We start from the raw sequence: 112,745 nt of genomic DNA, 5'->3' as shown, positions 1-112,745 counted from the left end.
GCGCCGCGATGGCCGTCGAAGAGGCCAGGCTCGCGTCACTGGCCTACACTATGCCCCCGCTCCGCTTCGATCTCCTGCCCCCATGAGTTCCGATCTGCTGCCCGTGCGCCGGGCCCTGCTGTCCGTTTCCGACAAAACCGGTCTGATCGACCTGGCCCGCGCCCTCGCCGCGCGCAACGTGGAGCTGCTCTCCACCGGCGGTACCGCCAAGGCGATCCGCGAGGCCGGCCTGGCAGTGAAGGACGTTGCCGACGTCACCGGTTTCCCGGAAATGATGGACGGCCGGGTCAAGACCCTGCACCCGATGGTGCACGGCGGCCTGCTCGGCCGCGCCGGGCTGGATGACGCGGTCATGGCCGAACACGGCATCGGCGCGATCGACCTGCTGGTGCTGAACCTGTATCCGTTCGAGTCGGTCACCGCCAAGGCGGACTGCACGCTCGAAGACGCCGTGGAAAACATCGACATCGGTGGCCCGGCGATGCTGCGCTCGGCCGCGAAGAACTTCGCCCGCGTGGCGGTGGCGACCGACCCGTCGCAGTACGCCGAGCTGCTGGCCGAGCTGGACGCCCACGACGGCAAGCTGTCGGCGGCCAAGCGTTTCGCCTTCTCGGTGGCCGCGTTCAACCGCGTGGCCCAGTACGACGCGGCGATCAGCAATTACCTCTCCGCCGTGACCACTACCGACACCGCCGTGCCGGTGCGTGCGGAGTTCCCGGCGCAGATGAATTCCAGCTTCGTGAAGGTGATGGACCTGCGCTACGGCGAGAACCCGCACCAGAGCGGCGTGTTCTACCGCGACCTGTACCCGGTGCCGGGCACGCTGGCCACGTTCCAGCAGCTGCAGGGCAAGGAACTGAGCTACAACAACCTGGCCGATGCCGATGCGGCGTGGGAATGCGTGCGTCAGTTCGACGTGCCGGCCTGCGTCATCGTCAAGCACGCCAACCCGTGCGGCGTGGCCGTGGGCGCCGGCAACGGCGATGCCTATGAGCTGGCCTACGCGACCGACCCGACCAGCGCCTTCGGCGGCATCATCGCCTTCAACCGGCCGCTGGACGCCGCCACCGCGCAGGCGATCCTGGACCGGCAGTTCGTCGAAGTGCTGATCGCCCCGGACTTCGAACCGGACGCGCTGGAATACGCGCAGAAGAAGGCGAACGTGCGCGTGCTGCGCATTCCGCACGGCGAGGGCCGCAACAACTACGACACCAAGCGGATTGGTTCCGGCCTGCTGATGCAGAGCGCCGACAACCGCGGCATGAGCCGCGACGAGCTGACCGTGGTGAGCAAGCTGGCACCGACCGAGAAGCAGTTCGCCGACCTGCTGTTCGCCTGGAAGGTCGCCAAGTTCGTCAAATCCAACGCCATCGTCTACGCCAAGGACAACCGCACCATCGGTGTCGGCGCCGGCCAGATGAGCCGCGTGTACTCCGCGCGCATCGCCGGTATCAAGGCGGCCGATGCGAACCTGGTGGTGGAAGGCTCGGTGATGGCCTCCGATGCGTTCTTCCCGTTCCGCGACGGCATCGATGCCGCTGCCGCCGCCGGCATCAAGGCGGTGATCCAGCCGGGTGGCTCGATGCGCGACAGCGAAGTGATCGCGGCTGCCGACGAGCATGGCCTGGCCATGGTGTTCACCGGCGTGCGTCACTTCCGTCACTGAATTGCTACCCTAGAACAAGATGTTCATCACAGTATGATCATCTTATAAAATCATGGAATGATCACAGGGGGAGAAGCAAAAGATGTCAAAGGCTAAGAGATTACTTTTCTGGTTCTTTTTTCCAGGACTGCTTGGATTTGCAGGCGGAGTCGCCTCCCTAGCGGTTGCTAGTAGCATCCCGGCGCTCACAGTCGGTGGAAGCGACGCAATTTCGACAGCAAACACTTACATCGTGTTTACAACTTTAATATTTGTCGGCTTCACCATTCTTATCACCATCGCGGGCATAGTCTTCGCCCATCAATTCTCGACTTCAAAGGACATTCAAGTTGCCGACTTGGCATCCCATTTGAAGAAGCAGGTATCTGAAAACCAGCACGATTGCGCACTGGTAATATTGAAAACAGCCCTTGAAAACAGCGACGCTCAGCGTCAGCTTGAAATTCAAATCAAGGCAAAAGTTGAAGAGATAGTCGCAGCAATAGTTGATCGATCAAACAACGATGCCACTGACGCTCAGAAGCAGGCGACAAACTTGAAAAAACAGGCTGAGAGGATCGGCAGTCTTCGAATTTTATTCAACGAAAGCAAACCCAGCTAACGAGGAGGCGGAGGTGAATAATTATTCCCCTGTCAATGCGGCCAGCGATTTGCTCGCCCTAGCCGCAGAACATGGAATCCCTAGGCGCCCACCGATTGACATAGCATCAATAGTTGAACGCCTTGGAATAAATGTAGATTATGTGAATGAGCCCGGGGATTTGGTTGGACAGATAACAAAATACCAAGGCTCTTGCAACATAGTAATTAACCAGCACAACAACTGGTATGAACCAAGGCTCCGTTTCACGCTAGCCCATGAGATTGGACACTTTATTCTCCACCTTAATAAACATGAGGATGGAGAGTTTAAAGATACACCCATAACGATGAGTAGAACTTCGTCGTACTGGGACAGAACCGAGGCCGAGGCGAATTCATTCGCAGCCGAACTACTAATGCCCAGCGACCTCATATTCCAAGAAGCAAATTACATCATCTCCGAATATAAGCAAAGCCACAACGCTCAGATATCAAAAGATGAGTTTAAGGACAGAATGAGCAGAGCATTTAATGTTTCGTTTGCAGCCATGGAATACCGACTTTCTAATCTTGGAATATTTTAATGAATATCCTGGTCATCGGCGCCGGCGGCCGTGAACACGCCCTGGCCTGGAAGCTGGCCCAGTCCGCGAAGGTCCGCGAGGTCATCGTCGCGCCCGGCAATGCAGGCACCGCCACCGAGCCCAAGTGCCGCAACGTGGACGTCAAGGTCACCGACCTGGACGGCCTGCTGGCGCTGGTCGGCACCGAAGACATCGGCCTGACCGTGGTCGGCCCGGAAGTGCCGCTGGTGGCCGGTGTGGTCGACCGCTTCCGCGCCGCCGGCCACCGCATCTTCGGGCCGACCGCCGCCGCCGCGCAGCTGGAAGGCAGCAAAGCGTATGCGAAGGACTTCCTGGCCCGCCACGGCATTCCCACCGCGTTCTATGCCGTGCACACCGAGGTCGAACCGGCGCTGGCCTACCTGCGGGAGAAGGGCGCGCCGATCGTGGTCAAGGCCGATGGCCTGGCCGCCGGCAAGGGCGTGATCGTGGCGATGACCCTGGCCGAGGCCGAGGACGCAGTGCGCGACATGCTCTCCGGCAATGCCTTCGGCGATGCCGGCGCACGCGTGGTGATCGAAGAGTTCCTGGACGGCGAAGAAGCCAGCTTCATCTCGATGGTGGACGGCAGGACTGCGCTGCCGATGGCGACCTCGCAGGATCACAAGCGCGTCGGCGACGGCGACACCGGCCCGAACACCGGCGGCATGGGCGCGTACTCGCCAGCCCCGGTGGTGACCGACGAAGTGCATGCGCGCGTGATGCGCGAGGTGGTCAACCCGACCGTGCAGGGCATGATCGCCGACGGCATTCCGTTCACCGGTTTCCTCTATGCCGGCTTGATGATCGATGCCAGCGGCGCGCCGAAGGTGATCGAGTTCAACGTGCGCTTCGGCGACCCGGAAACGCAGCCGGTGATGCTGCGCCTGCAGTCGGACCTTGTGGACCTGGTGGAAGCGGCGATCGACGAGCGCCTGGACACCGTGGAGGCGCAGTGGGATCCGCGGCCCTCGCTGGGCGTGGTGATGGCGGCCTCGCCGTATCCGGAAACGCCGATCACCGGCGACGTGATCCATGGCCTGGACGCGGTCGCCGCGACGGCCAAGGTGTTCCATGCCGGCACCACGCTGGATGCGCAGGGCCAGGTGCTCAGCGCCGGCGGCCGCGTGCTGTGCGTGGCGGCATTGGGTGGCACGGTAGGCGAGGCACAGCGCAACGCTTACGCCGGCGTCGGTGCGATCCACTGGGCCCATGAGTTCCACCGCCGCGATATCGGCTGGCGGGCGATTGCGCGCGAGCAGGGCTGAGGCAGATCAAGGGCAGCAACGGCTGCCATGTAGCGCAAAGGCCCGGCATTGCCGGGCCTTTGTTCTAGAGGACGGCGTCGATACCGCGCCCTTGATTGGTACGGCGTGAACATCAGCAAGTGGCGTGCCCCAGCTGCCGGAAAAGAAAAGGCCCGGCAGTGCCGGGCCTTATCATTTACTCAGCGGCTTACTGCATCACGCAGTAAACAGCGCCTTCATCTTTTTCAGCGCGTTCGCCTCGACCTGTCGAATGCGTTCGGCCGACACGCCGTACTCATCGGCCAGCTCCTGCAGCGTCACCTTGCTGTCCGCGTCCAGCCAGCGACGGCGGATGATGTCGCGCGAACGCGCATCCAGCTCGGCCATGCCTTCGCGCAGCAGCTGCAGCTGATTGTCTTCGCTGTCCATCCGCTCATACGCCATCGAAGGATCTTCTTCGTTGGCGCGCAGATAGGCAGCCGGCGACGGCGGCGCATGGTCGTCATCGTCATCGCTGGAGAGATCGAAACCGATATCGCGGCCGGACAGGCGCGACTCCATCTCGAGCACTTCGCGCTCGGACACGTTCAGGTCCTTGGCCACCGCACTGACTTCCGCCGCGTTCATCCAGCCCAGACGGGTCTTGGATTTGCGCAGGTTGAAGAACAGTTTGCGCTGCGCCTTGGTCGTGGCGACCTTGACGATGCGCCAGTTCTTGAGGATGAACTCGTGCATTTCCGCACGGATCCAGTGCACCGCGAACGACACCAAGCGAACGCCCATGTCCGGGTCGAAGCGCTTCACCGCCTTCATCAGGCCGATGTTGCCTTCCTGGATCAGGTCGCCCAGCGCCAGGCCGTAGCCGTTGTAGCCACGGGCCACGTGCACCACGAAGCGCAGGTGGGAATGGACCAGCTCGCGCGCGGCGTCCAGGTCCAGCTCGTCGCGGAAGCGGCGGGCCAGGTCCTGCTCGTCATCGACCGACAGCACCGGGATCTGGTGCACGGCACCGATGTAGGCGTCCAGCGAACCGAGCGCACTGGGAATCGGGAGATTGTTTGCCACAAGGGCAGTAGAGGTGTTCTGGCTCATAGCACTCATCTTAGCAGTCCCGGAATTGGACTGCTAAAGGGGAAAGAAGTTCCAGCGTTCTGTTCATGGGATGCTGGCACCGATCACCCCGCTAACGTACCGCGAAATGATGACAGTGGCGAGGGGCTGGAAATAAGGCATAAAGTCGAATTAAATCAATGACATAGGTTAATGAATTGGGCGCCAGGGCGTGTTTTCTGGCTGAACGGGCCGCAGGGAAGCGGCCATTCACCCCGAAAAGGTTGTCGGCAGTTCAGCCAGGCATGGCCTGGCTCTACCCCCAATCACCTTTCAGCCCGGTCGCGCCATGGCACCGCGACCAATCACCGCCCAAACCCGGCCGCCAACACCGCAATGCCCGGTAGTGCCACGCCATGCGTGGCAGGCCCGAACCCACCGAAGCCGCCATCCACGCCCGCGTGGCAGGCCAGCCCCCAACGCAGCCGGAAGCTGCACCATGCATGGCAGCCGAGAGAACGGCGAAGTCGGCTTATACCGGCAAATCCAGCGCAGCGCGCGGCGGCAGCGACCAGTCGATGCGGTCGTGGCCGCGGCGCTGCAGGTACTCGTTGGCCATCGAGAAATGGCGGCAGCCCAGGAAACCGCGATGCGCCGACAGCGGCGAAGGATGCGGCGCCTTGAGCACGCGATGCCGACCGGTATCGATGACCTTGCCCTTCTGCTGCGCGTAGCTGCCCCACAGCACGAACACCAGGCCTTCGCGCTCACGGTTCAGGGTGTCCACGACGTGATCGGTGAAGCCTTCCCAGCCGCGACGCTGGTGCGAGCCGGCGTTGCCCGCTTCCACGGTCAGCACCGCGTTGAGCAGCAGCACACCCCGATGCGCCCACGGCAGCAGGCAGCCATGGTCGGGGCGCGGGATGCCCAGATCGGCCTCGATCTCCTTGTAGATGTTCAGCAGCGACGGCGGCACCGGCACGCCCGGCATCACCGAGAAACTCAGGCCGTGCGCCTGGCCTGGCCCGTGATACGGATCCTGGCCGAGGATGACCACCTTGACCTGGTCGAAGGGCGTGGCATCGAAGGCGGCGAATATCTGCGGGCCGGGCGGGAACACCTGCGCCCCCGCCGCCTTGCGCTGGCGCAGGAACGCGGAGAGTTCGCGCATGTCCGGGCGCAGCAGGTAATCACCGATACGCGTCTTCCAGCTCGGCTCGAGCTGGATGCTGGGCACTACATCGTCATTCATCGCACTACAGGCTTGTCGTTGAGGCGGGACAGGCGCAGCTGGAACAGCACCTTGGTGATGAGCAGCCGCTCTTCGATCGGTTTCTGCACCAGATCGTTGGCACCGGCCTGGAGCAGGCCGGATTGATTGTGCGGGTTGCCGTCACCGGTCATCACCAGCACCGGCAGGCGGCGCTTGCCGTAGCCGAAATCCACGCGCACGCGCTGCACCACATCGCGGCCACTGAGTTCGCCCTTGAGCGTGACATCGGTGAGCACCAGGTCGATGCGGTGGCTGCTGCGGCCGAGCGACTCGGCCGTGAGCAGCGCGAAGGCATCTTCGGCGGTCAGCACGTGCAGCACGTTCAAGCCCTGCCGTTCGAGCATGCGCTTGGTCGCTTCGGCGACGACGCGGCTGTCTTCGACGTAGAGGATGGTCGCGCCGGGAATCGTCTCCGGCTGCACATAGCCACGGATGAAGGTGGCGAGTGCTTCGTGGCCCAGCGCCTTGTCGAAGTAATCGGTGACGTACTCGGTGAAGCGGCGCTGCTCCAGATGTTGCTGCGCGTCGCCGGAGACCACGATCACCGGCACGTAGGCCTGGCCCGCCGCGTCGCGCACGATGCGCGCCAGGTCCAGTCCGTCGCCATCGCTCAGGGTGAGCGAGGTGGTGACCAGGCTGACCGGCCCGGCGTCCAGCGCCGCACGCGCCTCGGCAATGCTCGCGCAGCCCACCACCTCCACCGCCGGCAGTTCGCGTTGCAGCACATCGGCAATCAACTTGCGGACCAGCCTGGAGCCGTCGACGACCATCACGCGCGGTGCGTCGTCGGCGAGGTGCTTGAGGGCTTGCGGACGCATGCGGGCCTCAGGTTTCGGTCGGACGGGTCTGGCGCAGGAAATGCCCCGTCACCAGCCAGGCGCCCAGCCAGCCCAGCACCACGGTGCCGAGCAGCACGAACGAGGAATGCAGCAGATCCAGACCATGCAGCACGAACGGGCTGCCATAACTCTGCGAGAGCGCGGCCAGCGGCGGGCGCAGGGCCAACCCGGCCGCACCGATCAATGCCAGGGCGACCGCGCCGGCGCCCAGGCCGTACCACGCGCCCAGATACAGGAAGGGGCGACGGATGAAGCCATCGCTGGCGCCGAGCAGCTGGAGCACGCCGATCTCATCGCGACGGGCCTGGATGTCCAGCCGCACCGTATTGCCCACCACCAGCGCGGCACCGAGGCCGAGCAGCACCGACAGCACCTGCACCAGGCGCGTACCGAAGCCCAGCCAGCCATCCAGGCGCTTGCGCCACAGCGCATCGTGCTGGACCAGGTCGGCCTGCGGCAGGCCTTCCAGCGACTGCGCCAGGCGCGCGTCATCGGCGCCCTCGCCCGGGGTCACGATCAGCAGGGTCGGCAGCGGATTGTCATGCAGTGCATCGATGGCCTCGCCGAGCCCGGCGCTCTCGCGCAGCTCGGCCAGGCCCTGCTCCGGCGTCTGCACCGTGACGTTGGCCACGTCGGCGCGACCGCGCAGGGTCTCGGCCACCTGGCGGGCGGCATCGGCACCGGCGTCGGTCTTCAGGAACAGGTTGATGTCGCGCGACTGCTGCACGCTGCCGGCGAAGTGCTTGAGGTTGTCCAGCGCGATCGACAGGCCCAGCGGCAGGGCCAGCGCCAGCGCCATGACCATCACCGTGAGCAGCGTCGCCCACGGCTTGCGCCACGCGCGGCCGAGGCTGAAGACCACGCTGTGGCCGTGATGGTGCAGCCACACGCCCAGGCGTGAGGGCGCGGCGGTTTCTTTGGTCACCGGTGCGTTCATTCGGCCAGGTCCTGCGGCGAGATGTCATCGACCAGGCGGCCGTGGTCCAGGATCAGCACGCGCTTGCGCATGCGCCGCAGCAGGGCCAGATCGTGGCTGACCACCAGCACGCTGGTGCCACGGTCGGGCAGCTCGGCGAACAAGGCCATGATCTCCGCCGCCAGTGTGGGATCGAGATTGCCGGTCGGTTCATCGGCGACCAGCAGCTTGGGCTCGCCGACGATCGCGCGGGCGATGCCGACGCGCTGCTGCTCACCGGCCGACAGCTGCGAGGGCAGCGCCTTCTCTCGGTGCCCCAGGCCCATGCGCTCGAGCACCGAGCGCACGCGCTTGCCGATCTCGTTGCGGCGGGTGCCGCGCAGGATCAACGGCAGGGCGACGTTCTCGGCGATGCTGCGGTCCATCAGCAGGCGGTGGTCCTGGTAGACCGCACCGACCTCGCGCCGATGCCGCGGAATGCTGCCGCCGCGCACCTTCAGCAGGTTGCGCTCATCGAAGATCACCGCGCCGCGGCTGGGCCGCTCGTCGAGATGGATCAACTTGAGCAGGGTGCTCTTGCCCGCACCGGAGTGACCGGTGACGAACAGCATTTCCCCGGGGGCGACATCGAAGCTGACGTCCACCAGTGCCTGGTGGCCGCCGGCATATTGTTTGCTGACATTGTCAAAACGCAGGACGCTCATCCCCTGATTATGCAGGACGAGGGTGGCGTGTAGGTAACGGCAACCGGGTGGGTCTGCTCCGTAGTGCCGGCCGCTGGCCGGCTCCACGTGGTGCGTGCACCGTGCAGAGCCGGCCAGCGGCCGGCACTACCCCAGGCGACGCAGGTCGGGCTGTCAGGTCTTACGAACCGGACAGCATCCGGCGGATCTTGCGGCCCAGGCGGGTCAGGAACGAGGCGCCCGGGTCGGCGGCCGGCGTGCCGCGCATCGGCTTGGCGGTCACCTGCACCGGGGTCACCGGGCCGGTCGCTGCGGCGCCTTCGGCACCCTCGACCGGACGCCCGTGGCGACGACGACGACGCTTGCGCGGCGCGCGCTCACCTTCCACGGCCGGGCTGCCTTCGGCAGACGGGGCAGCAGTCGGCGCGAGCTGCGCCTTGGCCTCGGCATCGACCGCATCGACGGCGGCGACCGGCTGCTCGCCTTCCACGCGCGGCTTGCGCTCGCGGCGCGGCTTGCCATCGGCACTGCGCTCACCCGGGGCGCGGCGCTCGCCGCGGCCACCGGACGGCTTGCCGCCACGGCTGCTGCCACCGCCACGGCGCTGCTCTTCGGCGGCCCGCGCTTCGCGTGCTTCGCGGAAGATCTGGCCGACGCTCTCATTCTCGTCGCCCTCGGCATCGCCCTCGCCTTCCGGCAGCGGGGCGCGCGGCGCGCGCGGGATCGGGGTCAGGATCTCGCTGGTGACCGGTTCGACCGGGATCTTCTGTTCGATGTAGGCCTCGATGTCCGGCAGGCCCATCGCATAGCGCTCGCAGGCGAAGCTGATCGCATCGCCCTCTTCGCCCAGGCGCGCGGTACGGCCGATGCGGTGCACGTAGTCTTCCGCATCGAACGGCAGATCGTAGTTGTAGACGTACTTGATGCCATCGATGTGCAGGCCGCGGGCGGCGACATCGGTGGCCACCAGGATTTCCAGCTGGCCCTTCTGGAAGCGGTTGAGCAGGCTCTCACGCTTCTTCTGCGGCACATCGCCGGACAGCACGCCGACGCGGTAGCCGGCCTTTTCCAGCGAACGCGCGACGCGCTCGACGAACACCTTGGTGTTGACGAACACCATGGTGCGGGCGCCTTCGCTGCGCGAGAGCAGGCCCAGCAGCAGCGGGATCTTCTCTTCGTCGGCCGGGAAGTAGATGCGCTGGCGCACGCGGGCGGCGGTGATCGATTCGCTCTCCACCACCAGCTTCTGCGGCTCGTTCATATGCTCGTAGGCCAGCTCCAGCACGCGATGGCTGAGCGTGGCACTGAACAGCAGCGTCTGGCGCGTGGTGCGCTCGGGCATGCGGCGCAGCAGGAAGCGGATGTCCTTGATGAAGCCCAGGTCGAACATGCGGTCGGCTTCGTCGAGCACGCAGATTTCGCAGGCGTGCAGCGAGACCACCTTGTGCTGCTTGACGTAGTCGATCAGGCGGCCCGGGGTGGCGATGATCACGTCCACGCCCTGCTGCAGGATCTCGCGCTGCTTGTCGTAGTCCACGCCACCGTAGACCAGCGCGAAGCGCAGGCCGAGGTCGGAACCGAACTTCACCGCGTCCTTGTGGATCTGGATGGCCAGCTCACGGGTCGGGGCCAGGATCAGCGCGCGCGGATCTTCCGGCTTGCGGTCGGCCAGCGCCGGGCGGGTCAGCAGGCGGTTCACGACCGCGACCAGGAACGCCAGGGTCTTGCCGGTACCGGTCTGGGCCTGGCCGGCGACGTCGCCGCCGGGCAGTGCCACCGGCAGGGTCAGCGCCTGGATCGGGGTGCAGCGGGTGAAACCAGCACTTTCAAGCCCGGATTGGAGCGCCGGATGCAGGTCGAAAGTGGAGAAGGTCAAATCGGTCAGCGGTTTGTCGCTCATGAGTCCGTCTTGGTAAGGCCATCCCGGCAGAGGTGCGGGGTGGCTTGCAATCTTGGGGGGCACCGTCGCAAACGGCCCCTGCGCCGGGATTGGCGGGGCCGGACTCCAGGTCCAGGGCGCCGCACAATGCCCCAGTTTAGCGCAATGTCGGCGCCAAACCGGGATAGTTCGTCGCACAACCCAATGAGAATTCCCGCCCGGCGCGCCATTGCAGGGCGGTCCAGCGCTCCGGGAGTGACCTGCACCTCGCGTTCACCGGGCCTGCCGGCGGTTGAACGGCCCCTCTGACGGGGGTGGAACCGGCGTCCAGGCCCCCGCATATCGAAGGGGATCGTCGCGACACTGCAGGAAGGCGATCACGGGACGCTTCTTTCCAACCAGCGTCTGTCCGGTCACGGCGATAGCGTTACACTGCGCCCCGTGAGCGTCCAGGCATCCGCCGAACGCACCGCTGGCCGCCCGCGGCCACGAGGCATCAGACGCGGGTGACGCCCTGTTGGCGTTGCCCAACTTCAACCTCCTCCGGCCCGGCCGGGTGCATTTCCAGACGAGAGACCAAGATGAGCGACAAGGTTGTACATGTCAGCACCGCTGACTTCCAAAGCGCAGTACTGGATTCCAAAGAGCCGGTGCTGGTCGATTTCTGGGCCGAATGGTGTGGCCCCTGCAAGATGATCGCCCCGGCGCTGGACGAGCTGGCCGACGCCTACAACGGTCGCGCCAAGATCGCCAAGGTCAACGTCGACGAACAGCGCGAACTGGCCGCCAAGTATCACGTGCGCTCGATCCCGATGCTGCTGGTGTTCAAGGACGGCGAAGTCCAGGCGCAGCAGATCGGTGCCGTCGGCAAAGCACAGCTGGCCGGCATGCTGGACAAGGCCCTGGCCTGATCGCAGCAGGCAGCCGGCCCGTCCGGCTGCCACGCGGGCCCGTCGCCCGCATGAATGACCCTGCCCCACCCGGCTTGCGCGCCGCCGCGAGCCGGTGTTAGTGTCGGCATATCCGGCCGCATTCGCGCGCCGCATCTTCTGGACGCAGTTTCCTTCCAGATCCTTTCCCAACGTTCGCCGCCCTGCCGGGCGCTCGCACCTTCTAGCGAGGAATCCAGCACTTGTCCGATATCACTACTTCCGAACCCGGGAGCGCCGACGCGCCCGCCGAGAAGCGCGTGCGCAAGCCGCGCGTCGCCAAGGCCGCCGCCAACACCGGTGCCGACGCAGGTTCCCCCCCCTCACAACCCGCTCTGCCTCTGGCTGCCGCGTCTGACGCGCCGGCGCCGGCTGCCGCTCCTTCGGCAGCTCCGCAGGCATCGGCACCGGCGGCTTCTGCCGGTGGCGACGCATCGCCCTCGCAGGGCGGTGGTCAGCAGGACACCGGCGACGGTGGCCAGCGCAACCAGAACGGCCGCAACCAGAACCCGCAGGGCGGGCAGAACCCGTACCAGCAGGGTCAGGGTCAGAACCAGGGCCAAGGCCAAGGCCAGGGTCAAGGTCAAGGCCAGGGCAACCGCCGCGATCGTTTCCGCAATCGCCGTGACCGCAACCGCGGTGGCGATCGCTACAACGACGACGGCATGCCGCAGGACAGCGGTGAACAGCAGCCGTTCGTGCGCAGCCAGCAGGCCAACGTGCCCGAAGGCTTCCCGGTCTACTCGCTGAGCGACCTCAAGCGCATGCCGGCGCAGAAGCTGCTGGAAATCGCCGAGCAGCTGCAGATTTCCGAAGGCGTCGCCCGCGCCCGCAAGCAGGACGTGATCTTCGCCCTGCTCAAGGTGCTGACCCGCCATGGCGACGGCGTTGCCGCCGACGGCGTGCTGGAAATCCTGCCGGACGGCTTCGGCTTCCTGCGCGCGGCCGAAGCCAGCTACCTGGCCGGCCCGGACGATACCTACATTTCGCCCAGCCAGATCCGCCGCTTCAACCTGCGCACCGGCGATCATCTGTCCGGCCGCATCCGCTTCCCGAAGGACGGCGAGCGTTACTTCGCGCTGTCGATCGTGGACACCATCAATGGTGAGCCGCTGGAAGCGTCGAAGAACAAGGTGCTGTTCGAGAACCTGACCCCGCTGTTCCCGCGCAAGCGCTTCACCCTGGAACGTGGCAACGGTTCGTCCGAAGACATCACCGGCCGCATCCTCGATCTGATGGCACCGCAGGGCAAGGGTCAGCGTTCGCTGATCGTCTCCCAGCCCAAGGCCGGCAAGACGATGATGATGCAGCAGGTGGCGACGGCGATCACCACCAATCATCCGGACGTGCACCTGATCGTCCTGCTGATCGATGAGCGCCCGGAAGAAGTGACGGAAATGCAGCGCACCGTGCGCGGCGAAGTCATCAGCTCCACCTTCGACGAGCCGGCCGCCCGTCACGTGCAGGTCGCCGAAATGGTGATCGAGCGTGCCAAGCGCCTGGTCGAGCACAAGAAGGACGTGGTGATCCTGCTCGACTCGATCACCCGCCTGGCGCGTGCCTACAACAACGTGGTGCCCAGCTCCGGCAAGGTGCTCACCGGTGGTGTGGACGCCAACGCCCTGCACCGTCCGAAGCGCTTCTTCGGCGCCGCGCGCAACGTGGAGGAAGGCGGCAGCCTGACCATCATCGCCACCGCGCTGGTCGATACCGGCAGCAAGATGGACGAGGTGATCTACGAAGAGTTCAAGGGCACCGGCAACAGCGAAGTGCACCTGAGCCGTCGCATCTCTGAAAAGCGCGTGTTCCCGGCGATCGACATCAACCGCTCGGGTACCCGTCGCGAAGACCTGCTGATCGAACCGGAACTGCTGCAGAAGATCTGGATCCTGCGCAAGCTGCTGCATCCGATGGATGAAATGGCCGCGATGGAATTCCTGCTCGACAAGATGAAGAACACCAAGTCCAACGACGAGTTCTTCGGTTCGATGAAGCGCTGATCGGCGCATCATCCGGACAGGAAAAGGCCCCGCATTGCGGGGCCTTTTTCGTATCGACATCCTGACTTCGGTGTGTTCCGGACGGTGCGGCGCGCTGGACTATCCACCCGCCGTCGCGTTGCCTCAGCCGCCGGGGCGCGAACCACGCCACGCGTAGAACGCAATGAACACGTAGCACAGCATGGGCAGCAGGAAGGACAGCTGCAGCCCGTGGTGGTCGGCCAGCCAGCCCATCGCAAGGGGAATGACCGCCCCACCGACAATCGCCATCACCAGCAGGCTCGAGGCCTGTCCGGTCAACGTACCCAGCCGTGCGATCGCCAGCGCGAAGATGGTCGGGAACATGATCGAGTTGAACAGGCCGATGCTGACCACGCTCCACTTGGCCAGGTTGCCGCTGCCCAGCATCGTCACCGTGAGCAGAGCCATCACGATCAACGCGAAGACACCCAGCATGCGGCGCGGGTCGAGACGGGTCAACAACGCCGCACCGAGCAGTCGACCGACCAGCGCACCGCCCCAGTACAGCGACACGTAGCGCGTGGCTTCCTGCTCGGTCAGGCCCTCGCCGATGCCCGGCATCGAGAGGAAGTTGACCAGCACGCTGCCGATCGAAACTTCGGCGCCCACGTAGAAGAAGATCGCCAGCACGCCGTAGCGCAGGTGGCGGTGGCGCAGCGCATCGCGCAGGCGGCCGCGACCACGCTCATCGGCGCCCTCCACACCGGGTATGGCCGGCAGGCGGAACATCCAGATGGCCGCCGCCAAGGCGAACAGGGCCACGGCCAGGCCGAGATACGGAAGCTGCACCGACTGCGCTTCGGCAGCGCGATACGCCAGCGCTTCCGCCTGTGGCAGCAAGGCCAGCTCCTCGGCGGTGCGCGGCGCTGCCGACAGGATCAGCAGCCCGCCGAACAGCGGCGCGATGGTCGTGCCCAGCGCATTCATCGACTGCGCAAGCGTCAGCCGACTGGAACTGGTCTGTTCCGGCCCGAGCAGCGCGACGTAGGGATTGGCGGCCACCTGCAGCACCGTGATGCCGGTGGCCAACACGAACAGCGCACCGAGGAACAGGCCGTACACATGCGCCTGCGCAGCCGGCCAGAACAGCAGCGCGCCGACGCCGGCAATGGCCAGCCCGGCGACGATGCCACGCTTGTAGCCCACCGCCGCGACCAGGCGCCCGGCGGGCAGCGACATCAGGAAGTACGCGCCGAAGAAGGTGAACTGGACCAGCATCGCCTGCACCCAGGTCAGCGCGAACGCCGCCTTGAGATGCGGAATCAGGATGTCATTGAGGCACGTGAGGAAGCCCCACATGAAGAAAATGGCGGTGACCACGGCCAGTGCAACGCGATTGCTTTGCACATGGTGTCCGCGGACGGCAGCGGGGGTATCCATCGCGTGTCCTTCAGATAGGGAATGCCGGTCAACTGGCAGCCAGACATGGAACCCGCTTGCGCCTCGATTGTCCAGCACTGTCGGCAGCACACGCGGCAGCGCTCCGGGCACGACATGCACCGGCTGCCGCCGCTTCACCCACGCGGCAGCGTAATCCGCAATAATCGCCGCCGAAAGAGTTGTTGACCGCCCGGGGGCGGGATCGTCGACGGATGGGCGCGGGATGCGTACCGGTTCAGGGCGATGTCGTGCGCTCCTGACTGCTTCGCCGTTGCCGTTCCACCCGCCTGTCCGGTTGGCGCTGCACCCTGTTGCCCGTGAACCGCATGCGCCCGTTGTCTGCCCGCCTCACTCTCGGCACGTTGATCCTTGCCTTGGCCCTGCTCAGCGCGACCATCGCGCTGGTCAATACCCTGCATGCCAGCTACCGCGTGCAGCGCGAGCAGTTGATCGGCAACACGCTGGAAGCCAACCGCGTGTACGCCAGCAAGCTTGCCGAGTCGACCCAGAACTTCGTGCTGTCGGCCCAGCAGCAGGTGGCCTACAGCGCCACCCTGCTCGGCCAGCGCCGTCACGATCGCGAGGCGCTGGAAGCCGAGGCCGCGCGTCTGCAGCTGCAGACCAACAGCTTCAACTCGGTGCTGATCGTCGATGCGGGCGGCACCGTGCTGGCCACCTCGCCGCAGAGCCTGGCGCTGCAGGGCGTACTGCTCAAGAGCAGCGGCAACCGCGATGCCCTCGATCGTCGCGTGCCCTTCATCAGCGACCCGTACGAGTCGGCGACAGGCAGGCTGCTGGTCGCGATCTCCCATCCGATCTTCTCTGCACAGGGCGAGTACCAGGGCTACGTCAGCGGGACGATCTACCTGCGCCAGCGCAGCATCCTGCAGTCCCTGCTGGGCAAACACTATTACCGCGATGGCTCTTACCTGTACGTGGTCGATCGCCATGGTCGCATCCTGTACCACATCGAACAGAACCGGATCGGCGAGTTGGCGCTGGAAAACCCGGCCGTCCAGGCGGTGACCCAGGGGCATTCCGGCGCGCAGCAGGTGCGCAACAGCCACGGCGTATTGATGCTGGCCGGCTATGCACCGGTGCCGAGCGTGGGGTGGGGCGTGGTCGCCCAGCGCCCGACCACCGCCACGCTGGCCGCGTTGTCCAAGCTGATGTCCTCGGTAATCTGGAACGCGATCCCGCTGGGCATCCTGTCGCTGTTGATCACCTGGTGGTTCGCGCGGCGCATCTCGCGGCCGCTGTGGCAGCTGGCGCGCAACGTGCAGAACCGCGACACCGGCATCGCCATCCGCCATGTCACCGGCATCCGCGCCTGGTACTACGAGGTCGCACAGCTCAAGACCGCGCTGCTCTACAGCTTCAACCTGCTGCAGGACCGCATCGGCAAGCTCAACCGCGCCAGCATGACCGACCCGCTCACCGGCCTGCAGAACCGGCGTGGCCTGCAGCAGGGGCTGGAAGACTGGCAGGCGCGCGGGCAACCGTTCGGGATCATCGCCGTGGACATCGACCGCTTCAAGACCATCAACGACCGCTTCGGCCACGCCGTCGGCGATGCGGTGATCCTGCGCATCGCGCAGCTGATGCGCAATGACGCACGCGATACCGACCTGCTCTGCCGCAACGGGGGCGAAGAGTTCCTGATCCTGCTGCCGGGTATCGATGCGGTCAACGCGGCCCGGGTGGCCGAGCGCCTGCGCGTGCAGGTCGCCGCCGAAGTGTTCGAACAGGCCGGCACGGTGACCGTGTCGCTGGGCGTGGCCCACTATCCGACCTATCACGCCGATCCGCAGCAGGCACTGCGGCTGGCCGACAAGGCGCTGTACATGGCCAAGGAACAGGGCCGCAACCGCACGGTGGTCTACCCGCAGCCGGAAGGGCCAGGCAACGGTTGAGGCACGGGTCGCGGGCGCAGCACGCCCGCGATCCTGTGCGGATCAGCCGCCCAGCGGGGTCAGCAGTTTCGGTGCTGTGCTGGTGGCGTCCGCCATGAACACGCCGCCGGCGGGCAGCAGGTCGGCGTTGGCATCGGCAGCCAGTGCACTGTCCCTGCGCCACGGTGCCTGCTGGCGCGGGCCGGGAATATAGGCGTCCCAGCGGCCGTAGCGCGCAACCTCGTCGCCGAACGAGAAACGCACAGGGACCCTGACGGTCCAGCTGGCGTCATCCTTCCCATCGCCGGTAGAGGGCGCCTTGAAGGTCCACTTACGTGCGGCGCCCATCGACACGCGGGCCAGCTTGTCGCGCATTTTCCGCATGTTCGCCTCGTTGGCGATCACACGAAGATTGACCTGCTCGGTGGCCACGTCCAGCACCTTTCCATCGCGCCCGACCTGCACCAGGAGCAGTACATCGCCACGGCCGCGCGCATTGAAGACATCCTCGGGATACGCCGGCGGCGACATCCTCACCTTGGTGACGTTGTCGGTCGAGGTTTCGTCGTACGTCTCGAAGTTCGCTGCCAGCAGCGTGACCAGGCCGGTGCCATCGGGGTTGTTCTTCGCACCCAGGCGGATGGTGGCCGGCGTACGTGCCTTGACCGCCTGGCCATCCACCAGCACCGGGGCGAAACGCCACGTCTTCACAGCACCTTCGACGAACGTGACGATGGTCTCGTCGACCTGCGCGCGCTTGTCCAGGCGGAACGCCTCGACCTGGCCCTCGGTACCGATATCGATCTCACCGGTCAGCACCATGCTCGCTTCAGCCTGCTCGCGCACCTCGCGCTTCGTCTGCGCGGCCACATCGAACAACGTCGACGCCCCCACGCTCCCCAGTACAAGCATCAACGCAACGCTTCGGAATGAACGCATCTCACCTTCTCCTTGTGGATGCATGCAAGCGTACCCCGGGTTTCCCGGAGAGGCCAATCAGGCAAGCCTATTGCTTGCTGCATAAGGAGGCGTATCCGGATATTGACCGGCCGCGAACCCCACCTGCAACCGCTGCCACCATGCGGGATCGAACAGGTGGGCGAAATGCTCGCGCACCGCCGCCAGCTCGGCCGCCGGCAGGCCCATGAACATCCAGAAGCGCTCCGGAAACACATCGCGCGGACCGATCTGGAACCACGGCTCGTCAGCCAGCGCTTCCTCTTCGTTGCGCGGGGTCGGCCAGGTTCGGAAGATGCACTCGGTGACCAGACACAGCTCATCGTAGTCGTAGAACACCGCGCGCCCGTGGCGCGAGACGCCGAAGTTCTTCGGCAACATATCGCCGGGAAAGATGTTGTTGCGCGCCATGTCGGTGATTGCCTGCGCATAGTCCAGTGCGGCCACGCGTCGCGACTCCACGGTCTGCTCGCGCAGGTACAGGTTGAGCGGACGGAACCGCCGCTGCACGTAGCACAGCGCGATCACCAGTTCGTCGCCGTCCTCATGCACGCTGCTGGCGCACTGGGTCAGCAGCTCTTCGCGCAGCGCCGCGGAGAAGCGCGCCCGCGGGAAGCGCAGGTGCCGATAGGGCTGCGCGTCAAGCAGTCGGCCAACACGGTCCAGGTTGAACACCAACGCATACTTCTCTTCGACCTGGTGCCGGGTCATGGTCTTCGGCCAGGCAAAACGGTCCCGGATCAGCTTGAACACCAGCGGATAGCTGGGCAGGGTGAACACCGCCATGACCATGCCGGGCGTGCCGTCGGCATGGACGAGCTGCTCGCCCGGCTGCTCATGGAAGTGACGGAAGAAGGTGCGATAGCGTTCGGTCTTGCCCTGCTTGGCACGCCCGAGCACCGTGTAGATCTCATCCACCGGCTTGCCCGGCAGCAGGCTGCGCAGGAATACCACCGCGTCGCCCACAGTCGCCAGGTCCGCCTGGAAATAGCTGCGCGAGACGCCGAACAGATGGGCGACATCGCGGCGCCGGGTCAGCACCGCATCCACGCGAACACCGCGTTCGTCATGCACCAGCGCGATCACGCAGGGCGAGAAGCGATGCTCGCCGAACACGCGCCCGACCAGATAGGCGCGGCGCTCACGGTAGAAGACGGTGTCGAGCAGTTCGATGCTGCGCACCGGGTAGTCGCCCCAGTGCGCCAGATCATCCTGCAGCCGCACCGCGATCGCGGCGGCGCAGCGCAGCTGGTGCGCATAGGGCACATGGAAGCGATAGTCACCAAGGACGCGCATGAACGCATCGGCCGGGCGCGTCGGTGAGAGGGTATAGCTGTGTCGCGCGACGGGATGGGTGATGGCGTCGGACGGCTCCACATCCATCGCCATGAACTCGATTGCCCCGTCCACGCCGCGGGTCGCGAACAGCCGGCGTGCCAGCGTGTTGTAGAAGGTCTTGTACAGTTCGGCGTCGATCAATCCGGCCAGCAGCGCGGCATAGGCCGCGCGAACCTGCAGCCACAGCGCGCGCTCACCCACACGTTCACCGACTGCGCGGCGCAGGGTATCGACGGTCTCGGCGATGCACTGGTCATACAGCGCGATGCGCTCCACGGCGTCCTGCCGCGCACCCACCCAGTCGCGCTGTTCGAAGCGCTGCCGCGCACGCCGGCTGATCGCCGCGAAGCGCGCATGGTAGTCCTCGAAGCCATCGCGGATCAGCCGCGCGAGCGCGTCCGGCGTCGCGTTCATGCGACGCCCCGGAGGGAGCAATGATGGAACCGGCAGGAACAGCAGGCGTGCATGCAGCCACTTCCAGAGGACCTGCCGCCACCATACGGCAGCGACTGGGCGCTTGCCCAGCGGGCACCCATGAAAAAACCCGCGCCGGAGCGCGGGTTCTTCATCGATCACCGCAGGTGCGGGACCGCTGCCTTACAGCGCAGCCAGCGCGCTGTTGAAGGTGCTGCTCGGACGCATCGCGGCGCTGGCCTTGGCCACGTCCGGACGGTAGTAGCCGCCGATGTCGACCGCCTTGCCCTGCACCGCCGCCAGCTCACCGACGATGGCCTGCTCGTTGTCGGCCAATGCCTTGGCCAGCGGAGCAAAACGGGCCTTCAGCGCGGCATCGTCATCCTGCGCGGCCAGGGCCTGGGCCCAGTACAGCGCGATGTAGAAGTGGCTGCCGCGGTTGTCGATGCCGCCCAGCTTGCGCGAGGGCGACTTGTCGTTGTCCAGGAACTGGCCGTTGGCCTGGTCCAGGGTCTTGGCCAGCACGGTGGCACCGGCGTTGTCGTAGCGGTTGCCCAGGTGCTCCAGGGACGCGGCCAGGGCCAGGAACTCGCCCAGCGAATCCCAGCGCAGGTAATCCTCTTCCACGAACTGCTGCACGTGCTTCGGCGCCGAACCACCGGCACCGGTCTCGAACAGGCCACCACCGGCCATCAGCGGCACGATGGAGAGCATCTTGGCGCTGGTGCCCAGCTCCATGATCGGGAACAGGTCGGTCAGGTAATCGCGCAGCACGTTGCCGGTGACCGAGATGGTGTCCTCACCCTTGCGGATGCGGTCCAGCGAGAAGGCGGTCGCTTCCACCGGCGCCAGGATGCGGATGTCCAGGCCGCTGGTGTCGTGGTCCTTCAGGTAGGTCTCGACCTTGGCGATCACCTGCGCATCGTGCGCGCGGGCAGCGTCCAGCCAGAACACCGCCGGGGTGCCGCTCAGGCGGGCCCGGTTGACGGCCAGCTTCACCCAGTCCTGGATCGGAGCGTCCTTGGTCTGGCACATGCGCCAGATGTCGCCGGTCTGCACGGCGTGCTCGAAGATCACCTTGCCGGCGTCGTCGGTGACGCGCACGGTGCCGTCGGCCGGGATCTGGAAGGTCTTGTCGTGCGAACCGTATTCCTCGGCCTTCTGCGCCATCAGGCCGACGTTGGGCACCGAGCCCATGGTCGCCGGGTCGAAGGCACCGTGGGTGCGGCAGTCGTCGATCACGGCCTGGTACACACCGGCGTAGCAACGGTCCGGAATGACGGCCTTGGTGTCCTGCAGCTTGCCGTCCGCATTCCACATGCCACCGGAGTCGCGGATCATCGCCGGCATCGAGGCGTCGACGATCACGTCGCTGGGCACGTGCAGGTTGGTGATGCCCTTGTCCGAGTTGACCATGGCCAGGCCGGGACGCTTGCCGTACTCGGCAGCCAGGTCGGCCTTGATCGCTTCCTGGGTGGCCTCGGGCAGCTGCGGCAGGCGCGCGAACAGATCGCCGATGCCGTTGTTCGGATCGAAACCGGCCTGCTTGAGCACGTCGGCGTGCTTGGCCAGCACATCCTTGTAGAACTCTTCGACGACCACGCCGAACATGATCGGGTCGGAGACCTTCATCATGGTGGCCTTGAGGTGCAGCGAGAACAGCACGCCCTTGGCCTTGGCATCGGCGATCTGCGCCTGCACGAACGAGGCCAGCGCATTGCGGCTCATCACCGCGGCGTCGACGATCTCACCGGCCTTGACCGCGGTCTTCTCCTTGAGCACGACGCTGCTGCCGTCGGCCTTGAACAACTCGATCTTCAGGCTGCCGGCGTTGGCCAGCGTGGCCGACTTTTCGCTGCCGTAGAAGTCACCGCCGTCCATGTGCGCGACATGCGACTTGGACTCGGTGGACCACTTGCCCATGCGATGCGGGTGCTTGCGGGCGTAGTTCTTGACCGACAGCGGCGCACGGCGGTCGGAGTTGCCTTCGCGCAGCACCGGGTTGACCGCGCTGCCCTTGACCTTGTCGTAGCGCGCCTTGATGTCGCGCGAGACGTCGTCGGTCGGCACGTCCGGGTAGTTCGGCAGCGCGAAGCCCTGGTCCTGCAGCTCCTTGATCGCGGCCTTCAGCTGCGGCACCGAGGCGCTGATGTTGGGCAGCTTGATGATGTTCGCGTCCGGGGTGGTCGCCAGCTGGCCCAGTTCGGCCAGGTGGTCGGCTTCCTTCTGGTCGTGCTTAAGGTAATCCGGGAACAGGGCCAGGATGCGGCCGGACAGCGAGATGTCGCGGGTTTCCACGGCGATGCCGGCGGTGGCGGTGTAGGCCTCGACGATCGGCAGCAGCGACTGCGTGGCCAGGAACGGGGCTTCATCGGTGAGCGTATAGAGAATCTTGGGCGTGTTCGACATGGGGGATCAGGGCTCTCTTGCAGATCTCGTGAATGATGGCCGACGGCAATGCCGGGCCGCGTGCAACCGTGTCGCGTGCAGGGCCTCGCAGAGCGTGGCCCGCACTTTCCCCGGGGACCGCGCCAACCAACGGCGCGCACGGCGGGAAACCCCCGCATTGTCGCGTTTTCAGCCCCCCGGAGCAAAGCCGCCCCATACGCAAACGTACTGGAACGCTGTGGTCCGGCAGGCGCCCATAAAAAAGACGCAGCCTCGCGGCTGCGTCCATCGTGAGCCTGTTGCCGGGAGAGAGTCGGCGTCTAGGCTTACTTGACCTCGAACTCCTGCGGCGATCCAGCCGCCTTGCCATCTACCATGACTTCGGCGCGGTACTTGCCCGCCGGCCAGCCATTGGCATTCTTGAAGGTGATGTTGGTGGTCTCGGCGCCGGTCGCGTTCACGACCTGGTTCTGCTCACCGGCGACCTGGCCATTCTGGAAGGTCAGCTTGGCCGCCACGTTGGCGTTGTTGGCGCTGCCATCGGTGCGGATGGAGACGATGATGTCGTCCTTCGGCGCGAACAGCGCGGCCGAGGTAACCATCTTGTCCGCTGCGGCGGTCTTGCCGACCGTGACGGAAGAAACCATCACCCCCGTGGCAGCGGTCATCGGCTGCGGGGCGGCTTCTGTCATCGGTGCCGGCGCGGCCGGCGTCATCGCGGCGGGCTGCGCATTGTTGTCGGCGGTATCTTCTTTCTTTTTACAGCCGGCGAGGGCCACAGTGGCCAGAAGCGCGGCGAGAACGGCAGTACTGATGGACGACTTCTTCATGGAGGTTGCTCCCTGTTGGATGGTGGGCAGTGCAGCGATCAGGCTTTGGGCGGCAGTTTCAGGATCTGGCCCGGCTGGATCTTGTCGGGGTCGTCCAGCACGTCGCGGTTGGCCTCGAAGATGCGCTTCCACGCATTGCCATCGCCCAGTTCCTGCTTGGCGATCTTCGAGAGCGAATCGCCCTTCTGCACCGTATAGGTGCCTCCGACCTTCTCCGCGGTGGTATCCACCGAGGCGGTCACGCCGGAGAAATCGACCTGATCGACTTTCTGCGCGGTGGTATCAACGCTGGCGCTGACACCGGAAAAGTCGACTTTCTTATCGGTACTCATCCATACACTCCCGTCTTGATTGACGACATGGGAGGCACGGTGTCACAGCCCTTGTTAATGGGGCATGGCGTGGGTGTGAAGACGCGTCGAACCTGACAGACGGGGCGCATCGACCAACGGTCGATGCCTACTGCCGCAGGTCGCGGACGGTGCGCGCCGGGGCGGCGATGCCCGGGCTGGCCCGCCACGGGTTGATGTCCAGGCCACCACGGCGGGTGTAGCGCGCTTCCACTTCCAGCCACTGCGGCTGGCAGCGCTGGGTGATCTCGCTGAAGATCCGCTCCACGCACTGCTCGTGGAATTCGGCGTGCTCGCGATAGCTGATCAGGTACTTGAGCAGGCCGTCGCGGTCGATCTTCGGGCCGCGGTAGCGCACGCTGACACTGGCCCAGTCCGGCTGGCCGGTGACCGGGCAGTTGGACTTCAGCAGGGCCGAGCTCAACGTCTCGGTCACCACCTCATCGGCATCGGCAAACAGGAATTCCGGTGCGGGCGGGCCGTAGCGCTCGATGGCGACATCGCGTTCGTCCAGCGATTCCCCCTCGGCGTCTTCCACCAGCGGCGGCACGCCGAACACCACCGTCACCACCGCGCCGGCACAGGCCGACAGGTCGCGGGTGATGCACAGCCGTGCGGCTGCGTCATCGTCGAAGCGCGTGCTGTTGAGGGAGTTGAGGTAGAGCTTGAACGACTTGGATTCGATCAGGTTCGGCGAGGTGCACGGCACGCTGACCGTGGCGACCGCCACGCGCGGCTTGCCGCGACCGTCCAGCCAGCTCAGCTCATAGGCCTGCCAGCGGTCATGGCCGACGAACGGCAGCGCCGCCTCGTCCAGGCCGATCTCCTCGCGGGCGCCACGGCGCGGGATGGGAAAGAGCAGGCCGGGATCGTACTGCGACGGGTAAGCCACCTCGCGACCGAGGCTGGAGTCCTGGGGGGTATTCATGCCGCCATTTTACGCCGGCAGGCGCGCGGCGTCCGGCGGCGAAAAGGAGAGGCCACGACGACCGGGTAATGACGTTCCCAGTCGGCGGGAGGACCGGAACCCTCCCGCCCGTGCCGGTTTTCACCCCGGCCAACGGCCGGGACCTACCGTCTACCAGCCGTCCGCTGACTTCAGCCTGCGCCAGGCGCCGCAGCCGGCGTCCCATTGAGGTAATCCAGGCTCACCTGCAGCAGCGCGCGCAGGCCCACGTCCAGCGCCTTCTCATCGAGCAGGAACTTGGGCGAGTGGTTGGCCGGCGCCGTGGCCGGATCGATCCCTTCGCTGGTGGAGCCCACGAAGAAGAACATGCCGGGCACCTGCTGGGCGTACAGCGAGAAGTCCTCCGCGCCCATCTGCAGCGGCGGCTCGTAGACGTTGCCCTCGCCCACCACGGCCTGCAGGCTCGGCAGCATCCGCGCGGTCAGTGCCAGATCGTTGACCGTGGCAGGGTTGCCCTCGGACTCGTAGATCTCGGTTTCCGCCTTGGCGCCATGGGCGGCGGCGGTGTGTTCGGCCACGTTGCGCAGGTCGGCGAAGATCTGCTGGCGCATGCCCTCGTCGAAGGTGCGGATGGTGCCGACCATCTCCACTTCATCGGGGATGATGTTGTAGCGGATGCCGCCCTTGATCGCGCCGAAGGTCACCACGGCCGGCTGCTTGGACAGGTTGGCGCGGCGGCTGACGATGGTCTGCGCGGTGCCCACCAGATCGGCCGTGGCCACGATCGGGTCCACCCCGTTCCACGGCGCCGAGCCATGGGTCTGGCGACCGATCACCTTGATGCCGAACCGGTCCGACGCCGCCATCAGCGGGCCACCGCGCACCGCGATCTGGCCGGCCTGCACGCTGGAGAACACATGCAGGCCGAACACCGCCTCCGGCTTGAAGTCCTTGAACAGGCCCTCCTTGAGCATCAGCGCCGCACCGCCCTCTTCCGGCGGCGGCGCGCCTTCCTCGGCGGGCTGGAAGACCAACATCACCTCGCCTGGCAGGTCTGCGCGCATCTTCACCAGCGCATCGGCCACGCCCAGCAGCGTGGCGGTGTGGGCGTCGTGGCCGCAGGCATGCATCACCCCGACGGTCTCGCCGCGATAGGTGCTGGTGGCCTTGGAGGCGAACGGCAGGCCGGTCTGCTCGGTCACCGGCAGCGCGTCCATGTCCGCGCGCAGGGCGATCCGTGGGCCAGGCTTGGCGCCCTTGATGATCGCCACCACGCCGTGGTGGGCGATGCCGGTCTGCGGCTTCAGGCCCATCGCGCGCAGGCGCTCGGCGACCTTGGCCGAGGTGCGTTCTTCGCGGTTGGACAGCTCCGGGTGCTGGTGGAAGTCGCGGCGCCAGTCGATCACCTGGGCCTTCAGGCGGGTCGCGGCGGCGGCCACCTCCGGGCGTTCGGCAGGGGCGGCGGCGGCCAGGCCGGGGGCGGCCAGCAGCAGGGCGGACATCAACAGCGACAGACGGGGCATTGAAGGTCTCCACGGGTCAGAACGGCGGTCGAACCTGAATGTAGGACATCGGCGCCGATCACGCTGTAACTTTCTGCCCCGGCAGACGTTCATGCAGGGAACCTCACCCGTCACATCCGGTCTGATCGCCCGTCCCATCCGTCATGCATGAAAGCCCACGGGCGACGGGTATGCTTTGCGCCTAGCCAACCGGGCCCCCCGCCCTCCGCCAGCCCCCTCAGGAGTTATTGAATGTCGCGTTTCTGGAAGATCGTGCTGCTGGTGGTCGCAGTGCTGGTGGTTGCCGTTGTCGGCGTGCGCCTGTTGGGTGGCAAGAAGGGGGACGCGGCGGGTCCGGCAGCCGAAGGGCGTCAGGGCGGTGACCCGGCCAATGCAGACCCGGTGCCGGTCACGGTGATCGATGCAGTCCGCCAGGACGTACCGGTCTATGCCAGCGCGCTGGGCACGGTCGCGGCGATGAACACGGTCACGGTGAGCCCGCAGGTGGGCGGCCAGCTGATCAGCCTGAATTTCAAGGAAGGCCAGGAAGTGAAGAAGGGCGACCTGCTCGCGCAGATCGATCCGCGCACCCTGCAGGCCAGCTTTGATGAAGCCGCGGCGGCCAAGCGCCAGAACCAGGCCCAGCTCGCCACCGCGCGCTCCAACTACCAGCGCTCCAATTCGGCCGAGTACCGCCAGTACGTGGCCAAGACCGACCTGGACACCCAGCGCAACCAGGTCGCCCAGTTCGAGAGTGCCGTGGCCGCCAACGAGGCCAGCATGCGCGCCGCCCAGGTGCAGCTGCAGTACACCCGCGTCACCGCGCCGATCTCCGGCATCGCCGGTATCCGCGCGGTCGATGCCGGCAACATCGTCAGCGCCGGCACCGCGCTGGTGACGCTGACCCAGATCCATCCGATCCACGTGGTGTTCAACCTGCCCGAGCGCCAGCTGCCGGCCGTGCGCCAGGCCCAGGCCGCCGGCGCGGTGGATATCGCCGCGCTGGACCGCAACGATGCGCACGTGCTCACCGATGGCGGCAAGCTCGACGTGGTCGACAACCAGATCAGCAGCGACAGCGGCACCTTCCGCGCGCGCGCCCTGTTCGACAACGAAGACAATTCGCTGTGGCCGGGCCAGTTCGTCAATGTCCGCATGCAGCTGCGCACCATCGCCGGCGGCGTGGTGATCCCGACCCAGGCCGTGATGCGCGGGCCGGATGGCGAGTACGTCTATATCGTCAAGCCGGACAGCACCGTGGCCATGCAGACGGTCAAGAGCGGCGTGGAAGTCGGCGACAGCCAGGTGCAGATCACCGAGGGCCTGAAGGGCGGCGAGCGGGTCGTGAGCGAAGGCCAGTTCCGGCTCAAGCCGGGCGCCAAGGTGACCGCGCTCAAGCCGGGCGAAACCCCGGCCGCGCCGACCGAAGCCGAGCTCAAGGCCGCCCAGCAGCAGGGTGGCGGTGGACGCCGCGGCGGCGGTCCGCGCTGATCGCGCCCGCCCCACGTTCCTGACGCCGGCGCACCTGCCGGCGTTCGCCTGATCCAACGCAGCACGACGCACCAGCAAGGACCCGCCCGTGGGCTTTTCGACGATTTTCATCCGCCGCCCGATCGCCACTTCGCTGCTGATGGCGGGCCTGCTGCTGCTCGGCATCCTCGGCTACCGCCAGCTGCCGGTGTCGGCGCTGCCCGAGATCGATGCGCCCAGCCTGGTGGTGACCACCCAGTACCCCGGTGCCAATGCGGTCACCATGGCCTCGCTGGTGACCACGCCGCTGGAGCGCCAGTTCGGGCAGATCTCCGGGCTGGAGATCATGACCTCCGATTCGTCGGCGGGGCTGTCCACGATCATCCTGCAGTTCTCGATGGACCGCGACATCGACATCGCCGCGCAGGACGTGCAGGCCGCGATCCGCCAGGCCACCCTGCCCTCCTCGCTGCCTTACCAGCCGGTCTACAACCGGGTGAACCCGGCCGACGCGGCGATCGTCACCCTCAAGCTCACCTCCGACACGCGCCCGCTGCGCGACGTCAACAACTACGCCGACTCCATCCTCGCCCAGCGGCTGTCGCAGGTGCAGGGCGTGGGCCTGGTCTCCATCGCCGGCAACGTGCGCCCGGCCGTGCGCATCCAGGTCAATCCGGCGCAGCTGTCCAACATGGGCCTGACCCTGGAAGAGCTGCGCAGTGCGCTGACCCAGGCCAACGTCAACGCGCCCAAGGGCTCGCTCAACGGCAAGACCCAGTCCTACTCGATCGGCACCAACGACCAGCTGACCAGCGCCGCCGAGTACCGCGACACCATCATCAGCTACAAGAACAGCCGCCCGGTACGCCTGTCCGACGTGGCCAACGTGGTCGACGGCGTGGAGAACGACCAGCTGGCCGCATGGGCCGATGGCAAGCCGGCGGTGCTGCTGGAAGTGCGCCGCCAGCCCGGCGCCAACATCGTGCAGACCGTCGAGCGCATCCGTGCGCTGCTGCCGCAGCTGCAGAACGTGCTGCCGGCCGACGTGCACCTGGAGATCTTCAACGACCGTACCGAGACCATCCGCGCCTCGGTGCATGAGGTGCAGTTCACCCTGATCCTCACCATCGGCCTGGTGGTCGCGGTGATCTTCGTGTTCCTGCGCCGCCTGTGGGCGACCATCATTCCCTCGGTGGCGGTGCCGCTGTCGCTGGCCGGCACCTTCGGCGTGATGGCGTTCGCCGGCATGTCGCTGGACAACCTCTCGCTGATGGCGCTGGTGGTGGCCACCGGCTTCGTGGTCGACGATGCGATCGTGATGATCGAGAACATCGTGCGTTACATCGAACAGGGCAAGAGCGGCCCGGAAGCGGCCGAGATCGGTGCGCAGCAGATCGGCTTCACCGTGCTCTCGCTGACCATCTCGCTGGTGGCGGTGTTCCTGCCGCTGCTGCTGATGCCCGGTGTCACCGGCCGGCTGTTCCACGAATTCGCCTGGGTGCTGAGCATCGCGGTGACGCTGTCGATGCTGATCTCGCTGACGCTCACCCCGATGATGTGCGCCTACCTGCTCAAGCCCGATGCGCTGCCCGAAGGCGAAGACGCGCACGAGCGGGCGGCCGCGGCCGGCAAGACCACCGTGTGGTCACGCACCGTCGGCCTGTACGAACGCAGCCTGGACTGGGTGCTCGAGCATCAGCCGCTGACCCTGGCTGTGGCCGCCGGCGCACTGGTGCTGACCGTGGTGCTCTACATCGTGATCCCCAAGGGCCTGCTGCCCGAGCAGGACACCGGCCTGATCACCGGCGTGGTCCAGGCCGACCAGAACATCGCCTTCCCGCAGATGGAGCAGCGCACCAAGGCCGTGGCCGAAGCGCTGCGCAGCGACCCGGCGGTGACCGGGGTGTCGGCCTTCATCGGCGCTGGCACCATGAACCCCACGCTCAACCAGGGCCAGCTGTCGATCGTGCTCAAGGAGCGCGGCGACCGCGACGGTCTGGATGAAATCCTTCCGCGCCTGCAGAAGGCCGTGGCCGGCATCCCCGGCGTCGCGCTGTATCTCAAGCCGGTGCAGGACGTCACCCTGGATACCCGCGTGGCCGCCACCGAGTACCAGTATTCGCTGTCGGACGTGGACAGCGCCCAGGTCGCGCTGCAGGCCACGCGGATGACCGAGGCGCTGCGCCAGCGCCCGGAACTGGCCGACGTGGACAACAACCTCTCCAACCAGGGCCGCGCGCTCGAGCTGACCATCGACCGCGACAAGGCCAGCGTGCTCGGCGTGCCGATGCAGACCATCGACGACACGCTGTACGACGCCTTCGGCCAGCGCCAGATCTCGACCATCTTCACCGAGCTCAACCAGTACCGCGTGGTGCTGGAAGTGGCGCCGGAGTTCCGCACCAGCACCGCGCTGATGAACCAGCTGGCGGTCGCCTCCAACGGCGCCGGCGCGCTGACCGGCAGCAATGCGACCAACTTCGGCCAGGTGACCTCGTCCAACTCGTCCACCGCCACCGGCATCGGCGCGCAGAACACCGGCATCCCGGTCGGCGCCGGCAACATCATCCCGCTGGCCGCGCTGGCCGAGGGCCGGGTCACCAGCACCCCGCTGGTGGTCAGCCACCAGCAGCAGCTGCCGGCGGTCACGGTGTCGTTCAACATCGCGCCCGGCTACTCGCTGTCCGATGCGGTGAAGGCGATCGAGGAGACCAAAGCCAGCCTGGACATGCCCTCGCAGGTGCACGCGCAGTTCATCGGCAAGGCCGCCGAGTTCACCGGCAGCCAGACCGACGTGGTGTGGCTGCTGCTGGCCTCGCTGGTGCTGATCTACATCGTGCTGGGTGTGCTGTATGAGAGCTACATCCACCCCTTCACCATCATCTCCACCCTGCCGCCTGCCGGCGTCGGCGCGCTGCTGGCGCTGATGGTGTGCGGGCTGCCGTTGTCGGTGGACGGCATCGTCGGCATCGTGCTGCTGATCGGCATCGTCAAGAAGAACGGCATCATGATGGTCGACTTCGCGATCGAAGCCCGCCGCACCGGGGCCAACGCGCATGAGGCGATCCGTCGTGCCTGCCTGCTGCGCTTCCGCCCGATCATGATGACCACCGCGGCGGCCATGCTCGGCGCACTGCCGCTGGCCCTGGGCACCGGCATCGGTTCGGAACTGCGTCGCCCGCTCGGCATCGCCATCGTCGGCGGCCTGCTGCTGTCGCAGCTGGTCACGCTGTACACCACGCCGGTGATCTACCTGTACATGGAGCGCTTCTCGGAGCGCCTGCGCCAGCGTCGCGAACAGCGCGCGCTGCGCCACGGCCACGGCCCGGTGCGGGAGCCGCAGGCGTGATGATGAGCACCGCAGACCGCTGCGGAGGCGTTCGATGAACATCTCCGGCCCGTTCATCCGACGCCCGATCGGCACCGCCCTGCTGGCCATCGGGCTGTTCGTGGTGGGTGTCATCTGCTATCTGCAGCTGGGCGTATCGGCGCTGCCGAACATCCAGATCCCGGTGATCTTCGTGCACGCCAACCAGGCCGGCGCGGATGCCACGACGATGGCCTCCACGGTGACCGCGCCGCTGGAGCGCCACCTCGGCCAGCTGCCGGGCATCGACCGCATGCGCTCGTCCAGCTCGGAAGGCAGCTCGCTGGTCTTCATGATCTTCCAGAGCGACCGCGACATCGATTCGGCCGCGCTGGACGTGCAGACCGCGATCAACTCGGCGCAGTCCGACCTGCCCGCCGGGCTGGGCACGCCGATGTTCCAGAAGGCGAACCCGAACGACGACCCGGTCATCGCGATCGCCCTGACCTCGGAAACGCAGTCGGCCGACGACCTCTACAACGTGGCCGATTCGCTGCTGGCCCAGCGCATCCGCCAGATCACCGGCGTGTCCTCGGTGGATATCGCCGGCGCCTCCACGCCGGCCGTGCGCGTGGACGTCAACCTGCGCCTGATGAACGCGCTCGGGCTGACCGCCGATGACCTGCGCAACGCCGTGCGCGCGGCCAACGTGACCTCGCCGACCGGCTTCCTCACCGATGGCAACACCACCACCGCGATCATCGCCAACGACTCCGTCGCGCGCGCGGCCGATTTCGCCCAGCTGGTGATCAAGACCGCCGACGATGGCCGCGTGATCCGCCTGCAGGACATCGCCAACGTCTACGACGGTCAGCAGGACGCCTACCAGGCCGCGTGGTTCAACCACAAACCGGCGGTGGTGATGTATGTGTTCACCCGCGCCGGCGCCAACATCGTGGAAACCGTGGACCGGGTGAAGGCGCAGATCCCGACCCTGCGCGACTACCTGCAGCCGGGCACCACGCTGACCCCGTATTTCGACCGTACCCCGACCATCCGCTCCTCGCTGCATGAAGTGCAGATCACCCTGCTGATCGCGCTGGCGATGGTGGTGCTGACCATGGCGCTGTTCCTGCGCCGGCTCGCCCCGACCCTGATCGCCGCGGTGACCGTGCCGCTGTCGCTGGCCGGCGCGGCGCTGGTGATGTACGTGCTGGGCTTCACCCTGAACAACCTGAGCCTGCTGGCGCTGGTGATCGCGATCGGCTTCGTGGTCGATGATGCGATCGTGGTGATCGAGAACATCATGCGCCACCTCGACGAGGGCATGACGCGCATGCAGGCCGCCCTCACCGGCGCGCGCGAGATCGGCTTCACCATCGTCTCGATCACCGCTTCGCTGGTGGCGGTGTTCATCCCGCTGCTGTTCGCCAAGGGCATGATGGGCGCGTTCTTCCGGGAGTTCACCGTCACCCTGGTCGCGGCCATCGTGGTCTCGATGATCATCTCGCTGACCCTGACGCCCGCCCTGTGCAGCCGCTTCCTGAGTGCGCATGCCGACGCCGGCGCTCCGAGCCGCTTCGGCCGCCTGCTCGATGCCGGCCACGACCGCATGCTGCGCATCTACGTGACGCTGCTGGACTTCTCGCTGCGCCATGCGCTGCTGCTGTCGCTGACCCCGCTGCTGCTGATCGGCGCGACGGTGTTCCTGTTCGGTGCGGTCAAGAAGGGCGCGTTCCCGGCCCAGGACACCGGCCTGATCTGGGGCCGCGCGAATTCCAGTGCGACCGTCTCCTTCGAAGACATGGTCAACCGCCAGCGCCGCATCACCGACATGCTGATGGCCGACCCGGCGGTGAAGACCGTGGGCGTGCGCCTGGGCAGTGGTCGCCAGGGGTCCAGCGCGCAGTTCAACGTCGAACTGAAGTCGCGCAAGGATGGCCGCCGCGAAACCACCGCGCAGGCCCTGGCCCGCCTGAGTGCGAAGGCCGACCGCTACCCCGATCTGCAGCTGCGCCTGCGTGCAATCCAGGATCTGCCCAGCAATGATGGTGGGGGCGCCAGCCAGGGCGCGCAGTACCGCGCCTCGCTGCAGGGCAACGACCTGGCCCAGTTACAGGAGTGGCTGCCCAAACTGCAGGCCGCGCTGAAGAAGAACCCGAAACTGGCCGACGTCGGTACCGACGTGGACGCCGCGGGCCTGCGCCAGAACATCGTGATCGACCGCGCCAAGGCCGCGCGCCTGGGCGTGTCGGTCGGTGCGATCGACGGCGCGCTGTACGGCGCCTTCGGCCAGCGCCAGATCTCCACGATCTACTCGGACATCAACCAGTACAGCGTGGTGGTCAACGCCCTGCCCGAACAGACCGCGACACCGGGGGCGCTGGACCAGATCCGTGTGCGTGCCGGCAATGGCGAGATGGTGCCGATCACCGCCGTGGCCGAACAGGTGCCGGGGCTGGCCCCGTCGCAGATCACCCACGAAAACCAGTACACCACGATGGACCTGAGCTACAACCTCGCCCCGGGCACCAGCATGGGCGAGGCCAAGGCCATCATCGACAGCACGGTCAAGGGCATGCGCATGCCCGGCGACATCCGCCTGGCCGAGGACGCGGGCTTCGGCTTCGATTCGGACCCGATGGCGATGCTGATCCTGGTGATGGCGGCGATCATCACCGTCTACCTGGTGCTGGGCATGCTCTACGAGAGCCTGATCCATCCGGTCACCATCCTCTCCACGCTGCCGGCGGCGGGCGTGGGCGCGCTGCTGGCGCTGTACGGCACCAACACCGAGCTGTCGGTGATCTCGATGATCGCGCTGGTGCTGCTGATCGGCATCGTCAAGAAGAACGCGATCATGATGATCGACTTCGCGGTGGTGGCGCAGCGCGAGCACGGCAAGACCCCGCTGGAAGCGGCACGCGAAGCGAGCATCGTGCGCTTCCGCCCGATCATGATGACCAGCATGGTGGCAATCCTGGCGGCGGTGCCGCTGGCGATCGGCCTGGGCGAAGGCTCCGAGCTGCGCCGCCCGCTGGGCATCGCGATGATCGGTGGCCTGCTGTTCTCGCAGAGCCTGACCCTGCTCAGCACCCCGGCGCTGTACGTGATCTTCTCGTGCCTGCGCGAGCGCTGGGTGGCCCGTCGGGCGCGGCGCCGCGAGAAGCGCGCCCTGAAGCGCAGCGCCATCGCCCGGTAGGTACCGACCGTTGGTCGGTACCTGCGTTGGGGCCCGGCCGCGTTACGGCGTGACGACCAACGGTCGTCACCTACCGATGCGGCGTCGCATCCCGGTAGGTACCGACCGTTGGTCGGTACGCCAGGTCGGTACGCCTCGGTTTGACGCCACGTAACAAAACGACAACAATTCTCATCCAGCCACGGTCCTGCATCGCCCTCTGCGATGCCCCCGCTGCCGGTTCCCGGCCAGCCTGCGTGATCCAGCCATCGACCCTCCCCCGCCCTCTGTAGATCGCGGACGGCGTTGTGCTGTCCGCCAAGGAACCCATCGATGCTGTCGTCCTCCCTGCCCCGCCTGGCCACGTTGGCCGTTGCGCTGTCGCTCGCCTGCGCCGCCCATGCCCAGTCCGCGCCCGACGGCGGCGCCCGGGCGCGCTCCGCCACCGACCTGGATGCCATCAAGGTCACCGCCGAACGCACCCACACCGACACCGGCGCCCTGGGGGACCGCGCCGTGCGCGACACCCCGTTCGCGATCTCCGTGGTGGGCCGGGAAGACATCGAGAAGCGCCAGGTGGTCTCGCTCGGCGAGGCCTTCCTGACCGACCCCTCGGTGGTCACCCAGGTCAGCGCCTATGCCAGCGGCTGGAGCTCGCCGATCCGCAACCGCGGCATCGACCTGAGCTACGACAGCTACCGCGTCAACGGCCTGCAGGTGTCCTCGTGGGGCACCGAGTGGCCACTGGAAGTCATGGAGCAGGTGGAACTGCTGAAGGGTCCCGGCGGTTTCATGTACGGCTTCGGCCAGCCTGGCGGGATCGTCAACTACGTCACCAAAAAGCCCACCGAGGTCACCACGCTGTCGGCGCAACTGGGTTGGCGCGAGGCCGGCATCGTCAGCGGCCAGGTCGATGTGGGCGGGCGCTTCGGCAACGAGGACATGTTCGGCTACCGCTTCAATGCGTACCAGGAGAAGGGCGAGACCTTCAACGGTGGCGACGTGGACCGCAAGGTCGGTGCGCTGTCGCTGGATGCGCGCCTGAGCGACCGCCTCACCTGGACCTTCGATGGCGTGTTCCAGTCGCGCGATCTCGGCAACGAATCCCCGCAGTACTACTTCATCGGCCTGACCGGGCTGCCGCGTCCGCTTGCGGGCGACATCGACAACAGCATCGACGGCAGCTACTACGACACCCGCTCCAGCCTGCTCTCCACCGCCCTGGACTGGCAGATCAACAGTGACTGGAAAGCCAGCCTGAGCTATGGCGTGACCACCTCCTGGAACGACGTCAACAAGATCTTCGCCTACATCGATGACGTCAACGGCGATTACGACGTCAACACCTACGAGCTCGGCGGCAAGAGCGAGTGGAAGCTGGCCCAGGCCCTCGTGCAGGGCCGCTTCCAGACCGGCCCGCTGTCGCATCAGGTCGTTGCCGGCGTCTCCCACCAGACCGGCCTGGGTTGGGACCGCCCGTCCGAATGGAACACCCTCGGCCGCGGCAACATCTACCAGCGCCCGACCCTGCGCCACGACGCGGTGGGCTCCCGCGTGCTGACGCGCGGCAGCGAGACCGTGCAGCAGGCGGTGTTCGTCAGCGACACCGTCAGCTTCGCCGATGGCTGGTCGCTGCTGGCCGGTGCGCGCTACAACGACTTCGAAAACAAGGGCGCGTACCACACCTATCCGGTCACCCCGACCTACGCCCTGATGTACAAGCCGGCCGATGCGGTGACGCTGTATGCCAGCTACGTCGAATCGCTGGAAGCCGGCAGCCGCGTGGGCAGCGACTACATCAACGCCGGCGACGTGCTCGACCCGACCATCAGCAAGCAGTATGAGATCGGCGCCAAGATCGAGTACCCGCGCTGGAGCGCGAATGCGGCCGCCTTCCGATTGGAGCGTGGCGCGAACATCGATCTGATCACCGCCGCCGGCAAGCGGCTGGTGCAGGACGGCATCACCCTGTACGAAGGCGTGGAAGCCAGCGGCGACGTGCGCCTGACCGATGCGTTCACCCTCGGCGGCGGCGTCACCTGGCTGGACCCGACCTACGACAAGCTCTCCCCGGGCAGCGCCGCCCAGGAAGGCAACCGTACCGTCGGCGCCGCCCGTTGGCAGGGCGTGCTGCATGCCGATTACAGCGTCCCGCAGATCGAGGGGCTGAGCGTGTATGCACTGGCCCGCTACTACGGCGACGTCTACTACGACGCCGACAACACCCTCAAGCTGCCCGACTACACGCTGGTCAACGCCGGCGTGGGCTACCGCATGCAGGCCGCGGGCCACCCCGTCACCTGGCGCGCCGGCGTGGAGAACCTCGCCAACCGGACGTACTGGTCCAATGCAGGCGTCGGCCTGCCACGGACCTTCGCGGTAAGCGTGCGCTTCGACATGTAACCGGAAAACACACAGGTAGTGCCGGCCGCTGGCCGGCTCCTCGGCATTGTCGGGAGCCGGCCAGCGGCCGGCACTACACTCGGCGGTGAAGGTGTCCCCTTCACCCCGCACCGGCAATAATGGCGGTCTATCTTCCGCCGAGTCGTCATGCCTTCGTTCGAAACCCGCGTCAGCCGCCTGTGGGCGCATGAGAAGGCCAGCTATGGCCTGCGGGTGTTCATCGCGCTGTCCGCGGCGATGGGGCTGTGCTGGTACCTGGACCAGCTGCCCGCCCTGCCCGGCGTGTTCCTGGGCATCATCGCCAGTGCGATCGCCGAGACCGACGACAACTGGTGGGGCCGGATCAAATCGGTGGCGCTGTCACTGCTGTGCTTCGTGGCCGCGGCGGCCGCGGTGGTGCTGCTGTTCCCGCATCCGTGGTGGTTCATCACCGCGTTGGCGGCGGCCACCTTCGGGCTGACCCTGCTCGGCGCGCTCGGCGAGCGCTATGCCTCCATCGCGCAGGCCACGGTGACGCTGGCCATCTACACCATGATCGGGCTGGAGCAGCACGGCGCGGCCGATCTTTCACAGTCAATCAATGCGGTCAGCCACCTGCTGGCCGGCGCAGTCTGGTACGCCCTGCTCTCGATCCTGTGGACGGCCCTGTTTGCCAACCGGCCGGTGCGCGAGCGGGTGGCACGCCTGTATCTGGAACTGGGCCGTTACCTGCAGCTCAAGGCCGACCTGTTCGAACCGGTGCGCGATGCCGACGTGCAGAAGCGCCAGCTGGCGCTGGCCGAACAGAACCGGCGCGTGGTCGAAGCCCTGAACATCGCCAAGACCGCCATCCTGGCCCGGTTCGGCCGCTCCGGCCGGCCCGGCGTGCAGTCCGGCCTGTACCTGCGGCTGTACTACATGGCGCAGGACTTCCACGAACGCGCCAGTTCCTCGCACTATCCGTATGGCGCGCTTACCGAGGCGTTCTTCCACAGCGACGTGCTGTACCGCTGCCAGCGCCTGCTCGCGCTGCAGGGCGAGGCCTGCGCCAACCTCGGCCAGGCGATCCGCCTGCGCCAGCCGTTCCAGTACGGCGAGCGCACCAAGCAGGCCACCGCCGATCTGACCGACTCGATCACCTGGCTGCGTGCCCAGCACAACCCGCAGTGGCAGCGTCTGCTGGCCTCACTGGAACTGCTCGGCCACAACCTGCAGAGCATCGAACGGCGCCTGTCCGAGGCCGAGAAGTCCGAGTCCACCCTGGACAACGTCGATACCCGCCTGCGCGATACCAACCCGCACACGCTGCGCGAAATGGGCGTGCGCATCCGCCAGCAGCTCACCCCCGGCTCGGTGCTGTTCCGGCACGGCCTGCGCATGGCGCTGGCGCTGATCGTGGGCTTCGCCGCGATCCGCCTGTTCAACGCCCAGAACGGCTCGTGGGTCCTGCTGACCATCGTATTCGTGTGTCGTCCGCATTTCGGCGCGACCCGCCAGCGGCTGGCGCAGCGGATCGCCGGCACGCTGATCGGCCTGGTGCTGACCTGGGCGCTGATGCAGCTGTTCCAGGACCTGCGCATTGAGCTGTTGATCGCGCTGCTTTCGGCGCTGCTGTTCTTCTTCACCCGCAGCGATCGCTACCTGGTGGCCTCGGCGGCGATCACGGTGATGGCGCTGACCTGCTTCAACCTGATCGGCGATGGCTTCCTGCTGATCTGGCCGCGGCTGGTGGATACGCTGCTGGGCTGCGCGATCGCCGCCGCCGCCGCGTTCCTGATCCTGCCTGACTGGCAGGGCCGCCGCCTGAACCTGGTGATGGCGCGCGTGCTCGACAACTGCGCGAAGTACCTGCGGGCGGTGCTCGGCCAGTACGGCAGCGGCATGCAGGACGATCTGGCCTACCGGATCGCGCGGCGCGACATGCACAACGCCGACGCGGCGTTGTCCACGGCCTTGTCGAACATGCTGCGCGAGCCCGGCCACGTGCGCCGCAACCTGGATGCCGGCTTCCGCTTCCTGGCGCTGTCCAACACCCTGCTCGGCCATCTCTCCGCGCTCGGTGCGCACCGCACCCAGCTGGACAGCTACGGCCAGGATCCGCTGGCGCTGTCCGGCGGGGAACGCGTCGAACAGGCGATGCAGCAGATCGCCAGCGCGCTGCAGCAGCGCGAGCCGGTGCCCGAGGACGCCAACGACGGCGACCGCGCCCTGGCCGAGCAGCTGGAGCAGATCCCGGACGAGATGCCACCCAAGCTGCAGCTGATCCGTACCCAGATGGGGCTGATGCTGCGCCTGCTGCCCAAGCTGCGCGGTGCCGCCAACGAGGCCGCGCGCACGTTGGGGTAGGTATCGACCGTTGGTCGATCCGGATATTGAACGTCTCACGACCCATGGGACGTCTGACGACCAACGGTCGTGAGCTACCCGGAGCCGGGGGCTGCCTGCGCCTTGCCGCGGCGCTGCCATGCTGCGCCAACAGGGAGAATGCTAGGCTGCGCCGGTTCGCAAGGAGTCTCCATGTCCGGCCATAGTCAGTTCGCTCTGCTCAGGCAACGCCGTTTCCTGCCGTTTTTCATCGTCCAGTCGCTGGGCGCGTTCAACGACAACGTCTACCGCCAGGCCATCATCGCGCTGCTGTTCTTCCTCGGCACGCCGATCGAAGAGCGCTCGCTGTATACCAACCTGGCCCCGGCGATCTTCATCCTGCCGTACTTCCTGTTCTCGGCGCTGGCCGGCCAGATCGCGGAGAAGCTGGAGAAATCGCGGCTGATCGTGATCACCACCACCATGGAGATCGCGATCATGTCGCTGGCCGCGCTCGGTTTCCTGACCGAGAGCATGCCGGTGCTGCTGGTCGCGCTGTTCTGCACCGGCATGCAGTCCACCCTGTTCGGGCCGGTGAAGTACTCGGTGCTGCCGTCGATCCTCAAGCCCGAGGAGCTGACCGGCGGCAACGGCCTGGTCGAGATGGGCACCTCGCTGTCGATCCTGACCGGCATGATCGCCGGCGGCCTGATCTTCGCCCTGTCCGGCAGCCATGGCCCGATCGTGGCCGCGACCGCCGTGATCGTACTCGCCGTGGCTGGCAACCTGACCGCACGGATGATCCCCAAGGTCGATGCGGGTGCGCCGGACCTGAAGATCCACTGGAACCCGCTGCCCGAATCGCTGGCGGTGCTGCGCATGGCCAAGAAGCAGAAGGCCGTGCGCAACGCGATCCTCGGCGTGTCCTGGTTCTGGTTCGTCGGCACCATGCTGACCTCGCAGCTGCCGACGTATGCCGAGGTGAACCTCGGTGGCGGCTCCCTCCTCTACATCTTCGCGCTGGCGCTGTTCTCGCTGGGCACCGGCACCGGCTCGCTCCTGTGCGAGAAGCTGTCCGGGCGGACCGTGGAGATCGGCCTGGTGCCGTTGGGCGCCTTCGGCATGACCGCCTTCATGCTCGACCTGTACTTCGCGCGCGCCGGCGAATCGGCCGCCGCGGGGCTGTCGATCTGGCAGTTCGTGCAGGCCCCGGGCAGCGCGCGCATCATCATCGACCTGATCGGCATCGGCCTGTTCACCGGCTTCTTCGTGGTGCCGCTGTTCGCCCTGATCCAGAGCCGCACCGCCAAGTCGGAGATGTCGCGCGTGTTCGCCGCGCTCAACATCCAGAACTCCGGCTTCATCGTGCTCGCAGCGGGTCTTGGCCTGCTGACCCAGCGCGTGCTGGACTGGTCCATTCCCCAATTGTTCCTGGCGCTGGCGATCGCCAATGCGGTGGTGGCGATCTACATCTTCACGATCGTGCCCGAATTCCTGATGCGCTTTCTCAGCTGGGTGATGGTGCGCGCGCTGTACCGGCTGCGCCTGCACGGGATCGAGACCCACGTGCCGGACGAGGGCGCGGCGCTGATCGTGTGCAACCACGTCAGCTACATGGACGCGCTGATCCTGTCGGCCACGATCCCGCGGCCGGTGCGCTTCGTCATGTATTACAAGATCTTCAACATCCCGGTGATGCGCTGGATCTTCCGCACCGCCAAGGCGATCCCGATCGCCGGTGCGCGCGAGGATCCGGCGCTGATGCAGGCCGCGTTCGACGAAGTCGACAAGGCGCTGGCCGAGGGCGAGCTGGTCTGCATCTTCCCCGAGGGCGCACTGACCCGCGATGGTCAGATGGGTGCGTTCAAATCGGGCGTGGAAAAGATCCTGGAGCGCCGCCTGGTCCCCGTGGTGCCGATGGCGCTGCGCGGGATGTGGTCGAGCATGTGGAGCCGGCGCGACACGCGGTTGGGACGCATGCGCGTGCCCCGCCGCTTCCGCGCGCACGTCGAGGTGGTCGCATCCGCGCCGGTCGCGGGCGACGTCGCCACCGCGCCAATGCTGGAAACGCAGGTCAGGCACCTTCGCGGCGATCAGGCCTGAGCCCCTCCCTGCCTCCATGTAACCGTATACATGGACGTGCGTACATCGGTTAGATTACCGCCCGGGGCACCCCGCCCGCGCTTATACACCCACCCAAGCAAATGGAGCTTCGCTGATGAATGCCACCGCCGCCCCCCTGCCGCCCGCCCCGGGCAGCGTTCCGAATCACCTGATCTGGTCGATCGTCGTCACCATCCTGGCGTTCTTCGTGTGCTGCCTGTCGTGCCTGAGCTTCCCGGGCATCGTTACCGGCGTGGTCGCGATCGTGTTCGCCAGCAAGGTCAACGGCCTGCTCAACCAGGGTGACCTGGAAGGCGCGCGTCGTGCTTCCAAGAACGCCAAGATCTGGGCGTGGGTCACCACCGGCTTCCTGATCGCCGGCGTGGTGCTGTTCGTGATCTCGCTCGCCTTCATGGGCGTGGACGGTTACATGGAGCAGATGCAGCAGTTCCAGCAGCAGATCGAAAGCAACAGCTGATGCCTGCGCTGCACGGCAAGCGCTGGTTGCTGGCGTTGCTGCCACCGGCCGCAGTGGCGGCCGGTGCGGGGTTCTGGGTGCTGCGGCACTACGACCCCAACAGCGCCAGCAGTCCGTTCCCGCCGTGCAGCTTTCTGGCGGTCACCGGCTATTACTGCATCGGCTGTGGGCTGACGCGTGCCCTGCACGCGCTGGCCCATGGCGATGTGGTCACCGCGTTCTCGATGAATCCCCTGGCCATGCTGATGCTGGCCATCGCCCCGCTGGTGATCGGTTGGACACTGGGCTGGCGGCCACGCGCGCTGCAGCCGTTGATCATGCTGCTGATGAAGCCCGCCTTCTGGCTGATCCTGCTGCCCGCGTACTGGATCGCACGCAACCTGCCGTGGGTCCCCTTTACCTGGTTGGCGCCGGGCTGACCGGTACGGCTAGGTGACCCAGCCAGCGATCACCAGCAGCGCCAGCACCGCCATCCACAGCAGCAACATGCGCCACACCAGGCTCATCGCATCGCGCAGTTCCGGCAGGCGACGCCACACCGGCACCATGCCCGCATCGCTGTAATCGTGCGCATCCTCGCGCAGTTCGGCACTCACGCTTGCCCGCGCGACCGCGCCGAGGAAATGTGTGGAGGCCGACCACTGGTTGCCATGCGCCTCGCGCCAGGCCTTGAAGGCCGTATCGAAATTGCCGACCAGCGCCATCGACACCGACATCAGCTGCGCCACCGGCCACTCCAGCCAGGACAGCACCACGCGCGCACCGGCAACCGTCTCCACGCTGGCCAGCGACCGCATCGGGCCCACCGAGAGCAGCGCCAGCAGGCGATACAGCAGCGCGCCGACCGGGCCCAGCAGCAGGAACCAGAACAGCACCGCGAACCAGCGTCGCAGCGCGTTGAGCACGGTGGCTTCGACCAGCGAGGGCACGTCTTCGTGCAGGCTGCCACCGGCCGACTGCAGCTGCGTGATCGCGAGGTGGCGCGCGTGGGCGTCATCGGCATCGATCACCGCCTCGACATCGCGGTCCAGATCGCGCGGGCCCCAGCACATCACCAGCACCAGCACCCCCAGCAACAGCGAAGGCAGGCCGTAGATGCGGTCATCGAACAGCCACTGGAGCAGGCCCAGCACGGCCACGAACGGCAGCACCGCCAGCCAGGCGCCCTTGCGGCCGCGCCAGGCCCCGTCCTCGGCGGCATGCCGATCCAGCCACTGCAGCCAGCGCCGATAGAGGCCGAAGCGCCGCAGCGCGACGGCCGCGCCCGGCGCGACATGGCCCAGGGCCAAGGCAACCAGCACGGCGACCAGGGTGGTGAACATGTAAGCCTCCGGCTCGGGACGTGGAACGCGCCGCTACTATGCCTTGCGGCCCGGCAATTCCCCGGGCCGTTGGTAATGTACCGCGCCGCGTGTTCAGCCTGCGGCAACGGCAGGCGACGGTCAGGCGACCTGCTGCTGGTACCAGTGCTCGATCAGGCTGCGCGAGATCGAGATCGGCGGGGACAGGCGGATGCCTTCGCCGTCGTCTTCGACATCCCGGGCCAGCGCCGCGCCCACTTCCTCGGCGGTGAACCAGCGTGCATCTTCCAGCTCCCCGTTCACGGTCGGCACGTCGTCTTCGGCCGTGGCGGCGAAGCCCAGCATCAGTGCGCCGGGGAACGGCCACGGCTGGGTGCCCAAGTAGCGGCACTCGCGCACGCGCACCCGGCTCTCTTCGAAGACCTCACGGACCACCGTCTGCTCCAGCGATTCGCCGGGTTCCACGAAACCGGCCAGCACCGAATACCGGCGCGGGGCCCAGTTGGCCTGGCGGCCGAGCAGCAGCCTGCCCTGGTTCTCCACGGCGACGATCACCGCCGGATCCACGCGCGGGTAGTGCTCGGTGGCGCACTGGCTGCAGCGGCCGACGAAGCCGCTGCGGCTGAAGGTCACCGCGCCGCCGCATACCCCGCAGAAGCGCGTGCGCGACTGCCAGTAGGACATGCCGCGGGCATAACAGAAGGCGGTGGAATCGGCGATGGACCAGGTGGCGGCGGACTGGCGCAGGTCGACCCGCTGCGGCGCCGTCACCGACAGCCCGGCGGCCTCCATCGAGAACCATGCCTGCTCGCCGCGCAGGCCGAGGAAGATCGCGGTGCCCGGGCCACCGCCCAGATCGGCGCCGGTCAGTGGCAGCGGCTGACCGTCATCGCCGGCCAGGGCCGTGCCATCCTGATCGAGTATCAGTACGCGCGCGTCCGGCCACAGCCGCGACAACGCATCGGCGTCATCGCGCAGGGTATCGGCGCGCTCCAGCGGCTCGCTGACGAAGGCGAAACCGGAAAGCTGCGAAGAGAAATTTGACATCGCAAGAGCCTGCCCACATTCGGCGGGACTGGCAAGCGGCAACCGGCATTGCGCCGGTTGCGCGCGCATCACATGCTGAAACTGCTGCCGCAGCCGCAGGTGGTCTTCGCGTTCGGATTGCGGATCACGAACTGCGCGCCGGTCAGGCTTTCGGTGTAATCGACCTCGGCGCCCATCAGGTACTGCAGGCTCAGCGGATCCACCAGCAGGGTGACGCCGGCGGTATCCACGGCCAGATCGTCCTCGGCCCGGTTCTCATCGAACTCGAAGCCGTACTGGAAGCCGGAACAGCCACCGCCTTCGATGTAGACGCGCAGGGCGAGGGCAGCGTTGCCCTCATCCTGGATCAGCTCCTTGACCTTGGCCGCGGCGGCCTCGGTGAAGTTCAGCGGACGGTCCAGGGACTGGTAGTTCGGCGCGGCGGCGGGTGCGCCGGGCAGGGAAACAAGCGTGCTCATGCCCCCAGCATGGGGCCGCATGAGCACGCTTTCAAGTTCAGGCCATCGCCTCGGCCAGCTTCTTGCGGGCGGCGGTGTCCTTGTCCTTGCCCTTGCCCTCGTCCGCTTCCCCGGACGGCGGCGGCAGGGCCATCTGCGCCGAGCTGTGGATCAGGCGGCCGGTCAGCTGGGCGCCGGCGTGCATTTCCACCATCTGGTAGTGGATGTTGCCCGTCACCCGGGCGCTCGGGGTCAGCTCGACCCGCTCGGTGGCATGCACGTCTCCGTCCAGGCGGCCGCTGATGACCACGACCTGGGCGCGGATCTCGCCCTCGATGGCGCCGTGCTCGGCCACCGTCAGGGTGGCGTTGCTGGCGCCGTCCTGGGCGATCACCTTGCCCAGGATGGTGCCTTCCACGTACAGGCCACCACTGAATTCCACGTCCCCGCGGATCACCACCTGCGCGCCGATCAGCGCGTCCACGACCAGATGTCCGTCGCGGTTGGACTTGTTGCTGCCAAACATGGGCTTACTCCCCTTCTTTTGCCGATGCCGCCGGTGCTCCGGCCTGCTTCCAATCGAATACCTGGGTGGCGCCCCCCGCGCCCGATCCCAGCGTGACCCGCACACGTTGCGGGGTGAAGCCTTGCGGCAGCATCACACTGCCGGTGAGCTGCTGGAAGTACCGGAAGGAATAGTCCTGGCCCGGCACCTTGGTGCGCTGGTGCAGCTCGTCCCAGCTGACCGAGGTCAGCTTGCCGTCCTTGACCCCCTCCACCGTGAAGCGCATCTGCCCCTGGCTGATCGCCCCGCGGTTCAGGTTCTGGGTCAGCACCACGGCGTACTGCCAGGTGCCGCCCGTTTCCGGCGAGAATTCCACCGAATGGGTGTTCAGGCCCTTGCGCTGGCTGGTCGCACCGACCAGCCGCTCGTAGAAGGCCACGTCGGCGCGCAGGCCGGCGATCTCTTCGTCGCGCTCGCCCAGCGACGTCTGGACCTCGTTGTTGGCGGCGCGGCTGATGCGGTCGGAAGCCTGCAGGGTCGCCTGGCGCTGCTGCAGTTCGATGAGCTGCTGCTGGAGGCGCTCGTTGCGGGTCTCGGCCGCCTTGAGCTGGGTGCCGACGTCGCCGCCGGGCGAGCCCAGCCAGGCGCCGAGCAGCACGGCCAGGACCAGCGACAACAGCCACGCTCCGCCCAGCACCAGCAGGCGCTTGCGGTCCTGCACGGGCGGCATGCCCGGCCGGCGGATCTGGATGCGGGAAGGTGCGGGTTTATTCATGGCAGTCCTGGGCGACCGCGCCTGCGGGCGCTGTCGCAACGGCCCCTGTCTGGAACGACGCGCTAGTGTAAGTCAGGGAAAAGGCCTTGTCCGCGCAGGTCCGGGATCGGGGCAGTGGCGTTCATGGACGTCATCCCCGATAGTGTGCGCCTGTGCACATTCTGCAGCCGGAGCGCGTGCCATGACCGAAGCCCACCTGTTCGTGATCGGCATCCTGCTGGCCTGGCTGGCCGGGATCCGCGTGTACCTCACCGTGTTCGGCGTCGGCCTGGCCGGGCTGCTCGGCTGGGTCGACCTGCCCCCTGCGCTGCAGGCCACGGAATCGTGGTGGGTGCTGGGCACCTCGGCCGCACTGGCCATCGCCGAGTTCTTCGCCGACAAGATTCCCGGGGTCGATTCGGCCTGGGACCTGGTCCAGACCCTGGCCCGGGTACCGGCCGGTGCGTTCCTGGCCGCCGCGACGCTCTCGCCCACGGGTGAGCTCAGCGGCACCGCGCTGGTTGCCGGGGCCGGCGTCGCGCTGGCCAGCCATGGGCTTAAATCCGGCACCCGCGCCCTGCTCAACACCTCGCCCGAACCGGCCAGCAACTGGATGGCCTCTGCGGCGGAGGACACCGTGGTGGTCGGCGGCCTGGCGCTCGCGCTGGCGCACCCCTGGCTGGCCCTGATCCTGGTGGTGGCGTGCAGCCTGATCGGCGCGCTGATCGTGTGGATGATCTGGCGGACGCTGTGGAAAGGCATGCGCTGGCTGATGCGTCAGGCCGACGGCGGCCAGGCGCAGGTCAAACCGGGAACCCTGCCACGGTAATGCGCGCCCTGCCTGTGGGCGTTCATCGCATAATTGCGGCGCAGACTGGGAGTACTGATGGCCGTTCACGACAACGTTGTTGCCTCCGCCCGCGCCGTGTGCGCTGAAACGCCGCCGGCCGACCACTGGCAGCGCTGGCAGAGCCCGCCCTCGCCCGCCCCCGCGGCCCACAGCAATGTCGTCGCGTTCACGCCGGCCCCGGCCAGCCCGCCGCCCCTGCTGCCGCCGCTGCACGCCGGGACCGGCACCCTGCCGCCGCCGGGCATCGACGCTCCGTACCGCGTGCTGATCGTCGAAGACGACCGTTCGCAGGCCCTGTTCGCGCAGAGCGTGCTGCACGGTGCCGGCATGGAGGCACTGGTGCACGGCGATGCCGAGGGCGTGCAGCAGGCGATCGCCGAGCATCGGCCGGACCTGATCCTCATGGATCTGCACCTGCCCGGGCTGGATGGCATGCGCCTGACCGCGCTGATCCGCCAGCAACCCGGCCAGCAGCTGCTGCCGATCGTGTTCCTCAGTGGCGACCCGGATCCGGAGCGTCAATTCGAAGTGCTCGACAGCGGCGCCGATGATTTCCTCAGCAAGCCGATCCGCCCGCGCCATCTGATCGCGGCGGTCTCCAACCGGATCCGCCGCGCACGCGCACAGGCAGCCTCGCAGGCGGGCACGGATGGGGCGCCGGCCATCAACAACCCGGAAACGGGGCTGCCGACCCGCCACCACGTGATGCAGCAGCTCGGCGCGTCGCTCAACCATCGCGATCGCGGCGGCCTGTTTTTCATCGAGATCGCCAGCGCGCTCGGCCTGCGCGAGCGCTATGGCTATGCCGCGTTCGAACGGCTGATGGCCCAGGCCGGCCAGCGCCTGGCCGACGCCGCGCGGCCGCATCTGCTGGCGCGCCTGAACGACAACAGCTTCCTGGTGCTGGCCCGCGATGTCGACGAGGACACGCTGGATGCGATGGCGCATGCGCTGCGCGAGCAGCTCTCCTCGCGCGCCTTCGTGATCCGCGATGACGAATCGGTGCACCTGCGCGGCGTGGTCGGCCATGCCCAGCTCTCGCCGGGCTTCCCCGATGCGGGCAGCGCGCTGGAAGCAGTCGAGCGCACCACGCTGCAGGCCCGCCTGCTCACCGCCGGCGTGGCCGCCTATGTGCGCCGCGAAGACGTGGCTGCGCAGGAGCACCTGGCCCTGCTCGAAGGCCAACTGGAACTGGCCTACCAGCCGATCGTGGCCGTCGCCGGCGGCAACACCGCGCAGTACCAGGTGCTGCTCCGCCTGCGGCAGGCCGATGGCAGCGTGCTGGCCGCCGGCCAGGTGATCCCCGCGGCCGAAGCAACCGGGCGCATCGCCGATCTGGACCAGCAGGTGCTGGACCACGCGCTGGGTCTGCTGGATCTGTATCGACACGCTGCGCACCCCCTGCACCTGTTCGTCTCGCAGTCGCTGCGCACGCTGGCCCGCGATGCCTTCGGCGACTGGCTGCTGGAATCGCTGGCGAGCCGGCAGATCGATGGCAGCGCGCTGGTCATCGATGTGCGCCTGCCCGATGCGCTGATCCACACCGTCACCCTGCAGCAGTTCTGCACGCGCATGCATGCGGCCGGCGTGCGCTTCTGCCTGAGCCAGTTCGAGCCGGGCGATGAAGCCAACGCGCTGATGGCGCAACTGCCGCTGGCGTATGTCCGCATGGCCGCGCGCTTCTCCAACAGCCACACCAACCAGCAGACCCGCGACGAGCTGCGCGCGGCGATCGACCGGGCGCACCGCGCCGGGCTGCGCATCATCGGCCAGCAGATCGAGGATCCGCAGGCCGCGGCGGCGATGTGGATCGGCGGGGTCGATTTCATCCAGGGCAACATGGTCCAGTCCGCCGGCAGCGAACTGAACTTCGACTTCCAGAATTCGGTGCTCTGAGCATGGGACGCCACGGACGGCCACCCCACTCGCCCACACCGGCCTCGCTCTGGATCAGCGCCGCGGCGGCCGCCGTGTGTGCCACTGCCGCGGTGATGGCGCGCATCGGTGCCAATGGGCCGTGGATCGACATTGCCGCCGGCACCGGCGTGCTGGCACTGATCGCCGGCCTCCAGGCGGTACGCCGCTGGCGTGAAGCGCAGGACCCGCTGGAGCTGCTGCAGCGGCGCAATGAGGCGTTAGTGCTCGAGCGCGATCAGCTGCAGCAGCGCCGGCAGCAGCAGAACCAGCTCGAACAGGAACTGATCACCGCCAAGCAGGCCGCCGAAGCCGCCGCGCTGGCCAAGGGGGAGTTCCTGGCGACGATGAGCCACGAGATCCGCACGCCGCTCAACGGCATCCTGCCGATGCTCGACCTGATCGCACGCGGACAGCTCGGCAGCGACCAGCGGCAGATGCTGCAGACCGCCGCGACCAGCTCGCAGCAGCTGCTGCGCATCGTCGATGACATCCTCGATTACTCCCGGCTGGAGGCCAAGGGCCTGAACCTGGAGATCACCACCTTCAACCTGCGCGAGCTGCTCGAAGGCCTCGTGCAGTTGATGCAGCGCGCCGCCGATCCCAAGGGCCTGCAACTCTCGCTCGAGCTGGACCCGGCGGTACGCCTGTCGGTCCGGGGCGACCCGGTGCGGCTGCGCCAGGTGCTGAGCAACCTGCTGGTCAACGCGATCAAGTTCACCGAGCGTGGCCAGATCCGGCTGCGCGTGCAGCGCCAGGGCGAGACCAACGCACAGCACCAGCTGCGCTTCGAGATCGCCGACAGTGGCATCGGCATCGACGACGCGCTGCAGGCGCGCCTGTTCCAGTCCTTCAGCCAGGCCGACGCCTCGACCACGCGCCTGTATGGCGGTACCGGGCTCGGCCTGGCGATCTGCAAGCGCATCATCGACCTGATGCAGGGTCGCATCGGCGTGCATTCCACGCCCGGGCACGGGGCCACGTTCTGGTTCGAGATTCCCCTGCTCAAGGTGATCGGCGACCTGCCGGCGATCGGCAACCTGCGCCGCGCCCTGCTGATCACGCGCGACCCGGTGCTGGCCCAGCGCATCGAGCGGGTGACCCAGCACCATGACCTGCGCCTGCATACGGTGGAGACCAGCGCCGAGGCGATCGATGTCCTGCGCGCGCCGCAGCGGCGCGGCATCGATCCGGTCCTGGCCTGGGTGATCGCAGACACCGATGGCCTGCGTCTTGGCACCCAGGTACTGCAGAACGCGGTGGCCGGCAATGACCGGCATCCCGAGGCGAAGCTGCTGTGGCTGTATGGCGATGAGGCGCCCGCGCCCGAAGCGCTTGGCCCGGGACCGGCGCTGTCGCGGCTGGCGCCCGAGAGCGAGCTGCACGCGATGCTGCGCCCGGTGGTGGCCAGTGCGCGCCCGGCCGCGCTGCTGGCCGAAGTGGAATATGCGGGCTCGCCCACCGCGCTGCCCCAGTTCCCGTTGCGGTTGCTGCTGGTCGAGGACAACAGCGTCAACCTGCTGGTCGCACAGCGCCTGCTGCAGGTGCTCGGCTGCGAGGTGGAGACCGCCACGCAGGGCGAGCAGGCACTGGAGGCGCTGCACGCCCGGCCGTTCGATGTGGTGCTGATGGATTGCCAGATGCCGGTGCTGGATGGCTATGCGGCCACCCGCCGCTGGCGCGCACATGAGGCCGCGCAGGGCATGGCGCGCCTGCCGATCGTCGCGATGACCGCCAATGCGATGGCCGGCGACCGCGAGCGCTGCCTGCAGGCCGGCATGGACGACTATCTTTCCAAACCGATCAACCGCGAAACGCTGCAGGCGGTGCTGGCGCGCTGGGGCTGTGCGATGGCCGACGACGCGATGGCCGACGACACGGCCCGCGTGTCCCCGGCTCCGGCGCCGCAGGGCGCGGACGCGTCCGCACCGCCTCCCGCGCGCGACGCGTCACCCGCCCCGGTGCTCGACCAGGACGTGCTCGACGAACTGCTGGAGGTGATCGGTCCGGATACCGCGCGCATCATCGGTGTGTTCCTCGATGACACCCCGCCCTTGATCCGGCAGCTGCAGGACGCCTCGGTCGCGGCGGACCTGGACCAGCTGCGTGCGTTGGCGCACAGCCTGAAGTCAGCCAGTGCGAATGTGGGTGCGATGGCCTTGTCGGCCGCGGCCTGGCGGATCGAGCACGATGCCCGTGCCGGCACGCTGGAGCGCCCCGCCGTGGCGGTGGCGCTGTTGATCGCCGAGTTCGCGCGTGCACGGATCGCGCTGGCCGGCTATCACGCCCGCCTGCGCGCCCCGCTGCAGGGCTGACTCAGTCGTCGATCTTGGTCAGCAGGTAGTTCGGTTCGCCGATGCGCTTGATCAGGTCCAGCTGGGTTTCCAGCCAGTCGATGTGCTCTTCCTCGGACTCGAGGATTTTCACGAACAGCTGGCGGCTGACGTAATCACCGATCGAATCGGCATACGCCACGGCCTCGCGCAGCGTGACCACGCCATCGCGTTCCAGGCTGAGGTCGCACTGCAGGATCTCGGCCGGGTTCTCGCCGATGCGCAGCTTGCCCAGGGCCTGGAAGTTCGGCAGGCCTTCGAGGAAGAGGATGCGGTCGGACAGGATGTCCGCATGCTTCATCTCTTCGATCGATTCCTTGTACTCGTGATCGGCGAGTTCCTTCAGGCCCCAGTTCTTCAGCATCTTGGCGTGCAGGAAGTACTGGTTGATCGCGGTCAGCTCGTTGTAGAGGACCTTGTTGAGGAATTCGATGACTTTGGCGTCGCCCTTCATGAGCGTGCTCCTGCTGCGTGGAATCGCGGGCACTGTAGCGCGTCGCGCGCAGGCATGAAGGAACGCGAATCGTGCTCAGTTGCGCGTATGCGACTTAGCAAGACGCGGGGAGCGATCTCAGGCGGCTTGCAGGCCCAGGACGGGCAGCGGCAGATCGTGGGTGGTGCTGAATTTGGCCAGCAGGTCCGCCGCCATGTCCAGGCAGGACCCGCAGGTGGCGCCGCAGCCGGTGCGCATCGTCAGCTCGGACACGCTCACGACACCGCTCTGCGCGGCTTCGCGGATCTGGTGGTCGGTCACCCCGTTGCAGATGCAGACGTACACGTGCGGACTCGGCAGGCAGGCCCGGATTGGCCTGCTGCTATTCCAATGGAAACGCGAATGGTTGTCAATTTCGAACCTGAATCATTCTCGATACGGTTCAGGGCCGCCGCAGATCGCTCAGACCGCGCCCGGCTCGCCCTTGGCCTTGCTGCGCGGCCAGTAACCGCCACCCCGCTTGGGCGTGGTGCGTTTGCGCGGCCGGTCGTGACCGGCGGCATTGCCCGGCATCCAGGCCTCCTGGGCGGACTTGGGCATCGATTCCACCCCCGTCCCGGCCACCCCCCGCGCCAGCGGCGCCAGATGGCGCAGGGCGCGCGCGTAGACGCCCCGCTTGAACATCACCACATGTTCCACCGGGTACCAGAAATCGACCCAGCGCCACTGGTCGAACTCCGGGCTGTCGGTATGGTCCAGGGTGACGTGGGATTCGTCCCCGGCCAGCCGGAGCAGGAACCACACCTGCTTCTGGCCGATACAGACCTGCCGTTCATTGCGGCGGATGGCCCGTGCCGGCAGCCGATAGCGAAGCCAACCCGGCGTCGCCCCGAGCACTTCAACGTGCTCCGGCAACAACCCGGTTTCTTCCTGCAACTCGCGATACATGGCTTCGACAGGCGTCTCGTCGGTGTTCATGCCGCCCTGCGGGAACTGCCAGCCATCCCGGCGCACACGTCGTGCCCAGAAAACCTGCCCATCCTGCCGCATCAGCACAATACCGACGTTCGGTCGATAGCCGTCCGGATCGATCACGATGCGGACTCCTAGAAAAATCTACTGATCGGGACTGTGCCACGCCCGGTGTCCACTCACAAGCGCGGTGAAAAAGTGTTGACAGATTCCGAATACATCTCCAGAATTGCCGGCTCCCTGAGGCTATGTAGCTCAGCCGGTTAGAGCACAGCACTCATAATGCTGGGGTCGGTGGTTCGAGTCCACCCATAGCCACCAAGTCCGCTTGGTTTTTCAGGGAGAAAGTGCAATAATTGCACGCACATTTTGCCCCGTCGCCAAGCGGTAAGGCACCTGACTCTGACTCAGGCATTCGGTGGTTCGAATCCATCCGGGGCAGCCAAACAAAACAAAAGGCCTGATCGAAAGATCAGGCCTTTTGTTTTGTTTGGGCGGCTGACTGGGCGCAGCGCGCCCAGTGCCCCAACCTTGCAAAGCAAGGTTGGGGCCAGCCTTCTTTGCCTCCACATCCCCGCGCCTGCCGGCGCGCCCCCTTGGACTCCAAGGGGGCTGTTTCACCAGTAAGAGGATGGGGGGCTGCCAGCTACCGCATGCAATGGGCATGGCGGCCACCGTCCCAGCCGACCAGCGGTCGGCGCTACCGCCACCGGTGGCAACACCGATCCGACGGCCAGGTCATCCGCACAGGTGAAACCCGTATCGCGGAAACGACAAAAGCCCGGCCGAAGCCGGGCTTTTGCGTACCTCCCAGCGGAATCCCGAAGGATCCCACGCCAGGCGCGATGGATCAGCGCTTGGAGAACTGGGTGGCGCGACGTGCCTTGTGCAGGCCGACCTTCTTACGCTCGACTTCACGGGCGTCACGGGTCATGAAGCCAGCCTTGCGCAGCTCGGACTTCAGGGTTTCGTCGTATTCGATCAGCGCGCGGGCGATGCCCAGACGGATCGCACCGGCCTGACCCGTGGTACCACCGCCAGCGGCGGTGACCATGATGTCGAAGGTTTCGGTGTTCTTGGTCAGTTCCAGCGGCTGACGCACGATCATGCGCGCAGTCTCACGGCCAAAGAACTCGTCCAGCGGACGGCCATTGACGGTGATGTTGCCGGCGCCCTTGCGCAGGAACACGCGGGCGGTGGAGGACTTGCGGCGGCCGGTGCCGTAGTTTTGCGTGATAGCCATGATTAGATATCCAGAACCTGAGGCTGCTGAGCGGCGTGCGGGTGCTCGGAACCCGAGTACACCTTGAGCTTGCGGTACATGGCGCGGCCCAGCGGGCCCTTCGGCAGCATGCCCTTGACGGCGGTCTCGATGACACGCTCCGGATGGCGCTCAAGCGCCTGGGCCAGAGTTTCGGTCTTCAGGTTGCCGATGTAGCCAGTGAAACGGTGATACAGCTTGTCCTGCAGCTTGTTGCCGGTGACGACAATCTTTTCTGCATTGATGACAACCAGGTAATCACCGGTATCAACGTGAGGGGTGTAAACCGGCTTGTGCTTGCCGCGCAGACGGCGGGCCAGCTCGGTGGACAGACGGCCCAGCGTCTTGCCGGATGCGTCGACGAGATACCAGTCGCGCTGGACGGTCTCGGACTTTGCAGTGAAAGTGCTCATGAAAGAACTCTAGTAGGTCGGGCTCATTACGGCGCAGTACGGCCGGAACTCTGCCACGCGTTGTGAAGAGGCGGGATTGTACTGGCCATGCCCACCACATGCAAGTTGACCGGATCCCGGCTTGGCACGCCGGTCCGCGGGGGCGAGAATCGACAGTCCCCCGCCGCGACACCGCCTGCCATGACCGCGCTCCGCCAGATCACGCCGCTCGACCACCTGCTGACCGAAGCCCAGCGGGCCCTGGATACCGTGTTCGGCAACCCGCCGGCCAGCCGCCCCTACCCCGCCGAGGCCACCCCGGACGTGCAGATGGCCGACCCCGAGCGCCGCCACGCGGCCGGGCTGATGCGCATCAACCATGTCGGCGAGGTCTGCGCCCAGGGCCTGTACTTCGGCCAGGCCGCGGTCGCCCGCGAGCCCGAAACCCGTGCCCACCTGCTCGATGCCGCCCAGGAAGAGACCGACCACCTGGCCTGGTGCGCCCAGCGCCTGCGCGAACTGGACAGCCGCCCCAGCCTGTTCAACCCGATCTGGTATGCCGGCAGTTACACCATCGGCAGCCTGGCCGGCCTGCGTGGCGACGGCTGGAACCTGGGCTTCGTGGTCGAGACCGAGCGCCAGGTCGAAGCGCATCTGGATGAACACCTGGACACCCTGCCCCCGGCCGACCTGCGCAGCCGGGAGGTGATCAAGGTGATGAAGATCGACGAGGCCCGCCACGCGGACCACGCCGAGCATGCCGGCGCCCGGAAGCTGCCCGCACCGATTCCGTCGGTGATGGCGCTGGCCTCCAAGGTCATGAAGACCATCGCGTACCGGTTGTAACGGCGTATCGACCAACGTGTAACGGCGTATCGACCAACGGTCGATACCTACCGGAACGGCGCGCGCGGCATGGGTTGCGGGCCGGCTTGCCACCGGTAGCGCCCGACCGTTGGTCGGGCGACGATCAGGCAGAGACCAGCTTCAGGCCGATCACGCCGGCCACGATCAGGCCGATGCAGGCCAGCCGCGATGGCGAGGCGCTGTCGCCGAACAGGGCGATGCCCAGCATCGCGACGCCGAGTGCACCGATGCCGGTCCAGATCGCATAGGCGGTGCCGACCGGGATGGATTTCATCGCCTGGCTCATCAGGTACAGGCTGACCAGCGCGGCGGCGACGGTGGCCAGGGTGGGAAGCGGCTTGCTGAAGCCATCGGAGTACTTCATTCCGATGGCGAAGCCGATCTCGAACAGGCCGGCGAGCAGTAGATAGATCCAGGGCATGGGGGATTCCTTGGGTTAACAAAAGCAAAACGGCCCGGTGTCTTCACACCGGACCGTCGTCGGTAGCTGCCGTGAAACCGGGTTTTGCGCAAACACTGGTTCCACAGGGCGGGCCGTCCCGCCTGGACGAGGCCGCCCGGGCAGCGCCCGGGACGACATCGCAACGTGCCTTACTCGGCCAGATTGCGCCCATGGAACAGCTCTTCGATCTCACGACGCAGCAGCGCCTCGATCTTCATGCGTTCCTTGAACGACAGGTTCTTGGCCTTCTCTTCGAACAGGTACTGATCCAGGTCGAAGTCCTTCAGGTGCATCTTCGTGTGGAAGATGTTTTCCTGGTAGACATTGACGTCGAACATCTCGTAACGCGACTTGATGTTCTTGGCCAGGAAGTTCTGGATCGAGTTGATCTTGTGGTCGATGTAGTGCTTCTTGCCCTTCACGTCACGGGTGAAGCCACGCACGCGGTAATCCATGATCACGATGTCCGATTCCAGACTCTCGATCAGGTAGTTCAGCGCTTTCAGCGGGGAAATCACGCCACAGGTGGCCACATCGATGTCCGCGCGGAACGTCGCGATGCCCTCCTGCGGATGGGTTTCTGGGTACGTATGGACCGTGATGTGGCTCTTGTCCATGTGCGCGACCACGGCGTCGGAGATCAACTCCTTGCCGGCCTGCTTCTTGTCGATCACCGGCTCTTCCGAGATCAGGATCGTCACCGAGGCACCCTGGGGGTCGTAGTCCTGGCGGGCCACGTTCAGGATGTTCGCGCCGATGATCTCGGCAACGTCGGTCAGGATCTGAGTCAGCCTATCGGCGTTGTACTCTTCATCAATATATTCGATGTAACGCTGGCGCTCCTCTTCGGTGCGGGCGTAACAGACGTCATAGATGTTGAAGCTCAGCGCCTTGGTGAGGTTGTTGAAACCTTGCAACCTCAGGCGAGGCAACGGCTTGACCACGGCGGTCGATCCTGTGTGTGGTGGGAAAGAAGCAAGTATGGGGCAAAGTGATCGGTGGCGAAACTTGCATTGAAACGAATACCTGTGCTCGGTTTGCCCTTAACAATTCGGATCGTTAAGCTCGCGGCACATAGCCGTGAATTCTTCATGAGCAATCGGAGCGCCTCAACGTGTCAACTGTGCGCCTTGCCACAAGCCCATTGGCCCTGGATATCGCAACAATCGATCGCTTTCTGGCCCACAGCCATCGCCGCCGTTACCCCGCCCGCACGGACGTGTTCCGTCCAGGCGATCCGGCCGGCACCCTCTACTACGTGATCAGTGGCTCAGTCTCAATAATGGCTGAGGAAGATGACGATCGTGAGCTGGTGCTGGGCTACTTCGGGTCGGGCGAGTTCGTCGGCGAGATGGGGCTGTTCGTCGAATCGGACCGCCGCGAGGTGATCCTGCGCACCCGTACCCCCTGCGAGCTGGCCGAGATCAGCTACGAGCGCCTGCACCAGCTGTTCCTGGGGCCGCTTTCGGCCGATGCCCCGCGCCTGCTCTATTCGATCGGCCAGCAGCTTTCCAAGCGCCTGCTCGACACCAGCAGGAAAGCCAGCCGCCTGGCCTTCCTGGATGTCACCGACCGCATCGTGCGCACCCTGCATGACCTGTCGCGCGAGCCGGAGGCGATGAGCCACCCGCAGGGCACCCAGCTGCGCGTCTCGCGCCAGGAACTGGCCCGGCTGGTCGGCTGCTCGCGTGAAATGGCCGGCCGCGTGCTTAAGAAGCTGCAGACCGACGGGCAGCTGCATGCCCGCGGCAAGACCGTCGTGCTGTACGGCACCCGCTGATCCTGCCCGCGTAGTGCCGGCCGCTGGCCGGCAACCACGCAAATCCACACCGATGCCCGTCGACATGGACGAGGTTGCCGGCCAGCGACCGGCACTACCTGCCCATTTACCGCTAGGCTGTTCGCATGGAACTTGGCAGCGAATTCTATTGGTTCATCCTGATCGGCCTCGGCGCGCAGCTGGTCGACGGCGCGCTGGGCATGGCCTTCGGGCTGGTGTCCTCCTCGGTCCTGCTCAGCATGGGCCTGCCGCCGGCGGCGGTCAGCGCCAGCATCCATACCGCTGAAGTCTTCACCACCGGCGCCTCCGGGGTCTCGCACCTGGTCGCCGGCAACGTGGACCGTCGCCTGTTCCTGCGTCTGGCCCTGCCCGGCGCGGTCGGCGGCGTGGTCGGCGCCTACGTGCTGACCCAGCTGCCCGGTGACGTGATCCGCCCCTTCATCTATATGTATCTGCTGGTGCTGGCGATCTTCATCCTGCTGCGCGCGGCCGGACGGATGCTGCCCGCCCGCGAAGTGAAGCGCGTCCCGCTGCTGGGATTCGTGGCCGGCCTGCTGGATGCCAGCGGCGGCGGCGGCTGGGGTCCGGTGGCGACCTCCACCCTGCTCGCCCGCGGCGGCCAGGCGCGCACCACCATCGGCACGGTCAATGCGGCCGAGTTCGTGGTGACGCTGGCAGTATCGATCACCTTCCTGCTGACCATGGGCGTGCAGTACCTGAACATCGTGGCCGGCCTGATGATCGGCGGCATGATGGCCGCGCCGGTGGCCGCGATCCTGGTCAAAAAGGTCAGGGAACGCTGGGTGCTGGTCGCCGTGGGCGTGCTGGTGCTCGGTATCAGCCTGTTCCAGATCGGCCACGCGGTCGTGCAGTGGCGCGCAGGCTGAGCCGGACGCGACACCTTTTCAGCCCTTCCCGGGTGTTTCAGCGCCGGATCAGACCGGATCGCCGGCCCGGTCGACACAGCCCCAGTTGAGCACGGGGGTGCCCGGCGGCAGCACCTGGCGGAAATACGCCACGCGCGAAGCCTTCGGATTGACCACGACCGGTGCGGCAGCGGCCAGCAGCAACGGCAGGTCGGCGCTGCTGTCGGAGTAGGCGACATCGATCTCGCCATAGCCGCGCTCGCGCAGCATCCGCATCTTTTCTTCGTTGTGGCAATGGCGGGTGGCGATGACCGCGCCCAGCAACGGGCCGACCTCGCTGCCGATCACCGGCACGCCCTGATGGGCGACAAAGGCCAGGATCGCGCGGGCCAGCTCCGGTGGGGCGCCGGTGGCGACCACGACGCGGTCGCCGGCGGCACGATGCCGGGCGAAGACCTCCAGCGCGACCGGCAGCAGCCGGCGGCGGATGTCGGCCTCGTGCTTGAGCACGTAGCGGTCGATCACCTTGTTGAACTCGCGCGCCCGGTGCAGGCCGAACGTGGCGATCCAGACGTAGCCGGAGATGCCGCGGCGGCGGGTCGGCAGGAACGCCACCAGCGGGCCGAGCAGCGGCGTGGCGACCAGGGCGGTCAGCAGCCGCAGCGGGTTGCGCTTGATCAGCCAGGCGAACAGATGGCTGCCGGAATCGCCGTCATACAGGGTGTGATCGAAGTCGAAGACCACCAGCGGGGCGTCGTCGCGCGGCGTTGGATAGATCGCTGTCATGCGCTGAAGAATAGCTGACGCAGGCCCTCGCCGGGCTCTTCCACGCGCATGAAGGCCTCGCCGACCAGGAAGGCGTTGACCCCCGCCTCGCGCATCACGGTGACATCGGCCGGGCCGAGGATGCCGCTTTCGGTGACCAGCAGGCGGTCGCGCGGAACGGCCTGGCGCATGTCCAGCGTGGTCTGCAGCGACACCTCGAAGGTGCGCAGGTTGCGGTTGTTGATGCCGATCAGCGGCACCGGCACCTGGATGGCGCGCTCGAGCTCGTCGATGTCGTGCACTTCGACCAGCACGTCCATGCCCAGCTGCATGGCCAGGTCGGACAGCTCGGCCAGCTGGCGATCGTCCAGCGCAGCCACGATCAGCAGGATGCAGTCGGCGCCGAGCACGCGCGCTTCGTACACCTGGTAGGCATCGATCACGAAGTCCTTGCGCAGCACCGGCAGCGTGCAGGCTTCATGGGCCTGCTGCAGGTAGGCGTCGCTGCCCTGGAAGAAATCCACGTCGGTCAGCACCGACAGGCAGCTGGCGCCACCGAACTCGTAACTCACCGCGATGTCGGCCGGATGGAAGTCCGGACGGATCACGCCCTTGGACGGGCTGGCCTTCTTGATCTCGGCGATCACGGCCGGGTTGCCGGCGGCGATCGAGGCACGCAGCGCGTCGGCGAAGCCACGCACCGGCGGGGCCTGCTCCACGCGCGCGATCAGCGCCTCCAGCGGCACCTGGGCACGGCGTGCGGCGACTTCTTCGGCCTTGCGGGCCAGGATGGTATCGAGGATGTCGCTCATGTCATTGGGGTCCTGGAGACCGGCCATTATCGGCCAGCCCCGCTGAATTCAGAAAACGCAGGCTCAGACGGCCCCGCGGATACGGCGGGTGGCGGCCACGTACTGCTCCATCCGCGAACGCGCACTGCCATCGGCCAGCACCGCACGGGCGCGGGCCAGGCCATCGGCGATGCTGTCGGCGACACCGGCCACGTACAGCGCCGCGCCGGCATTCAGCGCCACGATGTCCAGCGCGGGGCCGGGCTGGTTGTCGAGCACGCCACGCAGCATCGCGATGGATTCTTCCGGACCGTCGACCTTGAGGTTGCGGCTGGCCGACATCGCGATGCCGAAGTCTTCCGGATGGATCTCGTACTCGCGCACCTTGCCGTCGCGCAGCTCGCCGACCAGGGTACCGGCGCCAAGCGAGATCTCGTCCATGTTGTCGCGACCCCACACCACCAGCGCGCGCTCGGCGCCGAGTTCGCGCAGCACGCGCGCCTGGATGCCGACCAGATCGGAATGGAACACGCCCATCAGCACATTGGTCGCACCGACCGGATTGGTCAGCGGGCCGAGGATGTTGAAGATCGTGCGCACCCCCATCTCGCGGCGCACCGGCGCGACGACCTTCATCGCCGGATGGTGCATCGGCGCGAACATGAAGCCGATGCCGGTTTCGGTGATCGCGCGTGCGACCTCGTCCGGACGCAGATCGATGACCGCGCCCAGCGCCTCGACCGCGTCGGCACTGCCGGACTTGGAGGAGACACTGCGGTTGCCATGCTTGGCCACCTTGGCGCCGGCCGCGGAGACCACGAACATCGCGCAGGTGGAGATGTTGAAGGTGTGCGAACCATCCCCGCCTGTGCCGACGATATCCACCAGATGCGTCTTGTCCTCGACCGGTACCGCGAGGGCGAGCTCGCGCATCACGGTGGCGGCACCGGCGATTTCGCCGATGGTTTCCTTCTTGACCCGCAGGCCGGTCAGGATCGCGGCGGTCATCACCGGCGACACTTCACCGCGCATGATCTGCCGCATCAGGTCGACCATTTCGTCGAAGAAGATTTCGCGGTGCTCGATGGTGCGCTGCAGGGCTTCCTGGGGGGAGAAGGTCATGCGGGGTCCTTTGTGATGCAGGTGCGGCGCGCTCAGCGCTGCAGGAAGTTCTTCAGCAGGGCGTGGCCATGCTCGGTGAGGATCGACTCGGGGTGGAACTGCACGCCCTCGACCGGATGCTCGCGATGGCGCAGGCCCATGATCTCTTCGATCGAGCCGTCCTCGTTCTCGGTCCAGGCGGTCATCTCCAGGCACGCCGGCAACGTGGTCTTGTCGACCACCAGCGAGTGGTAGCGCGTGGCCTGGTAGCGGTCCGGCAGGCCGGCGAACACGCCCTTGCCTTCATGGCGGATCGGCGAGGTCTTGCCGTGCATGATGTTGGTGGCGCGGATGACATCGCCGCCGTACACCTGGCCGATGCTCTGGTGGCCCAGGCACACGCCCAGGATCGGCGTGGTCGGGCCGAGCCGACGGATCAGCTCCAGCGACACGCCCGCTTCATTCGGCGTGCACGGGCCGGGCGAGATCACGATGCGCTCGGGCGCGAGCGCGGCGATCTCATCGACGCTCAACGCGTCATTGCGCACCACCTTCACCTCGGCGCCCAGCGTCTGCAGGTACTGCACGAGGTTGTAGGTGAAGCTGTCGTAGTTGTCGAGCATCAACAACATGGTCAGGATCCGTCTTGAAAGGGGAAGTGGCGTGCACGAGGGCGTGCACGGGTCAGGCAGTGCGGCCGGATGCCGTTACAGGCCCTTGGCCGCCTGCGCAACGGCACGGAACAGCGCGCGGCCCTTGTTCATCGTCTCGTCCCATTCCTTGCCCGGGTCTGAGTCGTAGACGATGCCGGCGCCGGCCTGCACGTGCAGGCGGCCGTCCTTGATCACCGCGGTACGGATCGCGATCGCGGTATCGGCATCGCCGTGCCAGCCGATGTAACCGATGCTGCCGGCGTAGACGTTGCGCTTGATCGGCTCCAGCTCGCGGATCACTTCCAGCGCGCGGATCTTCGGCGCGCCGCTGACGGTGCCGGCCGGGAACGTTGCGCGCAGCACGTCGGCATAGCTCAGGCCCGGCTGCAGCTGCCCGGTGACTTCGCTGACGATGTGCATGACGTGGCTGTAGCGCTCGATCACGAACTGCTCGCCGACTTCGACCGTGCCCGCCTTGGACACGCGGCCCGCATCGTTGCGGCCGAGATCGATCAGCATCAGGTGCTCGGCGCGTTCCTTGGGGTCTGCCAGCAGTTCGGCTTCCAGTGCGTTGTCTTCTTCCACCGTGGCGCCGCGCGGGCGAGTGCCGGCGATCGGACGCACGGTGACTTCGCCATCCTGGAGGCGTACCAGGATCTCGGGCGAGGAGCCCACGACCTGCACCTCACCGGTGTCGAGGAAATACATGTACGGCGAGGGATTGAGTGCACGCAGTGCGCGGTACACATCCACCGGGCGCGCCTTGAACGGCACGCTCAGGCGCTGGCTCAGCACCACCTGGAAGATGTCGCCGGCGCGGATGTATTCCTTGGATTTATCGACCGCGGCGATGAAGCCTTCGCGGGTGAAGCCGGAGACGAAATCGTTCTCGTCCAGCACGTCACGCGTGATCGGCGCGGGGTAGCCGGCGCCGGGGGCGCGCAGCTTGGCGACCAGCGCATCCAGCTTGGCCTGGGCGTCCTCCCATGCACCGGGCTGACCCGGGTCGGCATGCACGATCAGGTACAGGCGGCCCTTGAGGTTGTCGAACACCGCCAGTTCTTCGGAGTGCAGCAGCAGGATGTCCGGCGTGCCCAGCTCATCGCGGCCACGCGGCGGTGCCAGGCGCGGTTCGATATAGCCGATGCACTCGAAGCCGAACCAGCCGACCAGGCCACCGGTGAAGCCCGGCAGACCGGCCAGCTTCGGCACCGAGTGGGCGCTGCGCAGCGCCTCGACCTCGGTGAACGGGTCGGCGACCTCGCGGGTTTCCACCACCGTGCCGGACTCGCTGATGGTCAGGGCATGGCCGTGGAAGGCATACACCCGGCGTGCCGGCAGGCCGATGATGGAATAGCGCCCGAAGCGTTCGCCGCCCTCGACCGATTCAAACAGATAGGTATGCGGGCCGTCGGCGAGCTTCAGATAGACCGAAAGCGGCGTGTCCAGGTCGGACAGCACTTCACGGACGACGGGGATGCGGGTGTGGCCTTCAGCGGCCTGCTGCTGGAACTGCTCGAACGTGATCAAGACGACTTTCCTTCCGGGAAACGGCGGTGGCGGGACGGACGACGGCAACAGGCCACCATCGCCACCAACGGCGAGCGGAAGAAAGGGTATGCGGGGTCGTCAGAATGGACACCCGGCGACTGTACCGCATTGACGGCACCGGATGGAACCCGGCGCCGCCCGGCGCATCAGCCGCGTGACAGCAGCGGGCTGTCCAGCGCTACATGCAGGTTGACCCGCCCGGGCACGCAGTCGATGCGGAAATGCCGGGCCTGGACCGGCTCGCCATCCAGGTTGAGCGTCAGCGGCAGCTCGGCGTCGATCTCCACCCACGGCGCCTGGACGCGCTCGGCCACCTGCTCCAGCGCGCCGCGCTTGCCACCCTTGACCAGTGCCGCGAGCGTCGACGTCACCTCCCCGCTCAGCTCCGGAATGACCGTGACATCCAACAGTCCGTCATCGATCAGGGCCTCCGGGCACAGCACCTGCCCGCCGCCGGCCTGGCGGCCATTGCCGACGCCGAGCGCGATGAAACCACCGGCCCATTCGAACCCCGGCGCCCGGACCCGTGCCTGGATCGGATCGATCCGCCCGAGCCGCGATATTCCGGTGACCAGATAGGCCAGCCCACCGAGCACTTTCTTCAAGCCCTCATCGGTCTCCACCGTGACCTCGGTGCCGAAGCCGCCACTGGCCACGTTCGCGCACCACCACACCTTGCCATCGGCATCGATGCGCAGCAGATCGACCGGGCGTGCCGGCGCGTCCATGATCAGCTCCAGCGCCGCCAGCGGTGCATCGGGAATCTCGGCCGCCGTGGCGAAATCATTGGCCGTGCCCAACGGCAACAGCCCCAGCGAAGGCAGCGCGTCGGCGGACTCCTCGCGATGCGCCAGCGTCTCGGCCACCTCGCTGAGGGTGCCATCCCCGCCGGCCGCGATGATCGTATCGACCCCGTGCGCGATCGCCTCGGCCACGTAGCGCTCGGCATCGCCCGATTCCCAGGTCACCCGCACCTCCACCTGCACCCCGCGCTCGCGCATCGTCGCCACCGCCTCGCGCACATCCTCATTGCCGGTGGCCTTTCCGTTGAGGATCAAACGCCAATGGGGACGGCTCATGCGGTACTTCCAGGGAGTGGGGAAGCGAAGGCTAGCAGCGGACGGCGTGGCCGCCGGTGAATGTCATCAAAGCGTCACCGATCCCCCGGAGAATGGAAGGCCATAGCAGGGAAGATGGATGGAGGCAGGATCAGCCTCCCGCAGTTCCCAGGGCCGTACCAGCAATGGTGCGGTCTTTTTTTGAAGACAGCTCAGCCTGCGGCAAACGCCCGCAGCGCCTCGCCTTCCATCCGGTACACCGTCCACTCGCTCTGCGGCCTCGCACCGGCGGCTTCGTAGAACTGGATCGCCGGTTCGTTCCAATCCAGCACCGACCACTCGAAACGGCCGCAGTTCCCGGCCACCGCGATCCGCGCGATGTGCTGCAGCAGCGCCTTGCCCGCACCACTGCCGCGATGCTCCGGACTCACGTACAGATCTTCCAGGTAGATCCCGTTGCGGCCCAGCCACGTCGAGTAGTTGTAGAAGTACACCGCATACCCGATCGCCACGCCGTCGGCCTCGCAGATCAGCCCGTGCGCCTTCGCCTCCGGCCCGAACAGGCTCGCGCGGATGCCCGCTTCGTCGGTCTGCACCGACGACTCGGCCTTCTCGTAGATCGCCAGTTCGCGGATGAAACGCAGGATCAGCGCCGCATCGTCAGCGGTGGCCACGCGGATCGTCACGGCAGCCACCGCTCCCATGGCTCAGCCCCGCGCCGCGGCGACGTTGCCGCGCATCTGCGCGATGATGTCCTGGTAGCTCGTCTTCGCATTGAAGATCGCCGAGCCGGCCACGAACGCATCCGCACCGGCCGCCGCGATCGCACCGATGTTGTCGGCCTTTACGCCACCGTCGATCTCCAGGCGGATGTCCTTGCCGCTGGCATCGATCTTCTTGCGGATCGCGCGCACCTTGTCCAGCGCCGACGGAATGAACGCCTGGCCGCCGAAGCCCGGATTGACCGACATCACCAGCACCAGGTCCAGGTCATCGAGCACCCAGTCCAGGATGTCCACCGGCGTGGCCGGATTGAGTACCACGCCCGGCTTGCAGCCCAGCGAACGGATCAGCTGGATCGTACGGTGCACGTGGCGGCTCGCCTCCGGATGGAAGCTGATGTAGGTCGCGCCGGCCTCGGCGAAATCCGGGATGATCCGGTCCACCGGCTCCACCATCAGGTGCACATCGATCGGCGCGGTCACGCCGTGCTTGCGCAGCGCCTGGCAGACCAGCGGGCCGATCGTCAGGTTCGGCACGTAATGGTTGTCCATCACATCGAAATGCACCCAGTCGGCGCCGGCCGCGAGCACGTTGTCCACTTCCTCGCCCAGGCGGGCGAAATCGGCGGACAGGATGGAGGGAGCAATGATGCAATTGGACATGGCCGGGCCTTCAGGATGTTGAAAGGGGGCGCCGCGCGGAATCAGCGCTTGCGCAGGGTCTTGATGCGGTCGTAGGCGGCATTGAGCTGGCGCGACTTGCGCTCGGCCTGCTGGCGCAGCTCCGGCGCTGCGCCGACCACCTTGTCCGGGTGGTACTGGGACATCAGCCGGCGGTAGGCCAGGTCGATCTCGGCATCGGTCGCCTCGGAGGTCAGCCCCAGCTCGCGGTAGGGGTTTTCCCTGTTCAGCCGGAACCAGTCGGCATCGAAGGCATGCCCCAGCAGCAGCCCGACCACGGCCCCGAACAGCGGATTGGGCCTGAACAACAGGGCGCCAGCGATGAATCCGAGCAGTTTTCCGTACCAGCGCATGGTGGTCTGGGCAGCCGAGGCGATAAAGGATCCTCATTTTACGTCACAGCGGGCCCAACCCGCTTTACACTAGGCCGCCCGCTGTCTGTGCGGGCCCTCCGGGTCCCCTGGACAGCTGTCATGACGAAGCCTCAGGAGTGCCCGTGCCGACCACGTTGTTGCAATCCGATCTCCCCGGCCTGCCCTTGCGCCATCGCGGCAAGGTGCGTGATGTTTTCGACATTCCGCGCGACCGGCTCCCCGCCGGCACGCCGCCGGGGGACTACCTGCTGATGGTCGCGACCGACCGTCTGTCAGCCTTCGACGTGGTGCTGCCCGACCCGATTCCCGGCAAGGGCGAGATGCTCTGCCAGGTCTCGAACTTCTGGTTCGCCAAGACCGCGCACCTGATGCCCAACCACCTGACCGGCATCGATGTCGCCAGCGTGCTGCCCGAGGGTGTGGATCCGGCCCTGTACGCCAAGCGCGCCGTGGTCACCCGCAAGCTGAAGCCGGTCCCGGTCGAAGCGATCGCCCGCGGCTACCTGATCGGCAGCGGCTGGAAGGACTACCAGCGCACCGGCAAGATCAGCGGCATCGAGCTGCCCGATGGCCTGCGCCAGGCCGAACAGCTGCCCGAACCGATCTTCACGCCCTCGACCAAGGCCGCCGTCGGCGACCATGACGAGAACATCGATTTCGATGCGATGGTGAAGGCGGTCGGTGCGGACCTGGCCGAGCGCGTGCGCGACGCCACCCTGCGCATCTACGCCTTCGCGGCAGAGTACGCCCGCGAGCGCGGCATCCTCCTGGCCGACACCAAGTTCGAGTTCGGCACCGATGCCGACGGCCGTCTGTACATCATGGACGAGATGCTGACCCCGGATTCCTCGCGTTACTGGCCGGCCGACGAGTACGAGGTGGGCACCAGCCCGCCGAGCTACGACAAGCAGTTCGTCCGCGACTACCTGGAGGCGCTGGACTGGGGCAAGACCGCGCCCGGCCCGAGCATCCCCGCCGAGATCATCGAGCGCACCCGCGCCAAGTACGCCGAGGCGCTGCAGCGCCTGGCCGGCATCTCGGTCGACTGACCCCTGCGCCCCCGGCCGACGTGGCTGGGGGCGTTGCCGGGGGTAGTGCCGGCCGCTGGCCGGCAACCTCACGAACTCGGCTATGCTGCGTTGCCGGCCAGCGGCCGGCACTACCGTTGTCCGAGGAAGCGACGCAGTATGCAGACCGCCACCCAGCTCGCACGCCCGATCGACCGCTACTTCGCGAGCTATTCCGACGATCACCGCAATGTGCTGAACCAGCGCATCCACGTCGTGGCCGTCCCGGCGATCCTGTGGTCGGTGATCGGCCTGCTGTGGTGCCTCCCGCCGTTGATCACCTGGTTCCAGAACGGAATCTGGGCCGGCCTGGCGATGTTCGCCGCCTGGTGTTTCTACAACCGCCTCTCGCGCACGCTGGGCTACGGCATGCTGGCGATCTTCTTCGTCAGCGGCTGCGTGTGCCGCCTGCTGGAAGCCGAGATCGGGCTGGTGAACCTGTTCTGGCTGGCCCTGGGGGTCTTTGCCGTCGCCTGGGTCGCGCAGTTCATCGGGCACAAGCACGAAGGCCGCAAGCCGAGCTTCCTGACCGATCTGGTCTATCTGCTGATCGGCCCACTGTGGGTCCTGGCCAAGGTCTACCGTCGGATGGGTTGGCGCTACTGACCTGTTTTTCCTGAACGAGCGGGCGCGCTCACCGGCACTCCACGCCGGACCGTCCAGCATCGTCCGCAGTGGCCCTTCGAGCGTCGGTCACCGTTCATGTTCGTGCACACCCCGGCCGTCCCGCAGCCCCTGCGACGACTGGTTCCGGACCCGTTTCGGTGGCCTCCGGGCGGCCACAGTCGGCAAAGTCGAGGGCGGGCCTCCATACGGCCTTCGACGGACCCGAATGGGGCCATGCGCCGGCCCGAAAAAATGAATCAGTGCACGTTAGATGCAATTGAGGGCGTATTCGGGTGTATCGGCAGCAATTGCCTGCCTGTTAGACTGAACGACCTGCTCGTGAATCCCGCATTCCCTGCATGAATCCTAGTCTGCTCCTGCTGCTCGCCCTGCCCTTCCTGATGGCAGTGGCCGTCGCTTCATTCCGCCGCACCTCCCGCTCCACGGCCGCCTGGGTAGCCGCGGCCGCTCCGCTGGGAGGACTGGCGCTGTTGGCGACGATGACCCCGGCGATCATGGACGGCGGGATCGTCCGCAGCTATGGGGAGTGGATTCCGCAGATCGGTCTGGCCTTCTCGCTGCGCCTGGACGGCCTGGCCTGGATGTTCGCCGGGATGGTGCTGGCGATCGGCGCGCTGGTGGTGATGTACGCCCACTACTATCTCAGCGCCCGCGACAGCGCCCACCGCTTCTACTGTTACCTGCTGCTGTTCATGGGTGCCATGCTGGGCATGGTGCTCTCGGGCAACCTGCTGCTGCTGATGGTGTTCTGGGAAATGACCAGCATCAGCTCGTTCCTGCTGATCGGCTTCTGGTCGCACCGCCAGGACGCCCGCGAGGGCGCCCGGATGGCCCTGGTGGTCACCGGCGGCGGCGGCCTGGCCCTGCTCGGCGGCGTGCTGCTGATCGGCCGCATCGTGGGCAGCTTCGAGCTGGACGCGGTGCTCGCCGCCGGCGATCTGATCCGCGCCAGTGCGCTGTACCCGTATGCGCTGTTCCTGGTCCTGGCCGGCATCTTCACCAAGAGCGCCCAGTTCCCGTTCCACTTCTGGCTGCCGCACGCGATGGCCGCCCCGACCCCCGTCTCGGCCTACCTGCACTCGGCCACCATGGTCAAAGCCGGTGTGTTCCTGCTGGCGCGGCTGCATCCGGCGCTGGCCGGCAGCGATCTGTTCTTCTATACGGTCAGCGGCATCGGTGCGATCACCCTGCTGATCGGTGCCTGGAACGCGATCTTCCAGCATGACCTCAAAGGCCTGCTGGCCTATTCGACGATCTCCCACCTGGGCCTGATCACCATGCTGTTCGGCCTGTCCGCGCCGATGGCGGTGGTCGCCGGCGTGTTCCACATCCTCAACCACGCCACCTTCAAGGCCTCGCTGTTCATGGCAGCGGGCATCATCGACCATGAGACCGGCACCCGCGACATGCGCAAGCTCGGTGGGCTGCGCCGCCTGATGCCGATCACCAGCGCGCTGGCGATCATCGCCTCGCTGGCGATGGCCGGCATCCCGCTGCTCAACGGCTTCCTGTCCAAGGAAATGCTGTTTGCCGAGGCGCTGACCGCCGGACCGGAGGCGATGCGCATCGCGATGACGATCGCCGCATTGCTGGCCGGCGTGTTCGGCGTGGCCTACAGCCTGCGCTTCGTGCTCGACACCTTCTTCGGCAAGGGCCCGCATGACCTGGACCGGGTGCCGCACGAACCGCCGCGCTTCATGAAGGTGCCGGTGGAGATCCTGGTGGTGGTGTGCGTGGCCGTCGGCGTCGCGCCGGCGATCACCATCGCGCCGGTGCTGCATGCCGCCGCGTCGTCGATCCTGGGCCCGGCGATGCCGGCCTACAGTCTCTCGGTCTGGCACGGCTTCAACATGCCGCTGGCGATGAGCGCGGCCGGCGTGATCGGTGGCATCGTGCTGTACTTCGGCCTGCGCCGCCTGATCGACCTGCATGCCGTGGTCACCCGCAGCATCGGCCGCAACATCTTCCACAAGCAGCTGGACCTGGTGTTCGGCTTCGCCCACCGGTTGACCCAGGGCCTGGCCAACGGCAGCCTGCAACGCATGTTGATGGCGCTGGTGGTAGTGGCGATCATCGTCGCCGCCGCGCCGTTCGTGGCCAACCCGGCTTCACCCAACTGGCCCTCGCCGCAGCCGATCCCGCTGCTGGGCTGGGCGCTGTGGCTGGTGATGATGGCCTGTGCGCTGGGCGCGCTGTTCGTCTACCGGCAGCGCCTGCTGGCAGTGCTGGTGGTCGGCGGCGTCGGCCTGCTGGTCTCGCTGACCTTCGTGTTCCTGTCCGCGCCCGACCTGGCGCTGACCCAACTGCTGGTCGAGATGGTCACCCTGGTGCTGATGCTGCTGGGCATGAACTACCTGCCGAGCCAGTCGCCGCCGGAGAAGTCGGTCTGGCGAAAGCGGCGCGATGCGGTGATCGCGATCGTCGCCGGTGGCGGCCTGGCCGCGATGGCCTACACCGCGATGACCCTGCCGCCGAACACCATGGCCGGCGAACTGCTGGCGCGTGCGCTGCCGGAGGCCTATGGGCAGAACGTGGTCAACGTGATCCTGGTCGACTTCCGTGGCTTTGATACCTTCGGTGAGATCACCGTGTTCGGCATCGCCGCGCTGGTGGTGCACGCCATGCTGCGCCGCTCGCGGATGGCGCCGGAACAGATCATGCAGGGCCCGCCGATCAAGCTGCCGGTGCCGGCCGATCTGGCCCAGATCATGTTCCCGCTCACCGTGACCGTCTCGATCTTCCTGTTCCTGCGCGGCCACAACGCGCCCGGCGGTGGCTTCGTCGCCGGCCTGGTGCTGGCCGTGCCGCTGCTGATCCAGTACGTCATCCAGGGCACCACCTCGGTGGAATCGCGCTTCGGCTTCGACTACATCCGCTGCGTCGGTGCCGGCCTGCTGATCGCCATCCTCAGTGGCTGCGCCTCGATGCTGTTCGGCGTGCCGTTCCTGACCAGCGGCCACCTGGACCTGCACCTTCCGCTGATCGGCGAGGTACCGCTGGCCAGTGCGATCGGCTTCGATACCGGCGTGTACCTGGTGGTGTTCGGCGGCGTGATGCTGATGCTCTCGATGATGGGCACGGTCAAGCCCTCGCGCACCCGCAACGCCCGTAAAGGCGAGATCGATCCCACCCGCCGTTCGGCAAAAACCGGGGAGATGCACTGATGGAACTGGCCCTGGCAAGCGCCATCGGCGTACTGAGCGCGATCGGCATCTACCTGTTGCTGCGCGCGCGCAGCTTCGATGTGATCCTCGGCATGACCTTCCTCTCGTATGCGACCAACCTGCTGATCTTTGCCGGCGGCCGCCTGGTGCAGGGCAAGGCGCCGGTGCTGCGTGAGGGCATCGACAGCGATCTGGCCAACTACACCGATCCGCTGCCGCAGGCACTGGTGCTGACCGCCATCGTGATCGCGTTCGCGATGACCGCGGTCAGCATCGTGCTGGCGATGCGCAGCCGCAGCGACAACCACAGCGACCACGTGGACGCGCACGAAGAAGAAGAACTCCCCGCCGATACCGCGCCGGGCCGGGAGGGCCGCGCATGAACCATGCGGTGATCCTGCCCATCCTGATTCCGCTGTTCGGCGCGGCCTGCTCGCTGTTCGTCGAGCACCGCCGCTATGGGCCGAAGGTGCAGCGCACGGTGGCGTGGACCACGTTGACCGCGCTCGCCGCGGCCGTCGCGCTGCTGTTCGCGCAGACCGCCGACGGCAGCACCGCGGTCTACCTGCTGGGCGACTGGCCCTCGCGCCTGGGCATCGCGCTGGTGGCCGACCGCCTGTCGGCCTGGATGCTGGTGACCACGCTGCTGCTGGCCATCCCCTGCCTGCTGCACGCGTGTTCGGGCTGGGACCGGCGCGCACCGCACTTCCATGCGCTGTTCCAGTTCCAGCTGGTCGGCCTCAACGGCGCGTTCCTGACCGGCGACATCTTCAACCTGTTCGTGTTCTTCGAGGTGATGCTGATCGCCTCCTACGGCCTGCTGCTCAGCGGCGGCCGCGGCCTGCGCATGCGCATCGGCCTGCATTACGTGGTGTTCAACGTCACTGCCTCGACCCTGTTCCTGATCGCGCTCGGCCTGCTGTATGCCTCGCTGGGCTCGCTCAACATGGCCGAGCTGTCCCAGCGCATCGCCGAAGTCCCGGCGTCGCACCTGACCCTGGTCAAGGCGACCATGGGCCTGCTGCTGCTGGTGTTCTGCAGCAAGGCCGCGCTGATGCCGCTGTATCTGTGGCTGCCGGAGGCCTATGCACGTGCGCCGGCCGCGGTGGCCGCACTGTTCGCGATCATGACCAAGGTCGGCCTCTATGCCGTGCTGCGGGTCAGTACGCTGTGGTTCGGCGAAGGCGCGGGCCCGATGGCCGGCTACGGCAGCCAGTGGCTGCTCTGGGCCGGCGTGGCGACGCTGGTGCTGGGCGGCCTGGGCGTGCTCGCCGCCGCGCGCCTGCGCGTGCTGATCTCCTACCTGGTGGTGGTCTCGGCGGCGACGCTGTTCATCGCGTTCTCGGTGCGCACGCCGGAAGTCCTCTCGGCGGGCCTGTATTACCTGCCGCACAGCACCTTCGTGGCCGCCGCGCTGTTCCTCATTGCCGACCTGATCCGTCGCCGTCGTGGCGGCGCCAGCGACCGCAAGGAAGTCATCGCGCCGATGCCGGGCAAGGAAACGCCCGCCGTGCTGTTCCTGATCGGCGCCGTCTCAGTCGCCGGCCTGCCGCCGCTGTCCGGCTTCCTGGCCAAGGCCGCGCTGCTGGCCGGCATGCCCGCGCAGTACACCTGGGCGGTGTGGGCCGCGGTGCTGGGCAGCAGCCTGATGGTGATCGTCGGGCTGACCCGGGGCGGCATCCGCCTGTTCTGGCGCGTACCAGTCGTCGAAGAAGGCGCGCCCAAACCGCGCAAGGCCCCCACGCGCACCGTGGAACTGTTCGCCGCCGCGCTGCTGCTCAGCTATGGCATCGCGATGAGCGTGTTCGCCGGCCCGCTGATGCAGCACACCGATGCGATGGCCACCCAGCTGCTGCAGCCCCAGGACTATGTGGGTGAACTGCGCGCCACCACGCCGGAGATCCGCCAGCCATGACGCGCAAGCCTTCCCTGTACAAGCGCATCCTGCCCTCGCCCTCGCTGAGCGTGATGGTGGTGGCGTTCTGGCTGTTGATGTCCGACAGCTTCACCTTGGGCCAGTTCGTGCTCGGCATGATCCTGGGCGTGGTGGTGCCGTTGTTCGCCGCGCGGCTGGACCGCGAGTTCGCGCGGATCGGCTCGCTCAAGCCGTTGCCCAAACTGGTGCTCGTGACCCTGTGGGACATCCTGGTCTCCAACATCCGGGTCGCGATCCAGGTGCTGGGCCCGGAGCGCCGCATCCACCCGGGCTTCATCTGGCTGCCGCTGGATATCGCCAACATCCACGGCATCGCCGCGCTGACCAGCATGATCACGCTGACCCCGGGCACCGTCTCCGCCGCGCTGTCGGATGACCGCCGCTACCTGCTGGTGCACGTGCTGCACCTGGATGATCCGGACGAGCTGATCCGGCAGATCAAATCCCGCTACGAAGCCCCGCTGATGGAGATCTTCCCATGACCGGACATATGTTCATCCAGACCACGATGGTGGTGTGCATGCACGTGGTCGGCCTGGCCATGCTGCTGGCCACCTGGCGCCTGCTGCGCGGCCCGACCGTGCCCGACCGCATCCTTGCCCTGGACACCTTGTCGGTGACGGCCATCGCCGAGCTGATGCTGTTCGGCATGTACCTCAACTCCGCGGTCTACTTCGAAGCCGCGCTGATCATCGCCATGCTCGGCTTCGGCAGCACGGTGGTGCTCAGCAAGTTCGTGCTGCGCCGGGACATCGTCGAATGATCACCTTCATCCAGATCGTGCTGTCGATCCTGCTGCTGTTCGGCTGCTTCTTCATCCTGGTCGGCGCGCTCGGCCTGGTGAAGCTGTCCACGTTCTTCAAGCGCCTGCATGCACCGACCAAGGCCAGCACGCTGGGCGTGGGCTGCGTGCTGGTGGGTTCGGTCTGCTATCACATCTTCCTCGGCGAAGATCCGCAGCCGCGCGAGCTGTTGATCACCGCGTTCCTGTTCATCACCGCGCCGATCAGCGCGCACATGATGGCCAAGGCCGCGCTGTCGCTGCTGATGGAAACCCGGCCGGAGCTGCCAGGCCACAAGACCGCCAAGGAAGAACAGCTGCCGCCGCCGGAACCACGCCGCGACGACGACGCCGATGATGCGAAAGCGCCCATTTCCCGCGACAGCCAGTAGAGCCGGCCGCTGGCCGGCTTGAACAAGTCCGCACCGCTGTAGAGCCGGCCGCTGGCCGGCTGCTTCAACGGTGGGCCGACAACCTCACACCCCGCCGATCAACGCCAGCTCCAGCGCGATCCAACCCAGGAACGCCACGACCAGCACCGCGCCTTCGCGCCGGCTGATCGTCAGGTCACCGCGCAGCATCGGGTACAGCACCAGGACGAAGGCGATCGCCGCCGGCAGCTCCAGTTTCACGAACGACGCGGGCAGCGCCAGCGGACGCAGCGCGGCCATGCCGCCGACCACCACCAGCAGGTTGAACAGGCTCGAGCCGATCACGTGGCCGAGCACCATGTCGCCCTGGCCACGGCGTGCCGCCGCGACCGCCGCGGCGACTTCGGGCAGCGCAGTGCCGATCGCCACCGGCAGCAGGCCGACCAGCAGCGGCGACCAGCCCAGCCCAGCGCCGAACACCGGTGCGGCCTGTACGATCCAGCGCGCGCCGAGGTAGAGGCACACCGCCGCGAACGACAGTCGCAGAAGGTTGAGAAACAGCCCGGTGCGGGTCATCGCATAGCCGGCGATGGCCTCGCGCACCGGCTCGGATTCCGCCCGCGCGCGGCGCAGCAGGAACACCAGCAGGGCGACGAAGGCGAGCAGCAGCACGGCCCCTTCCCAGCGCGCGATCACGCCGTCCAGGCCGAACAGGATCAGCAGCAGGCTGGCCGCCGCAAGGCACACCAGCAGCGGCGAGAGCAGGCGCGCGCGAACCAGTAGCGGCGCGGCCAGGGCCGCCAGGCCCAGGGTCAGCCCGACATTGACGATGTTGCTGCCCACCGCGTTGCCCAGCGCGAGATCTTCCGCCCCGACCGCGAAGGCCCGGGCATTGACCACCAGCTCGGGCAGCGAGGTGCCGAAGGCGACCAGCAGCAACCCCGCCACGAAGGGCGAGGCGCCGAAGCGCTGGGCCAGCCCGGAGGCGGCCTTGACGATGGAATCGCCCCCCAGTGCCAACAGCACCAGGCCCAGCACGAACCAAACAGTGGCAGCGATCATCTGGTGCTCCCCGGTGACAGGTGTGAGCCGATTCTAGGGCCAGCCCACGACGAACGGTGAAGGCCCGCCCCGGCGCCGCGGCCGGGGCGGTGCCGGTGGCTCAGGAGCAGCCTTCCACGTAGTCCACCTGCGGGGTCTTGCCGACGCGCCAGGCGGTGACGTTGCCATCGCCGTTGATCTCGAAGTTGACCAGTGCGCCGCCCTCGGTCGCCGGGCGCACCCGCAGGTTGTGGCCTTTCTCGTCGTACTTGTGCGGGGTCAGGTCGCCGCGGTCCGGGTACAGCGTCTGCAGCTGGCCGAGCGACATGCCGACCTTGCCGCCGCCCGGGGCGACGATGCGATCGTTGCGCACGTCATAACGCACCAGGCGCCTGCCCTCGATCATGAAGATCACGTCCTCGGCCTGCGCGCCTTCGGGCCGCAGCGCATGGCAGTAGTCGTCGGCGACCTCGCCCTGCAGCGGTTCCTTCCAGGCCGCCCGCACCTCGTCCAGCGTGCTGCCCAAGGCCACGGGCCCGTAGCCATCCAGCCGCGCCGGTCCCTGCGTTGCCGTACTCGGCGCCGCCGTGGCGGGCGCTGCGGGCGCGGGGTCCGCCGCCGGTGCAGGCACGGCCGCCTCGGCATCGGTCGAGGGGGTTTCGGGCGCGCGCCCGCACGCGGCCAAGGCCAGCACCATCCCCAGTGCCATCACGCTTCCCAGCTGTTTCATGCCTGCATCCTCCCGTTGAATGGGCGCAGCCTAGCGCGAGGGCCGTGTGGGCGACATGCACGGGCCTCGCTGTCATCCGCGTTTCACCTGCCGCGTTCAGGCTCGGCCTGCACCGCATCGACCCCGCCCCCATGCAACCGCAGAAGACCGACCTTGCCCGCACCGCGCTGCAGGCCCACCGCGCTCCGCTGGACATGCGCCAGCGCCGGCTGTTGATCCTGTGCGACGGCCAGCGTGACCTGGTCCAGCTCGGCCAGCTGGTGGGACCGGAAACCCCGGCGATGGTGATCCAGCTGATCCAGAGCGGGTACCTGGTATCGCGTGCGGTCGCGGAGGTCGCCGTTGTCGCGCCCGCCGCGCCCGCGGCTGGCGTGATGCCGACCGTGGCACCGGTGCCGGTGACCGAACGCCGCCGCTCGCTGGTCGCCGCCCGCATCTACCTGCTGGACATCCTGGAACTGCAGCGCCATCCGCAGGCGGCGGCGCTGTTCCATACCCTGCAGCAGTCGCGCAGCGATGAAGCGGTCATGGCCGCGCTGCTCACCGCCCTCGAGGCGCTGCCCGGGCTGACCTCGACCGGCTACGCCGAACGGGTGCGGCAGCGGTTGCTGGAGGTGCTGCCGAAGGAGCATGCCGACCGGTTCAAGACCGCCGTGGTTTGAGACGGTATTGCGGGAATCCGGTTTCGATGAAGAGGTTGAATTGGACGTGGCGAAGGGCTCGGCCCAAGGTACCAAGAGTTCCGAATGCGAGGTTTTATGGAAGCAAATGCGTGAAGAATCGAGCTATCTGGAGAGCATCCGCGAGGCAGTAGCCAAAGGGCAGGCAGATACGCGTGCGCCGTTGCCCAGCGCCGCCGCGCACCTGCACATGGCCGCGTTGAAGGCGCGACTTAGTGACGAGTTGCGGATCGCGTTGAAATGACAACCGCACGCGAGATAACCGCTACCGCGAACGGCAACACTTTGTCTCCGCTCTACCCAGCAAAATTCGCCTTCAACCCCTGCCAGCAGTGCTGGTACCCGCGCTGGCGGTGCGCGGCCTCCAGCGCCTGGGCGGTCGGGCGGATGACGCCGCGGGTTTCGAACATGAAGGCCATCGTGTCCTTGATCACGTCCGGCCGGCTCAGGTCGGCCGCAGAGGCCTTCTCGAAGGTCGCTGCGTCCGGGCCGTGGCCGCTCATGCAGTTGTGCAGCGAGGCACCCCCCGGCACAAAGCCTTCCGCCTTCGCATCGTAGGCACCATGGATCAGGCCCATGAACTCGCTGGCGATGTTGCGGTGGAACCACGGCGGGCGGAACGTGTCCTGCGCGACCAGCCAGCGCGGCGGGAAGATCGCGAAGTCCATGTTGCTGGTGCCCGGCGTGTCGCTGGGCGAATGCAGCACGAGGAAGATCGAGGGATCGGGATGGTCGTGGCTGATCGAGCCGATCGTGTTGAAGCGGCGCAGATCGTAGCGGTATGGCGCGTAGTTGCCGTGCCAGGCGACCACGTCCAGCGGCGAATGATCGATGTCCGCGCGCCACAGCTGGCCCTCGAACTTGGCGATCAGTTCGAACGCGCCGTCGAGGTTCTCGAACGCCGCGTGCGGCGTCTCGAAGTCACGCGGATTGGCCAGGCCGTTGGAGCCGATCGGGCCCAGGTCCGGCAGCTTCAGCAGCGCGCCGAAGTTCTCGCAGACGTAGCCGCGCGCGTCGCCATCGGGCAGTTCGACACGGAAGCGCACGCCACGCGGAATCACCGCGATCTGCTGCGGCTCGATCTCGATCACGCCCAGCTCGGTGAGCAGGCGCAGGCGGCCGAGCTGCGGCACGATCAACAGCTCGCCATCGGCGTCGTAGAAATAGCGGCCCTGCATGTCGCGGTTGGCGGCATACAGGTGGATGCCGACGCCACCGTGGGCGTCCGGCGAGCCGTTACCGCCCATGGTGTACAGCCCTTCGATGAAATCGGTGGGCGTGCCAGGCAGCGGCAACGGATCCCAGCGCAGCTGGTTGGGCGAGACCGCGCCCTGCGCGAAGTCGCCGTGCAGATGCGGCTGGAGGAAGGGGGTGAATTCGCCGTGGGTCACCGCCGGGCGGATGCGGTACACCCAACTGCGGCGATTGCTGCCGCGCGGCGCGGTGAACGCCGTACCGGACAGCTGTTCGGCATACAGGCCATGGGCGACGCGCTGCGGGGAATTCCGTCCCACCGGCAGTGCGCCGGGCACCGCCTCGGTGGCGAACTCGTTGCCGAAACCGGTCTGGTAACCGCGCGATGACATCGGGTTGTTCATGGTCCTGCTCCGCCGGAGGCGTGGATGGCAAGGGAATACAGCCAGTGGCACCCGCGCGGGCGCGGATGCCACCGTTGGAGCGTAACGCGGGTGGCGGCCGAGTGCCTTACAGCACGCCGCGCTTCATCTGGTCGCGCTCGATGCTTTCGAACAGCGCGGTGAAGTTGCCTTCGCCGAAGCCTTCGTTGCCCTTGCGCTGGATGATCTCGAAGAAGATCGGCCCGATGCAGTTGGTGGTGAAGATCTGCAGCAGCTTGCGCTGGTGGGTCTCCGGGTCGGCGTCGATCAGGATCTTGTTCTTCGCCAGTCGGGCCACGTCTTCACCGTGGTTGGGCACGCGCATGTCGATCACATCGAAATACGTGTCCGGGGTGTCGAGGAACTCCACGCCCTGGGCGCGCATCGCTTCCACCGTCTCGTAGATGTTCTCGGTGAAGCAGGCGATGTGCTGGATGCCCTCGCCCTTGTAGGCGTCGAGGTATTCGTTGATCTGGCTCTTCGGATCGGAGGATTCGTTGAGCGGGATGCGCACGATGCCGTCCGGGGCGGTCATCGCCTTGGACACCAGGCCGGTCTTGAGGCCCTTGATGTCGAAGTAACGGATCTCGCGGAAGTTGAACAGGCGCTCGTAGTAGTCCGACCACTGCTGCATGTTGCCGAAGTACAGGTTGTGGGTCAGGTGGTCGATGAAGGTCAGCCCGAAGCCCTTCGGCCGCGGGTCGACGCCCTCGATCGGCGCGTAGTCGGTATCGAACATGCTGCCGTTGGCGCCGTAGCGGTCGACCAGGTACAGCATGCAGTCGCCGATGCCCTTGATGATCGGGGCGGCGACGGCGCGCGTCTCCGGCTTGAACTCGATCGCTTCGGCACCGTTGCCCAGCGCCATCTGGTAGACCTCGCCGCCCGGCTTCTTGAAGCGGATCGCGAAACCGCAGGCGCAGGGGCCGTGCTTCTCGGCGAAGTCCGAGGCGAACGAATCCGGCTCTTCATTGACCAGGAAATTCACGTCGCCCTGGCGATAGACCGTGATCGCGCGCTGCTTGTGGCGCAGCACCGCGGTGAAGCCCATCTTGCGGAAATAGTCGTGCAGTTCCGCGCCACGGCCGGCCGGGGCGGCGAACTCGACGAACTCGAAACCATCGATGCCCATCGGGTTTTCGAAGGTGGTGACCTGCATGCCCGGATCGGGTGCGTAGGACGCGGTGCTCGTTTGGCTGGTCATGCTGTGGCTCCAAAGCAGTCCGCATCGGAAAAAACCAGGTGCGGTAGGAAGGCAGACCCGCGAGAATGCGGAGTCCGGAACGTAGGTTATAGTTTCACATGAAACCACCATCAAGGTGCACCGCAGCATGAGCCCGCCCGATCCCAGCAGTCACAGCATCCGCGCCTCGCACGCCCTGCTCGATCTGGAGCAGTTCCTGCCGTACCGGCTGAGCGTTCTGTCCAACCGGGTCAGCGGCAACATCGCCAAGCTGTACGGGGACCGTTATGGCCTGGCGATCCCCGAGTGGCGGGTGATCACGGTCCTGGCGCTGTATCCGGGCTCGTCGGCGAGCGAGGTGTCCGATCGCACCGCGATGGACAAGGTCGCGGTCAGCCGCGCCGTGGCCAGACTGCTCGAACGGGGCTTCATCAAGCGTGAAACCCATGGCGACGACCGCCGCCGCTCGGTGCTGGCGCTGTCGGCCGCCGGATTCGAGGTGTACGAGACCATCGCCCCGCTGGTGATCGATATCACCCGCAAGCTGATGTCCGTGCTCAGCGAAGAGGAAGAACAGATGCTGGAAACGTTGATCCTGCGCCTGGCCGGCGAAGGCCTGCAGCGGATGGACGAGAGCTGATCGCAAGGCGTACCCACCCACGGTGGGTACCTACGCGATGCCGGTAGGCAACGACCGTTGGTCGTTGCGCCTCCGTTGCGCCTCAGCTCAGGTGCTTGCGCCGCGCATGCACCCACGGCGCCGCCAGGGCACCGATCGCGCCGCCGGCAAAGCCCAGCGAGGCGGCGACGGCGGCGGCTTCGATCGCGCCCGGCAGGGCCAGCGCGGCGACCACCAGCAACAGCGACGGCAGGCCGATGAAGGTCGCCATGAAGTAGCGCCAGCGCGGTGCCCAGGTCCCGACCTGGAGCAGGCTGACCGGCATCCAGGCTTCGCCCGACGCGTCCTGGGCGACCTTGGCAGCCACCTTGCCCAGGTCCGCTTCGACCGGCCCCTTGCCGCCCCGCGCGGCGGCCAGCATCGCGGCCACCTCCTCCACTGCCGGGAAGCTGGTCGGCCAGGTCTGCGGGGCGTTGACCCCGTACGCGGTCAGCAGCGGCACGCTGATCCACGGCGCCAGCAGCGGGCGCACTTTGCGCCGGTCCAGCACGCACCAGATCTGGGTCACCCCGTGCGCGGTGACGCTGTACAGCGCCAGCTGCGCTGCCGCCGGATACGGCAGCAGGTGCACGCGAGCGGCCATGCTGTCGTACCCCATCGCGCGCAGGAAGCCCGGGCGGGTGCGCCCTTCGTGCGCCCAGGCCAGGCCGAGCGCGCCGACCAGATACACCTCGGCAGGGTCTTTCGTGCCGGCGCTGGCGCGATCATCGCTGGCCAGGAAGAACGCCAGCGATCTGGGCTCCTCCACGTCGTGCTGGTCCCAGCGCCCGGCATCGCCGAGCACGTGCTTGAGCGGCAGGCGTGCCGGGGCGGTTTCGTCCTTGCTGGCGTTCTGCAGGAATGGCACCACGCTCAGTACGAAGCCCTGCAGGTCCACGCCGCGGAGGCCGCTGCCCTGCCACTCGGCCGGGATCAGGCCGGGCAGATTGCCCTGGCGTGCCAGCGCATCCAGTTGCGCCTTCTGCTCCACCAGCTTCTGCACCGCGGCCTTGAGCAGCACGTTGTCGGGCACGGAGACCATCGGCAGGCGGTAGCGGATCGCGCCCGGTGCCGGCGTCCCGGCCTCGCCATCGAGCGCATCCGGCGCGGTCTGGTCGTCGAGCAGGACATCGATCGGCGGCAGGCTCACGCCGGCCGGCGCATCAAGGGAAACATCGGTGGTGCTGTCGCTGGTGCCCGGCTGCATGCGTCGAATTCCGTCGGTTGCCCGCCACGAACAGCGCGGCATGAGGTCCTTGGAGGTAGCGGCAGCAGGGCGCGGAAATTGAGGACAAAAAAAGGCCGCGGAATCCGCGGCCTCTTCGATCACGACGCCTTCGGGGGCGCCCATTGCTTCATGAAGGCGAAGAAGCGGCCCCGGTCGTAGCCCTTCTTCTGCCCCTTGTCGGCCTCCAGCTCGCCGGTGAACTGCGAGTGCAGCAGTTTGCCGTCGGCATCGAGTACGAACAGGTGCGGGTAGCCTTTCACGGCCGGGAACTGCGACAGGAACGCCGCGTTCTCGTTCTCTTCACTGTAGTTGACCTTCATCCAGACGTAGTTCGCATCGCGGAAGCTGCGGATCTCCGCATCCCCTTCGATGAAGCCGTCCATCAGATGGCACCACGGGCACCACTCACCGCCCACGTCCACAATGATGCGCTTGCCGCCGCGCTGGGCTTCGACCTTGGCCGTGGCCAGGTCGGCGACCGGGTCGCGGGCCGGATCGAACTGGGCGTTGAGCGCCGCGATCGCGGCGATGTCCGCCGCGGCCGGGGTGTTGCCCGAGGCCACCGGTTCGCCGGGATCGGCGACCGGGGGTTTCTGCTCGGCGGTATCCAGCGGCTGCGCAGGTGCAGCGGTGGGCGCCGACGACGGCGAACAGGCGGCCAGCAGGCCGGCCGCGATCATCGACATCCCCACGGCTTTCATGCGCATCGCAGTCCTCACTTGACGCCGTGCATCAGCTTGTTGATCAGCGGGGCGACCAGGAACAGCACCACGCCGGAAATGATCAACGCCCAGAAGCCGAAGGTGTAGCCCTTCAGCGCCGATTCCACGGTCATGCCGCCTTCGCCGCTGACCACGCCGGCGAAGATGCCGGACATGTTGTTGCCGATGCCGGTGGACAGGAACCAGCCGCCCATGCCGAAGCCGACCAGGCGCACCGGGGCCAGCTTGGTCACCATCGACAAGCCGATCGGCGACAGGCACAGCTCACCGACGGACTGGATGACGTAGACCATGAACAGCGTCCAGAACGGGATCTTGCCGTCCACGACCATGCTCGACAGCGCCACCATCAGCAGCGCGAAGGCCGCACCGTTGAACAGCAGGCCCAGGCCGAACTTGCGCGGGATCGACGGGTTGGCGCGGCCCAGCTTGATCCAGATCCAGGCGATGATCGGGGCCAGGGTGATGATCGCCACCGAGTTGACCGACTGGAACCAGGCGGTCGGGAATTCCCAGCCGCCCAGGTTGCGGTTGACGATGTTGTCGGCCAGGAAGGTGAACGAGCTGCCGGCCTGTTCGAAGAACATCCAGAACATCACGTTGAAGGTGAAGATGATCAGCATCGCGATCACGCGGTCGCGCTGGACCTTGCCTTCGCGGATGCCTTCGACCAGCAGCAGGATCGCCAGCGCGATGAACATCACGCCCAGGATCCAGGCCAGCGCGGTGGCGCCGGTGGAGAGCAGGAAGAACGCGACCGGGATCGCCACGATCGCACCGATGAACACCATCACGATGCGGCCATAGCCCTCGGCACCGGCCGGCGGGGCGCCGATGCCCTTCAGGCCGGCGCGGCCGACGTAGAACCAGGCCAGGCTGATCAACATGCCGATGCCCGACGCGATGAAGACCATCTTGTAGGACGGCATCGCCTGGGTGCCGAACACGCGCTCGGCCAGGTACTGGGTCAGCACCGGGGCGATCATCGCGCCGATGTTGATGCCCATGTAGAAGATGGTGAAGCCCGAGTCGCGGCGCTCATCCTTCAGGCCGTACAGCTTGCCGACCATGGTGGAGATGTTCGGCTTGAACAGGCCGTTGCCGATGATGATCGTGGCCAGGCCGAACTCGAAGATCTCCTTGTTGGGCATGGCGACCATGAACAGGCCCGCGGCCATGATCACCGCACCGGTCAGGATCGAGCGTTGGTAGCCCAGGACCCGATCGGCCACGTAGCCACCGAAGATGGCGGCGGCGTACACCAGCGCCAGATAGGCACCGTAGGTCCGGCTGGCGGCGGCCTGGCCGGCCGAATCACCGTCGAAGAACTGCGCGACGATGTACAGCACCAGCGCCCAACGGATGCCGTAGAACGCAAAGCGTTCCCAGAATTCGGTCATGAACAGCATCCACAACGGGCGCGGATGGCCCAGCGTGGTCTTGAACTCCGGCAGCGCCGGATCGGGAACGGATTTCGCGGCGGCGTCTACGCTCATGCGGGATTCCTGGGTTCGGTGGAAGACATGCACGTCCGATGTGCGAAAGCAGCGCGGGAGAATCCCAGACCAACCACGTTCACGTCAAATACACGCTGATGTGTACCGCTGGCGGCACGGTCGCTGAACTTGCATCTGCAACTGCCGGCCTGGGACCGGCAGCGCAGCAACGGCGGGGCCTGCCGCACCGTACGGCGGATGGGCCCGGTAAATATGAATAGGCTTATTGCCGTCGATGCCGGATCAGGCGTCCGGCGGCATCGGATCGTCGTTGCGGATCGTGGTGCGCACCTGGAACAGCTCCGGGAAGAAGGTCAGCTCCAGCGCCTGGCGCAGGAAACCGACCCCGCTGGAGCCGCCGGTACCGCGCTTGAAGCCGATGATCCGCATCACCGTGCGCATGTGGCGGAAGCGCCAGAGCTGGAAGGCGGTCTCCAGATCGACCAGGTCCTCGCACAGCGAATACTCGCGCCAGAAACGGTCGGTGTTCTGGTAGATCCGCTCGAACACCGGGTGCAGCGCATCGTCGGCCACGTGCGGCTGCTGCCAGTCGCGGCCCTGGTAGCCGGCCGGGACCGGATGGCCGAAGCGGGCCAGGTAGCGCAGGAACTCCTCGTACAGGCTGGGGGCATCGAGCACCTCCTGCAGCTGGGCCTGGCCGGCCGGGTCATGCGAGAACACCTGCAGCATCTGCGCGTTCTTGTTGCCCAGCATGAATTCGATGTAGCGGTACTGCAGCGACTGGAAGCCCGACGACGGGCCCAGCACGTCGCGGAAGCCCATGTACTCCGAGGGCGTCAACGTCTCCAGCACCGACCACTGTTCGGTCAGCTGGCGCAGCACCTGCTTGCTGCGCGCCAGCACCTTGCGGCACTGCCACACCTCGTCGCGCTGCAGGAAGCCGATCGCCGCGCGCAGTTCGTGCGCCAGCAGCTTCAGCCACAGCTCCGAGGTCTGGTGCTGGATGATGAACAGCATCTCGTCGTGGTGCGGCGGGTTGGACAGTGGCTGCTGAGCCGACAGCAGCTGGTCCAGGCGCAGATAGCCGCCGTAGGTCAGCCGCCCCTCCAGGTCGGTATGGATACCAGCTTCGAGATCGCGTTGGTTCTTGTCGACGGACATGGCAGGGACCGCTTGAGGGGCAGAAAGGGTAGCGCAGTGGCCGGGCGGCCGCGCATCCGCCCGTCAGCGGCTCAGCGCTCCGCCAGATCGGCCGAGCCCACGATCCTGACGCCGGGCGTCGGCACCGGACCGAGCACGCCCAGCACCACACTGGCCAGATGTTCGCCGGTACGCCGCTCGGCACGCTCGCCCCCGATCAGCCCGGGGCGGACCAGGGTCAGCGACGGATAGCCCAGGTCCCGCAGGTCCTGTTCCAGCCGCCCCTTGACCTGGTTGTAGAAGATCCGCGAGTCCGGGTCGGCGCCCATCGCCGAATTCAATGCGAAGGCATGCGCGCCTTGGGCACGCGCCCGCCGCGCCACGGCCAGCGGGAAATCATGGTCGACCCGTGCGAACGCCTCCTTGCTGCCAGCCTGCTTGATCGTGGTGCCGAGCGCGCAGATCACGGCATCCACCGCCCACCAGTCGGCCTCGTCCGGCAGCTGCGCGAAGTCCACCACGGGATTGAGCAGCGCCGCATCGGTGAGCCCCACCGGCCGCCGGGTCGGGGCCACCACCGCATCGCAGCGCGGGTCGTCCAGCAGGTGCCGCAGCACATGACCGCCGACCAGTCCGGTCGCTCCCACCAGCATCACCTTCATCGCACGCTCCTGCCATTGCCGTGCTTACCATCCTGCCATGCAGGGCCGGTTCAAGCCCGACCCGACTGCGCCGATACTGTTCCCACCTCTCCACCGCTCCGGCCGTTGGCCGCGCCCTGCAAGGATCTGCCGCATGACGGACCCGCACGATGCTCCCCCCAGCCCCGGCACCGCCGTCGGACGGCTGCTGTCGCGGCGGCAGAGCGCGGGCACGGTGCTGGACACCGCCAGCGAGCCGGCACCCGGGCCCAAGGGCGGCAGCAGCGCGATGCTGCAGCGCCTGTTCGCCGGCATCGATACGCCCGAGCCGCTGCTGGCCGCCTTCGCCAACGGCATGTCCACCCTCCCCGGCGAGCTGGGCGACATGGGCCTGCGCCTGCAGTCGGCGCAGCGCAGCGCCGACTGGGTCAGCTACGGCCGTGCGATGCGCCAGCTGATCGACAAGTACATCCGCACCATCGAGCAGGAAACGCCGGACGGCCAGCCGGACAGCCTGCGCCTGCGCGAGCTGCTGCGGCACACCGTCGGGGTGACCGTGGCCAGCCTGCTGCAGAACATGCCCGAGCTGCGCGAGGAGCCGGCGCAGCTGGCCGGTGAACTGCGCCACTGGCATCCGGGCCAGCCACTGCAGCCGATCGAACAGCGGCTGCGCGAGCTCTCGCACCAGATCGGCGTGCGCAGCGATGGCTGGCAGGAACAGCAGGAGCTGCTGCTGAGCCTGTTCGATCTGCTGCTGGACAACATCAGCGAGCTGCTCGATGACAGCAGCTGGCTGCACGGCCAGGTGCACGCGGTGCGCTCGCTGATCGGTGGTCCGCTCGATCGCGACTCGGTGGAACAGGCACGCGCCAACCTGCGCGAAGTGATCTACAAGCAGGGCCTGCTCAAGCAGGGCATCGTCGAATCCAAGGCGGCGATGAAGAACGTCATGGGCGGTTTCATCGATCGCCTGGACGGCATGGCGGTCAGCACCGGCGAGTACCACGACCGGATCAGCAGTTACGCGCTGGCCCTGAAAGAGGCGCGCAGCATCGCCGATCTCAACCAGCTGCTGCAGGACGTCCTGCAGGATACCGGCCGGGTCCAGGACCAGGCCCTGCAGGCGCGCGACCACCTCGGCAACGCGCGCCGCGAAGTGGAGCAGGCCGAACAGCGCATCGCCGAGCTGGAGCAGGAGCTGCGCGAGGTGTCCGGGTTGATCCGCAGCGACCCGCTGACCGGAGCGCTCAACCGGCGCGGGCTGGACGAACTGCTTGAGCGCGAACGGGCGCGCGCCGCCCGCCACGGCCATCCGCTGGCGCTGGCCCTGCTCGACCTGGACGATTTCCACCAGACCAACACGCTGCACGGCCATGCCGGCGGCGATGCAGTGTTGCGCCACTTGGTCGAGGTCTGCCAGCTGCACCTGCGCAGCAGCGATGCGATCGCGCGCCTGGGCGGAGATGAGTTCGTCCTGCTGCTGCCGGAAACGCCGGCGGCGGACAGCATGTCCACCCTGCTGCGCCTGCAGCGCTCGCTGGCGCAGCGGCCGCTGCCGCTGGACGGACACCGGGTGCCGGTGCATTTCAGCGCCGGGCTGGCGCAATGGCTGCCGGGCGAAGCGGCGGACGCGCTGCTGCGGCGCGCCGATGCGGCGCTGTATGCGGCCAAGCGGGTCGGCAAGAACCGCGTGCAGGCGGCCGAACCCCCGGCGGGCTGATCCCGTGGCTGTGATATTCCGCGCACCGGCGCGAATCACCCGGGTATGGACATGACATTGCCCGCAAGCGACATCGACCTGCGCCCGCGCTTTGCCGCGCTGCTGGAGCAGCACCGCGGCATCGTGCTGAACGTGGCACGCGGCTACTGCCATCATCCCGAGGATCGGCTCGATCTGGTCCAGGAGATCAGCGTGCAGGCGTGGGCGGCGTTCGAAGGGTTCGACCCGGCGCGGGCACGCTTTTCGACCTGGCTGTACCGGGTGGCACTCAACGTGGCGATCTCGCAATGGCGGCGGCAGCAGCACCGGCAGCAGCACCACGCGCCCCTGGATGACGATCTGCCCGCAGCCGACGAAGCGCTTCCGCCCGAACAGCGCCACGCCCTGCATCAACTGGAGGTCGCCATCCATGCGCTGCCGCCGCTGGACCGTGCGCTGATGCTGCTGCACCTGGACGACCACGACCACCGCCAGATCGCCGAGGTGCTGGGCATCAGCGTCGCCAATGTCTCCACCCGCCTGCACCGCCTGCGCCAGCAGCTGCGCACGCGCCTGAATCCCACGGATCGAGGAGCCCGCCATGCAACCGGATGAACTCAAGCAGCTGTGGAACAGCGTCGGGACCCCCACTGATGCGCAGGAGGCCTTCGCGCTGGAGGCGTGGCGCAGCCATCGGCAACGCAGCGTCCAGCGCCAGCTGGGCCTCTTCAGCCTGTGGCAGGGACTGCAGCTGGTGTTCTGGCTGGGGTTGGCGGTGTACTGCGGCAGCCAGTGGTGGCAGCAACCGCCGCTGGCAGTGATGCTCAGCGCGCTGGCGCTGCATGCCTATTGCATCGCGGTGATCATCGCCAGCATCACCCGCCTGCAGCGCCGCCGGCAGCTGCAGCCGACGCAGACGGTGCTCGCGCAATCGCAGCAGCTGGCCGCGCTGCGCCGGCACACGGCGGTGACCGAACTGCTGCTCGGCCTGCCGTGGTGCTGGCTGTGGCTGGCAGTGCCGGTGCTGGTGGCCTGGCAGGCATGGGGGGTGGACCTGGGCGCGTTCGCCGCCCCGTGGCTGCTGGTCTCGCTGGGTGCCGGGACGCTGGCCATGCTGGCCGCGTTGATCCTGGCCCGCCGTTGGGTCCAGCGCGCACCGGGGTCGCCGTGGCTGCAACGCGCGATCGACGCGCTGTCCGGCCGCCGGCTGGCCCGTGCCCGCGCCGAGCTGGACGCCCTGCGCGGGTGGGAACCGGCCTGACCCGGCCGCGCCTCAGTGCGCGCGCTTGGCCCCGCGCAGCTTCTGGAACGCGGTGACTGCCCCCAGCACCACCGCACCGATCACCACGCCGACGATCACGTTGCCCAGCGCGTTGATCAGCCAGCCCCAGCTGCCGTCGCCGCCCATCGCCAGGATCGCGTGGTGCAGCGGCGCGATGCTGTGCACGAGGATGCCGCCGCCGACCAGGAACATCGCCGCGGTACCGGCCACCGAGAGGAACTTCATCAGCCACGGTGCGGCCACCAGCAGGCCCCGGCCGATCGCGGCCAGCGCCGCGCCCTTGTTCGACAGGTACAGGCCCAGGTCGTCGAGTTTGACGATACCGGCGACCAGGCCGTAGACGAACACCGTCATCGCCAGCGCGATCACCACCAAGGCGGTGACCTGGTTGAGGAACGGTGCGCTGGACACTACGCCCAGCGACAGCACGATGATCTCGGCCGAGAGGATGAAGTCGGTGCGGATCGCGCCCTTCACCTTGTCCTTCTCCCACGCGACCATGTCCACCTTCTCATCGGCCAGCGCCTTGACCCGCTCGGCCCTGCGCTGCTCGTCCTCATCGCGCGAGTGCAGGAAACGGTGCGCCAGCTTCTCCACGCCCTCGTAGCAGAGGAACGCGCCACCGATCATCATCAGCGGGGTGATCGCCCACGGCAGCCACGCACTGATCGCCAGCGCGGCCGGCACCAGGATCGCCTTGTTGACCAGCGAGCCCTTCGCCACCGCCCACACCACCGGCAGCTCCCGGTTGGCGCTGACCCCGGTCACCTGCTGGGCGTTCAGCGCCAGATCGTCGCCGAGCACGCCGGCGGTTTTCTTGGCCGCGACCTTGGTCAGCACCGCCACGTCGTCCAGCAGGGACGCAATATCATCGAGCAACGCGAACAGACTGGCACCGGCCATGGTGGATCCAAAGAGGAAACAGGAGCACTGATTCTGACCGATCCGCCCCCTGTCGCGGTAGCAGGCACGGATTCACCGGCCCACCACTGCCGCCCCGCCACACTGCCGGTGATCGTCGCCCCGGAGTCCTGCTTGAATACCACGCCCGTCGTCCCCGGTTCGCCGTCGCTGGTCAAGGGCATGAACCGCCGCAGCCAGATCCTGCGCCTGCTGTTGCGCTACCGTAATTCCGGGGTGTTTTCCGGCATGAACCTGGACGCGCGCGCGGTCCACGACGTGCCGCCGGAGGGCAACCCGGAGCAGTTCGTCACCGATCTGGAATCGCTGGGGCCGACCTTCGTCAAACTGGGCCAGATGCTCTCCACCCGCCCGGACATGGTGCCGGTGGAGTTCGCCACGGCGCTGGAGCGGATGCAGGAGAACGTCGCGCCGATCCCGGTCGAACGGGTCGCGGCCATCATCGAACAGGAGCTGGGCGCCTCGGTGTCCAAGCTGTTCGCCAGTTTCGATCCGGTGCCGCTGGGCTGCGCCTCGATCGCCCAGGTGCACCGCGCCGAGCTGCACGATGGACGCCAGGTGGCGGTCAAGGTGCAGAAGCCGGAGGTCGCCGCGCAGCTGCGCTCGGACCTGGAGGTGCTGCGCAGCTTCGCGCTGGCCGCCGACCACCTCACCCAGGTCGGCCGTCGCGTGCGCCTGCGCGATTGGCTCAATGAGTTCGCCAAGACCCTGATGCAGGAGCTGGACTACCAGGCTGAGGCCGAGAACCTGCAGCGCTTCGGCCAGCACCTCAAGCCGTTCAAGCCGCTGTGGGTGCCGCAGCCGATCTGGGATTACTGCAGCCATCGCGTGCTGACCATGGAACTGGCCCAAGGCGTGCGCGTGGATATGATCCCCGACGTGCGCCGCACCGAGCAGCCGATGGCGCCACTCGCCGCCGCGCTGATCCGCGGGTATGTCGACCAGATCTTCGTGCATGGCGAGATCCACGCCGATCCGCATCCGGGCAACCTGCGGGTCACACCGGCGGGTCGCCTGGCGATCTTCGACCTGGGCATGGTGGCGCACATGCCGCCGCGCCTGCGCGAGCGCCTGCTGAAACTGTTGTTCGCTGCGGTGGATGGACGCGGCGAGGAAGTGGCCGATGAGATCATCGGCATCAGCACGCGACTCGAATTCTTCGATGAAGAACGTTACCTGCGCGAGACCGGGCAGATCATCGCACGCTATGCCGCCAACAGCAGCTTCTCCGAAGGCCGCGTGGTGCTGGACCTGGTGCGCATCGCCACCGCCAGCGGCCTGCGGACGCCGCCGGAGCTGAGCCTGCTCGGCAAGGCGCTGTTGAATCTGGAAACCGTGTGCCGCCTGCTGTCGCCAGACCTGGACACCCGCCGCATCGTGGAGAAGCAGCTGCAGCACGTGATGCGGGCGCGACTGAAGAAATCCCTGTCCGCTGCCAATCTCGCCAGCGAGGCCATGGAGATGCAGCAGCTGCTGCGCGATGGGCCGCGCAAGATGACCGATATCCTCGCGCTGCTCGCCGAGAACCGCCTGCAGATGAAAGTCACCGGGCTGGAAGAATCACGCCTGATGGAGAACCTGCAGAAGATCGCCAACCGCGTCTCTGCCGGCATCGTCACCGCCGCGCTGATTCTTGCGGCCGCGATGATGATGAAGGTCGATACCGGCTGGCATCTGTTCGGCTATCCCGCCATCGCATTCACCCTGATGCTGATCGGCGTGTTCCTTGGGTTGGGCATCATCCTCAGTGCGTTGATCTTCGATCGTCGTGCGCGCTCGAAGGAAGAACGCGGGCACCGTTGACGCGTCCGCGCGCCTGCGACACGTATTCAGACACAAGCGCCAGACACCTCAAAAACGCGCGATGCAATGCAGCATCGCGCGCACTTCTTCACGCGTGTTTTACGTCGCATATAGCAGTGCGATGCGTGAGGGTGAATGTCGTTTTCAACAAACATTTCAGTCAGGTTCGTGCAGGCATGATCGAGTCATCGGCCTGTCATGCATATGTGGTTGGGACAGCCGGTCGGATGGGAACTGCGTCGTCATGGCGTCCATCACCACCTGTCTCCACTGCCAAAAGTGCTTATGCTCTGGATCCTGCTGCTGTCGCTGTTGCTGCTCACCTGGCTGTTCCTCGCATCCGACAAATGGGTGTGGTGGAAAGCAAGCCTGATGTCATTGCTGCTGCTGACGCTCAGTGCATGGTGGTTGATCAACACGTTATCCGGTGACGGTCTCAACGCGGCCACGCTGTATCACCTCGGCGCGGACATGGAAGGCGCCGGCGTCGCCGACTTCAAGCATTACATCGCCGGCTTCATTGCCCTGGCCCTGGTCTCGCTCACCCCCTTGCTGCTGGCGCGCCTGCGTCGTAGGCATCGCCCCGCGCACGGCAAGGCGGTGTTCGCTGGCTTCATGGCGATGTGGTTCGTCGCCATCGTGGTGAGCCCGCTCTACAGCGACGGCCAGCGCCTGTACCAGCAGATGCGCCCGGTCGACTACAGCATGGTCAAGGCCGAGTACCGCGTGCCGCAGCAGCCGCTGACCAAGCCGCGCAACATCGTGTGGATTTACGGCGAAAGCCTGGAGCGCACCTATCTCAATGAAGAAACGTTCCCGGACCTGATGCCCAACATCAACCGGCTGGCCGCGCAGTCGCTGGACGTGCGCGGGCTGGTCTCGGCCGAAGGCGGTGGCTGGACCATCGCCGGCCTGGTGTCCTCGATGTGCGGCGTGCCGCTGACCACCGCCAAGGAAGATGAGAACAGCATGGGCCGCATGGGCAGCTTCCTGCCCGAAGCGGTCTGCCTGGGCGATTACCTCAAGCAGCAGGGCTACACCAATCATTACCTGGGCGGGGCCAACGGCCAGTTCGCCGGCAAGGGCCAGTTCCTGGCCACGCACGGCTTCGATACCGTCGATGACCTGGTCTGGTTCAAGAAGCAGAAGGTCACCCGCGCGCATTTCTCGCCGTGGGGCGTGCACGACGATGTGCTGCTGGACAAGGCCTACGACCGCTTCGTGCAGCTCTCGCGCAAGGGCGAGCCGTTCATGCTGACCACGCTGACGATGGACACCCATCACCCCGCCGGCCACCTGCCCGTGGCCTGCAAAGGCACCCGCTACAAGAGCGAGCACGGCAACATCGGCATGCTCAATGCGCTGAAGTGCACCGACGGGCTGATCGCCAAGCTGGTCGACCGCATCCAGGCCAGCCCGTATGGCGAGGACACGCTGATCGTGATCGCCTCCGATCACCTGGCCATGCCGAACGATCTCAGCCACATCCTGGCCAAGCAGGACCGCGAGAACCTGCTGCTGTTCCTGGGCAAGGACATCGCGCCGCGCCAGCTGGCCGCGCCGGCCGGCTCGACGCTGGACTCGGGCGCCACCCTGCTGAGCCTGATCGACCCGGCCATCGATTCGATCGGCTTCGGCCGCTCGCTGCTGCACCCGGAACGTTCGGACAGTGCCAGTGCCGCGGTGTTCCGCGACAACGGCAAGGACTACCCGCGTTACCTGGCGTTCTCGCGCTCGCTGTGGCTGGGCGACAAGACCCGCCAGCTGCGCATCGATGACGACAACCAGGTGGTGATCGGCCTGCAGCATGTGCAGCCACCGGTGCTGCTGGAGTACGACAAGCATTGGGACCTGAAGTCGGTCTACCTGGAGAACACCTCCAAACAGTTCGATCTCGCCGATCCGTCCAATACCCTGGCCTACGTCGATCGCTGCACCGCGTTCGAGGATGGCTCGGCCGATGGCGACTGGTGCGCGATGCTGGTCAACCAGGACAAGGGCATCAAGCTGTTCCGCGATGACCAGCTGCGCGGTGGTGTGGCCGTGGATGGCCCGCTGGACCCGTTCAACGGCCCGCGCCCGAGCATCCGCCAGGCCCACATGATCACGCAGAAGGGCCGCCGCACCCGCGCCGGCCAGTACATGGTGCAACTGGTGACCAAGCAGTCGCCGGACCGTGGCTTCTGGATCGAGGCGGTGTCCTCGCAGCGCAAGGTGGTGGTCGCCCAGCAGTGGGTGCAGCCGGACGCCGAGGGCCGCATCAACCTGAGCTTCGGCCTGGACCACGAGGTCGATGACCTGGAAGTGCGGGCGTGGTTGAACCATGCCGAGAAGCTCGCCGTGGATACCTTCGCGCTGGTGCCGTCGCGCCGCGGCAACCGCGGCTGATCCCGCCGTCCCGGGCGGCGCCGGGGATTGTCAGCCGTCGATATCGGTAGTGCCGGCCGCTGGCCGGCTCCCGATTCGCTCTGCATCGTGCAGCTGCCGGCCAGCGGCCGGCACTACCTGGATCGCGACGGTACCGACCGGCGCCTCGATCGCGACGATACCGACCAACGGTCGGTATCCATCCGTCGTCCGTTGCCTTTACGCGTCGGAGTCGGGCTTCGCTGCCGGGTCACGCACCAGATGGATATCCGTCGGCGAGGACAGCGCGATCCCAGCCGCGGCGAACGTCTGCAGCATCGTGAAGTACAGTTCGCTGCGTGCTCCGTATACCGCCCGCGGCCCGGAGACGTAGGCGAAGCTGTTGATCGCGATCTGCCCGTTGGCGATCGAGTCGATGAACACCGACGGCGCCGGATCGCTGAGCACGCCCGGGTGCTCGGTGTAGGCATCCAGCAGGATCTGCCGCAACGCGGCCACGTCCGTGTTCAACGGCACCGAGAACTGGATCTGGATCCGGCCCTGCGCGTTGCCCATCGTCATGTTGCGGATGGTCTTGGTGATCAGCTCGGAGTTGGGCACGATCAACGTGGATTTGTCGCCGACCTGGATCTCGGTCGAGCGCACGCTGATCCGCTTGATGTCGCCTTCCTGATCGCCCAGCTTGACCCAGTCGCCGATCTTGACCGGCCGCTCGGCCAGCAGGATCAGGCCGGACACGAAGTTCTGGGTGATCGCCTGCAGGCCGAAACCGATACCGACCGACAGCGCGCTGACCACCAGTGCCAGCTTCTCGAAGCCGATCCCCAGCGCGGTCAGGCCCCACAGCACCGCGGCGATGATGCCGAGGTAGCGGGTCACCGTGCTGATCGAGTTGCGCGCGCCGGCGTCCAGTTCGGTCTTGGGCAGGTAGGTATCGCTGAGCCAGCGCTGGAACGCCTGCGTCACCGCCCACACCACCAGGAACACCAGCACCGCATACATCACGGTGCTCGGTTTGAGCGTGGTGTCACCGATCTTCAAACCACCGGACAGCGAATCCAGCCCGCCGAGGAAGGCGTTGAGGTTGCCGAAGGGCGCGGCCAGCATCAGCAGGCCGAGCACGATCACGCCCACGCGCAGCACCGCCGAGAGCAGCACGCCGGCCTGCTCCACCCGCGACTCGCTGAGCCCGGTGGTCAACACGATGGTCTGCCCGGCACGGCTGCTGGGCGCGAGCACCCAGGTAGCCAAGTCGTCGGCGAACTTGAGCAGCAGCGAGACGGCCATCAGCACCACCGCGCCCCAGATCAGCTGCTGGGCGACGAACAGGGCGAAGTTGAGGTAGCCCAGCAGCGTGGCGATCACCGCCGCTGCCACGGCGATATGGCCGGCCAGGCGCGCCAGCACGATCCAGCCGCTGCGGCGCGGCGCGCCCCGCACCTTGCCATCGCCACCGGCCCGGGGATCGGCACGCGCTTCAGCTTCGGCGGCTTCCGCGGCCTGGCGGTTGTGCATGCGCGCCAGCGATACGAGGATCGCGATGATCAGCGCCATATAGGTCACCGCCATCAACCCGTCCGCGGCCACCGTGGTCACCGCGCTGGTACGCGCCGCACGGTCGAGGGCGACCAGCATGATGCTCAGCCAGGTCAGGCCGGCCGCGCCCCAGGCGTACTTGCGCAGGCGCCAGGCCGCGCTGTCGTCGAGCGACAGCAACCGCCACGACGGCCGCTTGGGCACCAGCAGACAGGCGCTGAGCGCGGCGATGAAGGCGGCCACGAAGGTAGCGACTTCGAACGTCTCGGCCACCGACTGCAGGCGCGGCGGGATCGCCCCGATCGCATCCAGCGACTCGACCAGGGCGACCGCGGCGAGGCCCGGCAGCAGCGTTCCCACCAGCAGCAGCCACACCGCCAGGCCGGAACGGCGCAGACGCCCATCGGGCGCCCGCTCGGAGGCGGCGAAGCGCCGGCCCAGCGCGCGCAGCCACAGCCGCAGCGGGAAGAACATCACCAGGGCCACCGCCAGCCCGATCAGCGGTGCGGTCCAGCCGTGTTTGGCGATGGCGTTGCGCGCGGCGTCTTCACCCATGCGGTACAGGATGGCCAGGCGCTGCACGTCGTCCGGCACGTCCTTGGCGAAGCTGCGCCACAGCGACGGCGACAACGGCGAGGCGACTTTGCGCGTGAGCTGTTCGCTGAACTGGGTGACCCGCATCTTCTCGATGCGCTCGCCGAGCTGCTTGGCATCCACCGAGAGCAGCTTGGCGCGGGCGATCTGCGCGTTGATGTCGGCCTTCTGCTGGTTCAGCGCCTTGCGCTGCCGGCTGACTTCCGGCGGCTCGATGGTGCCTTCGGCGACCTCGCCGAGCTGGGACAGGCGCGCATCGACCTGCTTCAGCTGCGGGTCCAGCGCCGTCTGCAGGCCATCCGCATCGCGCTGGACGGACAGGGCGCGGTCGGACAGCGTCTTGAGCGTCTCGGTGGTGGCCGCATCCTCCAGATCATCATTGATGGACCGGAAGGTCTTCTCGGCCTCGGCCAGCTGCTTGGCCGGGTCCGGATCCGCATCACCGGCCTGGGCCAGTGCGACCGGCGCAGCCCCCAGCCAGGCGAACACCAGCAGCCACGACAACGACCGCACCACAAACGAAGAATGACGAAGCGACACGCCAGCACCAACGGTTCGCGCGGACCACCGCGCCTGCCCGCGACTATAAACCGGGCCCCGTCCAGAACGGGTATGCGGCCCTCAGTACTTCAGGCGCAGCTCTTCGACCTGCGGCTGCAGGCGGGCATACCAGTCCTGGAACTCCTCCTCGGTGATCTCCTCGGGCGCGTACACCGCGATCTCATCCCAGGCGTGATCGGTCGGCAGCGGCTGCCGCGGGCCGGCCCGCAGCGTATAGCTCACGCCCTCATGGTCGATCACATCGTCGGCCGTTTCCCGCTGCTGGCGGGCAACGCCGGTTTCGCTCTTGAGCAGAATCACCTGGTACATCCGCATCTCCATCGCTGTAGAAAGTAGCGCCCGAGGCACTCCGGCCCAGCATAGCGCCGCCATCGGAAGCGGAACATGACGCGACCACAACGGACTGTCTCGACGCCACACTCGCCCCGGCTTCACCCGGCCGTGGCAGCGGCCCCGGCATCGTGGGATCGCACTCCCACCAGCCGTCCCCCATGACCCCACCTCCCGATCTGAAAACCGTTCCCGACCTCAAGCTGCCGCGTTACCTGGGCACCTGGTACGAGATCGCCCGCCTGCCGATGAAGCACGAGCCGGAAGGCTGTACGGATGTCTCCGCGCATTACAGCCTGAAGGACAACGGCCATGTGGCCGTGCTCAACCGCTGCCGCATGGGCAACGAAATCGAAGAAGCCGACGGCGAAGCCTGCCCGGTCGACAACGACCCGGCCCGGCTGGAGGTCAGCTTCCTGCCCAAGGGGCTGCGCTGGCTGCCCTTCACCAAGGGCGACTACTGGGTGATCCAGGTCGCACCGGATTACAGTGTCTCGCTGGTCGGCAGCCCGGACCGCAAGTTCCTCTGGCTGCTGTCGCGCACCCCCACGCTCGACCGCACCACGCAGGAACACTATCTGGCCCAGGCGCGCCTGCAGGGCTTCGACCTGAGCGCGCTGATCCAGACCCCGCATACCGGCCACCCCACTGCCTGAGGCTTCAATGGACCTGAAGAGCGGGTACCCGTTCTGGGCCGTGCGCAACGGCCTGATGCATGCGTTTCCACCGCTGGAAAACGATCTGAACTGCGAGGTGCTGGTGGTGGGCGGCGGCATCAGCGGTGCGCTGATCGCCGATGAGCTGTGCGCGCACGGCCACGATGTCGCCCTGATCGAACAGCGCGATATCGGCTGGGGCAGCACCGCGGCCAGCACCGCACTGCTGCAGTACGAAATCGACACCCATCTCATCGATCTCGCCCAGCGCTATGGCGAGGACGCCGCCGTACAGGCCTACCAGGCCTGTGCCGAGGCGATCCCGGCCATCTGCGAGGTCGCGGCACCGTTCCGCGACGTGGATTGCCACCGCATGGCCAGCCTGTACTACGCCAGCAAGCGTGGCCACCAGGCGGTGCTGGCCGAGGAATGCGCGCTGCGTGCCAGGCATGGCTTCGATGTGCGCTGGCTGGACAGCGACGCGGTCGCGGACGAGTACGGCATCCGCGCACCGGGCGCGATCCTCAGCGCGCTCGCTGCACGCATCGACCCCTACCGGCTCACCTACCGGCTGCTGATGCGGCTGCACAAGCGCGGCTGCGGCGTCTACGACCGCACCGTGCTGGATACGCTCACCCCGACCCCGCGCGGGGTCACCGCGACCACCCTGGGCGGCGCGCGCATCCGTGCCCGCCACGTGGTGCTGGCCACCGGCTATGCCGGGCAGCGCTGGTTGAAGCCCTCGGTGGCCCGCAACCGCAGCAGCTATGCCTTCATCACCGATCCGATCCACCCGGACCTGCTCGGCCCGCTGCGCGAGACCATGGCCTGGGAATCGGCGCGGCCGTATCTGTACCTGCGCAGCACCGGCGACCACCGGCTGCTGATCGGTGGTGAAGACGACGCCATCGATCTCCCGGCCCGGCGCGACCGGCGGGTGGAGAGCAAGACCGGCAAGCTGCTCAGGAAGACCGCGAAGCTGTTCCCGCACCTGCCGCTGCAGCCGGCCTTCTCTTGGGGCGGCACCTTCGCCGAGACCCAGGATGGTCTGCCGTTCTTCGGTCCGCACCCGCAGTGGGGCCCGCGGGTGCTGTTCGCGATGGCCTACGGCGGCAACGGCATCACCTATTCGATGATCGGTGCCGGGCTGCTCCGCGCACGCATCGAACGGCGCCGGCATCCGCTGGCCGAGCTGTTCGGATTCGACCGGTTGCGCTGAGTTCCCCTTGCAACCCACGCCATGACAGGCATCATTCAAACTACGGCTGCTAGCGTCAGCGCTGTCGGCCGTCCCGCCTGTCTGCTCCGGAGCCTCTCATGATCCGCCTGCTTCCCCTGCTGCTGTGCCTGTCCCTGCCCGGCGTGGCACTGGCCCAGTCAGCCGCAGGCGCCACCGGCCCGCAGTCCTCGACCGGGCTGGACCTGAGCATTCCCGATGCGCCGCTGCAGTACCTGAGCGATCAGTCCCTGCGTGGCGATCCGCCGGGCACCTTCTACGGCGACCGGACCGGCCGGCGTTCCACCGACCGCGCGGCCAACGGCATCGCCCACGTGACCGATGACAAGCTGCGGGTCAACGGCAGCTTCACCACCGGCATCGGCTATTCCGAGAATTACGGCAACAGCCATTACAACGCGGCCGAGCTCAATCTGAGCAAGAACTACACCACGGACGAGGGCAACACCCGCAACGTCAACCTCAACATCCGGGTGAGCGAGGGCAAGGGCCCCGGCTTCTTCGGCCCTTACGGCTACGACGGGTTCGATGGCTACGGCGGCTACGGCCGCGGCCCGGGCTACTGGGATTACCCGGCGCGCTGGTAAGCGCTGCCGTCCTCAGACACGTGCGCGGACGGCCGGGGAAACCCGGCCGTTCGTACATCCAGCGCGCGGTGGCGCCGCCGGATCAGTCCCACCAGCCATCGCGCTTGCTGGCCAGCACGCGGCCGTCGTGACCGCTCATGCGTACTTCCACACGCTGGTTGCGGGCATTGCGCGCATCCAGGGTCCAGGTGGCGCCATCGCGCTCGAGCGAGTCGATCTGCTTCAGCCCGGCCTTGCCGGCCAGCGCCAGGATCTGCCCGGCATCCAGCAGCGCGCGGCCGTCGCGCGGGTCGAAGATCTCGCCCTTGGTGTCATCGACGAGCACTTCATCGACGCTGCCGTCCTTGCGGGTCACATCTGCTTCCCACACGCCATCGTCGTGCTCCAGCTCGTGCACCTGGGCATAGCCGGCGGCGCTGAGCTTGGCCTGGATCTGGGCGGCCGAGAGGTTGGCGGCGAAGGCCGGGGTGGCAAACAGGGCGGCGGCCAGGGCGGTTGCGGCAATCATCGTCTTCATGGGAATCCTTGAGGGGGCGCCGGTCCATTCCGGCACCGCCAGTCTGGCCACCGCGCCTAACCGGACCATGAGGGCGGCTGTTAGATACTGTTTAGACATCCCCGGTATACCGGTGGCCTGCCCCTGCCCTGCGTGCCCGCATGTCCGCCCTGTCCCTGATGCTGCCCCTGCTGTTGACCCTCGCCCCGCAGGACCCGATGCGGGTGCTCGACGGTGGCAGCCGCCAGCAGGACGGCGTGCGCCAGGCGGTGCGTCAGGGCCGGTTCGTGCCGCTGGAACAGGTGGTCGCCGATGCACTGCGGCGCTACCCCGGCAAGCTGATCGAAGTGGAGCTGGATGACGGCAAGTACGAGATCGAGATCCTCGGCGCCGATGGCGTGGTGATGGAGCTGGATTACGATGCCGCCACCGGCCGCCTGCTGAAAATGGAAAAAGACTGATGCGCGTGCTGCTCGCCGAAGATGACACCCTGCTCGCCAGCCGCCTGCAGACGCTGCTGGAAGAGGCCGGATACGTGGTCATCCACAGCGCCGAGGGCCGGGATGCCGAGTACCAGGGCCAGATCGAGGACATCGCCGCGGCGGTGGTCGACCTCGGCCTGCCGGGCTTGGACGGACTGAGCGTGATCGAGCGCTGGCGCCAGGCCGGGCGTGACTTCCCGGTGCTGGTGCTGACCGCCCGCGCCCGCTGGCACGACAAGCTGGCCGGCTTCGATGCCGGTGCCGACGACTACCTGACCAAGCCGTTCCAGCCCGAAGAGCTGCTGCTGCGCCTGCGCGCCCTGATCCGACGCAGTGCCGGCCACGCCCATCCGCGGCTGCAGTGCGGCCCGCTGGTGCTGGACGTCAACGCCGGCCGCTTCGAACTGGACGGCGCGCCGCTGGCGCTCAGCGCGCAGGAGCACCGCATTCTCAGCTACTTCATGCACCACCCCGATACGGTGCTGAGCCGCGCGCGGCTGGGCGAGAACGTCTATGAAGATGGCTTCGATCCGGATTCCAACACGCTCGACGTGCTGATCGGGCGCATCCGCCGCAAGCTCGGCAGCGAGCTGATCCATACCCACCGCGGCCAGGGCTTCCGCCTGTCGGCGACGCCATGACCACCGGCTCGCTGCGCACGCGCCTGCTGGTCGCCGGTGGCCTGGGCCTGGTGCTGGTCTCGGCCCTGGCGACCTGGTGGCTGGGCGCGATGTTCGAGCGCTCCGCACGTACCGCGATGGACGAGCGCCTGGGCAATGACCTGATCGCGGTCCTGGCACTTGCCGAGAGCGATGCCGACGGCCGGTTGCAATGGCGCCAGACCCTGGCCGACGAGCGCTACCGGCGTGTGTTCTCCGGCGACTACTGGCAGGTGCTGGACCCGCAGGGGCAGCCGCTCGGGCAATCGCGCTCGCTGTGGGACGACTCTCTGGCCGCGCCGAGCGCACTGCAACCGGGGCCGGCGCAGGCCTTCGATGCCCCAGGCCCGCTGCAGCAATCCCTGCGCGTACTGGCCCAGCAGGTGACCCTGCCCCGCGCCGCCGCGCCGGTGATCGTGATGGTCGCCACCGACCGCAGCCCGCTGGATGCCCAGGTCGCCAGCTTCCGGCAGCGCACCGCGCTTGCCTTGGCCGTGCTGATCGCGCTGTGGTTCGGCGTGCTGGTCACCCAGGTGCACTACGGCCTGCGGCCGCTGGCCGAACTGGGCCGCATCGCCGGGCAGGTGCGCAATGGCGAGAACGTGCGCTTCCCGCAGCAGGGCCTGGTGAAAGAAGTGGCGCCACTGGCCGGCCAGCTCAACGCGCTGCTCGATCATCACCAGCGCATGATGGTGCGCGCACGCCGCAGCGCCGAAGACCTCGCGCACGCGCTGAAGACGCCGCTGACCGTGCTCACCACCGAAGCCGAGGGCGACGGCAGCGACTGGCGGCAGACCCTGCGCAGCGAGACCGCGCGCATGCAGGCGAGCATCGATCGCTACCTGGCCGCAGGCCTGGGCGCGGACAGCCAGCAGCGCACGCCGGTCGCACCGGTGACAAGCGCGCTGTGCGGACTGATGCAGCGCGTGCATGCGGCGCGCGGGCTGCGTTTCGAATGCGACGGCGACGCGGCGGGTATTTTCGCGGGCGCGCGCGAGGATCTGGAAGAGATGCTGGGCAACCTGCTCGACAATGCGGGCAAGTGGGCCGCACAGGCGGTGCGCGTGGACGTGGCACGGGAGGGTACGCAGCTGCGCATCACCGTGACCGATGATGGTCCGGGACTGCCGCCAGAGCAGCTCGAGCGTGTGCTGGAACGCGGCGTGCGGCTGGATGAGCGTGCGGCAGGCAGCGGGCTTGGATTGTCGATCGTGGCGGACATCGCCGAGAGTTACGGCGGCACGCTGGTGCTGGCCAATGCCGCGCCGGGATTGAGCGCGACGCTGACGTTGCCGGCGGGGTAAAACGCGCCGTCGCTGGCGGCAGTGCGTTTGCCGTTGGTAGTGCCGGCCGCTGGCCGGCTCCCGACGCTGCGTGGAGCCATGGGTAGTGCCGGCCGCGGGCCGGCTCCCGACGCTGCGTGGAGCCGGCCAGCGGCCGGCACTACCGGTCAGGTGCAGCGGATCTGATGCATCACGTCATCCACGCATGGCGTGGATCTACCGGCCGGCGTGAGTTATCGGCCGGGGTGAATTTACCGGCCGGCGTGCATCCACCAGCAATCAATGGCATCCAGCACGATGTGTAGGATCAGGCCGATGCCGAACAACCGCGTCTTCTTCGGGATGCACAACCCGGCGTACACCGCGATCGCCGGTGCCGTGTGCAGTGGATGGAAACCGATGCTGCAGCGGTTCGGGGCATAGATCGGGTCGGCCAGCAGGTGGTCCAGATCGATGATCCAGCCCAGCAGCATCAGCACCCAGGCGGACAGGAAACGCTTGCGCCAGAACATCCACGCCAGCAACGCCGGCACGGCCGCATGCAGGAACAGATGAAAGATCGCGCGCGCACTCATGCGGGTTCGGGGTGCCTTGGAGGAACCGCCGGGCAGTGCCCGGCGCTACGGACGACCGGGTGAGGCCCGAAGGCCATCACCCGTCGCCACCGGCTCAGGCCAGCGGCTCGTCGGACAGGTAGGTGTAGCCGGTCAGACCGGCTTCCAGTGCCTCGGACAGTTCCTGCGCCCGCGCCGGCGAGAGGTCCGCCGCCGCCACGCGCGCGGCGTAGCTCGCGCGCAGGTCGGCCAGGCTGTAGCCCACGTAGTCCAGCATCACATCGGTGGTGTCACCGCGGCGCTGCTGGGTGATCGCGTAGCCATCGGCGTCGGCCAGCACTTCCACGGCGTCGGTATCGCCGAACAGGTTGTGGATGTCGCCGAGGATCTCCTGGTACGCACCGACCATGAAGAACGCGATGCGGTAGCTCTCGCCGGACTTCAGCGCATGCAGCGGCAGCGACGTGTCCAGGCTCTCGTTCTCGACGTAGGTTTTCACCATGCCGTCCGAATCGCAGGTCATGTCGGCGATGATGCCGCGGCGCTCGGGCTGCTCGTTCAGGCGCTCGATCGGCACGATCGGGAACACCTGGTCGATCGCCCAGGCATCCGGGATCGATTCGAACACGCTGAAGTTGACGAAGTACTTGTCGACCAGGCGCTCGTTCAACTCATCCAGCGCCGGGCGATGGCTCTTTTCGTCATAGCTCAGGCGTGCACGCACGGCATGGGCGATGGCGTAGAACAGGTCGTCGATGCGGGCGCGCTGCGGCAGGTCGATCTGGCCCAACGCATAGCTGGACAGGCCTTCGGCATGGAAATGCTGCGCTTCCTGGAACAGCTCCACCGCCGGACGCTCGTCGAGCTCGGCGTGGATTTCGCGCAGGTGGCGGATCGCCGCCGGCTCGTCGTCGTGCTGGTCCGGCACGCGGCCTTCCTGCGCCTCTTCCACTTCGGAGACGTTGGCGATCAGCACCGCGTGGTGCGCGGTCATCGCGCGGCCGCACTCGGTGACGATCCGCGGCGGGGTCAGGCCATGCTCTTCGCACGCATTGGCCAGCGGCTGCACGATGTTGCTGGCGTAGGAGTTCAGGCCGTAGTTGATCGAGCAGAAGCTGCGCGAGCGGGTGCCTTCGTAATCCACGCCCAGGCCACCACCGACGTCCACGTGGGTGATCTTCGCGCCCAGGCGCGAGAGCTCCACGAAGTAGCGGGTGGCTTCGCGCATGCCGTTGGCGATGTCGCGCACGTTGGAGATCTGCGAGCCCATGTGGAAATGCAGCAGGCTCAGGCAGTCCGCGTACTCGGTATCGCGCAGCGACTTCCACAGGTCCAGCAGCTGGCGCGGCGAGAGACCGAACTTGGCCTTGTCGCCGCCGCTGTTCTGCCACTTGCCCGCGCCCAGCGAGGCCAGGCGCATGCGCACGCCCAGGCCCGGCTTGACGTCCAGCGCCTTGGATTCCTCCAGCACCAGCTTCAGCTCGGAGGGCTTCTCGATCACGATGAAGGTCTGCAGGCCCAGCTTGCGGCCGATCAGGGCCAGGCGGATGTACTCGCGGTCCTTGTAGCCGTTGCAGACGATCAGGCCGCCCGGGCGCGACAGCGCCAGCACGGCCATCAGCTCGGGCTTGCTGCCCGCTTCCAGGCCGAAGCCCTCGCCGTGGTGACTGGCGAGCGTGCCGGCCACGCCGCGGTGCTGGTTGACCTTGATCGGGTACACGGCGGTGTAGCCGCCCGGGTAGTCCCAGTCGGCCTGCGCCTGCGCGAAGGCGGCCTGCAGCTTGCCCAGGCGCTGGCCCAGGATGTCCGGGAAGCGCACCAGCAGCGGCAGCTTGGCGCCGGCCTCGCGGGCAGCGTCCACGATCTTGGGCAAGGACACCACCGGGCCGTCCTGGCCAGTCGGTCTCACCACCATGTGTCCTGCCTGATCCACGTCGAAGTAACCATCCGCCCAATGCGGAATCGAGTAGGTCTTGCGGGCTTGGTCGAGGGACCAATCGGTCATTTCAGTGGGCCTGGTTGGTAAAAAAGGGGGTGCATGATAACGCCTATGTGGCGACAGCTCCGTTATCATGCGCGCCCGCGCCCGTGCTCAGGCTTGAAACCTGAACGGGCCAACCCGTCCGGACGTGGCTTGCGCCACGCGGCACCGCCGCCAGCCCGGCTCCAACACCCTTCCGAACAGGACTGCTGCTCCATGACTGACAACAACAACTGGTACATCGAACACTTCGAGCGCACCGGCTCGGCCATCGGCTACCGCCTGACCGGCAAGCTGGATGAAGTGCAGTCGCCGTTCCAGAAGATCGAGATCTTCGCGACCACCGATTGGGGCAACCTGATGACCATCGATGGCGCCATCATGTTGACCAGCAAGGACAACTTCTTCTACCACGAGATGATCAGCCACCCGGTGCTGTTCACCCATGCCGCGCCCAAGCGCGTGGTGATCATCGGCGGCGGCGACTGCGGCACCCTGCGCGAAGTGCTCAAGCACCCGGGCGTGGAGAGCGTGACCCAGTGCGACATCGACGAGCAGGTCACCGTGATGGCCCGCAAGCACTTCCCGGAACTGTGCGATTCCAACGACGACCCGCGTGCCGAGCTGATGTTCGACGACGGCGTGGCCTACATGGCCAACTGCCCGGCCGGCAGCGTGGACGTGGTGATCGTGGACTCGACCGATCCGGTCGGCCCGGGCGAAGGCCTGTTCAACAAGGCGTTCTATGAGAGCTGCTTCAAGGCCCTGAAGGACGACGGCATCCTGGTGCAGCAGTCCGAATCGCCGCTGATGCAGCTGGACCTGATCAACGAAATGCGCGCCGAGATGGGCAAGGCCGGTTTCGGTTCGTTCAAGACCCTGCCGTTCCCGCAGCCGTGCTACCCGACCGGCTGGTGGAGCGTGACCCTGGCCCGCAAGGGCGAGAGCAGCTTCGATTTCCGCCAGGCCGATTCGGCCGCCAAGTCGTTCGAGACGCTGTACTACACCGCCGCGCTGCACACCGGCGTGCTGGTGACCCCGCCGTTCGTGGCTTCAGCCCTGAAGGGCTGATCGAAGGCGTGCCGACCAACGGTCGGCACCTACCGGTAGGTGATGCGGCAACAGAAAACCCGCGCTGGCAGCAGCGCGGGTTTTTTGTTACTCAGATCGCCCAGATCCCGGCGATCACCGCCACCACCAGGCCCCACTTGATCACCTGGTAGGCGACCACGCTGCGCTCGCGCAGGGCCTTGGCCTTCAGGCGCACCTTGTAGACGCTGCCGAAGGCCTTGTTGACGCCACCGGTCGGGTCGCCCGGCAGGTTCGGCGAGGCGCCACCGGCCAGCAGCGTGGAAGCCACCGCGCGGTTGAACAGGCCCGGCAGGCCGAAGCGCAGCGGGCGGGCGATATCGCAGAACAGGATCACGCGGTCATCCGGCGTCTCGTTGTGCGCGTGGTGGATGTAGGTCTCGTCGAACATCATCCACTCGCCATCGCGCCAGCTCTTCCGGATGCCGTCCACTTCGATGTAGCAGGCGTCATCGTTCGGGGTGGCCAGGCCCAGGTGCAGGCGCAGCGAGCCGGCAAAGGGATCGCGGTGCGGGCGCAGTTCGCTGCCCGAGGGCAGCTGGGCGAACATCGCCGCGCGCACGTCCGGCAGCGATTCCAGCAGCGCGGTGGTCTTCGGGCACAGCGCCTTGGCCGAGGGGTGTGACGGGCCATACCACTTCAGGTAGAAGCGCTTCCAGCCGCGGCGGAAGAACGAGTTGAAGCCGGCATCGTTGAAGGTGCTGGAGGCGGCGATCTTGTCCGCATCGCGCAGGGCCAGCGCCTCGTCGCGGATCATCTGCCAGTTCTGGCGCAGCGGCTCGAGCTGCGGGAATTCCTTGCCCGGATCCAGGAACGGCGTGGTCGGCACCTTCGAGAACGCGTACATGATCACGTTGATCGGGGCCATGAAACTGGAGTGGTCCAGCAGCTGGCGCGACCAGCGCGCGCGCACCTTGCCGCGGTAATGGATGTACAGCACGCAGGCGATGAACAGCCCTGCCAGCACGATCTTGATCATCAGTCTTCCTCCGGCATGGCCGGACCCGAAATGGTGGGGGCGATGCACGGCAGTGACCGGCATCGATAGGGCGGCAGGAGGCGGGGACGTGCCGGGGGAGGGGCGGCCGCCGATGTCGCGAGCAACAGCATATGGTCGGGAGCGCCCGCGTCGCGGTCAAGCAACTTTCCAAACGATACAAGATTGTCCGCTTCAGCGTGACGAACTGTTCCACGCCGGGCTACGACATTTCTCCGACATCATCTGGATTCGTGTACTGGCGAGTACTAAAATTAACGAAATCTTTAGTTCCCCACGTTAAGCAGCACCGGTACGCCTGACGCATTGCGCCGACCGCCGGGTCGCACAGACCCCTATGAATACAATCGTTGCCCCGTGTGTCGATGACACCGCCCCCGCCGAGCTGCTCAAGCGCGGCGAACGCCTCCTGGAACCCGACGTCTACCGGACCTGCCTCAATGGCCAGCCGGCGGTGGTCAAGGATTACACCCGTTACCGCGGCACCCCCCTGTCGCCGATCGCCCGCCTGCTGGTCCGCCGCGAGGCGCGCATCCTGCAGCGCCTGAGCGGCTGGAAGCACGCCCCGGCCCTGCTCGGCACCATCGGTGGGCTCGCGCTGGGCATGGAGTTCATTCCCGGCCAGACCCTCAGCGCGGCCCAGTCGGTCGGCATCGAAGTCTTCGAGCAGCTGCAGTACGCCCTGACCCGCCTGCATGCCGCCGGCATCACCCACAACGATCTGCACGGCACCAACGTCGTGGTCAGCGGGGGCGTGCCGGTGCTGGTCGATTTCACCTCGGCCTGGCGCAGCCCGCGCTGGCTGCCGGTGCACCCGGTCTCGCGGCAGCTGCGCCGCAGCGACATGAAGAACCTGCTGAAGATGCGCCAGCGCCTGACCGGCGAGCGTCCCAGCCCCGCCGAGGCGGCCCAGGTGGCCGACCCACGCTGGGTGGCCGGCGTGCGCGTGGCCTGGAAGCGTTTCTACCGCTGGTTCAAGGGCCACGCCTGATCGCGGGGCCCCTCGGGAAAGCCGGCGCGCGTTACAGCGCGTCGGCGTCCAGCTCACCGGTACGGATGCGCACCACGGTGCCCAGGTCGTACACGAAGACCTTGCCGTCGCCGATCTTGCCGGTGCCGGCGGCCTTGACGATGGCTTCCACCACCTCCTCGACCTGGTTGTCGACGACCGCCACCTCGATCTTCACCTTGGGCAGGAAGTCGACCACGTACTCCGCCCCGCGGTAAAGCTCGGTATGGCCCTTCTGCCGCCCGAAGCCCTTGACCTCGGTGACCGTGATCCCGGTGACGCCGCGCTCGGCCAGCGCTTCGCGCACGTCGTCGAGCTTGAACGGCTTGACCACCGCCATGACCATCTTCATCCGTCTGCACTCCTGTCTCTCAGGCTGGGAGGATAACGCCTGTCCGCCGGTGAACGCGATGCGCGCGGTCCGTGCCGCCGGCAGCGTGGCGGCTTATCCTTGGCGCATACCCCGCGGAGCCGCAGCATGATCGACCTCAACCACCTGGATGACCTCGCCCGCCGCCTGAGCGACATGGTCCCCCCGGGCCTGCGCCAGTCGCGCGAAGAACTGCAGGCCACCTTCAAGACCGCGCTGCAGGCCGGGCTGGGCAAGCTGGACCTGGTGACCCGCGAGGAATTCGACGTGCAGCGTGCGGTGCTGCTGCGCACCCGCGAGAAGCTGGAGGCGCTGGAGAAAGTGGTGGCCGAGCTGGAAGCGCGTGGCGGGTCGGCTGCGCCTCGCGAGTAAGCCGGTCGGGCTGACCTTGGTTTACGCGTCCTGCAGCACGAACCGCTCGATGGCCAACGCCACGCCGTCCTCGGCGTTGGTCGCCGTCTCGAAGCGCGCCGTCTGCTTGACCGCCGGAATCGCGTTGCCCATGGCGACGCTGGTGCCGGCGAACTGCAGCATGGTCAGGTCGTTCTCCTGATCGCCGACCGCCATCACGTTGGCACGGTCCACGCCGAGGTGCGCGGCCAGCTTCTCCAGGCTCGGTCCCTTCCCCGCGCGGTGGTCGAACACCTCGAGGAAGAACGGCGCGCTCTTGAGCACCGCGAAGCGGTCGGTCAGTTCGGACGGCAGGCGCTGGATGGCCGCGTCCAGCACCGCCGGCTCATCGATCATCATCAGTTTGATGAACTGCATCGCCGGGTCCATGTCCGCCACCCGGCGATACGACAGCGGCACGTTCGACAGGTGCGAATCGGCCACCGTATACAGGCTGATGTCCTGGTTGGGCGTATACATGCGCCGGCCATCGAGCGCCTGGAAATGGATGCCCAGCTCGCGCGAGATCCGCTCGCAGAACACGAAGTCCTCGAAGCTCAGCGGAAACTCGATGACGCGCTGGCCGCTGCCGATGTTCTGCACCACCGCACCATTGCAGGCGATGCAGTAGTCCTGCTCGCCCTCGATACCCAACTGCTGCAGGAACGGCGCCATCCCCGACACCGGACGGCCGCTGGCCAGCACCACCTGGACGCCCTGCGCGCGGGCGCGGGCGATGGCCTGCATCACCCGGGGCGTCAGCGTGTGTGCGGGATCGAGCAGGGTCCCGTCCATGTCGATGGCGACCAGTTCGATCGGGCCGGAGCGGTGGTGCATATCCATGGTGTTCGACGGCGTGGAGCGTGGGGGCATCCAGTCTAGCGGGAGTGCTTGGACACTGCGCCACCGTTTGCCTACCCCACGGCGCGGCAAGTGCTGATGGATTGCGGTCTCCGTGCCCTGCCATTGTGCTTGGCATGCCGCAGACCCCGGAAACAACTGCATGAGCCTTGCGCTGGTGCACAGCCGTGCCCGCGCCGGCGTGAAAGCCCCCGCTGTACGGATCGAGGTATTCCTGTCGGGCGGGTTGCCGCATACCCAGATCGTCGGGCTGCCGGCCGCGGCCGTGCGGGAGTCCCGCGACCGTGTGCGAGCCGCGCTGATCTGCGCACGCTTCGAGTTTCCGCAGCGGCGGATCACCATCAACCTGGCCCCGGCCGATCTGCCCAAGGAGGGCGGCCGATTCGATCTGGCCATCGCGCTGGGCATCCTCGCCGCCAGCGGTCAGATCGATGCACAGTCGCTGGACAGGTTCGAGTTCCTGGGCGAGCTGGCCCTCACCGGTGAACTGCGCGGGGTCGACGGCGTCCTGCCTGCCGCGATCGCCGCCGCCCGGGACGGCCGCAGCCTGATCGTGGCCGCCGCCAACAGCGAGGAAGCCGCGCTGGCCCAGCACGCCGACGTACGCGTGGCCCGCACCCTGCTGGAAGTCTGCAGCGCCCTTGAGAGCGGTACGCTGCCGCCCGCCGTGGCGGCTGACCCACTGCCGGTGAGCATTCCCGACCTGCGCGATGTGCGTGGCCAGCTGCAGGCCCGACGGGCGCTGGAAGTGGCGGCAGCCGGCGGGCATCACCTGCTGCTCGGCACGCCCGGCTGCGGCAAGACGTTGCTGGCCTCGCGCCTGCCCAGCATCCTGCCGGCGGCCAGCGAGCGTGAGGCACTGGAAGCGGCCACTATTGCGTCGTGCAGTGGCCAAGGCATTGATGCGGGGCGCTGGAGAGAGCGGCCCTACCGAGCGCCACACCACACCGCCAGCGCGGTCGCGCTGATTGGCGGTGGGTCGCATCCGCGCCCCGGCGAGATTTCGCTGGCGCATAACGGCGTGCTGTTTCTGGACGAGCTGCCAGAGTGGAGTCGGCACGCGCTGGAGGTCATGCGCGAGCCGATTGAATCCGGTGTTGCCGTTGTCAGCCGCGCTGCACGTACCGAACGGTTTCCTGCCCGGTTTCAGCTTGTTGCGGCGATGAATCCCTGCCCGTGTGGCTGGGCAGGCGACCGGAGCGGGCGCTGTCTATGCACCGAAGAGGTGATCCGTCGCTATCGAGGGCGCGTGTCCGGGCCGCTGATGGACCGCATCGACCTGCATGTCGAAGTGCCCCGGCTCGACCCGCGGGAGCTGCGGGATGACGCGCCGCTGGGCGAGGACAGTGCGAGTGTTCGTGCCCGTGTGGTGGCCGCGCGGGAGGTGCAGCTGTTGCGCAGTGGGAAAGCCAATGCACAGCTGTTGCCGTTCGAACTGAGCGAGCATTGCCGGTTGTCGCGGGAGGATCAGCAGCTGCTGGAGGACGCCGTGGAGCAGTTGCAGCTGTCAGCACGCTCGATGCATCGCATTCTGCGGGTGGCGCGGACGGTGGCGGATCTGGGTCATGCGCAGGACATCGCGACCACGCATGTGGCGGAGGCGATCGGGTATCGGCAGTTGGATCGGGGGGGTAGCGGGTGAGGCCAGACGCCGTGATGCCCGGAATGCTGGCTCAGTAAGCCCACTCCGGTCCCACCGGCACGATCCCAGACGGATTGAGATGTCGATGGCTCCCGTAGTAATGGTGCTTGATGTGCTCGAAGTTCACCGTCTCCGCCACCTCGGGAATCGCCATCATCCGCGCCACGAACGCATGCAGGCCAGCGAAGTCCGCAATGCGCCGCACGTTGCACTTGAAGTGCACGTAGTACACCGAGTCAAAGCGGATCAAGGTCGTGAACAGACGGATATCGGCTTCGGTCATGGCATCGCCCACCAGCCACTCGCGTTGCTGAAGGCGCTCGTCCAACCAGATGAGTGAATCGAACAACGGACCAACAGCCTCTTCATAGGCCTTCTGCGTTGAGGCAAAGCCCGCTTGGTACACACCGTTGTTGACAGTGGCATAAACCCGTTCGTTGATCGCATCGATTTCAGCACGCAGCGCCACCGGATAGAAATCACCGGCTTTCGCACCCAGCCCGTCATACGCCGTGTTGAACATCCGGATGATGTCCGCCGATTCATTGCTGACGATCCTGCCGCGCTCGCGATCCCAGAGTACCGGCACGGTCACCTTGCCGGTCATTCCCGGCTTGGCGGCGGCGTACAGTTCATGCAGATAGCGCGCGCCGCGTTCGGGCTCCGGCGTCACCTGCGGGCCGGGCTCAAAGTTCCACCCCTGATCGCCCATGTGCCAGTTGACCACCGACACCGGCACCAGATCTTCCAGACCCTTCAGCGCGCGCACGATCAGCGTGCGATGTGCCCACGGGCAGGCGAGACTCACATACAGGCGGAACCGCCCAGGCGCCGCTTTGACACCAGGCTCGCCATTCGGGCCAGCACTGCCATCGGCGCTCAACCAATCGCGGAAGGTGGATTCCTCGCGCTTGAAATGACCGTCCTTGTCAGCGGCACCCGCGGTACCTTCCTGCCATGTTCCATCGACCAGCATGCCCATCGCGGGAGTACTCCTCTGATAGTGGTGTGTGATGCGCCAGTGGTGCTTCCCGGGTTCTAGAGCGTGTTGTAGCAAACGCATCGACAATGCCCGGTGATGGGCCCTCGCAGCCGGTGCATGGTTCATCGCGTTCATCGCCGAAGTACACGCATCTGCGGCAGAATGTCGATGTATCTACGTGAGACATCCATCATCATGCGTATCCATCAGATCGACCTTCCCGTCTCCGATGTCGCCGCTACCGTGGCGTACTTCCGCGATGAGCTTCAGCTGCCGGTCGAGGGCTCGGCCGTGCGCATCGGCTGGAGCACCCTGCAGCTGCTCCCCGCAGGATCGAACCCGGTCGGCGGTGTGCACCTGGCGTTCAACGTCCCGGCCAATCGATTCGAAGCGGCCACCGACTGGCTGAAAGCACGCGCCACCCTGCAGCGCGATCTGAAGGGCCATGACCACTTCACCTTCGATGGCCGCTGGGATTCCGAGTCGATCTATTTCACCGGGCCGGACGGCCTGATCCTGGAGTTGATCGCACGCCGGCGATTGCCTGCCGGCGAGCGCCAGGGCGAATTCCATGGCAGCGAGATGACCTGCATCAGCGAGGTCGGCCTGCCCGCTGAACACGTGGACGAGGTGCAGGCAAACGCACAGAGCGCCTTCGGGCTGGCGCCGTTGTCACAGCCGACGCCGCACTTCGCACCACTCGGCGATGACGAAGGTCTGTTGATCGTGGTCGATGCCACGCGCCGCTGGTTCCCCGAGCAGAAGGTGCTGCCGAATGCGCGCGGCATCCACGTGGTGCTGCATGACGTGGTGCCTGGCGCGGTTGTCGAAGACGACGCCCTGGGCTGGCACCTGCGCTCTGCCTGAGCCGGCCCGGACGAACGAAGCCCCGCCGGAGCGGGGCTTCAGTTCAAACCACAGCCGGCTGGGCTCACTCTTCCTCGTCCTGCTGGCCGCCCTGCTGCTGGTTCTGGTTGCGCTGCTGCTGTTCCTGCTGCTGTTGCTGCTGCTGGTCGCGACCGCGTTCCTGCTGCTCACCGCGCTGATTCGGGTTCTGCTGATTCTGCTGAGCCATCTCGATTCTCCGGTCGCCGCAGACGGAATGTCGCGGTCGGGGCCATCGTCTGCAGCGGCAGGTTAACGACGTGTGCGGGTTTGCATACGGAAACGTCAACGCGTCCGTTCCAACGTTTCCTGCTGTGCGGGAAACCATGTCGCAGTAAGCGTTTAGCTGCATATGAACGGTTCGAATTCCCTTATGCCACTACGCGCCAACCGGCTTGCCGTGCGACTGAACAGGCCATCCCGGCACCGCCCCGTGCGGATGACGCGCAGATGACGATCACGGCATCACCGGCGGCACGTAGGTCAGCGTCATGCCGAGCAGCCACAGCAGGCCGAGCACCAGCGGGATGTGCACCAGCAACTGGATGAAGGTGAAGCCGACGATGTCGCGCGCCTTCAGGCCGAGCACACCCAGCAGCGGCAGCATCCAGAACGGGTTGATCAGGTTCGGCAGCGCCTCGGCGGCGTTGTAGACCTGCACCGCCCAGCCCAGGTGTGCCTTCAGTTCGTTGGCCGCCTGCATCACGTACGGCGCTTCGATGATCCACTTGCCGCCGCCGGAGGGCACGAAGAAGCCGAGGACGGCCGAGTACACGCCCATCACCAGCGCGAAGGTGTCGGTGGTGGCGATATGCACGAACAGCGTGGACAGGCGATGCGCGAGGGTCTCATCGCCACTGCCGGTGGCGTGGGTGAGGATCATCGCGATGCCGCCATACAGCGGAAACTGGATCAGCACGCCGGTGGTGCTCGGTACCGCCTTGGCCACCGCGTTGAGGAAGCTGCGCGGGCGCCAGTGCAGCAGCAGGCCGAGCGAGATGAACAGGAAGTTGTAGGTGTTGAGGTTGGCGATGGCGGTGACCACCGGCTTGCTGGCGAACTCGCCGAACAGCCAGCCGAACGCGAGCAGCGAGAGCAGCACGGTCAGCAGCGGGCTGTACTCCAGCCACTCGCCGGGGCGGGTGCGCGGCTGCAGCGGCTCGGCCTCGGCGCGGGCGGCGCCTTCGAAGTCCTTGGCGGTGCGCGCGCTGGCAGCACCGGGCGCGGTCAGCCAGGCGATCAGCAGCGACACCAGGATCAGCGCGGACGTCAGGGCGATCGACTGCCACAGGAAGATGGTTTCGGTGAAGGGCAGCACGCCGGTGATCTCGACCAGGCCGGGCGGCATGCTGGCCGGGTTGGCCTGCAGCTGGGCGGCCGAGGAGCTCAGGCCCATCGCCCAGACGGCGCCAAGGCCGAGATAGGCCGAGGCGCCGGCAGCACGGTAGTCCATGTTGAGTGATTCACGGCGGGCCAGCGCGCGCACCAGCAGGCCGCCGAACACCAGCGAGAAGCCCCAGCTCAGCAGCGAGGCGAGCATGCTGATCAGCCCGACGTAGACCACCGCGCCACGGCCGGTCTTGGGGACGCGGGCCAGCAGTTCGATGAAGCGCGCCACGATCGGTGCGGTCGCGACCGCATAGCCGCCGATGACCACGAAGGCCATCTGCATGGTGAAGGGGATCAGGCTCCAGAAGCCCTCGCCGAAGGCGGTGGCGGTGGCCTGCGGG

General features: G+C 67.0%; 103 protein-coding genes, 2 tRNA genes and 1 pseudogene (1 of these 106 only partly in view). 50 read left to right on the top strand and 56 right to left on the bottom strand.

Going from position 1 to position 112,745, the window contains the following annotated elements; genetic code table 11:
• The first annotated feature begins 82 nt into the window (after window positions 1-82).
• From purH to purD, 4 genes are all read left to right on the top strand, one after another.
• The gene (gene purH, locus HDC96_RS10130; protein WP_179459883.1) at window positions 83-1,666 is read left to right on the top strand and encodes a bifunctional phosphoribosylaminoimidazolecarboxamide formyltransferase/IMP cyclohydrolase; all 1,584 of its coding nucleotides are present in this window, start codon (window positions 83-85) and stop codon (window positions 1,664-1,666) included.
• Between the two features lie 82 nt (window positions 1,667-1,748).
• Entirely contained in the window at window positions 1,749-2,267 is a 519-nt protein-coding gene (locus HDC96_RS10125) for a hypothetical protein (protein WP_179459882.1), read from the top strand.
• Window positions 2,268-2,280: 13 nt separating this feature from the next.
• Window positions 2,281-2,832 carry an ImmA/IrrE family metallo-endopeptidase gene (locus HDC96_RS10120; RefSeq protein ID WP_179459881.1) on the top strand — a complete coding sequence of 184 codons (552 nt, stop codon included), beginning with the start codon at window positions 2,281-2,283 and terminating at the stop codon, window positions 2,830-2,832.
• Window positions 2,832-4,118 carry a phosphoribosylamine--glycine ligase gene (purD, locus tag HDC96_RS10115; protein WP_179459880.1) on the top strand — a complete coding sequence of 429 codons (1,287 nt, stop codon included), beginning with the start codon at window positions 2,832-2,834 and terminating at the stop codon, window positions 4,116-4,118. The genes HDC96_RS10120 and purD overlap by 1 nt, the downstream gene beginning before the upstream one ends.
• Before the next feature lie 195 nt (window positions 4,119-4,313).
• Here purD and rpoH read toward each other — a convergent pair whose 3' ends face one another.
• The 6 genes from rpoH to rhlB form a co-directional block, all read right to left on the bottom strand.
• Entirely contained in the window at window positions 4,314-5,189 is an 876-nt protein-coding gene (rpoH, locus tag HDC96_RS10110) for an RNA polymerase sigma factor RpoH (RefSeq protein ID WP_019183519.1), read from the bottom strand.
• Between the two features lie 490 nt (window positions 5,190-5,679).
• A complete protein-coding gene (ung, locus tag HDC96_RS10105) occupies window positions 5,680-6,399 on the bottom strand; it encodes a uracil-DNA glycosylase (protein WP_179459879.1) in 720 nt (239 codons plus the stop codon).
• On the bottom strand, window positions 6,396-7,238 hold the full coding sequence (locus HDC96_RS10100; protein WP_176987995.1) for a response regulator: 843 nt from the start codon (window positions 7,236-7,238) through the stop codon (window positions 6,396-6,398). Before HDC96_RS10100 ends, ung begins: the two co-directional genes overlap by 4 nt.
• Before the next feature lie 7 nt (window positions 7,239-7,245).
• On the bottom strand, window positions 7,246-8,196 hold the full coding sequence (ftsX, locus tag HDC96_RS10095; protein WP_179459878.1) for a permease-like cell division protein FtsX: 951 nt from the start codon (window positions 8,194-8,196) through the stop codon (window positions 7,246-7,248).
• Window positions 8,193-8,879 carry a cell division ATP-binding protein FtsE gene (gene ftsE, locus HDC96_RS10090; protein WP_019183511.1) on the bottom strand — a complete coding sequence of 229 codons (687 nt, stop codon included), beginning with the start codon at window positions 8,877-8,879 and terminating at the stop codon, window positions 8,193-8,195. Before ftsE ends, ftsX begins: the two co-directional genes overlap by 4 nt.
• Before the next feature lie 160 nt (window positions 8,880-9,039).
• Window positions 9,040-10,758: an ATP-dependent RNA helicase RhlB gene (gene rhlB / locus HDC96_RS10085; protein ID WP_179459877.1), complete on the bottom strand. Its 1,719-nt coding sequence runs from the start codon at window positions 10,756-10,758 to the stop codon at window positions 9,040-9,042.
• Between the two features lie 560 nt (window positions 10,759-11,318).
• On the opposite strand from rhlB, the gene trxA reads away from it, so the two are divergent.
• Complete coding sequence (gene trxA, locus HDC96_RS10080; protein WP_176987992.1) at window positions 11,319-11,648, top strand: thioredoxin; 330 nt, start codon at window positions 11,319-11,321, stop codon at window positions 11,646-11,648.
• Window positions 11,649-11,869: 221 nt separating this feature from the next.
• Window positions 11,870-13,666 carry a transcription termination factor Rho gene (gene rho, locus HDC96_RS10075; RefSeq protein WP_179459876.1) on the top strand — a complete coding sequence of 599 codons (1,797 nt, stop codon included), beginning with the start codon at window positions 11,870-11,872 and terminating at the stop codon, window positions 13,664-13,666.
• A 123-nt stretch (window positions 13,667-13,789) separates the two neighbouring features.
• On the opposite strand, the gene HDC96_RS10070 is transcribed toward rho, so the two are convergent.
• Window positions 13,790-15,067, bottom strand: a complete 1,278-nt coding sequence (locus HDC96_RS10070; protein WP_218842141.1) for a sugar MFS transporter — start codon at window positions 15,065-15,067, stop codon at window positions 13,790-13,792.
• A gap of 326 nt (window positions 15,068-15,393) precedes the next feature.
• Here HDC96_RS10070 and HDC96_RS10065 point away from each other — a divergent pair, with 326 nt between their 5' ends.
• Entirely contained in the window at window positions 15,394-16,980 is a 1,587-nt protein-coding gene (locus HDC96_RS10065; RefSeq protein ID WP_179459875.1) for a sensor domain-containing diguanylate cyclase, read from the top strand.
• A gap of 42 nt (window positions 16,981-17,022) precedes the next feature.
• Here the strand turns inward: HDC96_RS10065 and HDC96_RS10060 are convergent, their stop codons facing one another.
• From HDC96_RS10060 to HDC96_RS10030, 7 genes are all read right to left on the bottom strand, one after another.
• Window positions 17,023-17,898 (bottom strand): energy transducer TonB, encoded by an 876-nt coding sequence (locus tag HDC96_RS10060; protein WP_179459874.1) that lies wholly within the window; start codon window positions 17,896-17,898, stop codon window positions 17,023-17,025.
• A 57-nt stretch (window positions 17,899-17,955) separates the two neighbouring features.
• On the bottom strand, window positions 17,956-19,668 hold the full coding sequence (aceK, locus tag HDC96_RS10055; RefSeq protein ID WP_179459873.1) for a bifunctional isocitrate dehydrogenase kinase/phosphatase: 1,713 nt from the start codon (window positions 19,666-19,668) through the stop codon (window positions 17,956-17,958).
• 183 nt (window positions 19,669-19,851) lie between these two features.
• The gene (locus HDC96_RS10050) at window positions 19,852-22,077 is read right to left on the bottom strand and encodes an NADP-dependent isocitrate dehydrogenase (protein WP_179459872.1); all 2,226 of its coding nucleotides are present in this window, start codon (window positions 22,075-22,077) and stop codon (window positions 19,852-19,854) included.
• Window positions 22,078-22,382: 305 nt separating this feature from the next.
• The gene (locus HDC96_RS10045) at window positions 22,383-22,886 is read right to left on the bottom strand and encodes a hypothetical protein (protein WP_179459871.1); all 504 of its coding nucleotides are present in this window, start codon (window positions 22,884-22,886) and stop codon (window positions 22,383-22,385) included.
• Window positions 22,887-22,924: 38 nt separating this feature from the next.
• A complete protein-coding gene (locus HDC96_RS10040) occupies window positions 22,925-23,218 on the bottom strand; it encodes a LysM peptidoglycan-binding domain-containing protein (protein WP_176987986.1) in 294 nt (97 codons plus the stop codon).
• 127 nt (window positions 23,219-23,345) lie between these two features.
• Window positions 23,346-24,164: an NADPH-dependent 7-cyano-7-deazaguanine reductase QueF gene (gene queF / locus HDC96_RS10035; RefSeq protein WP_179459870.1), complete on the bottom strand. Its 819-nt coding sequence runs from the start codon at window positions 24,162-24,164 to the stop codon at window positions 23,346-23,348.
• Between the two features lie 170 nt (window positions 24,165-24,334).
• Complete coding sequence (locus HDC96_RS10030; RefSeq protein ID WP_179459869.1) at window positions 24,335-25,666, bottom strand: M20 family metallopeptidase; 1,332 nt, start codon at window positions 25,664-25,666, stop codon at window positions 24,335-24,337.
• Window positions 25,667-25,897: 231 nt separating this feature from the next.
• Here HDC96_RS10030 and HDC96_RS10025 point away from each other — a divergent pair, with 231 nt between their 5' ends.
• The 8 genes from HDC96_RS10025 (at window position 25,898) to HDC96_RS09990 (ending at window position 41,289) form a co-directional block, all read left to right on the top strand.
• The gene (locus HDC96_RS10025) at window positions 25,898-27,136 is read left to right on the top strand and encodes an efflux RND transporter periplasmic adaptor subunit (protein ID WP_179459868.1); all 1,239 of its coding nucleotides are present in this window, start codon (window positions 25,898-25,900) and stop codon (window positions 27,134-27,136) included.
• A gap of 88 nt (window positions 27,137-27,224) precedes the next feature.
• Complete coding sequence (locus HDC96_RS10020; RefSeq protein ID WP_179459867.1) at window positions 27,225-30,464, top strand: efflux RND transporter permease subunit; 3,240 nt, start codon at window positions 27,225-27,227, stop codon at window positions 30,462-30,464.
• A 34-nt stretch (window positions 30,465-30,498) separates the two neighbouring features.
• The gene (locus tag HDC96_RS10015; RefSeq protein ID WP_179459866.1) at window positions 30,499-33,624 is read left to right on the top strand and encodes an efflux RND transporter permease subunit; all 3,126 of its coding nucleotides are present in this window, start codon (window positions 30,499-30,501) and stop codon (window positions 33,622-33,624) included.
• 312 nt (window positions 33,625-33,936) lie between these two features.
• Window positions 33,937-36,006, top strand: a complete 2,070-nt coding sequence (locus HDC96_RS10010) for a TonB-dependent receptor (RefSeq protein ID WP_179459865.1) — start codon at window positions 33,937-33,939, stop codon at window positions 36,004-36,006.
• Between the two features lie 147 nt (window positions 36,007-36,153).
• Window positions 36,154-38,331 (top strand): YccS family putative transporter, encoded by a 2,178-nt coding sequence (gene yccS / locus HDC96_RS10005; RefSeq protein WP_179459864.1) that lies wholly within the window; start codon window positions 36,154-36,156, stop codon window positions 38,329-38,331.
• 171 nt (window positions 38,332-38,502) lie between these two features.
• Window positions 38,503-40,392, top strand: coding sequence for an MFS transporter (locus HDC96_RS10000; RefSeq protein WP_179459863.1), 1,890 nt, complete (start codon window positions 38,503-38,505; stop codon window positions 40,390-40,392).
• 115 nt (window positions 40,393-40,507) lie between these two features.
• Window positions 40,508-40,870, top strand: a complete 363-nt coding sequence (locus tag HDC96_RS09995) for a CD225/dispanin family protein (protein WP_179459862.1) — start codon at window positions 40,508-40,510, stop codon at window positions 40,868-40,870.
• Window positions 40,870-41,289, top strand: a complete 420-nt coding sequence (locus HDC96_RS09990) for a DUF2752 domain-containing protein (protein WP_179459861.1) — start codon at window positions 40,870-40,872, stop codon at window positions 41,287-41,289. Before HDC96_RS09995 ends, HDC96_RS09990 begins: the two co-directional genes overlap by 1 nt.
• A 9-nt stretch (window positions 41,290-41,298) precedes the next feature.
• Here the strand turns inward: HDC96_RS09990 and ampE are convergent, their stop codons facing one another.
• The 5 genes from ampE to HDC96_RS09965 form a co-directional block, all read right to left on the bottom strand.
• Window positions 41,299-42,192 carry a regulatory signaling modulator protein AmpE gene (gene ampE / locus HDC96_RS09985; protein ID WP_179459860.1) on the bottom strand — a complete coding sequence of 298 codons (894 nt, stop codon included), beginning with the start codon at window positions 42,190-42,192 and terminating at the stop codon, window positions 41,299-41,301.
• Between the two features lie 120 nt (window positions 42,193-42,312).
• Window positions 42,313-43,218: an NAD(+) diphosphatase gene (nudC, locus tag HDC96_RS09980; protein ID WP_176987974.1), complete on the bottom strand. Its 906-nt coding sequence runs from the start codon at window positions 43,216-43,218 to the stop codon at window positions 42,313-42,315.
• A gap of 68 nt (window positions 43,219-43,286) precedes the next feature.
• Window positions 43,287-43,676, bottom strand: a complete 390-nt coding sequence (erpA, locus tag HDC96_RS09975) for an iron-sulfur cluster insertion protein ErpA (RefSeq protein ID WP_019185327.1) — start codon at window positions 43,674-43,676, stop codon at window positions 43,287-43,289.
• Window positions 43,677-43,713: 37 nt separating this feature from the next.
• Window positions 43,714-44,181: a polymer-forming cytoskeletal protein gene (locus HDC96_RS09970; RefSeq protein ID WP_179459859.1), complete on the bottom strand. Its 468-nt coding sequence runs from the start codon at window positions 44,179-44,181 to the stop codon at window positions 43,714-43,716.
• 4 nt (window positions 44,182-44,185) lie between these two features.
• Complete coding sequence (locus HDC96_RS09965) at window positions 44,186-44,935, bottom strand: DUF6776 family protein (RefSeq protein ID WP_179459858.1); 750 nt, start codon at window positions 44,933-44,935, stop codon at window positions 44,186-44,188.
• 181 nt (window positions 44,936-45,116) lie between these two features.
• Here HDC96_RS09965 and HDC96_RS09960 point away from each other — a divergent pair, with 181 nt between their 5' ends.
• Genes HDC96_RS09960 through HDC96_RS09950 form a run of 3 tightly spaced genes read left to right on the top strand, consistent with a single transcriptional unit; the run spans window position 45,117 to window position 49,993 of the window.
• Window positions 45,117-45,743, top strand: coding sequence for a DUF4126 domain-containing protein (locus HDC96_RS09960; protein ID WP_179459857.1), 627 nt, complete (start codon window positions 45,117-45,119; stop codon window positions 45,741-45,743).
• Between the two features lie 57 nt (window positions 45,744-45,800).
• A complete protein-coding gene (locus HDC96_RS09955) occupies window positions 45,801-47,660 on the top strand; it encodes an EAL domain-containing response regulator (protein WP_179459856.1) in 1,860 nt (619 codons plus the stop codon).
• A 2-nt stretch (window positions 47,661-47,662) separates the two neighbouring features.
• Window positions 47,663-49,993: an ATP-binding protein gene (locus tag HDC96_RS09950; protein ID WP_257018685.1), complete on the top strand. Its 2,331-nt coding sequence runs from the start codon at window positions 47,663-47,665 to the stop codon at window positions 49,991-49,993.
• Between the two features lies 1 nt (window position 49,994).
• Here the strand turns inward: HDC96_RS09950 and bfr are convergent, their stop codons facing one another.
• The 3 genes from bfr to HDC96_RS09935 form a co-directional block, all read right to left on the bottom strand.
• A complete protein-coding gene (gene bfr / locus HDC96_RS09945) occupies window positions 49,995-50,465 on the bottom strand; it encodes a bacterioferritin (protein ID WP_179459855.1) in 471 nt (156 codons plus the stop codon).
• Window positions 50,466-50,582: 117 nt separating this feature from the next.
• Entirely contained in the window at window positions 50,583-50,789 is a 207-nt protein-coding gene (locus HDC96_RS09940) for a (2Fe-2S)-binding protein (RefSeq protein WP_179459854.1), read from the bottom strand.
• 117 nt (window positions 50,790-50,906) lie between these two features.
• Window positions 50,907-51,539 (bottom strand): RNA pyrophosphohydrolase, encoded by a 633-nt coding sequence (locus HDC96_RS09935; protein ID WP_179459853.1) that lies wholly within the window; start codon window positions 51,537-51,539, stop codon window positions 50,907-50,909.
• A 121-nt stretch (window positions 51,540-51,660) separates the two neighbouring features.
• Between HDC96_RS09935 and HDC96_RS09930 the strand changes: the two genes are divergently transcribed.
• A tRNA-Met gene (locus tag HDC96_RS09930) sits at window positions 51,661-51,737 on the top strand.
• 49 nt (window positions 51,738-51,786) lie between these two features.
• Window positions 51,787-51,861, top strand: a tRNA-Gln gene (locus HDC96_RS09925).
• Between the two features lie 405 nt (window positions 51,862-52,266).
• Here HDC96_RS09925 and rpsI read toward each other — a convergent pair.
• Window positions 52,267-52,659 (bottom strand): 30S ribosomal protein S9, encoded by a 393-nt coding sequence (gene rpsI / locus HDC96_RS09920; protein WP_019185318.1) that lies wholly within the window; start codon window positions 52,657-52,659, stop codon window positions 52,267-52,269.
• A gap of 2 nt (window positions 52,660-52,661) precedes the next feature.
• Window positions 52,662-53,090, bottom strand: coding sequence for a 50S ribosomal protein L13 (gene rplM / locus HDC96_RS09915; RefSeq protein WP_038685795.1), 429 nt, complete (start codon window positions 53,088-53,090; stop codon window positions 52,662-52,664).
• 180 nt (window positions 53,091-53,270) lie between these two features.
• On the opposite strand from rplM, the gene coq7 reads away from it, so the two are divergent.
• Window positions 53,271-53,915, top strand: a complete 645-nt coding sequence (gene coq7, locus HDC96_RS09910; RefSeq protein ID WP_179459852.1) for a 2-polyprenyl-3-methyl-6-methoxy-1,4-benzoquinone monooxygenase — start codon at window positions 53,271-53,273, stop codon at window positions 53,913-53,915.
• 124 nt (window positions 53,916-54,039) lie between these two features.
• On the opposite strand, the gene sugE is transcribed toward coq7, so the two are convergent.
• Window positions 54,040-54,357 (bottom strand): quaternary ammonium compound efflux SMR transporter SugE, encoded by a 318-nt coding sequence (gene sugE, locus HDC96_RS09905; RefSeq protein ID WP_179459851.1) that lies wholly within the window; start codon window positions 54,355-54,357, stop codon window positions 54,040-54,042.
• Between the two features lie 170 nt (window positions 54,358-54,527).
• Complete coding sequence (gene speD, locus HDC96_RS09900; RefSeq protein ID WP_019185315.1) at window positions 54,528-55,322, bottom strand: adenosylmethionine decarboxylase; 795 nt, start codon at window positions 55,320-55,322, stop codon at window positions 54,528-54,530.
• 170 nt (window positions 55,323-55,492) lie between these two features.
• On the opposite strand from speD, the gene crp reads away from it, so the two are divergent.
• Window positions 55,493-56,158, top strand: a complete 666-nt coding sequence (gene crp / locus HDC96_RS09895; protein WP_088433580.1) for a cAMP-activated global transcriptional regulator CRP — start codon at window positions 55,493-55,495, stop codon at window positions 56,156-56,158.
• 125 nt (window positions 56,159-56,283) lie between these two features.
• Window positions 56,284-57,045, top strand: a complete 762-nt coding sequence (locus HDC96_RS09890) for a sulfite exporter TauE/SafE family protein (protein ID WP_179459850.1) — start codon at window positions 56,284-56,286, stop codon at window positions 57,043-57,045.
• 48 nt (window positions 57,046-57,093) lie between these two features.
• On the opposite strand, the gene HDC96_RS09885 is transcribed toward HDC96_RS09890, so the two are convergent.
• From HDC96_RS09885 to HDC96_RS09845, 9 genes are all read right to left on the bottom strand, one after another.
• Window positions 57,094-57,810 (bottom strand): haloacid dehalogenase-like hydrolase, encoded by a 717-nt coding sequence (locus HDC96_RS09885; RefSeq protein ID WP_179459849.1) that lies wholly within the window; start codon window positions 57,808-57,810, stop codon window positions 57,094-57,096.
• Window positions 57,807-58,601, bottom strand: a complete 795-nt coding sequence (gene trpC / locus HDC96_RS09880; RefSeq protein WP_179459848.1) for an indole-3-glycerol phosphate synthase TrpC — start codon at window positions 58,599-58,601, stop codon at window positions 57,807-57,809. Before trpC ends, HDC96_RS09885 begins: the two co-directional genes overlap by 4 nt.
• A gap of 63 nt (window positions 58,602-58,664) precedes the next feature.
• A complete protein-coding gene (gene trpD, locus HDC96_RS09875) occupies window positions 58,665-59,702 on the bottom strand; it encodes an anthranilate phosphoribosyltransferase (RefSeq protein ID WP_179459847.1) in 1,038 nt (345 codons plus the stop codon).
• Between the two features lie 32 nt (window positions 59,703-59,734).
• A complete protein-coding gene (locus tag HDC96_RS09870; RefSeq protein WP_070472319.1) occupies window positions 59,735-60,313 on the bottom strand; it encodes an aminodeoxychorismate/anthranilate synthase component II in 579 nt (192 codons plus the stop codon).
• 75 nt (window positions 60,314-60,388) lie between these two features.
• Window positions 60,389-61,864: an anthranilate synthase component I gene (trpE, locus tag HDC96_RS09865; RefSeq protein WP_179459846.1), complete on the bottom strand. Its 1,476-nt coding sequence runs from the start codon at window positions 61,862-61,864 to the stop codon at window positions 60,389-60,391.
• A 167-nt stretch (window positions 61,865-62,031) separates the two neighbouring features.
• Window positions 62,032-62,964: a lipid kinase YegS gene (yegS, locus tag HDC96_RS09860; RefSeq protein WP_179459845.1), complete on the bottom strand. Its 933-nt coding sequence runs from the start codon at window positions 62,962-62,964 to the stop codon at window positions 62,032-62,034.
• Window positions 62,965-63,155: 191 nt separating this feature from the next.
• Window positions 63,156-63,638 carry a GNAT family N-acetyltransferase gene (locus HDC96_RS09855; protein ID WP_179459844.1) on the bottom strand — a complete coding sequence of 161 codons (483 nt, stop codon included), beginning with the start codon at window positions 63,636-63,638 and terminating at the stop codon, window positions 63,156-63,158.
• Between the two features lie 12 nt (window positions 63,639-63,650).
• Window positions 63,651-64,328 (bottom strand): ribulose-phosphate 3-epimerase, encoded by a 678-nt coding sequence (rpe, locus tag HDC96_RS09850; RefSeq protein ID WP_070426117.1) that lies wholly within the window; start codon window positions 64,326-64,328, stop codon window positions 63,651-63,653.
• Window positions 64,329-64,369: 41 nt separating this feature from the next.
• Window positions 64,370-64,699, bottom strand: a complete 330-nt coding sequence (locus tag HDC96_RS09845) for a DnaJ domain-containing protein (RefSeq protein ID WP_123730837.1) — start codon at window positions 64,697-64,699, stop codon at window positions 64,370-64,372.
• A gap of 143 nt (window positions 64,700-64,842) precedes the next feature.
• Here HDC96_RS09845 and HDC96_RS09840 point away from each other — a divergent pair, with 143 nt between their 5' ends.
• The 8 genes from HDC96_RS09840 (at window position 64,843) to HDC96_RS09805 (ending at window position 72,687) form a co-directional block, all read left to right on the top strand.
• Window positions 64,843-65,769 carry a phosphoribosylaminoimidazolesuccinocarboxamide synthase gene (locus HDC96_RS09840; protein ID WP_179459843.1) on the top strand — a complete coding sequence of 309 codons (927 nt, stop codon included), beginning with the start codon at window positions 64,843-64,845 and terminating at the stop codon, window positions 65,767-65,769.
• 138 nt (window positions 65,770-65,907) lie between these two features.
• Complete coding sequence (locus HDC96_RS09835; RefSeq protein ID WP_176987957.1) at window positions 65,908-66,393, top strand: Mpo1-like protein; 486 nt, start codon at window positions 65,908-65,910, stop codon at window positions 66,391-66,393.
• Window positions 66,394-66,752: 359 nt separating this feature from the next.
• Window positions 66,753-69,578: a monovalent cation/H+ antiporter subunit A gene (locus HDC96_RS09830; protein ID WP_179459842.1), complete on the top strand. Its 2,826-nt coding sequence runs from the start codon at window positions 66,753-66,755 to the stop codon at window positions 69,576-69,578.
• Window positions 69,578-69,961, top strand: coding sequence for a Na+/H+ antiporter subunit C (locus HDC96_RS09825; RefSeq protein ID WP_179459841.1), 384 nt, complete (start codon window positions 69,578-69,580; stop codon window positions 69,959-69,961). The genes HDC96_RS09830 and HDC96_RS09825 overlap by 1 nt, the downstream gene beginning before the upstream one ends.
• Window positions 69,958-71,493, top strand: a complete 1,536-nt coding sequence (locus HDC96_RS09820; protein WP_179459840.1) for a monovalent cation/H+ antiporter subunit D — start codon at window positions 69,958-69,960, stop codon at window positions 71,491-71,493. Before HDC96_RS09825 ends, HDC96_RS09820 begins: the two co-directional genes overlap by 4 nt.
• A complete protein-coding gene (locus HDC96_RS09815; protein ID WP_179459839.1) occupies window positions 71,490-71,996 on the top strand; it encodes a Na+/H+ antiporter subunit E in 507 nt (168 codons plus the stop codon). The genes HDC96_RS09820 and HDC96_RS09815 overlap by 4 nt, the downstream gene beginning before the upstream one ends.
• Window positions 71,993-72,277: a K+/H+ antiporter subunit F gene (locus HDC96_RS09810; RefSeq protein WP_019185292.1), complete on the top strand. Its 285-nt coding sequence runs from the start codon at window positions 71,993-71,995 to the stop codon at window positions 72,275-72,277. Before HDC96_RS09815 ends, HDC96_RS09810 begins: the two co-directional genes overlap by 4 nt.
• On the top strand, window positions 72,274-72,687 hold the full coding sequence (locus HDC96_RS09805; protein ID WP_179459838.1) for a Na+/H+ antiporter subunit G: 414 nt from the start codon (window positions 72,274-72,276) through the stop codon (window positions 72,685-72,687). Before HDC96_RS09810 ends, HDC96_RS09805 begins: the two co-directional genes overlap by 4 nt.
• Before the next feature lie 84 nt (window positions 72,688-72,771).
• Here HDC96_RS09805 and HDC96_RS09800 read toward each other — a convergent pair whose 3' ends face one another.
• Together HDC96_RS09800 and HDC96_RS09795 are read right to left on the bottom strand one after the other, a co-directional pair.
• Window positions 72,772-73,728, bottom strand: coding sequence for a calcium/sodium antiporter (locus HDC96_RS09800; protein ID WP_179459837.1), 957 nt, complete (start codon window positions 73,726-73,728; stop codon window positions 72,772-72,774).
• A 100-nt stretch (window positions 73,729-73,828) separates the two neighbouring features.
• Entirely contained in the window at window positions 73,829-74,410 is a 582-nt protein-coding gene (locus HDC96_RS09795) for a hypothetical protein (protein WP_179460381.1), read from the bottom strand.
• Between the two features lie 158 nt (window positions 74,411-74,568).
• Between HDC96_RS09795 and HDC96_RS09790 the strand changes: the two genes are divergently transcribed.
• Both HDC96_RS09790 and HDC96_RS09785 read left to right on the top strand, forming a co-directional pair.
• Window positions 74,569-75,099: a hypothetical protein gene (locus HDC96_RS09790; RefSeq protein ID WP_179459836.1), complete on the top strand. Its 531-nt coding sequence runs from the start codon at window positions 74,569-74,571 to the stop codon at window positions 75,097-75,099.
• A gap of 106 nt (window positions 75,100-75,205) precedes the next feature.
• A complete protein-coding gene (locus HDC96_RS09785; protein ID WP_179459835.1) occupies window positions 75,206-75,361 on the top strand; it encodes a hypothetical protein in 156 nt (51 codons plus the stop codon).
• A gap of 52 nt (window positions 75,362-75,413) precedes the next feature.
• Here the strand turns inward: HDC96_RS09785 and hmgA are convergent, their stop codons facing one another.
• The gene (gene hmgA / locus HDC96_RS09780; protein WP_179459834.1) at window positions 75,414-76,715 is read right to left on the bottom strand and encodes a homogentisate 1,2-dioxygenase; all 1,302 of its coding nucleotides are present in this window, start codon (window positions 76,713-76,715) and stop codon (window positions 75,414-75,416) included.
• A 106-nt stretch (window positions 76,716-76,821) separates the two neighbouring features.
• Window positions 76,822-77,937 carry a 4-hydroxyphenylpyruvate dioxygenase gene (gene hppD / locus HDC96_RS09775; protein ID WP_179459833.1) on the bottom strand — a complete coding sequence of 372 codons (1,116 nt, stop codon included), beginning with the start codon at window positions 77,935-77,937 and terminating at the stop codon, window positions 76,822-76,824.
• Between the two features lie 127 nt (window positions 77,938-78,064).
• On the opposite strand from hppD, the gene HDC96_RS09770 reads away from it, so the two are divergent.
• Window positions 78,065-78,556, top strand: a complete 492-nt coding sequence (locus HDC96_RS09770; protein ID WP_179459832.1) for a MarR family winged helix-turn-helix transcriptional regulator — start codon at window positions 78,065-78,067, stop codon at window positions 78,554-78,556.
• A gap of 82 nt (window positions 78,557-78,638) precedes the next feature.
• Here HDC96_RS09770 and HDC96_RS09765 read toward each other — a convergent pair whose 3' ends face one another.
• The 5 genes from HDC96_RS09765 to HDC96_RS09745 all read right to left on the bottom strand — a co-directional run bounded on the left by HDC96_RS09765 (window position 78,639) and on the right by HDC96_RS09745 (window position 83,783).
• Window positions 78,639-79,781: a hypothetical protein gene (locus HDC96_RS09765; protein ID WP_179459831.1), complete on the bottom strand. Its 1,143-nt coding sequence runs from the start codon at window positions 79,779-79,781 to the stop codon at window positions 78,639-78,641.
• 119 nt (window positions 79,782-79,900) lie between these two features.
• A complete protein-coding gene (locus HDC96_RS09760; RefSeq protein ID WP_179459830.1) occupies window positions 79,901-80,509 on the bottom strand; it encodes a thioredoxin family protein in 609 nt (202 codons plus the stop codon).
• A gap of 8 nt (window positions 80,510-80,517) precedes the next feature.
• The gene (locus HDC96_RS09755; RefSeq protein WP_179459829.1) at window positions 80,518-82,020 is read right to left on the bottom strand and encodes a peptide MFS transporter; all 1,503 of its coding nucleotides are present in this window, start codon (window positions 82,018-82,020) and stop codon (window positions 80,518-80,520) included.
• Window positions 82,021-82,263: 243 nt separating this feature from the next.
• A complete protein-coding gene (locus HDC96_RS09750; protein WP_179459828.1) occupies window positions 82,264-83,142 on the bottom strand; it encodes a tryptophan 2,3-dioxygenase family protein in 879 nt (292 codons plus the stop codon).
• A 71-nt stretch (window positions 83,143-83,213) separates the two neighbouring features.
• The gene (locus HDC96_RS09745) at window positions 83,214-83,783 is read right to left on the bottom strand and encodes an NAD-dependent dehydratase (RefSeq protein ID WP_179459827.1); all 570 of its coding nucleotides are present in this window, start codon (window positions 83,781-83,783) and stop codon (window positions 83,214-83,216) included.
• Window positions 83,784-83,916: 133 nt separating this feature from the next.
• Here HDC96_RS09745 and HDC96_RS09740 point away from each other — a divergent pair, with 133 nt between their 5' ends.
• The 3 genes from HDC96_RS09740 to HDC96_RS09730 are packed head-to-tail and all read left to right on the top strand — an operon-like array spanning window position 83,917 to window position 86,722.
• A complete protein-coding gene (locus HDC96_RS09740; protein WP_179459826.1) occupies window positions 83,917-85,482 on the top strand; it encodes a GGDEF domain-containing protein in 1,566 nt (521 codons plus the stop codon).
• A gap of 57 nt (window positions 85,483-85,539) precedes the next feature.
• Complete coding sequence (locus HDC96_RS09735) at window positions 85,540-86,076, top strand: sigma-70 family RNA polymerase sigma factor (protein WP_179460380.1); 537 nt, start codon at window positions 85,540-85,542, stop codon at window positions 86,074-86,076.
• Window positions 86,063-86,722 (top strand): hypothetical protein, encoded by a 660-nt coding sequence (locus tag HDC96_RS09730; RefSeq protein WP_179459825.1) that lies wholly within the window; start codon window positions 86,063-86,065, stop codon window positions 86,720-86,722. Before HDC96_RS09735 ends, HDC96_RS09730 begins: the two co-directional genes overlap by 14 nt.
• A 12-nt stretch (window positions 86,723-86,734) precedes the next feature.
• On the opposite strand, the gene HDC96_RS09725 is transcribed toward HDC96_RS09730, so the two are convergent.
• A complete protein-coding gene (locus HDC96_RS09725; protein ID WP_179459824.1) occupies window positions 86,735-87,646 on the bottom strand; it encodes a DUF808 domain-containing protein in 912 nt (303 codons plus the stop codon).
• A gap of 165 nt (window positions 87,647-87,811) precedes the next feature.
• On the opposite strand from HDC96_RS09725, the pseudogene HDC96_RS09720 reads away from it, so the two are divergent.
• Window positions 87,812-89,467, top strand: a pseudogene (locus HDC96_RS09720) (AarF/UbiB family protein); the annotation flags it as partial.
• A 285-nt stretch (window positions 89,468-89,752) separates the two neighbouring features.
• Entirely contained in the window at window positions 89,753-91,855 is a 2,103-nt protein-coding gene (locus tag HDC96_RS09715; protein ID WP_179459823.1) for a phosphoglycerol transferase I, read from the top strand.
• A 198-nt stretch (window positions 91,856-92,053) separates the two neighbouring features.
• Here the strand turns inward: HDC96_RS09715 and HDC96_RS09710 are convergent, their stop codons facing one another.
• Together HDC96_RS09710 and HDC96_RS09705 are read right to left on the bottom strand one after the other, a co-directional pair.
• Complete coding sequence (locus HDC96_RS09710; RefSeq protein ID WP_257018683.1) at window positions 92,054-94,468, bottom strand: DUF3772 domain-containing protein; 2,415 nt, start codon at window positions 94,466-94,468, stop codon at window positions 92,054-92,056.
• Window positions 94,469-94,585: 117 nt separating this feature from the next.
• Window positions 94,586-94,834 (bottom strand): hypothetical protein, encoded by a 249-nt coding sequence (locus HDC96_RS09705; protein ID WP_176987936.1) that lies wholly within the window; start codon window positions 94,832-94,834, stop codon window positions 94,586-94,588.
• 182 nt (window positions 94,835-95,016) lie between these two features.
• On the opposite strand from HDC96_RS09705, the gene HDC96_RS09700 reads away from it, so the two are divergent.
• The 3 genes from HDC96_RS09700 to HDC96_RS09690 all read left to right on the top strand — a co-directional run bounded on the left by HDC96_RS09700 (window position 95,017) and on the right by HDC96_RS09690 (window position 97,335).
• Entirely contained in the window at window positions 95,017-95,511 is a 495-nt protein-coding gene (locus HDC96_RS09700) for a lipocalin family protein (protein ID WP_179459821.1), read from the top strand.
• Window positions 95,512-95,518: 7 nt separating this feature from the next.
• The gene (locus HDC96_RS09695) at window positions 95,519-96,730 is read left to right on the top strand and encodes an FAD-dependent oxidoreductase (protein ID WP_179459820.1); all 1,212 of its coding nucleotides are present in this window, start codon (window positions 95,519-95,521) and stop codon (window positions 96,728-96,730) included.
• A gap of 98 nt (window positions 96,731-96,828) precedes the next feature.
• Complete coding sequence (locus HDC96_RS09690; RefSeq protein ID WP_179459819.1) at window positions 96,829-97,335, top strand: hypothetical protein; 507 nt, start codon at window positions 96,829-96,831, stop codon at window positions 97,333-97,335.
• 82 nt (window positions 97,336-97,417) lie between these two features.
• Here HDC96_RS09690 and HDC96_RS09685 read toward each other — a convergent pair whose 3' ends face one another.
• Window positions 97,418-97,852: a PepSY domain-containing protein gene (locus HDC96_RS09685; RefSeq protein ID WP_179459818.1), complete on the bottom strand. Its 435-nt coding sequence runs from the start codon at window positions 97,850-97,852 to the stop codon at window positions 97,418-97,420.
• A gap of 197 nt (window positions 97,853-98,049) precedes the next feature.
• On the opposite strand from HDC96_RS09685, the gene HDC96_RS09680 reads away from it, so the two are divergent.
• The 3 genes from HDC96_RS09680 to HDC96_RS09670 are packed head-to-tail and all read left to right on the top strand — an operon-like array spanning window position 98,050 to window position 100,276.
• Window positions 98,050-98,292, top strand: a complete 243-nt coding sequence (locus tag HDC96_RS09680) for a PepSY domain-containing protein (protein ID WP_306455641.1) — start codon at window positions 98,050-98,052, stop codon at window positions 98,290-98,292.
• On the top strand, window positions 98,292-98,954 hold the full coding sequence (locus tag HDC96_RS09675) for a response regulator transcription factor (protein WP_176987930.1): 663 nt from the start codon (window positions 98,292-98,294) through the stop codon (window positions 98,952-98,954). Before HDC96_RS09680 ends, HDC96_RS09675 begins: the two co-directional genes overlap by 1 nt.
• Window positions 98,951-100,276, top strand: a complete 1,326-nt coding sequence (locus tag HDC96_RS09670; protein WP_179459816.1) for a sensor histidine kinase — start codon at window positions 98,951-98,953, stop codon at window positions 100,274-100,276. Before HDC96_RS09675 ends, HDC96_RS09670 begins: the two co-directional genes overlap by 4 nt.
• A 230-nt stretch (window positions 100,277-100,506) precedes the next feature.
• Here the strand turns inward: HDC96_RS09670 and HDC96_RS09665 are convergent, their stop codons facing one another.
• Both HDC96_RS09665 and speA read right to left on the bottom strand, forming a co-directional pair.
• Complete coding sequence (locus HDC96_RS09665) at window positions 100,507-100,830, bottom strand: DUF6122 family protein (protein ID WP_179459815.1); 324 nt, start codon at window positions 100,828-100,830, stop codon at window positions 100,507-100,509.
• 94 nt (window positions 100,831-100,924) lie between these two features.
• Complete coding sequence (speA, locus tag HDC96_RS09660) at window positions 100,925-102,814, bottom strand: arginine decarboxylase (protein ID WP_179459814.1); 1,890 nt, start codon at window positions 102,812-102,814, stop codon at window positions 100,925-100,927.
• A 192-nt stretch (window positions 102,815-103,006) separates the two neighbouring features.
• On the opposite strand from speA, the gene speE reads away from it, so the two are divergent.
• Window positions 103,007-103,861 (top strand): polyamine aminopropyltransferase, encoded by an 855-nt coding sequence (gene speE, locus HDC96_RS09655; RefSeq protein ID WP_179459813.1) that lies wholly within the window; start codon window positions 103,007-103,009, stop codon window positions 103,859-103,861.
• A 91-nt stretch (window positions 103,862-103,952) separates the two neighbouring features.
• Here speE and HDC96_RS09650 read toward each other — a convergent pair whose 3' ends face one another.
• On the bottom strand, window positions 103,953-104,858 hold the full coding sequence (locus HDC96_RS09650; protein WP_176987925.1) for an aspartyl/asparaginyl beta-hydroxylase domain-containing protein: 906 nt from the start codon (window positions 104,856-104,858) through the stop codon (window positions 103,953-103,955).
• Window positions 104,859-105,213: 355 nt separating this feature from the next.
• Here HDC96_RS09650 and HDC96_RS09645 point away from each other — a divergent pair, with 355 nt between their 5' ends.
• The gene (locus tag HDC96_RS09645) at window positions 105,214-105,867 is read left to right on the top strand and encodes an RIO1 family regulatory kinase/ATPase (protein WP_179459812.1); all 654 of its coding nucleotides are present in this window, start codon (window positions 105,214-105,216) and stop codon (window positions 105,865-105,867) included.
• Window positions 105,868-105,898: 31 nt separating this feature from the next.
• Here HDC96_RS09645 and HDC96_RS09640 read toward each other — a convergent pair whose 3' ends face one another.
• Window positions 105,899-106,237, bottom strand: coding sequence for a P-II family nitrogen regulator (locus HDC96_RS09640; protein WP_123729924.1), 339 nt, complete (start codon window positions 106,235-106,237; stop codon window positions 105,899-105,901).
• 126 nt (window positions 106,238-106,363) lie between these two features.
• Here HDC96_RS09640 and HDC96_RS09635 point away from each other — a divergent pair, with 126 nt between their 5' ends.
• Window positions 106,364-106,627: an accessory factor UbiK family protein gene (locus HDC96_RS09635; protein ID WP_179459811.1), complete on the top strand. Its 264-nt coding sequence runs from the start codon at window positions 106,364-106,366 to the stop codon at window positions 106,625-106,627.
• A gap of 21 nt (window positions 106,628-106,648) precedes the next feature.
• Here the strand turns inward: HDC96_RS09635 and yidA are convergent, their stop codons facing one another.
• Complete coding sequence (gene yidA, locus HDC96_RS09630; protein ID WP_179459810.1) at window positions 106,649-107,488, bottom strand: sugar-phosphatase; 840 nt, start codon at window positions 107,486-107,488, stop codon at window positions 106,649-106,651.
• Between the two features lie 160 nt (window positions 107,489-107,648).
• Between yidA and HDC96_RS09625 the strand changes: the two genes are divergently transcribed.
• A complete protein-coding gene (locus tag HDC96_RS09625; protein ID WP_179459809.1) occupies window positions 107,649-109,148 on the top strand; it encodes a YifB family Mg chelatase-like AAA ATPase in 1,500 nt (499 codons plus the stop codon).
• A gap of 31 nt (window positions 109,149-109,179) precedes the next feature.
• Here HDC96_RS09625 and HDC96_RS09620 read toward each other — a convergent pair whose 3' ends face one another.
• Window positions 109,180-110,130, bottom strand: coding sequence for a glutathione S-transferase family protein (locus HDC96_RS09620; protein WP_179459808.1), 951 nt, complete (start codon window positions 110,128-110,130; stop codon window positions 109,180-109,182).
• A 195-nt stretch (window positions 110,131-110,325) separates the two neighbouring features.
• On the opposite strand from HDC96_RS09620, the gene HDC96_RS09615 reads away from it, so the two are divergent.
• On the top strand, window positions 110,326-110,997 hold the full coding sequence (locus tag HDC96_RS09615) for a VOC family protein (protein ID WP_179459807.1): 672 nt from the start codon (window positions 110,326-110,328) through the stop codon (window positions 110,995-110,997).
• A gap of 64 nt (window positions 110,998-111,061) precedes the next feature.
• Here HDC96_RS09615 and HDC96_RS09610 read toward each other — a convergent pair whose 3' ends face one another.
• Both HDC96_RS09610 and HDC96_RS09605 read right to left on the bottom strand, forming a co-directional pair.
• The gene (locus HDC96_RS09610; RefSeq protein ID WP_179459806.1) at window positions 111,062-111,205 is read right to left on the bottom strand and encodes a hypothetical protein; all 144 of its coding nucleotides are present in this window, start codon (window positions 111,203-111,205) and stop codon (window positions 111,062-111,064) included.
• A 267-nt stretch (window positions 111,206-111,472) separates the two neighbouring features.
• Window positions 111,473-112,745, bottom strand: the 3' portion of a protein-coding gene (locus tag HDC96_RS09605) for a TIGR00366 family protein (protein ID WP_179459805.1). The gene runs 152 nt beyond the window's last position; the window shows 1,273 of its 1,425 coding nt (coding positions 153-1,425); the start codon falls outside the window, past its right edge; its stop codon occupies window positions 111,473-111,475.

This window comes from Stenotrophomonas sp. JAI102 (assembly GCF_013409105.1).
GTDB classification, from domain to species: Bacteria; Pseudomonadota; Gammaproteobacteria; order Xanthomonadales; family Xanthomonadaceae; genus Stenotrophomonas; species Stenotrophomonas maltophilia_AA.
This window is presented reverse-complemented; position numbering and strand designations above follow the sequence as displayed.

What these genes read in the sequence shown, in the direction of transcription:
- purH (WP_179459883.1), top strand. Translation starts at nt 83, where the DNA reads ATGAGTTCCGATCTGCTGCCCGTGCGCCGGGCCCTGCTGTCCGTTTCC.
- HDC96_RS10125 (WP_179459882.1), top strand. Translation starts at nt 1,749, where the DNA reads ATGTCAAAGGCTAAGAGATTACTTTTCTGGTTCTTTTTTCCAGGACTG.
- purD (WP_179459880.1), top strand. Translation starts at nt 2,832, where the DNA reads ATGAATATCCTGGTCATCGGCGCCGGCGGCCGTGAACACGCCCTGGCC.
- rpoH (WP_019183519.1), bottom strand. Translation starts at nt 5,189, where the DNA reads ATGAGCCAGAACACCTCTACTGCCCTTGTGGCAAACAATCTCCCGATT.
- ung (WP_179459879.1), bottom strand. Translation starts at nt 6,399, where the DNA reads ATGAATGACGATGTAGTGCCCAGCATCCAGCTCGAGCCGAGCTGGAAG.
- HDC96_RS10100 (WP_176987995.1), bottom strand. Translation starts at nt 7,238, where the DNA reads ATGCGTCCGCAAGCCCTCAAGCACCTCGCCGACGACGCACCGCGCGTG.
- ftsX (WP_179459878.1), bottom strand. Translation starts at nt 8,196, where the DNA reads ATGAACGCACCGGTGACCAAAGAAACCGCCGCGCCCTCACGCCTGGGC.
- ftsE (WP_019183511.1), bottom strand. Translation starts at nt 8,879, where the DNA reads ATGAGCGTCCTGCGTTTTGACAATGTCAGCAAACAATATGCCGGCGGC.
- rhlB (WP_179459877.1), bottom strand. Translation starts at nt 10,758, where the DNA reads ATGAGCGACAAACCGCTGACCGATTTGACCTTCTCCACTTTCGACCTG.
- trxA (WP_176987992.1), top strand. Translation starts at nt 11,319, where the DNA reads ATGAGCGACAAGGTTGTACATGTCAGCACCGCTGACTTCCAAAGCGCA.
- HDC96_RS10070 (WP_218842141.1), bottom strand. Translation starts at nt 15,067, where the DNA reads ATGGATACCCCCGCTGCCGTCCGCGGACACCATGTGCAAAGCAATCGC.
- HDC96_RS10065 (WP_179459875.1), top strand. Translation starts at nt 15,394, where the DNA reads ATGCGCCCGTTGTCTGCCCGCCTCACTCTCGGCACGTTGATCCTTGCC.
- HDC96_RS10060 (WP_179459874.1), bottom strand. Translation starts at nt 17,898, where the DNA reads ATGCGTTCATTCCGAAGCGTTGCGTTGATGCTTGTACTGGGGAGCGTG.
- aceK (WP_179459873.1), bottom strand. Translation starts at nt 19,668, where the DNA reads ATGAACGCGACGCCGGACGCGCTCGCGCGGCTGATCCGCGATGGCTTC.
- HDC96_RS10050 (WP_179459872.1), bottom strand. Translation starts at nt 22,077, where the DNA reads ATGTCGAACACGCCCAAGATTCTCTATACGCTCACCGATGAAGCCCCG.
- HDC96_RS10045 (WP_179459871.1), bottom strand. Translation starts at nt 22,886, where the DNA reads ATGAAGAAGTCGTCCATCAGTACTGCCGTTCTCGCCGCGCTTCTGGCC.
- HDC96_RS10040 (WP_176987986.1), bottom strand. Translation starts at nt 23,218, where the DNA reads ATGAGTACCGATAAGAAAGTCGACTTTTCCGGTGTCAGCGCCAGCGTT.
- queF (WP_179459870.1), bottom strand. Translation starts at nt 24,164, where the DNA reads ATGAATACCCCCCAGGACTCCAGCCTCGGTCGCGAGGTGGCTTACCCG.
- HDC96_RS10030 (WP_179459869.1), bottom strand. Translation starts at nt 25,666, where the DNA reads ATGCCCCGTCTGTCGCTGTTGATGTCCGCCCTGCTGCTGGCCGCCCCC.
- HDC96_RS10025 (WP_179459868.1), top strand. Translation starts at nt 25,898, where the DNA reads ATGTCGCGTTTCTGGAAGATCGTGCTGCTGGTGGTCGCAGTGCTGGTG.
- HDC96_RS10015 (WP_179459866.1), top strand. Translation starts at nt 30,499, where the DNA reads ATGAACATCTCCGGCCCGTTCATCCGACGCCCGATCGGCACCGCCCTG.
- HDC96_RS10010 (WP_179459865.1), top strand. Translation starts at nt 33,937, where the DNA reads ATGCTGTCGTCCTCCCTGCCCCGCCTGGCCACGTTGGCCGTTGCGCTG.
- yccS (WP_179459864.1), top strand. Translation starts at nt 36,154, where the DNA reads ATGCCTTCGTTCGAAACCCGCGTCAGCCGCCTGTGGGCGCATGAGAAG.
- HDC96_RS10000 (WP_179459863.1), top strand. Translation starts at nt 38,503, where the DNA reads ATGTCCGGCCATAGTCAGTTCGCTCTGCTCAGGCAACGCCGTTTCCTG.
- HDC96_RS09995 (WP_179459862.1), top strand. Translation starts at nt 40,508, where the DNA reads ATGAATGCCACCGCCGCCCCCCTGCCGCCCGCCCCGGGCAGCGTTCCG.
- HDC96_RS09990 (WP_179459861.1), top strand. Translation starts at nt 40,870, where the DNA reads ATGCCTGCGCTGCACGGCAAGCGCTGGTTGCTGGCGTTGCTGCCACCG.
- ampE (WP_179459860.1), bottom strand. Translation starts at nt 42,192, where the DNA reads ATGTTCACCACCCTGGTCGCCGTGCTGGTTGCCTTGGCCCTGGGCCAT.
- nudC (WP_176987974.1), bottom strand. Translation starts at nt 43,218, where the DNA reads ATGTCAAATTTCTCTTCGCAGCTTTCCGGTTTCGCCTTCGTCAGCGAG.
- erpA (WP_019185327.1), bottom strand. Translation starts at nt 43,676, where the DNA reads ATGAGCACGCTTGTTTCCCTGCCCGGCGCACCCGCCGCCGCGCCGAAC.
- HDC96_RS09970 (WP_179459859.1), bottom strand. Translation starts at nt 44,181, where the DNA reads ATGTTTGGCAGCAACAAGTCCAACCGCGACGGACATCTGGTCGTGGAC.
- HDC96_RS09965 (WP_179459858.1), bottom strand. Translation starts at nt 44,935, where the DNA reads ATGAATAAACCCGCACCTTCCCGCATCCAGATCCGCCGGCCGGGCATG.
- HDC96_RS09960 (WP_179459857.1), top strand. Translation starts at nt 45,117, where the DNA reads ATGACCGAAGCCCACCTGTTCGTGATCGGCATCCTGCTGGCCTGGCTG.
- HDC96_RS09955 (WP_179459856.1), top strand. Translation starts at nt 45,801, where the DNA reads ATGGCCGTTCACGACAACGTTGTTGCCTCCGCCCGCGCCGTGTGCGCT.
- HDC96_RS09950 (WP_257018685.1), top strand. Translation starts at nt 47,663, where the DNA reads ATGGGACGCCACGGACGGCCACCCCACTCGCCCACACCGGCCTCGCTC.
- bfr (WP_179459855.1), bottom strand. Translation starts at nt 50,465, where the DNA reads ATGAAGGGCGACGCCAAAGTCATCGAATTCCTCAACAAGGTCCTCTAC.
- rpsI (WP_019185318.1), bottom strand. Translation starts at nt 52,659, where the DNA reads ATGGCTATCACGCAAAACTACGGCACCGGCCGCCGCAAGTCCTCCACC.
- rplM (WP_038685795.1), bottom strand. Translation starts at nt 53,090, where the DNA reads ATGAGCACTTTCACTGCAAAGTCCGAGACCGTCCAGCGCGACTGGTAT.
- coq7 (WP_179459852.1), top strand. Translation starts at nt 53,271, where the DNA reads ATGACCGCGCTCCGCCAGATCACGCCGCTCGACCACCTGCTGACCGAA.
- sugE (WP_179459851.1), bottom strand. Translation starts at nt 54,357, where the DNA reads ATGCCCTGGATCTATCTACTGCTCGCCGGCCTGTTCGAGATCGGCTTC.
- HDC96_RS09890 (WP_179459850.1), top strand. Translation starts at nt 56,284, where the DNA reads ATGGAACTTGGCAGCGAATTCTATTGGTTCATCCTGATCGGCCTCGGC.
- HDC96_RS09885 (WP_179459849.1), bottom strand. Translation starts at nt 57,810, where the DNA reads ATGACAGCGATCTATCCAACGCCGCGCGACGACGCCCCGCTGGTGGTC.
- trpC (WP_179459848.1), bottom strand. Translation starts at nt 58,601, where the DNA reads ATGAGCGACATCCTCGATACCATCCTGGCCCGCAAGGCCGAAGAAGTC.
- trpD (WP_179459847.1), bottom strand. Translation starts at nt 59,702, where the DNA reads ATGACCTTCTCCCCCCAGGAAGCCCTGCAGCGCACCATCGAGCACCGC.
- HDC96_RS09870 (WP_070472319.1), bottom strand. Translation starts at nt 60,313, where the DNA reads ATGTTGTTGATGCTCGACAACTACGACAGCTTCACCTACAACCTCGTG.
- yegS (WP_179459845.1), bottom strand. Translation starts at nt 62,964, where the DNA reads ATGAGCCGTCCCCATTGGCGTTTGATCCTCAACGGAAAGGCCACCGGC.
- rpe (WP_070426117.1), bottom strand. Translation starts at nt 64,328, where the DNA reads ATGTCCAATTGCATCATTGCTCCCTCCATCCTGTCCGCCGATTTCGCC.
- HDC96_RS09845 (WP_123730837.1), bottom strand. Translation starts at nt 64,699, where the DNA reads ATGCGCTGGTACGGAAAACTGCTCGGATTCATCGCTGGCGCCCTGTTG.
- HDC96_RS09835 (WP_176987957.1), top strand. Translation starts at nt 65,908, where the DNA reads ATGCAGACCGCCACCCAGCTCGCACGCCCGATCGACCGCTACTTCGCG.
- HDC96_RS09830 (WP_179459842.1), top strand. Translation starts at nt 66,753, where the DNA reads ATGAATCCTAGTCTGCTCCTGCTGCTCGCCCTGCCCTTCCTGATGGCA.
- HDC96_RS09825 (WP_179459841.1), top strand. Translation starts at nt 69,578, where the DNA reads ATGGAACTGGCCCTGGCAAGCGCCATCGGCGTACTGAGCGCGATCGGC.
- HDC96_RS09820 (WP_179459840.1), top strand. Translation starts at nt 69,958, where the DNA reads ATGAACCATGCGGTGATCCTGCCCATCCTGATTCCGCTGTTCGGCGCG.
- HDC96_RS09815 (WP_179459839.1), top strand. Translation starts at nt 71,490, where the DNA reads ATGACGCGCAAGCCTTCCCTGTACAAGCGCATCCTGCCCTCGCCCTCG.
- HDC96_RS09810 (WP_019185292.1), top strand. Translation starts at nt 71,993, where the DNA reads ATGACCGGACATATGTTCATCCAGACCACGATGGTGGTGTGCATGCAC.
- HDC96_RS09805 (WP_179459838.1), top strand. Translation starts at nt 72,274, where the DNA reads ATGATCACCTTCATCCAGATCGTGCTGTCGATCCTGCTGCTGTTCGGC.
- HDC96_RS09800 (WP_179459837.1), bottom strand. Translation starts at nt 73,728, where the DNA reads ATGATCGCTGCCACTGTTTGGTTCGTGCTGGGCCTGGTGCTGTTGGCA.
- HDC96_RS09790 (WP_179459836.1), top strand. Translation starts at nt 74,569, where the DNA reads ATGCAACCGCAGAAGACCGACCTTGCCCGCACCGCGCTGCAGGCCCAC.
- HDC96_RS09785 (WP_179459835.1), top strand. Translation starts at nt 75,206, where the DNA reads ATGCGTGAAGAATCGAGCTATCTGGAGAGCATCCGCGAGGCAGTAGCC.
- hmgA (WP_179459834.1), bottom strand. Translation starts at nt 76,715, where the DNA reads ATGAACAACCCGATGTCATCGCGCGGTTACCAGACCGGTTTCGGCAAC.
- hppD (WP_179459833.1), bottom strand. Translation starts at nt 77,937, where the DNA reads ATGACCAGCCAAACGAGCACCGCGTCCTACGCACCCGATCCGGGCATG.
- HDC96_RS09770 (WP_179459832.1), top strand. Translation starts at nt 78,065, where the DNA reads ATGAGCCCGCCCGATCCCAGCAGTCACAGCATCCGCGCCTCGCACGCC.
- HDC96_RS09765 (WP_179459831.1), bottom strand. Translation starts at nt 79,781, where the DNA reads ATGCAGCCGGGCACCAGCGACAGCACCACCGATGTTTCCCTTGATGCG.
- HDC96_RS09760 (WP_179459830.1), bottom strand. Translation starts at nt 80,509, where the DNA reads ATGCGCATGAAAGCCGTGGGGATGTCGATGATCGCGGCCGGCCTGCTG.
- HDC96_RS09755 (WP_179459829.1), bottom strand. Translation starts at nt 82,020, where the DNA reads ATGAGCGTAGACGCCGCCGCGAAATCCGTTCCCGATCCGGCGCTGCCG.
- HDC96_RS09750 (WP_179459828.1), bottom strand. Translation starts at nt 83,142, where the DNA reads ATGTCCGTCGACAAGAACCAACGCGATCTCGAAGCTGGTATCCATACC.
- HDC96_RS09745 (WP_179459827.1), bottom strand. Translation starts at nt 83,783, where the DNA reads ATGAAGGTGATGCTGGTGGGAGCGACCGGACTGGTCGGCGGTCATGTG.
- HDC96_RS09740 (WP_179459826.1), top strand. Translation starts at nt 83,917, where the DNA reads ATGACGGACCCGCACGATGCTCCCCCCAGCCCCGGCACCGCCGTCGGA.
- HDC96_RS09730 (WP_179459825.1), top strand. Translation starts at nt 86,063, where the DNA reads ATGCAACCGGATGAACTCAAGCAGCTGTGGAACAGCGTCGGGACCCCC.
- HDC96_RS09725 (WP_179459824.1), bottom strand. Translation starts at nt 87,646, where the DNA reads ATGGCCGGTGCCAGTCTGTTCGCGTTGCTCGATGATATTGCGTCCCTG.
- HDC96_RS09715 (WP_179459823.1), top strand. Translation starts at nt 89,753, where the DNA reads ATGCTCTGGATCCTGCTGCTGTCGCTGTTGCTGCTCACCTGGCTGTTC.
- HDC96_RS09705 (WP_176987936.1), bottom strand. Translation starts at nt 94,834, where the DNA reads ATGTACCAGGTGATTCTGCTCAAGAGCGAAACCGGCGTTGCCCGCCAG.
- HDC96_RS09700 (WP_179459821.1), top strand. Translation starts at nt 95,017, where the DNA reads ATGACCCCACCTCCCGATCTGAAAACCGTTCCCGACCTCAAGCTGCCG.
- HDC96_RS09695 (WP_179459820.1), top strand. Translation starts at nt 95,519, where the DNA reads ATGGACCTGAAGAGCGGGTACCCGTTCTGGGCCGTGCGCAACGGCCTG.
- HDC96_RS09690 (WP_179459819.1), top strand. Translation starts at nt 96,829, where the DNA reads ATGATCCGCCTGCTTCCCCTGCTGCTGTGCCTGTCCCTGCCCGGCGTG.
- HDC96_RS09685 (WP_179459818.1), bottom strand. Translation starts at nt 97,852, where the DNA reads ATGAAGACGATGATTGCCGCAACCGCCCTGGCCGCCGCCCTGTTTGCC.
- HDC96_RS09680 (WP_306455641.1), top strand. Translation starts at nt 98,050, where the DNA reads ATGCGGGTGCTCGACGGTGGCAGCCGCCAGCAGGACGGCGTGCGCCAG.
- HDC96_RS09675 (WP_176987930.1), top strand. Translation starts at nt 98,292, where the DNA reads ATGCGCGTGCTGCTCGCCGAAGATGACACCCTGCTCGCCAGCCGCCTG.
- HDC96_RS09670 (WP_179459816.1), top strand. Translation starts at nt 98,951, where the DNA reads ATGACCACCGGCTCGCTGCGCACGCGCCTGCTGGTCGCCGGTGGCCTG.
- HDC96_RS09665 (WP_179459815.1), bottom strand. Translation starts at nt 100,830, where the DNA reads ATGAGTGCGCGCGCGATCTTTCATCTGTTCCTGCATGCGGCCGTGCCG.
- speA (WP_179459814.1), bottom strand. Translation starts at nt 102,814, where the DNA reads ATGACCGATTGGTCCCTCGACCAAGCCCGCAAGACCTACTCGATTCCG.
- speE (WP_179459813.1), top strand. Translation starts at nt 103,007, where the DNA reads ATGACTGACAACAACAACTGGTACATCGAACACTTCGAGCGCACCGGC.
- HDC96_RS09650 (WP_176987925.1), bottom strand. Translation starts at nt 104,858, where the DNA reads ATGATCAAGATCGTGCTGGCAGGGCTGTTCATCGCCTGCGTGCTGTAC.
- HDC96_RS09645 (WP_179459812.1), top strand. Translation starts at nt 105,214, where the DNA reads ATGAATACAATCGTTGCCCCGTGTGTCGATGACACCGCCCCCGCCGAG.
- HDC96_RS09640 (WP_123729924.1), bottom strand. Translation starts at nt 106,237, where the DNA reads ATGAAGATGGTCATGGCGGTGGTCAAGCCGTTCAAGCTCGACGACGTG.
- HDC96_RS09635 (WP_179459811.1), top strand. Translation starts at nt 106,364, where the DNA reads ATGATCGACCTCAACCACCTGGATGACCTCGCCCGCCGCCTGAGCGAC.
- yidA (WP_179459810.1), bottom strand. Translation starts at nt 107,488, where the DNA reads ATGGATATGCACCACCGCTCCGGCCCGATCGAACTGGTCGCCATCGAC.
- HDC96_RS09625 (WP_179459809.1), top strand. Translation starts at nt 107,649, where the DNA reads ATGAGCCTTGCGCTGGTGCACAGCCGTGCCCGCGCCGGCGTGAAAGCC.
- HDC96_RS09620 (WP_179459808.1), bottom strand. Translation starts at nt 110,130, where the DNA reads ATGGGCATGCTGGTCGATGGAACATGGCAGGAAGGTACCGCGGGTGCC.
- HDC96_RS09615 (WP_179459807.1), top strand. Translation starts at nt 110,326, where the DNA reads ATGCGTATCCATCAGATCGACCTTCCCGTCTCCGATGTCGCCGCTACC.
- HDC96_RS09610 (WP_179459806.1), bottom strand. Translation starts at nt 111,205, where the DNA reads ATGGCTCAGCAGAATCAGCAGAACCCGAATCAGCGCGGTGAGCAGCAG.